Raw genomic sequence first — 113,524 nt, forward strand, 5'->3', positions numbered from 1 at the left:
GGCACGAACGCCAGCCCCGACTCCACCGGCGACATGCGCAGCTCGCCCTGCAGGTGCAGGGTCGTGGTGAACAGGAACGTCGCCCAGCTCGCCGGCCCGAACAGGATCGCGGCCAGGGCCGGAACCAGCAGCGGCGCGCGCAGCACCCGCACCGAGATCAGCGGCCGCCGGCCCGCCGCCGCGACCCGCCGCTCCACCAGGACGAACGCGGCCGCGAACAGCGCGCTCCCCGCCAGCGACGCCCAGCCCCACACCGGCCAGCCCAGCTCATGGCCCATGACCAGCGGGACGACGAACAGCAGCACCGCCGGGGTCAGCGTCAGGACGCCGGGCACGTCCAGATCGCGGCGTGAACTCCCGTCGCGGCCCCCGTCGCGCGGCAGGACGCGCGGCCCGGCGAGCAGCAGCGCCACCCCGATCGGCACGTTCACCAGGAAGACCGGCCGCCAGCCCGTGCCGAACAGGTCCGCGTCGACCAGCAGCCCCCCGGCCACCTGGCCGATGACGACACCGCCCGCGATGACGGCCGCGTAGATCCCGAGCGCCCGCGCCCGGGCCGCGCCGGCGAAGTTCCGCTGGATCATGGACATCACCTGCGGTGTCAGCAGCGCCGCCGCCGCGCCCTGCAGGAACCGGAACGCGACGAGCGTCCAGGTGGACGGCGCCAGCCCGCACGCCAGGGACGCCACGGTGAACGCCGCCAGGCCCGCGAGGTACATGCGGCGGTACCCGGCGAGGTCGCCGAGCCGCGCCCCCGTGATCAGCAGCACCGCGAAGGAGATGATGTATCCGGCCACCACCAGCTGGAGCCCGGCGCCCGACGCGTCCAGGTCGGCCCGCAGCGTCGGCAGGGCGACGTTGACGATGTTGGTGTCGAGGATGCTCATGAACGTGCCGAGCAGGATGACGGCGAGCGCGAGGCCGCCTGACCCGTTCCGAGACCCCCGTCCGGGAACAACTCCCCGCACCTCGGTTGTCTGTGTCATATGGAGAAGCTTGCGGTGATTCGGATACCGGTAACGAGAGCCTGCCGATACCGGTACCGACAGCACCTGGCAAGATCGGCCGACCGGGGGCAGGCTGGGGGACGTGACGATGTCCAGTGAGGCCACGAAGGCTTCGCCGCGCCGCCGCACGGAGCTGGCGGCGTTCCTGCGCAGCAGGCGGGCGCGCATCACGCCCGAGGACGTGGGCATGCCGCCGGGCCCGCGCCGCCGCACGCCCGGCCTGCGCCGCGAGGAGGTCGCGCAGCTCGCCGGGGTCGGCGTCACCTGGTACACGTGGCTGGAGCAGGGCCGCCCGATCAACGCCAGCGCGCAGGTGCTGAACGCGGTCGCGCGCACGCTGCGGCTGGACGGCGCCGAACGCGAGCACCTGTACCGGCTGGCCGAGATCCCCGCCGCCGCCGCGGTGGGGGAGGCGCACTGCCTGCCCGAGGACGTCCAGGGGATCCTGGACGCGCTGAGCCCCCTGCCCGCGGCGGTGGGCAACGGACGCTCCGACGTCCTCATGTGGAACGCCGCCTACGCGGCGCTCTTCCCGCGTCTCGTGGCGGCGCCGCCCGCGGAGCGCAACTCCATGTGGATGGTGTTCACGCTGCCGCCCTGCTGCAACCCGGTCGAGAACCTGGAGGCGGCGGCGCCTGCGCACGTCGCGGTCTTCCGGCACCGCTACAGCAAACACCTGGGTGAGCCGGGCTGGAAGGAGTTCGTCCGGCGGCTCCAGGCGGCGAGCCCCGAGTTCGCCCGACTGTGGGCCGCGCACGACGTCGCGCTGGCGGGTCCGGCGCCCAAGGACTTCCGGCATCCGGCCGTCGGGGTGATCCGGACGCGCACCGTGAACATGGACATCACCGCGTCCCCTGACCTGCGGCTGATCATCTACACGCCGTCCGACGAGGAGAGCCGCGAGCGCGTCGCCTGGCTGCTCGCCCACCCCGAGGCCGCCGCCCCCGACCACGAGCACTGACCGCCGTCAGGATCGGGCCCGCCGGGCGATCACGATCAGGTCGATCGCGGCGATGACGGCGACGGCCGCGCAGACCGCCGCCGCGGCCCACGCGCCGTCGTCGTCGCCGCGCAGCGCGGCCACGGCGAACACGACGGCCCCCGCGGCGGTCCCGACCAGCGCGACCCCGGCCAGGACCGCCCGCAGCCGCAGCGGGCTGCGCGCGTCCAGCGGCTCCCGGCCCTCCGGCCGCCGGCGCCGCCGCGGGCCGCGCGAACCGGGGCCGTCTCGATACATGCGCTGGTCGTGCCCGGTCACGCCCGGTCGATGCGGCCGCGCGGCGATCAGTGGGCGCTGGACGCCGCCCAGATGTTGATGCCCGCCTCGACGGCGTCCCGGTCGATGGCGGCGAGCTCGTCCGCGGTGAAATCGAGCCGGTCGAGCGCGGCGAGGTTCTCCTCCAATTGCGCGACGCTGCTCGCGCCGATCAGCGCGGACGTGACCCGCCCGTCCCGCAGCGACCAGGCCAGCGCGAGCTGCGCCAGCGTCTGCCCGCGGGCCTTGGCGATCTCGTTGAGGGTCCGGACGTGCCGGACGTTCTCCTCGGTCAGCAGGCTCGCCGAGAACGACGTCCCCCTGCTGGCCCGCGACCCGTCCGGGACGCCGTCGAGGTACTTGCCGGTCAGCATCCCCTGCGCCAGCGGCGAGAACGCGATGCAGCCCGCGCCCACCCGGTCGAGCGTGTCGAGCAGCCCGCCCTCGATCCACCGGTTGAGCATGGAGTAGGACGGCTGGTGGATCAGCAGCGGCGTGCCCATCTCCCGCAGGATCGCCGCGGCCTCGGCGGTGCGCTCGGCGGAGTACGACGAGATCCCCGCGTACAGGGCCTTCCCGGACCGGACGGCCCGGTCCAGCGCCCCCATCGTCTCCTCCAGCGGCGTGTCGGGGTCGAAGCGGTGGCTGTAGAAGACGTCGACGTAGTCGATGCCCATCCGGCGCAGCGACTGGTCGAGGCTGGCGAGCAGGTACTTGCGCGACCCCCACTCGCCGTACGGACCGGGCCACATGTCGTACCCGGCCTTGGTGGAGACGACGATCTCGTCCCGGTAGGGCGCGAGGTCGTCCCGCAGGATCCGGCCGAAGTTGGACTCGGCGGACCCGTACGGTGGGCCGTAGTTGTTGGCGAGGTCGAAGTGCGTGACGCCGAGGTCGAACGCGCGGCGCAGGATCGCCCGCTGGACGTCCAGCGGGCGATCGTCGCCGAAGTTGTGCCACAGCCCCAGCGAGATCGCCGGGAGCCGCAGCCCGCTGCGCCCGCACCGCCGGTAGGGGATCCGCTCGTATCGTCCGCTGTCCGCCGCGTAGGTCATGGCCACGAGTATTTCAGCGCCGGGCCGCGGGTCACGCCGTCACCTCCGCCATGCGTGAACGGGCGCCGAAGGTGGCAAGAAGACCAAGAGATACTTGGACGAGGAGGTCCCAGTGGTCGCGCTGCGCAGCTATGTGTCGGGTTCCTGGCAGGGCCCGGGCGACGAGGGCGCGCCGCTGCGCGACGCCGTCACGGGGGAGGAGGTCGCCCGTATCTCCTCGGCGGGGATCGACCTGGGGGCCGCGCTCCGGTACGGGCGGACGACCGGCGGCCCCGTGCTGCGGGAGCTGACCTTCCACCAGCGCGCGGCGCTGCTGAAGGCGCTCGCCTCGCACCTGCGGGAGCATCGCGAGGAGCTGTACGCGCTGTCGGCGCGCACCGGCGCGACCCTCGGCGACTCGACGTTCGACGTGGACGGCGGCATCGGCGTCCTGTTCGGCTACGCGAGCAAGGGCAGGCGGGAACTGCCGAACGACACCGTGCTGGTCGAGGGGAGCGTCGAGCCGCTCGGCAAGGGCGGCACGTTCGTCGGGCAGCACCTGTGCACGCCGTCGCACGGCGTCGCGGTGCAGATCAACGCGTTCAACTTCCCGGTGTGGGGGCCGCTGGAGAAGCTCGCCCCCGCGTTCCTCGCCGGGGTGCCGAGCCTGATCAAGCCCGCCAGCCAGACCGCGTACCTGACCGCCCGGCTGGTCGAGCTGATCGTCGAGTCCGGCATCCTGCCGGAGGGGTCCGTGCAGATGGTCTGCGGTGACCCTCGTGACCTGTTCGACCATCTCACCGAGCAGGACATCGTCGCGTTCACCGGGTCGGCGTCCACGGCGCGGCTGCTGCGCACCCATCCGGCGATCGTCGGGAACGCCGTCCGGTTCAACGCGGAGGCCGACTCGCTGAACTGCTCCGTCCTCGGCCCGGACGCGGCGCCCGGCACGCGGGAGTTCGACCTGTACGTCGAGCAGCTCGTCGCGGAGATGACCGTCAAGGCGGGCCAGAAGTGCACCGCCATCCGCCGCGCCCTGGTGCCCGCCGCGGTGATCGGCGACGTCGCCGAGGCCGCGCGGGAACGGCTGTCGAAGGTCACGGTCGGGAACCCCGCCGACCCGGACGTGCGGATGGGCGCGCTCGCCGGGCTCGACCAGCGCGAGGAGGTGCGCCGCTCCCTGAAGGCGCTGCTGGACGCGAGCCAGCCCGTCTTCGGCGACCCGGAGCACGTCGACGTCGTCGGCGCGGACGCCGAGCGCGGCGCGTTCCTGTCGCCCATCCTGCTGCGCGCCGACGACCCCGGACGCGCCGAGCCCCACGAGGTCGAGGCGTTCGGGCCGGTCAGCACGCTGCTGCCCTACGACGGCACCGCCGAGCAGGCGGTCGGGCTGGCCGTCCGGGGGCGGGGCAGCCTCGCCGGGTCGATCGTCACGGCGGACGCCGACTTCGCGCGCCGCGTCGTCCTCGGCACCGCGCCCTGGCACGGACGGCTCCTGATCTTGAACTCCGAGGACGCGCGGGAGTCGACCGGGCACGGCTCGCCGCTGCCCGCGCTCGTCCACGGCGGTCCCGGACGCGCCGGAGGCGGCGAGGAGCTGGGCGGGATCCGCGGGGTCGTCCACCACATGCGGCGCACCGCCGTCCAGGCCGGGCCCGCGATGCTCACCGCGATCACCGGGCGGTGGGTCCCCGGCACCGACCGGACGGTCACCGACGAGCACCCGTTCCGCAAGCATCTGGAGGACCTGCGCGTCGGCGACACCGCCGCCGGAGGCCCCCGCGTCGTCACCCTCGACGACGTGGAGCACTTCGCCGAGTTCACCGGCGACGCCTTCTACGCCCACATGGACGAGGACGCCGCCCGCGCCAACCCGTTCTTCGGCGGACGCGTCGCGCACGGCTACCTCGTCGTGTCGTTCGCGGCCGGGCTGTTCGTGGATCCCGCGCCAGGGCCCGTCCTCGCGAACTACGGGCTGGAGAACCTGCGGTTCCTCACACCGGTCAAGCCGGGCGACGAGTTGTCGGTCACGCTCACCGCCAAGCAGATCACGCCGCGCGACGGCGCCGACTACGGCGAGGTCCGGTGGGACACCGACGTCACGAACCAGGAGGGCGCCTCCGTCGCCAAGTACGACGTGCTGACGCTGGTGGCCAAGAGGCCCAAACACGACTAATCATTGGACAGGGCGTCAGGGGGAGACGCCGCCCGGTCACCGGCGAACGGGGTGCGCAATCAGATGATCAGTCCCCTGCACATCCAGACGGTGCGCGAGGTCGTGCGCACCGGGTCGTTCGCGGACGCCGCCCGCAACCTCGGGTACACCGCGTCCGCCGTCTCCCAGCAGATCGCCGCGTTAGAGCGCGCCTGCGGGCTGGTGCTGTTCGAGCGCCGGGCGCGCAGCGTCCGGCCGACCAGCGCCGCGTTCCTCATGGTCAGCAAGGGCAACGACGTGCTGTCGGCGCTCGACACCCTGGAGCGCGAGCTGCGCACGGTCGCGAGCGGCGAGCGCGGCGCGCTGCAGCTCGGCAGCTTCCCGACGGCCAGCGCCCGCATCCTGCCGCGGGTGCTGGCGGAGCTGTCCCGGGTCCGGCCCGGCATCGAGATCAAGCTGTCGGAGGGCGAGCCGGACGAGCTGCTCCCCGAGCTCCTCGACGGCGACCTCGACCTCCAGCTCGTCTACCGGTACGACCTGTTCCCGCGCACCTGGCCCGACCAGATCGTCGAGACGCCGGTCATGGACGAGAACCTCGTCCTGTGCGTGCCGGAGGAGCATCCGCTGGCGCGCGGCCGGACCGTCAGGCTCCGGGAGCTGCGGTCGGAGACGTGGATCGCGAGCCGTCCGGAGAGCTCCGGCTCGCAGGCGCTGCTGCGGTTGTGCAGCACCGCCGGGTTCACGCCGAACATCGCGTTCCGCAGCAACGACTACGCGGTGGTGTGCGGGCTCGTCGGCTGCGGGCTCGGGATCGCGCTCGTCCCGGCGCTCGGCTGCGTGCCCGCGCCCGGCCTGCGGATGCTGCGGCTCAGCCGCCGCACCCCGCAGCGGCACGTCACCGTCCTGCGCCGCGTCACCAACACCAACCCGCTCGTCAAGGACGCGATGCGCGGCCTGACCGAGGTCGCCCGCGGCGTCGAGGCCGAGATCAGCGGCGCAACCGGCCCTTGAGCTCCATCGCCGCCCTGACCCGGTCCTGCGCGAGCGCGAGCGCCGCCTGGTGCGTGGTCGTGCCCTGCGCGCGGGCCGCCGCGAGGACCGTCCCGGTGTTCTCCCGCATCTTGGCCGACACGGCGGCGAACACGGCGTCCGGCTCGGGGCGGAAGGCGGAGTAGCGGGCGTCCATCGCGAAGCCCGCCGCGACGACGCCGCCCGCGTTCGCGACGAAGTCCGGCACGACGGTGATCCCGCGCGCGGCGAGGACCCGCTGCGCCGCCGGTCCGGTCGGCAGGTTCGCGCCCTCCACCACGATGCCTGCCTGGACGTTCGCGGCCACGTCCGCGTCGATGACGTCCTGCAGCGCGGCCGGGACGAGGACGTCCGCGGGGACGAGCAGCTCCGCGCCGACGTCGAGCAGCCGTCCGCCGCCGTACTCCTTCACGACCGCGTCGCCCGCCTCGGCCCGCAGGTCGAGGAGGCGGTCGACGTCCAGTCCTTCGGGGTCGTGCAGCGCGCCGTGCACGGTCGAGACCGCCACGACGGTCGCGCCCAGCTCGGCGAGGCGGCGCGCCGCCGCGTGCCCGACCGCGCCGAACCCCTGCACCACGACCCGCGCGCCCCGCAGCGACGAGCCGGCGTGCCGGGCGGCGGCGTCGGCGGCCTCCGCGACGCCGTAGCCGGTCACGCCCAGCTCGTCGTACGGCATCCCGCCGAGCACGTGCGGGGTGCCGACCGCCGCGCCCCGGTCGGCCAGTTCGTCCTGGACGATCGCCGCGTCCCGCTCCGTCAGGCCCATGTCCAGGCCCGCGACGTACTGCCGGGGGATCTCCTGCGACAGCGCCCGGACGAACGCCCGCAGGATCGCCTCCCGGTCCGGCGAGCCGGGGTCGGCCATGATCCCGGCCTTCGCGCCGCCGAAGAACAGGTCGACGCCCGCCCACTTGTACGTCATCACCCGCGCCAGCCGCGCCACCTCCGCGACCGTCAGCGACGCGCTCATCCGCATGCCGCCCTTGCCCATCCCGCGGGCCGTGTTGTCGATGACCAGGACGCCGCGCATCCCGGTCCGGGAGTCGGACACGCAGACGACGCGTTCCGGGCCCCACTCGTCCATCAGCGTGAGCACGTCAGACACGGTTCAGCTCCGGGCGGAGGCCGTCCCCGGCGAACCGGGCGGCGCTGAGCGGGGACACGTCGGCGAACGGCTCGCGGCCCAGGTACAGGTCGCGGACGACCTCGCCGACCGCCGGGCCCTGCAAGAACCCGTGGCCGGAGAAGCCCGTCGCGTACAGGAACCGGGACACGGACGCGTCCTCCCCGATAAGCGCGTTGTGGTCGGGCGTGACCTCGTACAGGCCCGCCCAGCCGCCGGTCAGCCCGACGTCGAGCAGCCGCGGCGCGCGTGACCCGATCGCCTCGGTGAGGCGGGGCAGCCAGGCGTCCGTGCGATCGAGGCGGAACCCGGGCCGCTCCTCCGGGTCGGACATCCCGAGCATCAGGCCCTCGCCCTCGCCGTGGAAGTAGAACGACGTCGCGAAGTCGATCGTCATCGGGACGGGACGCGGCAGGCCGGGGATCGGCTCGGTGAACACGAGCTGGCGGCGCAGCGGCTCCACCGGCAGCTCGACGCCCGCCATCCGCCCGACCGCCGCCGACCACGCCCCGGCCGCGCACACGACCGCGGACGTCGCGACGCGGCCCCGGCTCGTCTCGACGGCCTTGACCTCGCCGCCCTCGGTCTCGATGCCGAGGACCTCGCAGCGGGTCAGGATCGTCGCGCCGTGCCGCCGCGCGCCGGTCGCGTACCCGAGGACGACCGACTCGGGCGTGCAGTGCCCGTCGTCGGGAGAGAAGGCCGCGGCCAGCAGCCCGTCCGTGTCGATCAGGGGGGAGAGCCGCCGCGCCTCCGCCGCCGAGATCATCCGGCTGGGCACGCCCAGGTCGTCCTGGAGGGCCACGCTCCGCTCGAACTCCGCCACGTCCTCCGGCCGCGACAGCAGGAACAGGTAGCCGACCTGATGGAGGTCGATCTCCTGGCCCGGACGTTCGCCGAACCGCGTGAACGCCTCCAGGCTGCGGGCCCCGAGCCGGACGTTCACCTCGTCGGAGAACTGCGCCCGCACCCCGCCCGCCGCCTTGCACGTCGAACCGGACCCCAGCTCGTCGCGCTCGACCAGCACCACGCGCCGCACCCCGGCCTCCGCGAGGTGGAACGCGATGCTCGTCCCCATGACGCCGCCGCCGACGACGACGACCTCGGCCTCGGACAGCACCGCGGCCGCCTAGAGCCGGAAGCCGAGGTCGGGGCTGATCTCCAGGACGTCCATCTGCGCCTTCTGGAGACGTCCCGAGTGGTCCCAGTTCATCGACTGCCAGCGGGTGAACTGGTCCAGCACCCACACGCCCGACTGGCGGCTGCCGTTCCCGGAGCGCCCGTTGCCGCCGAACGGCAGGTGCGCCTCCGCGCCGGACGTGGAGTTGTTCACGCTCACCATCCCGGCGGAGATCCGCCGCCGGAACGCGAAGACCTTGGCCGGGTCCGTGGTGTAGATCGACGCCGACAGGCCGTAGCCGGGCGCGTTGGCGAGGGAGACCGCCTCGTCCAGCGTCCGGTATGAGGCGACGCCGATGATCGGGCCGAACGTCTCGTGCATGAACAGCTCGTCGCCGGGGGCGACGCCGTCCACGATCACGGGGTGGTAGTAGAGGCCCGCCTCGGCGTCGCCGGTGAAGCCGTCGCGCGGAGCGGCCGCCGTGATCCGGCCGGTCGCGGACGAGCCGTGCACGGTGTGGTGCGGGCCGATCCAGCCGAGGACCTTCTCGAACCCGTCCGCGAACCGCTCGTTGATCAGCGGCCCGTACAGGACGTCGCCCGCCGGGTCGCCGACGACGGCGGCGCGCGTCGCCTCGTCCAGCAGTCGGACGAACTCGCCGTGCACCGACTCGTGGACGATCGCCGTCCCGAGCGACGTGCAGCGCTGCCCGGCCGTCCCGAACCCGGAGAACAGCGCGCCCTCGACGGCCAGCGGCAGGTCGGCGTCCTCGGTGACGACCATCGGGTTCTTGCCGCCCAGCTCCAGGCACGGCGACTGGAGGTGGCGCCCGCACAGCTCGCCGATCCGCGACCCGACCTCGGTGGACCCGGTGAAGCCGACCTTGTCGACCAGCCCCTGGCCGAGGGCCCGCTCCAGCCCCTGATAGGTTTCCGGGCCGTCCGCGTAGACGACGTTGAGGACGCCGTCCGGCAGACCGGCGTGCGCGAACAGCTGGTAGAACGCCTCCGCGCACGCGGCCGCGTACTCGGCGGGCTTCCACACCACCGTGTTCCCGCACAGCAGCGCCGGGACGATGTACCAGGACGGCACCGCCACCGGGAAGTTCCCCGCCGTGATCACCGTGACGACGCCGACCGGGTCGCGGAACGTGAACAGCTGCTTGTCCGGCATCTCCGACGGCACCGTCTGCCCGTACAGCCGCCGTCCCTCCCCGAGGAAGAACGCGCACGTGTCGGCGATCTCCTGGACCTCGCCGAGCGCCTCGGCGTACGGCTTGCCGACCTCGCGGGTGACGACGCGGGCGAGGGCCTCCTTGTTGGCCTCGACGAGGCGGCCGATGGCGGCGATGACCTGCCCGCGGACGGGCGGCGGGACGTCCCGCCAGGCGTCCTGCGCCTCGCGCGCGGCCGCGCAGGCCCGGACGAGGCCGCCCGCGTCCGCGAGGGACACCTCGGCGACCACGTCGGCCGTGCGGGACGGGTCGGTGGAACGGTACGGGCGCGGGCCCGCCGGAAGCCGGGCGCCGCCGATGACGGAGGAGAGCACGAGTCCAGCGTGAACAAACCGGGCCCCTCGCGCCAAGATCGGGCAGAGCGCGGCTTCCTTACCGCGAGGCCAAGCCCGGCTGAGGCTTTCCCCGGACGGCCGTCCAGCGCGGTCGTCCAGCGCGGCCCCTGCGCGGCCGTTAAGCGTTCCTTGGCCAACCGCCAACCTGTTCGCGGCCTTGCGCGGTCGACCCGAGCCCCGGCCGCGTCCGATGCTCGAACCGCGCCCATTCCCACGCAGGAGACCGCATGGCCGAGCCGGAGCCCGCCGACGTCCACTTCCTGGAGGGGGCCGCCGCCCTCAGGCCGCCGGACGCGCCCGTCCCGGCAGGGCGGCTGAGCGGCGAGCGCCTCCTGGAGCTGTTCGACGCCCAGCTCGGCAGCAGGCACCTCGACCTCGCCGCCCGGTGGCTCCGCTCCGAGGGCCGCGGCTACTACACGATCGGGTCGTCCGGCCACGAGGGGAACGCCGCCGTCGCCGCCGCGCTCCGCCCGGACGACCCGGCGCTGCTGCACTACAGGTCAGGCGCGTTCTTCCTGGAGCGGGCACGCCAGGCGCCCGGCGGGGAGCCGCTCCGCGACGTCCTCCTGGGCCTGGTCGCCGCCGCCGAGGAGCCCATCGCCGGCGGACGCCACAAGGTGTTCGGCAGCCACCGCCTGCACGTCATCCCGCAGACGTCCACGATCGCGTCACACCTCCCGCGCGCGCTCGGCGTCGCCTTCGCGATCGAACGCGCGGCCCGGCTCGGCGTCGACGCCCCCTGGCCGCGCGACGCCTTGGCCGTGTGCAGCTTCGGCGACGCGTCCGCCAACCACTCCACGGCCACGGGCGCGATCAACGCCGCCGTCAACACCGGGTTCCAGGGCCTGCCGCTGCCGCTGCTGCTCGTCTGCGAGGACAACGGCATCGGGATCAGCGTCCGCACGCCGCCCGGCTGGATCCACGCCGCCTACGGGTCGCGTCCAGGGCTCGCCTACTTCCACGCCGACGGCTGCGACCTCGCCGACGCCCACGCCGTCGCGTCGCAGGCCGCGGCCTGGGTGCGGGAGCACCGCCGCCCCGCCTTCCTGCACCTGCGGACCGTCCGGCTGATGGGCCACGCGGGCTCCGACGTCGAGTCGTCCTACCGCACCCCCGTCGAACTGGCCGCCGACCTCGACCGCGACCCCCTCCTCCAGACGGCGCGCCTGCTCGTCGACACGGGCGCGGCGACGCCCGCCGAGATCGTCGACCGCTACGAGGCGAAGCGCGCCGAGGTCATGGCCCTCGCGGCGAAGGTCACCGGCGCGCGACGCCTCTCATCGTCGGCCGAGGTGATGGCCCCCCTCCACCGCTCCGCGGCCCCCGGGGACGCGGCGCCGCCGTCCGGGGAGCCCGTGACGGTCGCGCAGGCCATCAACCGGACGCTCGGCGACCTGCTCGACGAACGCCCCGGCCTGGTCGTCTTCGGCGAGGACGTGGCGCGCAAGGGCGGCGTCTACGGCGTCACGCGCGGCCTGCTGAAACGGGCCGGGGCGGCGCGGGTGTTCGACACGATCCTGGACGAGCAGTCGATCCTCGGCCTCGCGCTCGGGTTCGGCCTGGCCGGGATGCTGCCCGTCCCGGAGATCCAGTACCTCGCGTACCTGCACAACGCCGCCGACCAGATCCGCGGCGAGGCGGCGACGATGCGGTTCTTCTCGTCGGGCCGGTACCGCAACCCGATGGTGGTCCGCGTCCCCGGCTACGCCTACCAGAAGGGGTTCGGCGGCCACTTCCACAACGACAACGCCGTCGCCGCGCTGCGCGACATCCCGGGCCTCGTCCTCGCCTCGCCGGCGCGGCCCGACGACGCCGCGGGCATGCTCCGCGCCTGCGCGGACGCCGCCCAGTCGGACGGACGCGTCTGCGTGTTCCTGGAGCCGATCGCGCTCTACCACGCCCGCGACCTGCACGAGGACGGCGACGGCGGCTGGCTCGCGCCGTCCGGCGGGACCGTGCCGATCGGCCGGGCCCGCACCTACGGGAACGGCCGCGACCTCACCCTCGTGACCTTCGCGAACGGGCTGCTGATGAGCCTGCGCGCCGCCCGCCGTCTGGAGGCCCGCGGTGTCCGGTGCCGCGTCCTCGACCTGCGCTGGCTGGCCCCGCTGCCCACCGGCGACCTGCTCCGCGAGGCGCGCGCGACCGGGGCCGTCCTGATCGCGGACGAGACGCGCCGCACCGGCGGCGTGTCCGAGGCCGTCCTCACCGCCCTCGCCGACGGAGGCTTCCAGGGCCGGACGGCCAGGGTCACCAGCGAGGACAGCTTCATCCCCCTCGGCGACGCCGCCCACCACGTCCTTCTCTCGGAGACCGCGATCGAGGAGGCGGCGGAACGCCTCCTCACCGGGACTCGATGACGGGGTCGCCGCCGAGGTAGGCGGCCTTCACGCGGTCGTCCTGCGCGAGCTCGGAGGCGCGGCCGGACAGCACGATCCGGCCCGTCTCCAGGACGTACGCGCGGTCGGCGAGGCGGAGCGTCTGGTGGGCGTTCTGCTCGACGATCAGGATCGTGGCGCCCTGCTCGCGGATCTCCCGGACGACCCGCAGCACCTGCTGCGCCGTCTGCGGCGCGAGGCCCATCGTCGGCTCGTCCAGGGCGAGGAGGCGGGGCCGCAGCATGAGCGCGCGGCCGATCGCGAGCATCTGCTGCTCGCCGCCCGACAGCAGCCCGGCGAGCTGGCCGCGCCGCTCCCCGAGCCGGGGGAACATCTCGTACACCTCCTCCCGGCGGGCCGCGACGGCGGCGCGGTCGCGGCGCCGGAGATAGCCGCCGAGCAGCAGGTTCTCGGCGACGCTCAGCGCCGGGAACACGCGCCGCCCCTCCGGGACGTGCCCGAGCCCGGCCGCGACGACCTTGTGCGCGTCGAGCCGGGTGATGTCGCGGCCGTCGAACTCGACGCGTCCGGACCGGGTCCGGTGCAGCCCGGTGACCGTGCGGAGCGTGGTCGTCTTGCCCGCGCCGTTGCTGCCGAGCAGCGCGACGATCTCGCCCTCGCCGACCTCGAACGAGATCCCGGCCAGCGCCTCGACCTGCCCGTACCGGCTGCGCAGGTCGCTCACCCTCAGCAGCGCCCGCCCGCCCGCGCTCACCGCAGCACCTCCGTGACGAGGTCGGTCTCCGGGTCGTCGGGGACGCCGAGGTAGGCGGCGATGACCCGCTGGTCCTCCTGGATCTCGGCGGGCGGGCCCTCGGCGATCGTCCGGCCGTACTCCAGCACGGTCACGCGGTCGGAGATCGACATGACGAGCGCGACGTCGTGCTCGATCAGCACGACCGCGGCGCCGAGCGCGCTGATCCGGGCGATCAGGTCCATCAGCGCCCGCTTCTCGGTGGGGTTCGCGCCGGCGGCGGGCTCGTCCAGCAGCAGGACGCGGGGGTCGCCGGCGAGGGCGCGGGCGATCTCCAGGCGGCGGCGGTCGCCGTAGGCGAGGCCGCCCGCCGGGCGGTCGGCGGCGTCGAGCAGGCCGACGAAGTCCAGGCAGCGGCGGACGGTGTCGGCGTCCTCGCGCGACAGCGGGCGCAGCAGCCCCCGGTCGCGGGCGAACCGGCCGATCAGGACGTTCTCCGCGACGGTCATCTCGTCGAACAGCCGGATGCTCTGGAACGTGCGGGCGAGCCCGGCGGCGGCGACCCGGTGCGGGGCGTGGCCGCGGACGTTCCGCCCGGCGAGCACGACGGTCCCGGCGGACGGCGGGATCATCCCGGTGATGCAGTTGAACGCGGTGGTCTTGCCCGCGCCGTTCGGGCCGATCACGCTGACGACCTGCCCGGCGTCCGCGCGGAGCCCGAGCCCGTCCACGGCCGTGACGCCGCCGAACCTGCGGGTCAGCCCGCCGACCTCCAGCAGCGTGCCCTTCGCGGACGGGAGCTCGGGCGCGGGCCCGGCCGTCGCGGGGAGGCGGAAGCGGCGGGGCCGGTAGGGCCACACGCCCTGCGGGCGCAGAAGGACGATCAGGATCAGCAGCAGCGCGAAGAACAGCCCCCGGTACTCCTGGACGCTCCGCAGCACCTCCGGCAGCGCGATGATCACCACGGCGCCGATCATCACGCCGGGCCGGCTGCCCATCCCGCCGATGATCACCACGAGCAGGATCATCAGCGAGGTCAGGAACGTGAAGCTGGACGGGTCGACGGTGCCGAGCTGAGCCGCGTTCAGCGGCCCCGCGACCGCCCCGGTCATCGCGCCGAGGACGTACGCGAGCAGCTTCACCCGCCGCGCCGGGACCCCGACCGCCTCGGCCGCGGTGTCGTCCGACCGGATCGCCCGCCACGCGTACGCGAGCCGCGACCGGGCGAGCAGCGCCGTCAACGCCAGCACGACGACGAAGAACGCCAGCGTCAGGTGGTAGAAGTCCTTCGGCATGACGAGCTCGCGGCCGCCGAGCGTGACCGGCGGGATGCCGGTCAGCCCGTTCGGCCCGCCGGTGATCTCCAGGTTGATCACCGTGATCCGGATGATCTCGCCGAAGCCGAGCGTGACGATGGCGAGGTAGTCGCTGCGCAGCCGCAGCGTCGGGTACCCGATCACGACCCCGGCGACCGCGGCGGCGGCCACGGCGGCGGGCAGCGTGAGCCAGAAGTTCCACTCCAGCTCCACCATCAGCAGGCCCGCCGTGTACGCGCCGATCGCGAAGAACGCGGCGAAGCCGAGGTCCAGCAGGCCCGCGTACCCGACGACGATGTTGATGCCGAGGCCGAGGACCGCGTAGATCAGGATCGTCGCGCCGACGGTCAGGCCGTAGTCGTCCATCGTCTGGCCGGCGATGAGCGCCGCCACGACCAGCAGCGGCCAGCCCCCGTACCGGACGGGCCGCTCCCAGCGTCCGAGGCCGGGCACGCGCTCCATCAGGCGGGCCCTCATGCCTACACGGGCGTTCATGCGCGCTCCACGACGCGTTCGCCGAACAGGCCGGTGGGTCTCAGCGCCAGCACGCCGATGAGCAGCCCGAAGATGATCACGTCCGTCCAGCGGGACGAGACGTACCCGGCGGAGAACGACTGGACGAGCCCGATCGCCACGCCCGCGACCATCGTCCCCGGCAGGTTCCCGATGCCGCCGAGCACGGCGGCGGTGAACGCGCGCAGCCCGATGAGGAACCCCATGCCGAAGCTGATCTGCACGTAGTACAGCCCGTACATGACGCCCGCCGCGCCCGCCAGCAGGGAGCCGATGAAGAACGTCATGAGGATGAGCCGCTCGACGTTGATGCCCTGGAGCCGGGCGGCGTCCCGGTCCATCGCGAGGGCGCGCATCGCCGTGCCCGTCACCGTCCGGGTCACGAACAGCCACAGCCCGGCCATCAGCGCCACCGACAGCACGACCAGCGCGAGCTGCCCCCACGTGACGCGGACGGCGCCGCTGAAGATCTGCCCGCCGTCCAGCGTGTTCGGGTACGACTTGAACCGCGCGTCGGTGAGCACCTTCACGCCCTCCTCCAGCGCCAGCGACACCCCGATCGCGGCGATGAGCAGCGCGAGCCGCGGCGACGCCAGCAGCGGGACGTAGGCGGCCCTCGCGATCCCGGTGCCGACGACGCCGGTCGTCAGCGCGCCGATGAGCACGGCGGCGGCGATGGCGGGCAGCGCCATCCCGCCGCTCGCGCCGAGCGTGGTGAGCGTCCCGAACCCGGCGAACGCGCCGATCATGAACACGTCCCCGTGCGCGAAGTTGATCAGCCGGACCACGCCGTAGATCATCGAGTAGCCCAGCGCGATCAGCGCGAGGAACGCCCCGATCGTCAGCCCGTTGACGAGGTACTGGACGAATTCGCTCATAGCTCGTTCATGAGGTCTTGGCGTCGACCCACGTGCCGCCGGACTTGTCGAGCTTCTTGTAGGCGGTGAACGCGCCGCCCTGGACGCGGACGGTGATGTACAGCGGGTCGGTCCGGTCGCCCTTGTCGTCGAAGGTGATCGGCCCGGTGATGCCCGGGAAGTCCTTGATCTTGTGGAGGGCGTCGGTGATGTCCTTGCCCTCGGTGGACCCGGCGTCGTCGATCGCCTTCGCGACGACCTTCACCGCGTCGTACTCGTACACCGAGAACGGGCCGGGGTCGGCGTTGTTCGCGGCCTTGTACGCCGTGACGAACTTGGCTGCGGCGGGCAGGTCCTTGGCGAGCGGCGCGGTGGTGGCGATGTAGCCGTCGGCCGCCGAGCCCGCCGTCTTCAGCACGGTCGAGTCGGTCGTCGCGTCCCCGCCCATCAGCGTGAACTTCAGCCCGAGCTGCTTGCGCTGCTTCATCAGCAGGCCCGCCTCGGCGAAGTAGCCGGTGAAGTACAGGACGTCCGGCTTCGTCGACGCCACCTTGGTCAGGACCGGGCTGTAGTCGGACTGGCCGGGCTGCAGCGCGTCCTGGTACACGACCTGCCCGCCCGCCTGCTTCGCCGAGTTCGCCGCCGCGTCCGCGAGGCCCTTGGCGTAGGTGGTGTTGTCGTGCAGGAGCGCGATGCGCTTGGCGCCGAGCTGCCCGGTCATGAACTTGGCCGCGACGAGCCCCTGGTTGTCGTCGCGCCCGCAGGTGCGGAACACCTTGCCCTTCCCGGTGTCGGTGAGGGACGGGTTCGTGGACGCGTCCAGCACGAACGGCACGCTCCGCCGCCCGTAGATCGGGATCGCGGGCACGGCCGCGCCCGAGCAGTACCCGCCGGCGACCGCCACGACCTTGCTGTTGAGGAGCTTCTGCGCGGCCTGCGCGCCCTGCTGGGCGCTGCACTGGTCGTCCGCCTCGACGATCTGGACGTCGCGCCCGTCCACGCCGCCCGCCTTGTTGATCTCGGCGGCGGCGACCTTGGCGGCGGCGAGGATGTCCTGCCCGGCGGACGCGGAGTCGCCGCTCAGCGGCGCCGGGACGCCGATCTTGATGGCGCCCGACCCGCCGGAGTCGTCGCCGGACCCGCAGGCCGCGGCGAGCGGCGCGAGCAGCAGCCCGGCGCCGGTCACGGTGAGGAGTCGGAACCCGCGTCGGCGGTCCCGGGATGTCGATCGAGTCATCGGCGCCTCTCCGTCGCTCGTGGGCGGGATGGTGAAAGCCTGAAACCTCGGGGGACGGCCGTCGAGACGGGCAAGCATGCGATCTCATGTAGTGATCGATAAGAACCGCTTGCCCTTTCGGCCTCGACAGCGCGGGAACGGGCTCGCGAGGATCGCAGCATGGCCGATGTCCTGCTGCTTTCCGCCGCCGACGTGCGCGCGGTGTTCGACCTTCCGGCGGCGATCGCCTCGCAGCGGGCCGCGTTCGGGGCGCTCGGCCGCCGGGAGGCGCGGCTCGCGCCGCGGCTCCTGCTGGACGGCCCGGACGGCGGCGTCGCGTTCTGCTACGTGTCCCGCCTGCCCGGCACCGGCGCGGTCTCCAAGTTCGGCAGCGTCACGCCGGGCAACGCGGAGCGGGGGCTGCCGACCGTGGCGGCGCTGGTGACCGTCCAGGACCCGGTGGACGGACGGCCCGTCGCGATCATCGAGGGCGAGTCGGTGACGACGCTGCGGACCTCGGCGGCGAGCGCGGTGGCCGCCGATCACCTGGCGGTCCCGGACGCGTCCCGGCTCGCGGTGATCGGCTGCGGCGTCCAGGGGCGGGCGCACGTCCGGGCGATGGCGGAGGTCCGGCCGATCGGTCGGGTGACGATGGCGTGCCGCCGTCCGGAGACGTGCGGCGTCGCCGCCGGGCTGGCGGACGAGCTCGGGATGCGGGTGGAGGCGGCGTCCGCCCGCGCGGCGGTCGAGGGCGCGCAGATCGTCGTCACCGCCACGACCAGCGCGGATCCGGTCGTGTTCGGCGAGTGGCTCGACCCGGGCTGCACGGTCGTGAGCGTCGGCTCGTTCGCCCCGGACCGGGCCGAGGTGGACGACGGCGTCCTCACCCGGGCGGCCTCGATCGTGGTGGACGACGTGCCGGCCGCGCTGGAGCACGCGGGGCCGGTCGTCGCCGCGATCCGTTCGGGGCACCTCAGCCCGGAGCGGGTGCGGCCCCTCGGGCCGATCGTCGCGGGCCTCGCCGCCGGGCGCGAGTCCGCGGACGACGTCGTCTTCTACAACAGCGTCGGGGTCGGCGTGCAGGACACGGCGGCGGCGTCCGTCATCGTCGAGCGGGCGCGCGCGTCCGGCGCGGGAAGGCTCGCGGAACTCTGACCCCGCGCCCGCTACACTGCGTTCGATAAACCGAACGCTGACGGCCGGACGGGCCGGCGGCCGGACGAGAGGGCGGAACGTGGACGCGGCAGGGGAATCGGTGCGGGACGTCCTGTCGGGGAACCTGCGCCGCGCGCGGCGGGAGCGCGGGCTGTCGCTGTCCGAGCTGTCCCGCCGGTCGAAGATCGGCAAGGCCACGCTGTCGCAGCTGGAGGCCGGGGCCGGGAACCCCACGATCGAGACGGTGTTCAGCCTGTCGCGCGCGCTGGACGTCGCCATCTCCGACCTGCTCGACCACCGGGAGCCGTCCGGGCCGACCGTCGTGCGCGCCGCTGAGGTGGAGGTGCTGCGCGGCGAGGGCGTCGACCTGCGGCCGCTGCGCGGCATCGAGTCCGGCGGCGCGATCTTCGAGGTGTACGACCAGCAGGTCAGGGCCGGGTCGCGGCAGGACTCGCTCGGCCACGGCGGGACGGAGCACACGATCGTCCAGGCGGGGCGGCTCGGCGTCCGGGTGGACGGCCGGGACCTGGAACTCGGGCCCGGCGACTACGTGGGCTTCGACGCGCGGCTGCCGCACGCCTACACGGCGCCCGACGGGCCCGTCCGGTCCGTCCTGCTCCTGCAGTACGGCTCCGGCCAGCGGCTTCACACCGCGCCCTCGGGGCCGCCGCATCCGGCGGAGCGTTGACATCCCGCGAGCGGCGGCCCTAGCCTCGAAACGTTCGGTTTAGCGAACGTGAGCGGAGGGCCGATGACGCGGGTCGTGGTGGTCGGCGCCGGGATCGCCGGCGCCGCCTGCGCCCGCGAGCTGGCCCTGGCCGGGTGCGCGGTCACCGTCGTCGACCGCGCCCGCCCCGCCGCCGCGACGACCGCGCACGGCGAGGGCGACGTCCTCGTCTCCGACAAGGAGCCGGGCCCGGAGCTCGAACTCGCGAAGCTGTCCCTGCGGCTGTGGCCGCGGATCCTCGGCGCGCTCCCGGACGCCCGCCTCGCGGCCCCCTCACCGCCGAGCACCGCGCCGCCGTCACCGCCGACACGAACCGCGCGATCACGGCGTTGGAACGGCGGAGGGCCGCCTGATGCGCTCGATCCGGACGATCACCGCCGTCGACTCCTACGCCGAGGGCAACCCCGCGCGCATCGTCACCGGCGGCGTCGCGCCGATCCCCGGCGACACCATGGCCGCGAAGCGCCGCCACGCGATCGAGCACCTGGACGGCCTGCGCCGCTTCCTGATGGACGAGCCGCGCGGCCACTCCGCGATGAGCGGCGCCATCCTCCAGCAGCCCACCCGGCCCGACGCCGACTGGGGCGTCGTCTGGAGCGGCGGCCCGTTTGAGCGGGAGGGCTCAGCCGACCCACACCGTCTTGGCGTTGCAGAAGGCGTGCATGCCCTCTGCCGACAGCTCCCGCCCGTAGCCGGAGCGCTTCGTCCCGCCGAACGGCAGTTCCGGATACGACGTCACCATCCCGTTGACGAACACCTGCCCGGCGTCCAGCTCCCGGACGAACCGCTCCCGCTCGGCGTCGTCGCGCGTCCACGCGTTGGAGCCGAGCCCGAAGCCCGTCGCGTTCGCGACCTCCACCGCCTCCGACACCCCGCGGACGCGGAACACCGACGCGACCGGCGCGAAGACCTCCTCGTGGTACATCCGCATGTCCGGCGTCACACCGGAGATCACGGTCGGCGGGTAGAACCAGCCGGGGCCGTCCGGGCGCTCGCCGCCGCACAGCACCGTCGCGCCCCTGCCGACCGCGTCCGCGACCTGCTCCTCGACCTCGGCGCGCCCCTCCTCGCTGACGAGCGGGCCGATGTCGGTGGCGTCGTCCATCGGGTCGCCCATCCGCTTCGCGCGCATGTTCTCCGCGAACAGGCGCTCGAACTCGTCCGCGCAGCCGATGTCGACGATGAAGCGCTTCGCGGAAATGCAGCTCTGCCCGTTGTTGAGGCACCGCGACTCGGCGGCGGTCCGCGCCGCCGCCTCGACGTCGGCGGACGGCATCACCACGAACGGGTCGCTGCCGCCCAGCTCCAGCACGGACGGTTTGACCTCACTGCCCGCGATCGACGCGACGGACCGTCCCGCGGGCTCGCTGCCGGTGAGCGTCGCGGCCTTCACCCGCGGGTCGCGCAGCACCCGCTCGACCTTCGACGACCCGATGAGCAGCGTCTGGAACGCGCCCTCTGGGAACCCGGCGCGGCGGAACAGGTCCTCCAGGAACAGCGCCGTCTGCGGGACGTTCGACGAGTGCTTCAGCAGCCCCACGTTGCCCGCCATCAGCCCCGGCGCCGCGAATCTGATCACCTGCCAGAGCGGGAAGTTCCACGGCATCACCGCCAGGACCGGCCCGAGCGGCTGGTACCGGACGTAGGCGTCCCGTGCGCCCACCGCCTCCGCGTCGGCGGGACGGCGGTCGGCGAGGAACTCCGCGGCGTGCGCGGCGTAGAACCGGCACGCCTTCGCGCACTTCTTCACCTCCGCGCCGGCGGCCTTGAGGGTCTTGCCCATCTCCGTCGTCATCATCGCGGCGACCTGCTCGGACTCCCGGTTGAGGACGTCCGCGGCCGCGTCCATCCATTCCGCGCGCTGCGCGACGTGGGTCGTCCGGTAGGAGGCGAACGTGTCCGCGGCACGCGCGACGCGCCGGTCGACCTCCTCGTCGGTCAGCGCGTCGAAGGTCTTCTCGACCTCGCCCGTCGCGGGATTGGTCGTGGCGATCGTCGTCATGTCCCGGGGACTGCCCGGGGGACCGGGCCGGAAACACCCGCCGCGCGGCCCCTCAGGCGGGGATCACGCACACGGGGGACGGCGCCCGCAGCGGCGCCCCCGCCGGTTCCGGGACGCCGTCCGCGCCGATGCGGAACGTCGCGATCGTGTCGCTGTGCTCGTTGGCCACGTGCAGCCACGCGCCGTCCACGTGCAGGTCGCGGGGCCAGTCGCCGCCGGAGGGGACGTCCGCGACCGGCGTGAGCGCCGCGCCGCCGTCCAGCACCCGGTGGGCGGTCACGACGTCCGTTCCCCGCGTGGACGTGTAGACGTGCCGGCCGCCGTCGCCGAGCTTGATCGCCGCGCACTGGGCGCGGTCGTCCGCCGGCTCCGCCGTCGCGGACGACTCCGCCGCGACCTCCAGGCGCGCGTACCCGTCCAGCGGCCGCAGCACCAGCATGGACGCCGCCAGCTCCGCCACCACGTGCACGTACCCGCCCGGATGGACGACCAGATGCCGCGGCCCGCATCCGGCCGGAAGCTGCGTCTCCCCGACGAGCCGCAGAGTCCCGTCCTCGATCCGGAAGGAGCGGATCAGGTCGGCGCCCAGGTCGGTCGTCAGGATCGTCCCGTCCGGGGCGCTCGCGCTCGCGTGCGCGTGCGGGCCCTCCTGCCGGTCGGTCACCGGCCCGCTCCCGTGGCCCTCCGCCACGTCGGCGTCACCGGCGAACCCGCCGTCCGGACCCAGCGGCACGGCCCTGACCGTCCCCGACCCGTAGTCGGCGACGATCAGCCGCCCGCCGTCGGGCGTCACCGACAGGTGGCACGGCAGCGCCCCCGCCGCGCACGCCCCGATCTCCCGCAGCCGCCCGCCGGACGCGTCGAAGGCGACCACACCGCCCTCGTCCTCCTCACGCACCGCGTAGAGGACGTCCTTGCCCGGATGCACGGCCAGATAGGACGGGCTCACCGCCTCGGCGGCGAGCTCAAGCCCCGTGAAGCCGCCGTCGGCCCGCCGCGTCACCCGGTAGACGCCGGAGCCGTTCCCGGCCTCGCCCGTGTACGTGCCGACCCAGAACGCCCGCTCGCTCATTCGCGCCAGCCTAGCCCCGCCCGTGCGCCCGGTTCGCTGCGGGGGCGGGGAGAGCCCTGATACGGTCGCGCGCGGTCGACCTATGATCGCCGGTGGGGGACGGGCGGCGCCGCGGGGGACGTCGGCGCGCGCCTCACCCGCCAAGGAGATGAGAGAGGCAATGGCAGATATCACCGAGTCGCCCGAGTGGTCCGCGCTGGCCGAGCACCAGGCGGCGCTCGCCGGGCGGCACCTGCGCGGGCTCTTCGCCGACGATCCGGGGCGCGTCGGCCGCATGACCGTGACAGCGGGGGAGCTCCGCCTGGACTACTCCAAGCACCGCGTCACCGCCGAGACGATGCGGCTGCTGGTGGCGCTCGCCGAGCGGGCCGGGCTGCGCCGCCGGATCGACGCGATGTTCTCCGGGGAGCGCATCAACGTCAGCGAGGACCGCGCCGTCCTGCACACGGCGCTGCGGCTCCCGCCCGGTGAGGCCCTGACGGTGGACGGCCAGGACGTCGCCGCCGACGTCCACGCCGTCCTGGACGGGATGGCCGAGTTCGCCGGACGCGTCCGCTCCGGCGAGTGGACGGGCTTCACCGGCAAGCCCATCACCACCGTCGTCAACATCGGCATCGGCGGCTCCGACCTCGGCCCCGCCATGGCCTACGAGGCCCTCCACGACTACGCCGACGCAGGGATCTCCTGCCGGTTCGTCTCGAACATCGACCCGGCCGACATCGTCGGGAAGCTCGCCGGCCTCGACCCCGAGCAGACCCTCTTCGTCGTCGCGTCCAAGACGTTCGGGACGCTGGAGACCCTCACCAACGCCAAGGTCGCCCGCCAGTGGCTGGTCGACGGGCTCGGCGACGACAAGGCCGTGTCCCGGCACTTCGTCGCCGTGTCGACCAACGCCGGCCGGGTCGCCGAGTTCGGCATCGACACCGCCAACATGTTCGGCTTCTGGGACTGGGTCGGCGGCCGCTACTCCTTCGACGGCGCCATCGGCCTCGCGCTGATGATCGCGATCGGCGGGGAGGCGTTCCGCGAGATGCTCGCCGGGTTCCGCGAGCTCGACGAGCACTTCCGCACCGCGCCGTTCGACGCGAACATGCCCGTCCTGATGGGGCTGCTCGGCGTCTGGTACACCGACTTCTTCGGCGCGCAGACCCGGGCCGTGCTGCCCTACAGCCAGCGCCTCGCCCGGTTCCCCGCCTACCTGCAGCAGCTCACGATGGAGTCGAACGGCAAGTCGGTCCGGGACGACGGGGCGCCCGTCGTCGCGCAGACCGGCGAGATCTTCTGGGGCGAGCCGGGCACCAACGGCCAGCACGCCTTCTACCAGCTGCTGCACCAGGGCACGCGGCTCGTCCCCGCCGACTTCATCGGCTTCGCCGAGCCCTTCGAGGACCGCGCGGGCATGCACGACCTGCTCACCGCCAACATGCTCGCGCAGACGTCGGCGCTCGCGTTCGGCAAGACCGCCGAGGAGATCGCCGCCGAGGGGACGCCCGCCGCGGTCGTCCCGCACAAGGTCATGCCGGGCAACCGGCCGACGAGCACGATCCTGGCGCCGAAGCTCACCCCGAAGACGCTCGGCTCGCTCGTCGCCCTCTACGAGCACATCGTGTTCGTCGAGGGGACGGTCTGGGGCATCGACTCCTTCGACCAGTGGGGCGTCGAGCTCGGCAAGGTCATGGCGATGGACCTCGCTCCCGCGCTCACGTCGGCGGAGCCGCCGCCGGACGCGCCGGACGCGTCCACGGCGGCGCTCGTCCGCGCCTACCGCGCGATGCGCGGCCGGAAGGTCTGAGCGCGGTCTAGGCGGGGTCGGGGCGCGGGGCCAGGCCCTGCTCCTCCATGACGGCGCGGAACTCCTCGAACGAGATGAACCCGTCGAGGTTGCCGTCGGCCTTCTCGAACCTGTCCTGCGTCTCGGCGCGGTTCCAGGACAGCCCGAGGTCCTCCAGGACGAGGGTGAACTCCATCAGGTCGAGCCTCTGGTCGCCGCCGAGGTCCGCGCGCGTGAACACGGTGTGGAGGTCGTCCCCGGTCGGTCTGGTCGTCATCTCGCTCCTCGATCCGGTCGCCGAGCGGAGCTCGTCCGTTGATTGGTGGTGGGCGGGGGCTGGAGGACGGTCAGGTGTCCGCATCATGCCACAGGGCCGGGGCCCGGGCGGGGGCCGGACGGCCCGTCCCCGGTCAGCTCGGGGACGCGGTGCCGGTACCGCTCCAGCAGCGCGACGTTGACCTCGTCGGCGCCGGGGACGTTCGCGCTCGTCCAGCGGAGCAGGTCCACGCCGCGCGCCGCCGCGACGTCGTCCACGGCGGCGAGGACCCGCGCCCACATGTACGCGGCGAGGATCGTGGAGACCGCGGCCGTGCGCGGCGCCGCCGCCGGGTGCGCGACGTCGCCGGGCGGGACGCGGGTGTCGAGCACGATCGAGGCGTGGTCGGCGAGCGTCGTCGCCGTCCGCGCCGCCGCGCCCTCCGACGCCCGCGCCGAGGTCACCGCGATCACCGGCACGCCCCGCGCGGCGCACGCCTCGGCGACCTCGACCGGGTACGGGTTGCGGCCGCTGGTGGAGAACACCACGGCCACGTCGGGCGGGGCCGGCGCGATCTCCTCGACCACGGCGCGCCCGACACCGGTCTCCCGCTCGACGCGGGTGCTCCGCACGGCGTCGTCGAGCGGGAACACCCCCGGGTCCCAGATCGGGCGGACGGCGGCGAGCCCGCCCGCCCGGTAGAACGTCTCCAGCACCATCGCCAGCGAATGCCCCGCGCCGGCGACGTGCACGATCCCGTCCGCCTGGACCGAGGCCAGCAGCAGCCCGGCGGCCTCGTCGATCGCCTCGCCGGACGCGGCGTCCAGGTCGTCCATCAGCGTGCGCACCCGGTCGGGGAGCTGCGGCCGGGCTTCAATCATGGGGGAGGGCCTCCTTCAGAGTCCGGGTCAGGTCGTCCTGGCCGGACGCGGCGCGGAGCCGGTCGGCCAGCCCGGCCGACAGGGCGCGGGCCAGGCCGGACAGCGTGCCGACGTGCGCGTCCGGGTCGGGGGTGCAGAACGCGAGCAGCAGGTCGACCGGGTCGTTGTCGGGGTGGCCGAACTCGACGGGCGCGGCCAGCCGGGTCACGCCCACGCCGACCGCCAGCCCGCCCTCCTCGGGACGGGCGTGGACGAGCGCGAGCCCTTTCGTCAGCACGATGTACGGCCCGTTCTCCTCGACCACCCGGACGCACGCGTCCGGGTACCCCTCACCGGCCGCGCCCGCGTCGACCAGCGCGGACGCCGCCTTCCGCACGGCCTCCCGCCAGTCTTCAGCGTTCACGTCGTCGGTTGCGGTGACCAAAGGCTGTTGCCGGGGGGTTTGGGGGGTCGTCCCCTCAGAATGAGACGTCATGAGAGCCAGCCCTGTGCGGTCAGGCGCTCCCGGAGCTGCTCCTCCAGGCCCTCCTTGTCGAGGAAGTCGCTGATCGTGATGACGACGGGCGCGAGGTCGGAGATCTCGCTGGTGTGCATGCCCTGCCCGATCACCACGTCGGGCGTCATCCCGCGCGCCGTGGACACGTCGGTGTTCTCGACCCGGGCGTCCACGCCGAGCGAGCGGAGCGCGTCCTCGGCGGTCATCTTGAGCATCAGGCTGGAGCCCATGCCGACGCCGCAGACCGCGAGGATCTCCAGTTGCCGGTCGATTGCCATGTCGGTCCTTCTCCCCTTGTGACGGTGGTCAGGCCTTCGCGACGGACTTGCCCTCGGGCGCCGGGTCCGCCGCCGCGTCGCGGCGCTTCTCGGCGCGGCCGAGGACCAGCAGCGTCGCGACCGTCGCGGCGAGCGCGACGGCGGGCACGGCCCAGACCGAGCCCTCGCCGACGACCGGGTCGACGGCCTCCAGCAGCCAGGCGATCGCGTACCAGTCCGGGTCGGCGAGGGTGGCGAGCTCCGGCGCGGTCTTCTCGTACAGGTCCCAGGTGACGGCCTGCCCGATCGCGAGGATCAGGCCGGTGATCACGCCGCCGAGGACGGCGCCGCGCCACCCCGCCACCACGTTGCCGAACAGCCCGGCCGCGCCGCCCACGAAGAACAGCATGATCATGGGCGGGGCGAGGGTGAACCAGCCGGCGCCGGCGAACACGCCGAGGCAGATCAGGAACACGCCCGTGGACGCCACGAACCCGACCATGACGGCGGTCGGCGCGACGGGGAACACGGTCGGCGCGTCCAGCGCGGGACGGGTCCCCGGGATGACCTTGTCGCTGAACCCCTTGAACGCCGGGACGATCTCGCCGAGGAACATCCGCACCCCGAACAGCAGGATCGCGATGCCGCCCGCGAACCGCAGGCCGACCAGCAGCGCCCACACCCATGGGGACAGTTTGGGGTCCATCTCCGTCGCGGCCTTCGACACCACGCCGTCGTCGGCGAGCGCGACCCCGATCAGCATGATCACGGAGATGATCAGCGCGGTGCTGACGTTGACGTCCTTGAAGAACGACAGCTGGCGCGGCAGCTTCAGCTTCTCGGTGTCGTGCTTCTCCCGGCTGCCCAGCGGGCGCGCCGCGTACCCGGTGATCAGGCAGGCGAGCGAGCTGGTGTGCGCGAAGCCGAACCGGTCGTCCGGCATGACGCGGCGCATCAGCGGCCGCATCCACAGCGGCTGGACGGTCCAGTACGCGGCGACGAACCCGGCCCCGCACAGGACCAGCGTGAGCTGGTCGGCGCCCGGCGCGATCGTCACCAGCGACGCGACCGTGACCGTGCTGACCCAGAACATCAGGTGCCCGGTCAGGTACAGGTACCTGGCCGCCGGGAACAGCCGCACGATCAGCACGTGGACGAGGAACGCGACCGTGATGACCAGCGCGATCGTCCCGCCCTGGTCGCCGAGGAAGTCGGTCAGCGTCCGGTCGGCCTTCGGCGGCGTCGTGCCCATGGCGCTGGCGAGGACGTTCTGGAAGCTGGTCAGCCCGCCGGTGAACACCTCCACGCCGATGAACAGGATGACCACGCCGATCGTGGCGCGCAGGGCGCCGGCGAAGACGTCCTCGAACCGTTTGCGCTGCAGGATCAACCCGATCAGGGTGATGAGGCCGATCAGGATGGGCACCTGGCCGAACACGTTGTCGGCCAGGAAGGTGAGGATGTCCTTGATGACGTCCATGGTGAAGTCGCCTCACTTCTCCGGGGGTGGGGTGGTGCGCTGTCGCCCCCGTCAGCGCGGTTGGACGGCCGTGGATCCCGGGCGGCGCGCCCGGGCCGGTCAGCGGTCGGAAGTCGGTGAATCGGTGGCTCAGTGGCTCAGTGGCTCAGTGGTTCGGTGGTCTCAGGTCGAGCTCCAGGCGGTACCTGTCGCCGCGGTAGAGGGACCGGACGTATTCCAGCGGCCGCCCGTCCTGGTCCTTGGTGATCCGCTCGAACAGGAACGCCGGCATGTGCACCGGGACGCCGAGCTCGGCGGCCTCCTCGGCGGTGGTCACGGTCGGCTCGATCGTCTCGGTGCCGGACGCGATCTCGACGCCGCCGGCGCGCAGCAGGTCGTAGAACGACCCGCCCTCCAGGTCCTGCCGGCGCAGGCCGGGCAGCAGCGACCGCGGCAGGTAGAGCGTCTCGATCGCCATGGTGGTGCCGTCGGCGAGCCGCAGCCGCCGAATGGTAAATACCTCTTCCATGGGCGACAGGGCCAGCCGCCTGCCGATCCGCGCCCCCGCGGCTTCCGTGCGGAACGACAGGACCCGGCCGCCCGGCTTCATCCCGCGCCTGATCATGTCCTCGGTGAACGAGGTCATGGTCAGCGAGACGGCGATCCGGGGTTCGGCCACGTAGGTGCCGCTCCCGTGCCGCCGGTCGAGCAGGCCTTCGGCGACGAGACCGTCGATGGCCTGGCGCAGCGTGGGCCGCGACACGCCGAGTTCGGCGGCCAGCCGGCGCTCGGACGGCAGGGCGTCGCCGACGTCCAGGCCGTCCAGCATCGTGAGCAGCTCGCGGCGCACGGCCTGCCGTTTCGTGTTCCCAGACCGGGACTCGCCGGTGGATGTCACGCCGTTCACCCCCTTCGATGCTCTTCCTGCTGTTGCACACCGTATGTCCCAATATGGCGACTGGTCAATACCACTTTGTCGATGTTTGCCGTGGTCGTGGCGCGGGGGCCCGTCCTACGGTCGCGGCATGAGGAACCTCACACGCGGCGCCCTGGCGCTGACGCTTCCGCTGGTCCTGCCGGCGGCGCTGTGCGCGGCGCCCGCCCATGCGGACCCGCCCGCCGTCCGGGAGGGCTGGCGCCTGGTCGCGGCCGAGCCGTTCACCCGGCACCTGGACGACCGGAAGGCCCCCTGGAGACCGGACGGCGACGGCCCGTCCAGCCCCTACGACGTCGACGTCTACGACAACGACGGCGCCTTCTTCGACACCATGGGCGGCCCTGCGTTCCGGCAGCAGCTCGCGAAGATGAAGACGTACCGGAAGTCGTTCACGTTCGGGAAGCGCGGCTGGCTCACCGCCGAGCTCGCCGCCCGCGACGCCGACGGCGACGGCCGCCCGGACGCCCCGCCGACGCTCACGTCCCGCGGAGGCGTCGCGGACCTGAAGGAGCCGGCCCACCAGGCGGGCGTCGTCATCCGCTCCACCCGCGACCTGCCCGCCGAGTACCGGGTCGAGATGACGCTGCGCGGCCTCGACTTCGGCGGGCAGCGGAACGGCTCGTGGGACTACCCGGACGGCCGGATCAACGGCTACTCCCCGGACGGCTGCAAGACCAACTTCCCCTGGGCGTCCGGCGGCGACTTCGCCAGGCCGGAGTGCGAGTGGGCGAACGTCCGCACCGACTCCAACGGCTTCTACTACATGTCGATCATGGATTACCGGCAGGTGGCGCCGCACAACAACACGTTCATCCACGGCCACCGCAAGGTCGCCATGGACGGCTACAACCGCTACAAGTACACCGGTTCCGGACTGCTGAACTGCAACCCGCTCACCAAGCAGTACGAGCCGTACTCCGCCGGGACGGGCAACGGCGTCAACGCCATCTTCATGACCGACGACCGCCGGTACCCGACGATGCCCGGCACCGAGTACCTGATGCAGAGCGAATGCGGGCTCAAGAAGGGCGGCGCGATCGTCTCGACCGTCGACCTCAAGCCCGAACTGCTGCCGCAAGAGCCGTACAGGTTCGCGGTCGAGCGGCGCGACGGCGCCTACACGATGGAGATGTCCGGCGTGTTCGCGCACGTGGGACGGGCCACGTACCGGTACACGCGGTCGTTCGTCCAGGACGGGGAGCCCATCTGGCACTACAACCAGCGTCCGGACGAGTACGACGGCCGGTTCAACGCCGACTGGACGTGGAAGGGCCCCGGCGGCACGCTCACCGATCGCGACACCTGGCCCGCCGGGTCCGCCTACCCGGACCGGTTCATGATCGGCGACCCGCACATGAATTTCTACGAGGGTTCGGCGAAGGTCGACGATATTCGCCTCTACGTCCCGGAGTAATTGTCGGTGGCGTCGGCTAGGTTCCGTGGGAACGTGCCAAGCCGTGCTATGGGGGCCCCGTGATTCGGCGGACACAGTGATTCCGCAGACGACCGCGAAGACCGCGACCAAGCCGTCAACCTCGACCACCGCGACCAAGCCGATAACCGCGCCGACGACCGCGGCGGGCGTGCCGCCCGAGCCGTCCCTCGCCGACCCCTGCGCCGAACGGGAGCCGGCGGGGGAGCGGCTGCGCGGCGGCGGTCCGGGCCCGGCCCCGGCGCTGGACGTGTTCCTGTCCGGCCGGGTCTTCATGGACATGATCTTCACCGGGCTGCCGGGCCTGCCGCCGCCCGGCACCGAGATCGTCACCGACGGGCTCGGCTCGGCGCCCGGCGGCGTCGCCAACATCGCCATCGCGATGAGCAGGCTCGGGCTCCGGGTCGGGCTCGCCGCGGAGTTCGGCGACGACCTGTTCGGCGCCTACCTGTGGCGGACGCTCGCCGAGCAGGAGGGCGTCGACCTCGGGCTGTCCCGGCGCGTGCCGGGCTGGTCCACGCCGGTGACGGTGTCGATGGCCTACGACTCCGATCGCAGCATGGTGACGTACGCGCGTCCCGTCCCCGGAGCGGACGGCCCGCCGGACGTGCCGCCGCCGCCCACGCGGGCCTGCTTCGTCGACGTCGACCGGCCGCTGCCGCCGTGGGCGCCCGCCATGCGCGAGCACGGCGCGCTCGTCTTCGGCGACCTCGGCTGGGACCAGACCGGCGCCTGGTCCGCCGAGGTCCTCGACCGCCTCGACCACGTGGACGTGTTCCTCCCGAACGCCGCCGAGGCTATGGCCTACACGCGCACGGGCACCCCGTCCGACGCCGCCGACGCGCTGGCGGAGCGCGGTGTCCCCGTGGTCGTCGTCAAGCGCGGCGGCGACGGCGCCATCGCCGTCGACTCCGCGACGGGGGAACGGGCCGAGGTCGGCGCGCTGCCGGTCGAGGCGCTCGACCCGACCGGCGCGGGCGACGTGTTCGCCGCCGGTTTCGTGTTCGCGACCCTCGCCGGGCTCCCGTTCGCCGAGCGGCTCCGGTTCGCGAACCTGTGCGCCGGGCTGTCGGTGCGGCACCGCAGCGGCTCGCTCGGCTCGCCCTGCTGGGGCGAGATCGCCGCGTTCGGCGAGTCGGGCGAGGTGCCCGACGCCGTCCTCGCCGACTACGCGTTCGTGATCCCGTTCATCCCGGCCGCCGCGGACGAGACGGTCGTCCGCGCCGAACCCACCCTCCGCAAGGAGCGGTAGACGAATCGACGTCATCCGACCGGACCTCATCCGACCGGACCTCATCCGACCAGACCTCATCCGACCAGACCTCAACCGGGGTCACGGGTCGTGCGGCCGGAGGCGCCCAGCGCCGGAGGTCGCACGACCCGACGGGCGGAGGACCGTTTCACGAGACGCGCCAGCGGCTCGGGAAACGGTTCACCGCCCGCGACGGGGGTTCCAGGGGGTCGCCCTCCTGGGCTAGGAGGTGCGGTACTCCTGCGGGCTGACGCCGTGCTCTCGCTTGAACGCGGTGCTTAGCGCGAACGCGTTGCCGTAGCCGACCTGCCGCGCCACCGCCTCCAGCGTCGCGTCGCTCTCCCGCAGCAGGTCGGCGGCCTGCGCGAGGCGGACGCCGGTCAAGTACGCCATGGGCGGCTCGCCGATCAGCTTCGCGAACCGCTGCGCGAGCGCCGCGCGGGACGCGCCGACCTTGGACGCCAGGTCGGCGACCGTCCACGGGTGGGACAGGTCGTCGTGCAGGAGCCGCAGCGCCGGGCCCACGACGGCGTCGCCGTGCGCGCGGTACCAGCCGGGCGTCTCGGCGTCCGGGCGGGAGAACCAGGCGCGGAGCGTCGCGATCAGCAGCAGGTCGAGGAGCCGGTCGAGGACGACGTCCTGCCCGGGCTCGTCCTTGCCGATCTCCTCGCCGAGCACGTCGACGAGCGGCGACTTCCAGGTGTCGCCGCGCACGATCGCGATCGGCGGCAGCGCGGCCAGCAGCCGCTGCGTGACCGCGCCGCGCATCTGGTACGCGCCGATCAGCATGACCGCCGACCCGTCGGGGGCGTCGCCCCAGGCGCGGATGCCGAGGTCCATCGCCTCGGACAGGCTCGTCCCGTCCGGGGTGGTGCAGTGCTGCCCGGGATGGATGACGATCTGCGGCTCGGTCGCCGGGTCGTCGGCGACCGCGTAGTGGTCGGGCCCCCGGAAGATCACCATGTCGCCGGGGGAGACGCGCCGGGGTTCGCCGTCGTCCGGGATCAGCCAGGCGTCGTCCCGCACCATGGACATCAGCGTGATCGGGGCCTCGTCCTGGATCCGGACCGACCAGGGCGGATTCAGGGATGCGCGGAGCATGAACGCCCCGCGCGCCCGCGGCCCGTCCAGAAGATCGGTGAGCGCGTCCATGGGACCAGCGTAGACGCTGGCGTATGCGGGCGAGCTTCTCAACGATGGTGGCCGGAACCGCCCGGCTGTTGACTCAAGGGCATGACGAACAACGCGCAGAACCTCATCGAGAACGGCCTCACCCTCGTCCTCGGCGGGACCGGCAAGACCGGCCGCCGCGTCGTCGAGCGGCTGGAGGCGCTGGACGTCCCCGTCCGCATGGGCTCGCGGTCGGCGTCCCCGGCCTTCGAATGGACGGACGAGTCCACCTGGCCGGCCGTCCTCCAGGACGTCGAGAAGGTCTACCTGTCCTACTACCCGGACCTGGCCGCGCCCGGCGCGGTCGACGCCGTCCGCTCCTTCACGGCCGCGGCGGTCGACGCCGGAGTCCGGCAGGTGGTCCTGCTCTCAGGGCGCGGCGAGGACGAGGCGCAGGAGTGCGAGCGGATCGTCCAGGCGTCCGGCCTCGTGTGGACGGTCGTCCGGGCGAACTGGTTCGCGCAGAACTTCAGCGAGGACTACCTGCTCGACCCCGTCCGCGCGGGCGAGGTCGTCCTCCCGGCGGGCGACGTGCCCGAGCCGTTCGTGGACGCCGACGACATCGCGGACGTCGCCGTCGCGGCCCTCACCCAGAACGGGCACGCCGGCGAGGTCTACGAGGTGTCCGGCCCCCGCGCGCTCACCTTCGCCGAGGCCGTCGCCGAGATCGGCCGCGCCGCCGGACGCGACGTCCCGTTCGTCGCCGTCCCCCTGGACGACTACGCGGCCGAGCTCAGGCGGCAGGGACTGCCCGACGACCTCGTCGAGTTCCTCACCTACCTGTTCGGCACCGTCCTGGACGGCCGCAACTCGCAGCCCGCCGACGGCGTCCGCCGGGCGCTGGGCCGCGACCCGAAGGACTTCGCCGACTACGCCCGGCAGACCGCGGCCAGCGGCATCTGGTCCAGCTGACCCGCACCGTTACGAGAAATGGAGCACGACGATGAAATCCGCACTCGCCGGGGTCTCGGTGACCCTCTCGATCATCATGGCGGCCGGCATGGCCGGGACGTTCTTCGGCTTCTCCACCGGCGTGATGCCGGGCCTGAACGCGGCCAAGCCGTCGTCGGCGATCGACGCCATGCAGGGCATCAACCAGAAGATCCAGAACCCGCTGTTCATCGCGATGTTCCTGCTGGTGCCGGTGCTGGCGGTCGCGGCCGGGGTGCTGCTGCTGACGCTGGACCAGAAGTCCGCGGCCATCCTGTTCTTCGTCGCCGCGGGCGTGTACTTCGTGGGCGCGCTCGTCCCGAGCTTCGCGGTGAACATCCCGCTGAACAACGACCTGGACGCCGCGACGATCCCGAAGGACGCGGCCGAGGCCGCGAAGGTCTGGTCGGACTACACCGGCCGCTGGACGGCCTGGAACCACGTCCGCGCCGTCTTCAGCTGGGCGAGCCTCCTCGCGATGAGCCTCGGCGTCTACTACTGGGGCAAGAACGACTGACACCGCCCGCCCCACGGAAACGCGCCCCACGGAAACGCGGCCCACGCTCCGCCCGGAGCCTGGGCCGCGTCCCCATGCTCTCGCAGTTCAGAGAACGACCCGTCCCAATGCCCGCCGGTGAGGAGCGAAGCCCGTTCTGGAGGCTTACGATCTTTGGATGAGCGGTGTCTTCGCGATCAGCGACCTGCACGTCGGGTTTCCCGAGAACCGTGCGTTCGTCGAGCGGCTGCGGCCCGCGTCCGGCGACGACTGGCTGATCGTGGCCGGCGACGTCGCCGAGCTCGTCTCCGACGTCGAGTGGACGCTCCGCACGCTGCGCGAACGCTTCGCCACCGTCATCTGGACGCCCGGCAACCACGAATTGTGGACCGTGAAGAACGACCCGGTGCGGCTGCGCGGCGAGGCCCGCTACCGCGCGCTCGTCGACATGTGCCGGCGCCACGGCGTGCTGACCCCCGAGGACCCGTACCCCGTGTGGGACGGCGAGGGCGGGCCCGTGACCATCGCGCCGCTGTTCCTCCTGTACGACTACACGTTCCGGCCGGAGGGGACGTTCACCAAGGAGGAGGCCCTGGAGGTCGCGCACGAGGCGGGCGTCGTGTGCACCGACGAGATCTACCTCCACCCTGATCCGCACCCCACCCGCGAGGCCTGGTGTGACGCGCGGATCGCCTACAGCGAGGAACGCCTGGCCGCCCTGGAACCGGGGACGCGGACGGTGCTGGTCAACCACTGGCCGCTCGTCCGGGAACCCACCCGCGTCATGTGGTACCCCGAGTTCGCGCAGTGGTGCGGCACGGTGCGCACCGCCGACTGGCACGACCGGTTCGGCGCGGTGTCGGTCGTGTACGGGCACCTCCACATCCCCCGGACGGTCTGGACCGGCGACGTCCCGCACATCGAGGTGTCGGTCGGCTATCCCCGCGAATGGCGCAAACGGAAGGGCGGCGCGCCGCGCGGCCCCCGCCGCGTCCTGCCCGTGCCGGAGACGGAATGATCGAGCGCATCCTCCCGGCGTGCGTCGCCACCGCCGCCGCCTACGCCGACCCGCCGGAGGCCGCGCTGCTGCCCGGGGAGGAGGACGCGGTGGCGCGGGCCGTGGAGAAGCGGCGGCTGGAGTTCACGACCGTCCGCTGGTGCGCCCGCCGCGCGCTGGCCGAGCTGGGCGTCCCGCCCGCGCCGATCCCGCGCGGGGAGCGGGGCGCGCCGTGCTGGCCGGACGGCGTCGTCGGCAGCATGACGCACTGCGACGGCTACCGCGCCGCCGCCGTCGCCCGCGCCCGCGAGCTGGCGTCGCTCGGCATCGACGCCGAGCCGCACGCCCCGCTGCCCGACGGCGTCCTCGACGCGATCGCCCGCGCCGAGGAGCTGCCGCACCTGGACGGGTTACGCCGCGCGTCCCCCGGCGTCCACTGGGACCGGCTGCTCTTCTGCGCGAAGGAGGCCGTCTACAAGGCGTGGTTCCCGGTCACCCGCAGGTGGCTCGGCTTCGAGGACGCCGCCCTCGCCTTCGACCCCGCCGGGACGTTCACGGCCCGGCTGCTCGTCCGCGACGCCCCGTTCGCCTCGCTCGACGGCCGCTGGACGGCGGGAAACGGCCTGATCGCCACCGCGATCGCCGTGGAACCCTGACAACCCCTACCGCTCTTTGGAACCGCTACCGCGTCTTGCCGGGGACCAGCCCGGCGATGGCGACGGCCAGCAGCCGGTCGGCCGCGTCCGGCTCCCCCTCGGTGACGATCGCGATCGCGCCCGCGAGCCGCAGGGCGTCGGCGAACACGGCGTCCGCCGGCACGTCCCCGGCGTCCTGGGCGCGCCGGAACAGCGCCTCGCCCGCGTCGCGCATCGCCCGGCACGCCTCGGACGGCTCGGTCCGGTCGTCCCGCAGCGACGCCACGGCGGAGGCCGCCATCCCGCGGAACGCCGTGGTCTGCGCGATGAACGCGCGCAGCCACGCCGTCAGCGCCTCCCCGGGCGCGGGCCAGACCAGGAGCTCGCGTCCCGTCGCCGCCAGCGCGTCGTAGCCGTCGGCGAGCAGTGCCTCCAGGAGGTCCTGGCGTGCCGGGAAGTGCCGGTAGAGCGTCCCGATGCCGACGCCCGCCAGCCGCGCGACGGCCTCCAGGGAGGCGCCGGCCCCGTCGCGCTGGAACATCTCCCTGGCCGCGGCCAGGAGCCGGGCGCGGTTGCGGCGCACGTCGGCGCGCATCGCCCTGGCCGGGGCGGTCTTCGGCGTGTCGTCGCTGGTCACCTGAGTCGTCGGTCCTTCCCGGAGGGCCGGCGGCGATCCGGGGGATCCGCGGCGTTGGAACGGTCCCTCGATAGTAGCGGCGCGGCGCCGTCGCCGGGTCGCCGGCCTCGCCGGGAAGCGGAGAGGCCCGCCGCGGCGCCGTCCGCGGCGGGCCTCCGGCCCCTGGGGCGGGTGGGCCTCAGGCCCGCCCGCGCCGCCTGGTCAGCCGCCGCCGGGGGACAGCGGCAGGTAGACGCGGCCGCCCGCGGCCTTGAACTCGTCCGCCTTCTCGCGCAGGCCCGCCGCGAGGGCGTCCTCCTCGGCGAGGCCGTGCTCGTCGGCGTACCGGCGGACGTCCCGGGTGATCTTCATCGAGCAGAAGTGCGGCCCGCACATCGAGCAGAAATGCGCCGTCTTCGCCGGGGCGGCCGGGAGCGTCGCGTCGTGGAAGGCGCGGGCGGTGTCCGGGTCGAGGGACAGGTTGAACTGGTCCTCCCACCGGAAGTCGAACCGCGCGTCCGACAGCGCGTCGTCCCACGCCTGCGCGCCCGGATGCCCCTTCGCCAGGTCGGCGGCGTGCGCGGCGATCTTGTAGGCGATGACGCCGGCCTTGACGTCGTCGCGGTCCGGCAGCCCGAGATGCTCCTTCGGCGTGACGTAGCAGAGCATCGCGGTGCCGTGCCAGCCGATCATCGCCGCGCCGATCGCCGAGGTGATGTGGTCGTAGCCGGGCGCGATGTCGGTCGTCAGCGGGCCGAGCGTGTAGAACGGCGCGCCGTCGCACCACTCCTGCTGCAGGTCGACGTTCTCCTTGATCTTGTGCATCGGGACGTGGCCCGGGCCCTCGTTCATCACCTGGTTGTCGAACTCGGCGGCGATCCTGGTGAGCTCGCCCTGGGTGCGCAGCTCGGCGAACTGCGCCTCGTCGTTGGCGTCGGCGATCGAGCCGGGGCGCAGGCCGTCCCCGAGCGACCACGTGACGTCGTACGCGGCGAAGATCTCGCACAGCTCCCTGAAGCGCGTGTACAGGAAGTTCTCCTCGTGATGCGCCAGGCACCACGCCGCCATGATCGACCCGCCGCGGGACACGATCCCGGTCTTGCGCCGGGCCGTCAGCGGCACGTACGGCAGCAGCACCCCGGCGTGGACGGTCATGTAGTCCACGCCCTGCTCGGCCTGCTCGATCACCGTGTCGCGGAACACGTCGAAGGTCAGCTCGGCGGGGTCGCCGCCGACCTTCTCCACCGCCTGGTACAGCGGGACCGTTCCGACCGGCACCGGCGAGTTCCGCAGGATCCACTCGCGGGTGGTGTGGATGTCCCTGCCCGTCGACAGGTCCATGATCGTGTCGGCGCCCCAGCGGGTCGCCCACGTCATCTTCTCGACCTCGTCCTCGATGGACGACGCCACCGCCGAGTTCCCGATGTTGGCGTTCACCTTCACCAGGAAGTTCCGGCCGATGATCATCGGCTCGGTCTCGGGGTGGTTGACGTTGGCGGGCAGCACCGCGCGGCCCGCGGCCAGCTCGTCCCGGACGAACTCCGGCCGCACGCCCTCGCGCAGCGCCGCGAACTCCATCTCCGGCGTGATCTCGCCCCGCCGCGCGTACGCGCGCTGCGTCACCGCGCCGCCGGACGCCCGGCGCGGCCGCCGCGGCAGGAAATCATCCTGGACCGCTTGTGATCGGGACGACGCCTTGCGGCCGTCGTCCTCGGGGCGGGCAGCCCGGCCCTCGTACGGCGCGGTGTCGCCGCGCCCGGCGATCCACGGCTCCCGCAGCGCGGGCAGCCCCCTGCGGACGTCGGTCTCCGCCGCCGGATCGGTGTACGGCCCGGACGTGTCGTATAGGACGACGCTGTCGCCGCTGGTCAGTGGCACGTCCCGCATCGGGACGCGGATGTCGGGGCGCGAGCCCCGCAGGTACGTCTTGCGGGCGGCTGGAACCAAAGGTTCGGTCATGACGACTCGATCTCTCCCTACGCCGGCATTACCCGGTCAGGTTCATGCGGTCAGCGGCCGTCCCAGCCGCTATCTCAGCCCGGTTCGCCGGGCCCCCGCGATCTGTCGTACTCGACGCTAACCCGGCGCACCCCGGTTGCGGCAACCGCCGTCCATGGGATAAGGCCGCGGTGACCGCCCGGGTCGGCAGGCGGGGCGCCGGAGGGTCGGGCCAGTGGGCGGGTCAGGAGGGCTGGCGCGCGAGCCGCACCACCATCGGCAGCGCCAGGGTGAGGGTGCGCAGCGGGTCCGGTGCGGACCGCGAGCGCTCCAGCCACATGCCGCCGTCGTCGGCGCCGCTCCCCGTCCGCAGCGACGCGGACTCGCGCCCGTCGATCCCGGTGACGACGTGCCGGTCGCCGTCCTGCCGGGTGGTGCCGAGGAGCATCCCGCCGGCCGTGTGGAAGGACGGCTCGCGCGACCCGTTGATCACGCCGATGAGCCGTCCGTCCGCGCCGTACACGCGCATGCGGCCGCCGGTCAGCCAGGACGTCTTCTTGAAGGCGAGCAGCCTGCCCGCGTGGGGGTCGCGCAGGACGATCGTCCGGCGGCCCCGGCCCCGGCCCCGGCCGGGCTCGCGGCGGAAGCGGCCCTCGCCCGCCGCGCGCCTGGCGAGCCGCCCGCACGGGACGGCGACGAGGGCGCCGCCGCCCTGGTCGCGGTAGCGGCCCTTGCCGTCCACCAGGACGCGGTCGGCCCTGGCCAGCGCGTCCGCCGGCGGCCGCGCGACCTCCTCGCCCTCGTCGTCGAGGACGCGCCAGCGGACGCCGAGGCTCTCCGTCGCCGCGGCGCGCACGGCCGGGAGCCAGCCGGAGGGGAGCGACCGGTCCCGGAGCAGCGTGGCCGCGCCGCCTTCCACCTTCGCGACGTCGCCGACCTCCGGCGCCGCCTCGGGGTCGAACCAGACCGTCCAGACCGGGTCGGCGACCGGCCACACGATCCCGACCGCGTCCACCGCCGCGGCCGGGACGACCGCCCTCCGCTTGCCGCGGCGCAGGACGAGACCCTTCTCCCCGATGGTCACGACGAGCCGGTTACGGAAGATCACGAGGGCCCAGAGAACGGCGGCCACGGCGACGAGCGCGCCGCCCCCGCCGTACAGGGCGATGACCCTGCGGGCCTCATCGGGCTCCCACGCCCCGCCGCCGGCGCGCATGGACAGCGGGACGAGGAGGCCGGCCGCCAGCGCGGCCAGGCACACCCGCAACGGCCACCGGTAGGCGCCCCGGCCGAGCGTGATCCGCAGTTCCGGGGGGACGGTCGGGGGAGCGACGGACACTGTCAGCCCTTCGTGATGGCGTCTGCAGAAACGGGGATCTGCATGGGCGGAGCGTACTGAATCGCGCCGGAGGCGGGGCGATGTGCGTAGATCGTCGGGCTTGGAGAAAATGGTCGGGTGGTGACGGTGCCCCGGAGCGGTGTGACGGCGCGAGACGCCGCGTTCGCGGCGCCGCTGGCGTGCGTCGCGGCCGTCGTGGCGGTGATGTGGCCGGGCGTCCGCGACCTGGACGCGGCCGGAGCGCTGCTGCTGGTCGCCGCGCACGCGCCGCTCGCGGTGATCAGGCGGTGGCCGACGCCGGGCCTGGTGGCCCTGCTGATGCTGGCGCTGCCCTACCACCTGCTCCAGTACCAGCATCACGCGCTGGTGCCCGCCGAGGTGATCGCGCTGTTCGCGTACGCGGTGCTCGGGCGGCGGGTCCGGGTCGTCCTCACCGCGGCGGGCGTGCTGCTGTTCGTGTGCGTGATCGGGATGTCGCTGCGGGTGGGCGGCGCGTCGGTCCGCGAGCAGATCGCCGTGATCGAGGCCGTCGTCTCCGTCGTGATCGCCGTCCAGGTGTGGCGGGTGCACCGGGCGCGGCTGGCGACGATCACCGAGCGGGCCGAGCGGGCCGAGCGCACGCGGGAGGAGGAGGCGCGGCGCCGCGTCGCCGAGGAGCGGCTGCGGATCGCCCGCGACCTGCACGACCTCCTCGCGCACAGCATCACGGTCATCGGCGTCCAGGCGGGGGCGGCCGCGCATCTCGTCCGCGGGGACCGGCCCGTCGACCGGACGGAGCTGGCGGAGGCGCTCTCCTCGATCGCCGACACGTGCCGCGACGCCCGAGCGGAGCTGCGCGGCACGCTGCAGGTCCTGCGCGGCACCGACGTCGAGACGACCGGGACGCTGCCCGGCCCGGACGGCATCGCCGACCTCGTGCAGGCCGCGCGCGGCGCCGGGATCGAGGTCGAGCTCGACGACTCGGGCGCCGGGCCGCTGCCGCTGCCGCCCGAGGTCGGCGTCGCGGCGTACCGGATCGTCCAGGAGGCGCTGACCAACGTCGTCAAGCACGCGGCGGCGGAGCGCGTCGCGGTCACGCTGTCCCGGGACGGCGGCGGGCTCGTCGTGCGGGTCGCCGACGACGGGATCGGGCCGTTCCGGGGTGTGCGGGGGAGCGTCCCCGCACAGGAGAGCCAGGCATCGGGCGGCTTCGGGATCCTCGGCATGATCGAGCGGGCGCGGAGCGTCGGCGGCACGCTGGACGCGGGCCCCGGCGACGGCGGCGGGTTCGTCGTCACCGCCGTCCTCCCCACCGCGGACGCCGTCGCCCCGCAGTGACCGGACCGGCCCCGGCTCAGGACGTGCGGACCGACGCGAGGATCTGGTCCAGGTCGCCCCGCGCGGCGAAGGCGCTGGGGACGGACACCAGCAGCAGCCCCGGCAGCCCGCCGTCCGCACCGTCCCCGTCGACGACCAGGAGCGCCATCGTGTCGCCGGTGACCGGCCAGCCGTTGGCACCGGCCTGCGTGAAGTCGAAGCGGGCCTGTTCCAGCCAGCCCTTGCCCGCGCCGCCCACGTCGACGGGACCTGACCTGAGCGTCGTCTCGGCGTGCTGGACGGTGAACAGCTCGCTGATGAGGCGGGTCTTCACGCGGGCCGCGACGGTGCCGAGGTCCCGGGGGCCGGTGTAGCCGCTGCTCTCGGCGGGCCTGGGCAGCCCGGCCAGGGACGTCGCGTTGAAGGTGGAGTCGCCGTTGCGCTGCTGGAGCGGACTGATCTGCCCGCTGGTGAACATCCCCGGCTTCTTCCAGGCGCCGCCCGCCGTCACCCACGGCGCGCCCAGCCGGGCGTAGGAGAAACCGGCCTGCGCGTCCTGGATCCGTCCCACCACCGGCGAGACGGGCTGCTTCCGCTGGGACGCGGGCGGCGACGCGGCGGACCGGCCCTTCCCGTCGTCGCCGTCCCGGTTCAGCGCCAGGACGACCCCGGTCACCAGCAGCGCCACGGCCACGGCGCCCGCGACGCCGCCGAGGACCCACCCGGACCGGCGGCGCGGCCGCGGGGGCGCGGGAGCGGTCACGGCATGGCCCCCGGGAACCGCGGGCGGCGGCCCCGCGGGCGGCGGCGCGGCAGGGGGCAGGCCGCCGGGCGGCATCGGGTTCTCCGCGGGCGGAACCGGCGGAACCGGCGGAACCGGCGGAACCGGCGGTACGGGCGCGTCGAGATCGGTCGGCTGCCCGCTCGGCTGCCCGCCGGGCGCGGGCGGGGCCATCGTGGTGGCCATGGCGAGGACGGCGGGCGGCAGCCAGCCGTCGGCCGCCGCGCCCGCGCCCGCGCACCGTTCCAGCACGTCCGCCAGGGCGGGACGGCCGGCGGGGTCCTTGGCCAGGCATGCCCTGACGAGGTCGCGCAGCTCGGCGGGAACCGCGTCCAGGCCGGGCTCCTCCCGGACGATCCGGTACAGCACCGTGTGCGCCCGGCCCTGCCCGAACGGGGGTGCTCCGGTGGACGCGAACGCCAGCACCGAGCCGAGCGCGAACACGTCCGCGGTGGGCCCGATGTCCCGGTCCCCGCGGGCCTGCTCGGGCGACATGTACGCGACGGTCCCGGTGATCGCGCCGGTGGCGGTGCCGGACGCGGCCTCCAGCGCCCGGACGATCCCGAAGTCGATCACCCGCGGCCCGTCCGGGGCCAGGATCACGTTGCCCGGCTTGAGGTCGCGGTGCACCAGCCCGCAGCCGTGGACGGCCGCGAGCCCCTCCGCCAGCCCCGCCCCGAGGACGCGCACCGCGTGCACGGGCAGCGGCCCCTGCTCGTCCACCGCCGCCTGCAGCGAGGGACCCGGCACGTAGGCGGTGACCAGCCACGGGCGGTCCGCGTGCGGGTCGGCGTCGACGACCTGCGCGGTGAAGAACCCGCCGACCCGGCGCGCCGCCTCGACCTCGGCCGCGAACCGCCGCCTGAAGTGCGGGTCGTCGCCGAACTCGGGACGGACGAGCTTCACCGCCACCGGCCGCCCGCCGGGGGAGCGGCCGAGGAACACCTGGCCCATGCCGCCGCCGCCCAGCCGCGCCGAGAGCACGTACCCGCCCACGGCGCGCGGATCATCAGCCTGAAGGGGACCCAACGCGACACCCTTTCTGGGGGCCCCGGCCGAGCGGGGCGTCCGGAGAGATCTTCCCGGAGAGGATGACGCCGCCGGGACGGATTTTGTTGGCATTCGGCCGGGACGGACCGTATCCGGACCCGCGACGCCAACGGGGGCTTTCAGAATCCTTACCGGTAGGGTCAGGATCAAGGGACCAGGGAGGCGAGCGCGTCGGTGAGCACAGAGCGGACAGCCCCGCAGGACCGGATCTTCACGGTGCCCAACAGCCTGAGCCTGGCCCGGCTGGTCGGCGTCCCGCTGTTCCTGTGGCTCGTGCTGATCGAGGCGGACTGGTGGGCGCTCGGCCTGCTGGTGTTCGCGGGCCTGTCCGACTGGCTGGACGGCAAACTGGCGCGGGTCCTGAACCAGACCAGCAGGCTCGGGGCGATGCTCGACCCGGCCGCCGACCGGCTCTACATCCTGGCGACGCTCGTCGGGCTCACGATCCGCGACATCATCCCGCTGTGGCTGGTGGTGCTGCTCGTCGCGCGCGAGCTGGCGATCGTGCCGATCGCGCCGATCGTCCGGCGGCTCGGGTACAGCGGGACGCTTCCCGTCCATTTCATCGGCAAGGCGGGCACGCTCTGCCTGCTGTACGCGTTCCCGCTGCTGCTGCTGGGCGACCACGACGGCGCGGCCGCGACGACGGCGAAGGTCGTCGGCTGGTCGTTCGCCGTCTGGGGCGCGGGCCTGTACTGGTGGGCGGCCGTCCTGTACTGGACGCAGACGCGCCAGCTCGTGGTCGAAGGACGGGAGCCCGCCGGACGGGAGCCCGCCGCATGAAGGCCGTCGTGATGGCGGGCGGCGAGGGGACGCGGCTGCGCCCGATGACCGCCAACCAGCCGAAGCCGCTGCTCCCGCTCGTCAACCGGCCGATCATGGAGCATGTGCTGCGGCTGCTGAAGGCGCACGGGTTCACCGAGACCGTCGTCACCGTCCAGTTCCTGGCCGCGCTGATCCGCAACTACTTCGGCGACGGCGAGGAGCTCGGCATGGCGCTGAGCTACGCGACGGAGGAGATCCCGCTCGGCACCGCCGGCAGCGTCAAGAACGCCGAGGAGGCGCTCCGCGACGACCGCTTCCTGGTGATCTCCGGGGACGCGCTCACCGACATCGACCTGACCGACATGGTGCGGTTCCACGAGCGCAACGGCGCGCTCGTCACGATCGGTCTCAAGCGCGTCCCGAACCCGCTCGAATTCGGGATCATCATCGTGGACGACGAGGGCCGCGTGCAGCGGTTCCTGGAGAAGCCGACCTGGGGGCAGGTGTTCTCCGACACCGTCAACACCGGCATCTACGTGATGGAGCCGGAGGTCCTGGAACACGTCGCGGCGGGGGAGCCGGTCGACTGGTCCGGGGACGTGTTCCCCGCGCTGCTCGCCGAGGGCGCCCCGCTGTTCGGGTACGTCGCCGACTGCTACTGGGAGGACGTCGGCACCCACGAGAGCTACCTCAAGGCCCAGGCCGACATGCTGTCCGGGCAGGTCGGCATCGACCTGGACGGCTTCGAGGTCTCACCGGGCGTGTGGGTCGCCGAAGGCGCCGAGGTGGACGCGGAGGCCGTCCTCAAGGGCCCGCTCTACATCGGCGACTACGCCAAGGTCGAGGCGGGCGTCGAGCTGCGCGAGTACACCGTCCTCGGCAGCAACGTGGTGGTGAAGGAGGGCGCGTTCCTGCACCGCGCGATCGTCCACGACAACGTGTTCGTCGCGCCGTCGACGAACCTGCGCGGCTGCGTCGTCGGCAAGAACACCGACATCATGGCGGGCGCCCGCGTCGAGGAGGGCGCGGTCATCGGCGATGAGTGCGTGATCGAGGCGGAGGCGTACGTCTCGTCCGGGGTGAAGGTGTACCCGTTCAAGACGATCGAGGCGGGCGCGGTCGTCAACACCAGCGTGATCTGGGAGTCGCGGGGGCAGCGCAACCTGTTCGGGCCGCGCGGCGTGTCCGGGCTGGTCAACGTCGAGATCACGCCGGAGCTGGCGGTGCGGCTCGCCAGCGCGTACGCGACGACGCTGAAGAAGGGCACGACCGTCGTCACCGGACGGGACGTCTCCCGCGCCGCCCGCACCCTCAAACGCGCCGTGAACAGCGCCCTCACCGCCAGCGCGATCAACGTCAGCGACCTGGAGGCGACGCCGCTGACCGTCGCCCGGTTCGAGACCGGCCGCCGGGACGCCGTCGGCGGCATCTACATCCGCACCACGCTCGGCGACCCGCAGGGCGTCGACATCATCTTCCTCGACCCCGACGGCGCCGACCTGTCGCAGGCCGCGCAGCGCAAGCTGGAGCGCGTCTTCGGGCGGCAGGAGTACCGGCGCGCGTTCCCCGGCGAGATCGCCGAGCTGACCTATCCGCCGCGCGTCGTCGAGACCTACACCCGCGACCTGCTGCGCCGCGTCGACGTCAGCGGGGTGCGCGAGGCCGGGCTGAAGCTCGTCCTGGACTGCGCGGGCGGCGTCGCGTCGCTCGTCCTGCCGAACCTGCTCGGCACCGGGGTGGAGGTCCTCACCCGCAACGCCGGGCTCGACGAGGCCAACCCGACCGAGACGCTCGCCGAGCGGATGCGCGACCTGGAGCGGCTCGGCGAGCTGGTGTCGTCGTCGCGGGCCGCGTTCGGCGTCCGGTTCGACCCGGTCGGGGAGCGGATCTCCCTCGTGGACGAGAACGGCGAGCTGGTCGGCGACGACCGGGCGCTGCTCGTCATGCTGGACCTGGTCGCGGCCGAGCGGGGCGCGCGTCAGGAGCGGGCCCGGGTCGCGCTGCCGGTGACGACGACGCGGGTCGCCGAGCAGGTGTGCCGGTTCCACGGTGTCGAGGTCGAGTGGACGTCGACGTCCCAGGACGTGCTCACCAAGGCCGCCGCGCAGCGCGGCGTGATCTTCGCGGGGGACGGCCGCGGCGGGTTCCTGATGCCCGAGTTCAGCGGCACCGTGGACGGGATCGCGGCGTTCGTCCGCCTCGTCGGCCTGGTCGCCCGCACCCGGTTGACGCTGTCGCAGATCGACCGCCGCATCCCGGACGCGCACCTGCTGCGCCGGTCCGTCCCGACGCCGTGGGCCGCGAAGGGCAGCGTGATGCGGCACGTCGTGGAGGCCGCCGGCGACCGGACGATCGACACCACGGACGGCGTCCGCGTGGTCGAGGACGACGGCCGCTGGGCCCTCGTGCTGCCCGACCCGGCGGAGGCGGTCACGCACCTGTGGGCCGAAGGCCCGGACGCGGACGCGGCCCAGGCGCTCCTGGAGGAATGGGCCGTCGTCGTCGAACGCGCCGGCACCTGAGGTTTCGCGTGGCGCGTCAGCAGCGTTCGCGGGGTTTGAGGCCGGTGGCGTCCGGTTCGCGGTCGGCGTAGGCGGCGCCGAGGAAGCCGACGAGGCGTTCCACGTCCGCGATGTTCGAGACCAGCCCGAGGGACGCGCGGACGGCGCCGCCGCTGGGCAGGCCGAGGACGCCGAGGTAGTCGTCGAGCGTCCGCATCCGCCGGTGCGCGGTGAGGCGCAGCGCCCGCTCGGAGATCTCGAACGCGCCCTCGCCGGCGCCGGGGTTGCAGAAGCAGCCCGTGCGGACGGAGATCCCCGCGGCGGCCGTGTCGCGGGCGATGATCCGCTCGTCGACGATCCCGCCCCGCACGTCGAGGACGTTGAACGCGACCGTGCCGCCGCGCCGGTCCGTGGTCTCCGGCCCGTACAGCCGGATCACGGGGGAGCCGTCGGAGTGCCGCAGGCCAGCCAGCCGCCGCAGGAGCAGGGACGTCAGGCAGCTCACGCGGAGGTGGATCAGGTCCATGCCGATGCCGTCGACCCAGTCGACGCCGAACTCGACGTCCGGGATGGACAGGAAGTTCAGGGTGCCGTCCTCGAACGCCGTCTCGTCGGGCGCGAGGACGTGCCAGCCGCCGAGCGCGCTGACCGCCTGGATCGTCCCGCCCGCGAACCACGGCCGCCGCAGCCGCGCCAGGGCCTCGCGCCGCGCGACCAGGCTGCCGACGCCGGTCGGGTACCCGAACACCTTGTACCAGCTCACGGGGACGAAGTCGGGCCGCGTCCGGCTCAGGTCGAGGCGGTTGGCGGGGACGTACGCGGCCGCGTCCAGCAGCACGTCGTAGCCGTGCGCGTGGGCCTGGTCGATCCACGCCCGCGGATGCTGGACGCCGGTGAAGTTGCTCTGCGCGGGGAAGACGAGCAGGCCCCGGCCGTCCGCGAGCGCGGCGGCGACCTCGTCGCCCGCGACCCGCAGGTCGGGCCCGCGGACGGGAACGTGCACGGTCTCGGCGCCGCGCGCCCGCGCGAACTCGCGGAGCCCGTTCACCGAGTTGTGGTTGTCGCCGGTCAGGACGAGCCGGGCCCCGGGCCCGAACGGGTACGCCTCCCCGACCAGCCGGCACGCGCCGCTCGCGTTCGGCGTGAACACGACCGCGTACTCGTCGGGGGAGGCGTTGAAGAACGCCAGGATCCGCTCCCGCGCCCGCTCGACCAGCACCGTGGACGCGCTCGACGTCGGGTTCTCCGAGTGCGGGTTGCCGTAGCAGCGGCCGGACAGCCGCTCGACGTGCGCCCGGAGCTGGGCCGTGGCGACCACGCCCGACCCGGTGTAGTCGAGGTAGGTCTGGCCGTGCTCGTCCAGGTGGCGGTATTCGGTGGCGCGGAGCTCGTCCAGCCGCCGGGTGTCCGCGTAACCGGCCAGGCCGACGTCGAAATCGGATGAAGCGCTCATCCTGCACCCCCACATGCATAAAGCCGCATCCATAACAGAACGGTCCAAAATCGGGAGTGCAACCGCAAGGGGGTATTCTGGCCGTAATTGGCCGATCACTGCGTGTTTGTCAGGTTCGGCGGGCGAGGACCAGGCACGTCCCCGCGAGGAAGAGCGCCGCGAACCCGGCCAGCACCGCCCAGTCCACGGCCACCGCCCGCGCGAACGTGTCGCCGTACGAGGCGAGCAGCGGCGGGCCCAGCGGCGAACGTCCGGAGCCCCACAGCCGCTCCACGCCGAGGCTGCGGCCCAGCCCCTCGAACGCCCACCGGTTCGACATGGCGTAGCTCAGCCACCGTCCCGGCGCCGCCATCACCGGGACGGGCAGGATCGCGCCCACGAACAGCACCTGCGGGAAGCACAGCATCGGCAGCGCCATCGTCGCCTGCGCCGGGTCGGTCACCGCCGCCGACACCAGAAGGCCCAGCGCCAGCGCGGCCAGCGAGCACAGCAGCAGCGTGACGAACAGCTCCGCGTACGTGCCCCAGCCCATCGCGGGCAGCCGGTCCAGGGCCCGCAGGACGCCGAGCATCAGCGCGTCCACCACGGCCAGCAGCGGCAGGAGAACCGCCACCTTCGCCAGCACGTACGGGCCGACCCGGAGGCCCGTCAGCCGCTCGCGCCGCACCACGGGCAGCTCCGTGCAGATCTGCAGGAGCCCGTACGTCAGCCCGAAGAAGAACCCGCCGAACGCGATCCAGAACAGGATCATCACCGTCGCGCCAGGGCTCGGCGACTCCGGCGCGAACGCGCCCGGACGGAACAGCACCGCGAACATCGCCAGCACCATCACCGGCGACCCGGCCAGCACGGCGAGCGTGAGACGGTTCCGCGACAGCAGGTCGAGGTTCCGGCGGGCCAGCAGCGCCCACTGCCCGAACGCCCCGACGCCCGGGCCCGCCGCCGGCGCGGGGCCCGCCTCGAACCGTCCCTCCCAATTGTGCGGGTCCGCTTCCGCGAGCCGCAGATAGATGTCGTCGATCGCCTCGACCTGGAACTCCTCCCGCGCTTTGTCCGGCTCGCCGTAGAACGCCAGCCGGCCGTCCTGCGTCAGGACCGCCACCCGGTCGCACACCGCGACGTCCGGCGGATGGTGGGTCGTGAGCACGACCGTCGTCCCCGAATCGGCCAGGCCGCGCAGCAGCCGCATCAGGTCGGCCGCGGTGGCCGGGTCGAGGCCCGACGTCGGCTCGTCGAGGAAGAACACGCGGGGACGCGTCAGCAGCTCGACCGCGATGCTGGCCCGCTTGCGCTCGCCGCCGCTCAGCGACCCGACCCGCTGACCGGCGCGTTCGGTGAGCGCCAGCGCGTCCATGACGGCGTCGACCGCCCGCTCCGCGCGCTCCGGCGGCGTCCCGGACGGCAGCCGCAGCCCCGCCGCGTACCGCAGCGTCCGCCGCAGCGGCATCTCCAGATGGACGATGTCGTCCTGCGGCACGTATCCGAACGACCCGGCCTTGAACGACCCGGCGTCCCCGCCGGGGCCGGCCCCGTTGAAGCCGGCCCCGTTGAAGCTGACCTCGCCCTCCGCCGGAGGCCGGACGCCCGCGATCGCGTCCAGCAGCGTCGTCTTGCCCGCCCCGCTCCCCCCGATGATCGCCACCAGCTCGCCGGACCCGATCGTCAGCGACACGTCCCGCAGCGTGCGGCGCCCGCCGCCGGCGCGCTGCCCCACCCCCCGCACCTCGATCATCCGCCTGGCTCCCGCCCGGGCCTCCGCCCCTCGCGCCACGCGCCCGCCGCGCCGGTCACCGCACCCACAAGCCACGATGAACGACCGCACCCCGACAGTCCAGCCACGCACTCCTCACCCGGCCGTGTCGCGAGGGCGGTCAGTCGACGGGCGCGTCCTCGGGGGATCCGGCCGCGATCTCGGCGAGGACGCCGAGGGCCCGCGCGAGCGTCTCCAGCGGCGGCGACGCGAGGCCGACGCGGACGGCGCGGGGCGCGGCGGCCGTCCCGGCGGCGAAGGCGGCGGCGGGCGTGACGGCGATCCCGCGCCGCGCCGCCGCGGCCGTGAAGGTGTCGGCGCGCCACGGGGAAGGCAGCTCCCACCAGCAGAAATAGGAGGCCGGGCCCGGCTCGGCGGCGGCGGGGAGGCGGTCGGCGGCGATCCGGCGGCGGGTCGCGGCGTCCGCGCGCTTGGCGCGGGTCACCGACGCGACGGCGCCGTCGGCGATCCAGCCGGACGCGGCCGCGAGCGCGAACCCGGTCGGCGCCCACGCGCCGGAGCGCAGCGCGGCGGCGACGCGCCCGGCCAGCGCGGCGGGCGGGACGGCGATCCCGACGCTCAGCCCCGGGGCGAGGCGCTTGGACAGGCTGTCGACGAGGATCGTGCGCCGCGTCGCCAGGGACGCCAGCGGCGCGGGACCGTCCTCAAGGAGGAACGCCCACACGCGGTCCTCGATGGCGTAGAGGCCGAGCCGCTCCAGGGTGCCGGCCAGCTCGGCGCGGCGGACCCACGGCATCGTCGTCCCGTACGGGTTGTGCAGCGTGGGCTGCACGTACAGCGCGCCGAGCGGCGCGGCGCGGTGGGCGTCGGCGAGCGCCTCCGGGACCAGCCCGTGCTCGTCGCACGCGATCGCGACGAGCGTCACGCCGAGCCGCGCCGCGATGCCCTTGATCACCGGATAGGTCAGCGCCTCGACCGCGAGCCGCCCGCCCGGCGGCACGAGCGCGGCCACGGCCCCCGCGATCGCCTGCCGCCCGTTCCCCGCGAACAGGATCCCGGCCGGATCGGGCCGCCAGCCGGGCGCGCCGAGCAGCGCGGCCGCCGCTTCGCGGGCCGCCGCCGTGCCCGCGACGCCGGTGGGGGCGAGCGCCGTCCCGAGGACGTCCGGGCGCAGCAGCCGCTCCATCCCGGCCGCCAGCAGCGCGGTCTGCTCGGGCACCGCCGGGTAGCTGAGCTCCAGGTCGACGCGCGCGTCCGCGGGCTCGGCCAGCGCCGGGACGGCCGGACGCCCCGCCGCGCGGACGAACGTCCCCCGCCCCACCTCGCCGACCACGAGACCGCGCCGGCCCAGTTCCCGGTACACGCGGCCCGCCGTCGAGGCCGCGATGCCCCGCTCCCGCGCGAAGGCGCGCTGCGGAGGCAGCCGGTCGCCCGGACGGAGCCGTCCCGAGGCGATGTCGGCGGCCATTTCGTCCGCGACCCGCCGGTAGTCCTCCATTGCACCTCCGATTGCACCGAGATAAATCTCATTATTGCATTGAGATTACTCGGGCATCTAGCATCGGAGCACATCGACGATGTCAGGAGCGCAATGATCTCGTCCAGCGCCATGGCGGCCATCGCGGTCTTCGCCCTCGGGCTCGTGCTCACCCCGGGCCCCAACATGATCTACCTGGTGTCGCGGTCGGTGACGCAGGGCCGCCGCGCCGGAATGATCTCGCTCGCCGGGGTCGCCGCCGGGTTCCTCGTCTACGTCACGGCCGTCACCGCCGGCGTCACCACCGTGTTCACGCTCGTCCCCGAGGTCTACACGGCGATCAAGGCGGCGGGCGCGGCGTACCTGCTGTGGCTCGCCTGGCAGGCGGTGCGGCCGGGCGGGACGACGGCGTTCGCCCCGAAGGACCTGCCCGCCGACCCGCCGCGCCGCCTGTTCGCCATGGGCCTGGTCACCAACCTGCTCAACCCGAAGATCGCGATCCTGTACGTGTCGCTGCTGCCGCAGTTCGCCGACCCGGAGCGCGGCCACGTCGGCGTCCAGCTCGCGCTGCTCAGCCTCACCCAGATCACCATCGCGATCACCGTGAACGCCCTCATCGTGCTCGGCGCGGGCGGCATCGCCGTGTTCCTCGCCCGGCGGCCCGGCTGGCAGCGGGCCCAGCGCTACCTGATGGGCTCGGCGCTCGCCGGGCTCGCCGTCCACCTGGGGCTCACCCGCACCGCCGCCCACTGACCGCCCGCCCCCGCGGGACGGCCGGCGGGGTGGGGCAATGCGGGCGGCCGGCGCGGTCCCCGCCGAGGCAGGGACGTCAGGGGAGCCGTCAGACCGGGACCGGGACGCGCTCCTCTTCCCCCGGCTTCCGGAGGGGCGAAGGACGGACGCGCAGCACGCGCGCCGCCCACCCCGGCAGCCACCAGTTCCACCGGCCGAACATCGCGACCGCCGCCGGGACGAGCAGCGCCCGCACCACGGTCGCGTCCAGCAGGATCCCCAGGCCAAGCCCCGTCGCGAAGATCTTCACCTCGACGACGGGCGCGGCGGCGAGCGACGCGAACGCCAGGAACAGGATCAGCGCCGCGCTGGTCACCAGCCGTCCCGTCCTGCCCATGCCCTCGACGAGGGCGCTCTCGGTGGAGCCGGTGCGGTCGTACTCCTCACGCAGCCGGGCCAGGATGAACACCTCGTAGTCCATCGACAGCCCGTACAGGAACGCGAAGACCATCGCCGGGATGAACGCGGAGACGGACCCGGTCGCGGAGACGTTCCAGATCTGCTCGCTGCCCCGCCCCTCCTGCCACACCAGGACGATCGAGCCGAGCACGGCCGCCAGCGACAGCAGGTTGAACACCACCGCCTTCAGCGCCAGCACCAGCGACCGGAACGCACGGGCCAGCAGGACGAACGTCAGCACGCAGATGATCCCCAGCATGTACGGGAACGTCCCGTACACCTTGTCGATGAAGTCGATCTCGGTCACGGTCCAGCCGCCGACCTGCGCGCCGGGCGGCGCCGCGGCCCGGACGGCCTCGACGGTGTCCTTGCCCGCGTCCGTCCCGCCCTCGTCGGCGGGCAGGACGGTGACCAGCGCGGACCCGTCCCGCCGCCACATCCCGTCATCGGGCGCCAAGACGGCGTGGACGCCGTCCACCCCGCGCAGCGCGGACGCGGCCGCGGCGGGGTCCGTGCCGGGCGGCAGCAGCACGTCCGAGGGGGTCAGCACGCCGGACGGCACCCCGGCGCGCTGCAGCGCGGCCAGCCCCTCGTAGGCCGGGCCCGACTTCGCCAGCGCGCCGCTGTTCGGCTCGCCGAGGTTCATCCCCAGCGCGGTGAGCGCGAGCCCCCCGAGCACGGCCAGCGCCGCAAGGACCGCCGGGATCCGGAACCGGATGACGCGGCGCGTCCACGCCGTCCAGGCCCTGCCGGCGCGCGCGCCGTCGCCGCGCCACCGGGGCGCGACGCGGTCCAGGGCCGGTCCCACCGTGACGAGGATGACCGGGAGCAGCGTCAGCGTCACCAGCGCGCTCACCGCCGGGATGATCATGCCGCCGTAGGCCACGCTGCGCAGGAACTCCACCGGGACCACCACCATGGCGACGAGCCCGATCGCGACGGCCGCGCCGCTGAACACCACCGCGTGCCCGGCCGTGGCCATCGCGCGCCTGGTCGCGTCCTCGGCGGACAGGCCCCGCGCCCGCTCCTCCCGCCACCGCGTCACCAGCAGCAGCGAGTAGTCGATGGCGACGCCGAGCCCGATGAGCGCGATCACGAACTGCACCATGAAGTTCACGTCGGTGACGCCGGTGATGGCGTAGACGAGCCCGAACGAGGTCAGGATCGACACGGCCGCGATGACGAGCGGCACGACCGCCAGCACCGACCCGAACACGAACGCGAGGACGACGAGCGCGCCGAGCCCGCCGATGAGCGTCTCGGTGAGGACGCCCGGCCCCTCGTCGCCCGTCTCGTCCGCCAGCTCGTCGATGCCCGTCACGTGCAGCGTCGATCCGGCGGGCAGCTCGGGCCGCATCGCCTCGGTGAGCGGGCCGATCGAGTCCGGCGCGTCCGCGATCTCGCTCGCGCCCAGTTCCGTGTGCGGGTAGACGATGCCGTACACGGTCCGGCCGTCCTCGCCGATGAAGCGGGTGTCGCCGGTCGAGCCGTACGAGACGACACGCGCGCCGATCCGCTTCCCGGCCGCCGCGAACGCCTTCGCCAGGGCGTCGCGGGCCTGCGGCGCCTCCGCGGACGTCCCGGACGGCAGCGTCACCACCGGGACGAGGGGGTTGTCGTCGCCGCCCGTCCCGTAGGCGCGCACGATCGCCGTGTTGGCGTCCCGTGCCGCCGAGCCCGGCGGCGCGAAGTCCTCGGTGAGACGGTCGGGGACCTGGAGCGCGGCGAACGCGCCCGCGCATGCGGCGGCCAGCCACACGAGGCCGATCAGGAGCCGGTGCCGGAGCACGAATCCAGAGAATCTGTCCATGCGCACTACTGCATCGGCCCGCCCTGCGGCCGCCGTGTGAGCGTTCTTGGGGATCCCTGTGAAACGGTCTTCACAGCGTTCTCTAAGACGTCCCACAGGACGCCCGCAGTGCGCCCGGCCACGGCCACCGGACAGACTGGCCCCGTGACGCCCACCAAGATCCTGGTCGTGGACGACGAGGCGTACCTCGCCGACCTCGTCGCGACCGCGCTGCGCTACGAGGGCTTCGAGACGGCCGTGGCCGGCTCGGGCGCGGAGGCGCTGGCGAGCATCCCGCGCTTCGGCCCCGACCTGATCGTCCTGGACGTGATGCTCCCCGACGGCTCGGGACTCGACGCCTGCGCCCGGCTCCGCCGCGACGGCTGCCAGGCCCCCGTCGTGTTCCTCACCGCCCGCGACGCCACCGAGGACAAGATCAAGGGCCTGACGGTCGGCGGCGACGACTACGTCACCAAGCCGTTCAGCCTGGAGGAGCTGGTCGCCAGGATCCGCGCCGTGCTCCGCCGCACCCGGCCCGCCGGACGGGAGCGCGCCCGGCTGTCGTTCGCCGACCTGGAGCTCGACGAGGACACCTACGAGGTGCGGCGCGGCGGCGTCCTCGTCGACCTCACCCCCACCGAGTTCAAGCTGCTGCGCTACCTGCTCCTCAACTCCGGCCGGGTGCTGACGAAACGGCAGATCCTCGACCACGTGTGGCAGTACGACTTCGGCGGCGGCGACGGCGTCGTCCAGACCTACGTCAGCTACCTGCGCCGCAAGCTCGACGACCGCGACCCGCGCCTCATCCACACCGTCCCGCGCGTCGGGTACATCCTCCGCATGCCCCGGGAGGGCTGATGTCGCTGCGCAGGCGCATCGTGCTGACCCAGCTCGGGCTGCTGGCGCTCGGCCTGCTGATCGCCGGCGCGTCCAGCTTCGCCGCGCTGAACGACTGGAAGAACGACAGCGAGCACCAGCGGATGACCAGCGTGGGACGCGAGGCCGCCGCGCTGTTCGCCGAGAGCGGGCCCGGCGGCGGCTGGTCGCGGCTCGCGGAGTCCACCTCGGAGCTGGACCGGCTGTGGCGCGCGGCCGGCGACGGCGGCGGGCTGCCGCTGTTCCTCCAGGTCCGGCGGCCCGACGGGACGGCGGTGGAGACGGTCTCGTTCGTCGGCGAGCCGCCGCTGCCCGACGACCTCCACCCCGGCGCGACGACGGGCGGCAACCCCGACGGGGAGCGGTTCGTCCGCATGGAGGTCTCCAACGACGGCCCGTTCGGGGAGGACGACCCGGACTGGCTCGTCCGCACCGCCTGGGTGCCCGGCGAGCGGGCCGTCCTCGTCACCGCCATCCGCACCACCGCGCAGGACGAGTTCTTCGGCCGCACCCTCGGCACCATGACCCTCATCACGCTCGCGGTCCTCCTCGGCGTGGGGCTGCTGGTGTGGCGGGCCGTCCGCCGCGCGACCCGCCCGCTGGAGGAGATCGCCGCCACCGCCGCGCGGATCGGCGACGGCGACCTGGCCCGCCGGCTCGCCGTGCACGGCCCGAAGACGGAGGTGGGACGGCTCGCCGAGGCGCTGAACGGCATGCTCGCGCAGATCGAGGCGTCGTTCCGGGAGCGGGAGGCGTCCCGGGACCGGCTGCGCCGCTTCGTCGCCGACGCCTCCCACGAGCTGCGCACCCCGGTCGCGACCGTCCGCGGCTACGCCGAGCTGTTCCGCCGCGGCGCCGCGGACCGCCCCGAGGACCTCGCCAAGGCGATGCGCCGCATCGAGTCGGAGGCCGAGCGGATGGGCCGCCTCGTCGACGAGATGCTGCTGCTCGCCCGGCTGGACCAGGGCCGTCCGCTGGAACGCGAGCCCGTCGACCTGTCCGCCCTCGCCGCCGACGCGGTCGCCGACGCCGCCGTCGTCGACGAGGACCGCCCCCTCACCCTGGAGACGAGCGGCCCCGTCGTCGTCACCGGCGACGCCGAGCGGCTCCGCCAGGTCCTCGACAACCTGCTGGCGAACGTCCGGCGCCACACACCCCCCGCGACGCCGGCGACCGTCCGCGTGTCCGAGCGCGGCGGGCGGGCGGTCCTGGAGGTCGCGGACGAGGGGCCGGGGATCCCGGCGGACGACCGCGCCCGCGTGTTCGAGCGCTTCTACCGGGCCGACGAGTCCCGGTCCCGCGATCGCGGCGGCTCCGGGCTCGGCCTGTCGATCGTCGCGGCCGTCGCCCAGGCGCACGGCGGCCGCGCGTCCGTCGCGGACGCACCCGGCGGCGGCGCCGTGTTCACGATCACGCTGCCGCGCTGACCTGCCTTCCGCCCTGGCTGGGCCATGATGGGCCGGTGATCGCACCACGAGAGGACGGCGACCCGCCGGACGACGAGGGCCGGGGGCGGCCCGACGCGTCCATGTCGCTTCTCGCCGACCTGTTCGCCGGCAAGCTCCTCGATCACGGCTACGCGGAGGCCGCGGCCCGGCGCGCCGCGTCCGGCGACCCCGCCCCGCCCGGGGGACGGCTCCGCGGCGGCGGCGTGCTGCTCGTCCTCGTCCTCGCCGGGACGCTGATCGCCGTCGCCGGAGCGGAGGTGCGCCGGAGCGAGCCCGTGGCCGCCGAGCAGCGCTCCCGGCTCGTCGGCGAGATCCACGCCCGCACCGCCGAGACCGACGGCCTCCAGCACCGCCTCGACCGGCTGCGGGCCGAGACGGAGCGGCGCCGCGCGGCCGCGCTCGCCAGCAGCGAGGCGGGCCGCCGCGCCCGCCGGAACCTCGCCCTCGCGGGCGCCGCCGCGGCCGCCGTGCCCGCAACCGGCGACGCGCTGGTCGTCACGCTGGACGACGCCGCTCCCGGCGGCGGGCGCGACGCCCCGGACGGGCGTCCCGCCGACGCCGCCGCCCGGGTCTATGATCAAGACCTCCAGGTCCTGGTGAACGGGCTCTGGGCGGCGGGCGCCGAGGCCATCGGCGTCAACGGGCAGCGGCTCACCCCGGCGACGGCGATCCGCGCCGCGGGCGAGGCGATCCTGGTCGACTACCGGCCGCTCGGCCGCCCCTACGAGGTGACGGCGCTCGGCGACCCCGGCCGCCTCCGGGACGCGTTCACCGGCTCGGCCGCCGACCGGCGGCTGCGGGCCCTGCACGACCGCTTCGAGATCAGATACGCCGTGCGCCGGTCGTCCGGCGCGCGCCTGCCCGCGGCGGGCGCCGTCAGCCTCCGGTACGCCCGCGAGGGGACCCGCCGGTGAGCGGGGGAGAGGAGACCCGATGACCGGAGCGAAGCGAGGATCATCGGGACTCCCCCCGCGGGGGTCTGGGGGTCGCCCCCCAGAAGGGCAGGGTCCGATGACGGGAGCGGAGCGGGGATCATCGCGCCTCCGGCCCGGGGGTCTGGAGGGCGTCTCCCCGAACGGCAGGGCCCGGCGTTGATCGCGCTGATCGGGCTGGTGATCGGCGTGGCGCTGGGCCTGCTGCTCCAGCCGGACGTCCCGCTCTGGCTGGAGCCGTACCTGCCCATCGCGATCGTCGCGGCGCTCGACGCCATGTTCGGCGGGATCAGGGCCCGGCTGGAGGGCATCTTCGACGAGAAGGTGTTCGTGGTGTCGTTCGTGAGCAACACCGTCATCGCCGCGCTGATCGTCTTCCTCGGCGACAAGCTCGGGGTCGGCTCGCAGCTGTCCACCGGCGTCGTGGTCGTGCTCGGCATCCGGATCTTCTCCAACGCGGCGGGCATCCGCCGGAAGCTGTTCGGCGCATGACCGCCCCCGAGAACGACCCCGCCGGCGAGCGTCCCGCCGACCCCACCGGCGAGCGGCCGCCGGAGCCCCCCGGCCTGCGCGGCCTGGCCGACCTGGTGCGACCGCGAGTCAGCGTGGGCCAGCTGATCGTCGGACTCCTCTGCCTCGTCCTGGGATTCGCGGCCGTCGCCCAGATCCAGTCGAACGAGCGCGACACCACGTTCGCCACCGCGCGGCAGGACGAGCTCGTCGGGATCCTGTCCGATCTGGGCCAGCGGTCCGAGCGCCTGCGCGGCGACCTGCGCGAGCTGGAGGACACCAAGGCCCAGCTCGAACGGGACGCCGAGGGCGGAACCGCCCTGGAGGAGGCGCGCAAGCGGGCGACCACCTATGGCCTCCTCGCCGGCACCCTCCCCGCCGAGGGCCCCGGCATCGAACTGCTGATCGGCGACCCGGGCCGCGGCGTCAAGGCGCTCAACCTCCTCGACGCCCTCCAGGAGCTCCGCGACGCCGGCGCCGAGGTCGTCCAGGTCAACGACGTGCGCGCCGGCGTCGACACCTACTTCCTGGACAGCCGCGACGGCGTCCAGGCCGACGGGAGGCCCCTCGCCGCCCCGTACCGGTTCCTGGCCATCGGCGACCCCCACACGATGACGACCGCGCTGAACATCCCCGGCGGGCTGGTCAAGACGCTGCGGGGGACCGGCGCCACGGTCTCGATCACCCCGCGCGCGAAAATCGCCGTCGACGCGATACGGTCTCCGTAGGGGAGAACGGGGAAGGCGTAAACCGGACGCCGGGCTCGGGCGTCGCGATGGGGGACGTCCGCGCGGCGGCGTAGACCTGCGATCATCAACGAATGTAGTTTGGTCCAGCCGGCTCACCGTTCCAGTTGACCCCTCGGGTAATACCCGCGTAAGTTGCGGCGACCGTCCCGTAAGCGGCCGGTGAGTTGGACCGTGGTCGGGGCGGGTCCCCGGCGTGGGTTGGTTGAAGGATGCGCGTGGCGCAGGCGGCTCCCGTTGCGGCGGGCGCCCGCGGGCGGCACGCCGATGGTAGGAGGCCGAGCCGATCGATGCCGAGCGTCTACTGCACGCAGTGCGGTCACGCCAACCCGGATGATGCCCGCTTCTGCTCGAACTGCGGAACCCCGCTCACCCGGAGCCCGCTGCCTCCCCGGGAGTCGCCCGGCGAGTCCACGTCCACGATCTCCATCGGCGGGTTCGAGGCGCTGGACACCGACGCGGGCGGCGAGGAGCCGTCGCTCGGGCCCGACCAGATGGCCATGGAGGCGCTCCCCCCGGGGACCGCGCTGCTCGTGGTGAAGCGGGGCCCGAACGCCGGCAGCCGCTTCCTGCTCGACCAGGACCGCACGTCCGCGGGCCGGCACCCCGAGAGCCACATCTTCCTCGACGACGTCACCGTGTCCCGCCGGCACGCCGAGTTCGTCCGCCAGGGCGCCGCGTTCTCCGTCCGCGACGTCGGCAGCCTCAACGGCACCTACGTCAACCGGCAGCGGATCGACCAGGCCGGCCTGTCGGGCGGCGACGAGGTGCAGATCGGCAAGTTCCGGCTGGTGTTCCTGACCAACCCGGCGCACGCCTGACGGGCGACGATGGGAGGGGCCATGAACCCGCAGCCAGCCCGGTCCCTGATGACGATCGGGGACGTCCTCGGACTGCTCAGGCCCGAATTCCCCGACATCACCATCTCCAAGATCCGGTTCCTGGAGTCCGAGGGGCTCGTGGAACCGCAGCGCAGCCCGTCCGGGTACCGCAAGTTCGCCGACGCCGACGTGGAGCGGCTCCGCTTCGTCCTCACCGCGCAGCGCGACCACTACCTGCCGCTGCGCGTCATCAGGCAGCACCTCCAGGCCCGCGACCGCGGTGAGAACGTCCCGCCCCTCGGCCCCCAGCATCCTGCGCTTTCAACGGCGGGGGCCCCCGAACCGCGCCGCCCCCGCACCCTCGTCGCCGCCGACACCACCGCCGAGGACCCGGCCGTCCGCCTCACCCGCCGCCAGCTCCTCGACGGCGCCGGCATCGACGAGGCCCTCCTCGCCCGCCTGGAGGAGTACGGCCTCGTCCGCCGCGCCGGCGCCCACTACGAGGGCGACGCCCTGAACATCGCGCGCGCCGCCGCCGCGCTCGGCGAGTACGGCTTCGAGGTCCGCCACCTGCGCGCCGTCAAGGCCGCCGCCGACCGGCAGGCCGGCCTCATCGAGCAGATGGTCGCCCCGCAACTGCGCCGCCGCAGCCGCGGCGCCCACGAGGAGGCAGCCGAGACCGCCCGGGAAATCGCCGCGCTCTCCGTCAAGCTGCACGCCGCGCTGGTCACCGCCGGTCTCCGCGAAAGCCTAGACCGCTGATCATGCGCGCCGCGGAGGATTTTGCCGTACCGACGGCATCACGAGGTGTCCGGAGCGGGGTGTACGTTGGCTACAGGGTTCGGTCACGAATCGATCCGCTGCACGTGGTGATCGAGATAGCGAGAACCAGCAGGGAGCCGCAGTGAAGCAGATGGAGGTCGTCGGCGTCCGGGTCGAGATGCCCTCCAATCAGCCCATCGTCCTGTTGAAGGAGACGGAGGGCGACCGCTACCTGCCCATCTGGATCGGGGCGGTCGAAGCGACCGCGATCGCCTTCGCCCAGCAAGGGGTCCTGCCCGCCCGGCCCCTCACCCACGACCTGTTCCGCGACGTCCTGGACGCCCTCAGCGTCCAGCTCCGCACGGTCAACATCACCGCGCTGCGCGAGGGCATCTTCTTCGCCGACCTCATCTTCTCCAACGGCGTCGAGGTGAGCGCCCGCCCGTCCGACTCCATCGCCCTCGCCCTCCGCACCGGTGCCACCATCTTCGCCAGCGAGGACGTCCTGGAAGAGGCCGGCGTGGCCATCCCGGACGAACAAGAGGACGAGGTGGAGAAGTTCCGCGAGTTCCTCGACACCATCTCCCCGGAAGACTTCGGCCGCGCGGGCTGACAGCGGGCGAGGTGCGTGCGCAAAGCGTGCGCCTTCCGTCCGCAGGGCGAGCCTGCCGGGAACCGGCCTCGCGGCGAGATAGCCTGGGGCCACGATCGCGGGCGAGCAGTGGGGTTTGTTATCCCTGTTCCTGGGGATTCTTGAAGATGAGCTTGATCGCCTGCCGGTGGCTGCCCTGTGCGACCACCTCAGCCACCACCGCAACCCCGCGACAACCTGGGGCGTCGCGATCGCGTCCGAAGGCAGGTTTCGAGCTTGCGAGAAACCTGATCGCGCAGCGAGCCGCCAGGCGAGCCGGAGCGATGCAGCGATCGCACGCGTTTCTCGACGATGGAGGCCCTCCAGGGCCGAAGGAGGAGAGAAATGCAGACAAGCACCGTTTGCCCACGTGAAGCCGGTTCATCCGGGCATGCGACGCGCCGACGGTGAACGTTGACCCCACCCTGACCGGCACCTACCGTGCTGGTGGAACACCCGTGGTGTAATTCGTCAAACCCCCTTGACGAAGCGCCACGGGATGATTTGGAGCCGGAGGTCCGCGTGGCGGTGAGCAGCGGCGAGGGCAAGGCGACCCCCGAGAGGCATATGGCGTCCCAGCGCGCCGGAGAGCAGGGTCTGCTCTTCGACACGCGGGTGTCGGCGCCGCCGGAGGATGTCGGTTACCGCGGCCCGACGGCATGCGCAGCGGCGGGGATCACCTACCGGCAGCTGGACTACTGGGCCAGGACGAAGCTGGTGGAGCCGAGCGTGCGGTCGGCGCACGGGTCGGGGAGCCAGCGGTTGTACAGCTTCCGCGACATCCTCGTCCTGAAGGTCGTGAAGCGGCTCCTCGACACGGGGGTGTCGCTGCAGCAGATACGCACGGCCGTCAGCCATCTGCGTGATCGCGGCGTGCAGGATCTGGCGCAGATCACGTTGATGAGCGACGGCGTCAGCGTGTACGAGTGCACGTCGGCCGACGAGGTCGTCGATCTTCTGCAGGGCGGGCAGGGCGTGTTCGGCATCGCGCTCGGACGGGTGTGGCAGGAGGTGGAGGGCAGCCTCGCGGAACTTCCCGGTGAGCGCGCCGCCGCCGCTGACGACGACGGCTCCGAGCACCTGCACGACGAGCTGGCCAACCGGCGCCGCGCGCGCCGCACGGGATGACGACAGCGCCACCCGGCCACAGCACCACCACCGACCAGAGCGCCCCTTGACTACAGCGCCTCTTTGCGCTGCAGGTAGGTGAACGCCCCCCAGCCCGGCAGGACGGGCAGCCAGAGGGTGAGCAGCCGGTAGAGCAGGACGGCGGACGTCGCCGTCTCCGCGGACAGCCCTGAGATCGTCAACGCCAAGGTGAGGGCGCCTTCGACAGCGCCGAGGCCGCCGGGCGTCGGCGCGGCGGATCCGAGCGCGTTCGCGGTGAGGAAGACCACCACGACGGACGTCAGCGGCAGCGACCCGCCGAACGCGCGGATGGACGCGTCCAGGCACAGCACGAACGCGAGCGTCAGCAGGAGGGTCCCGCCCATGCCGGTGGTGAGTTTCTTCGGGGACTGCAGGACGTCCACCAGGCGGGGCACGACGCCGGAGAACATGCTCTTCAGGCGGGTCGTGACCTCCCGCCGGACGCGCGGCACCGTCAGCGCCAGCCCGGCGAGGAGCCCGAGCGACAGCACGGCGATGACGACCGTGCGGGACGGCGCCAGGTCCTGGGTCGCCTTCGTCGTGGAGCCGGTGAGGAACCCGAAGAGGATCAGCAGCAGGATGTGCGTGACGAGGCCCACCAGCTGCGACGCGCCGACGCTCGCGACGGCCTGGCCCGGGCGCATCCCCCAGCGCTGCAGGTAGCGGGTGTTGACGGCGACCCCGCCGACGGCGGCGGGCGCGACGAGCTTCACGAACGACGCGGCGAGCTGGGCCAGGACGGTGCGCCCGAGCGGCAGCTTCTCTGGGACGAACCCCATCAGCATGAGCGCCGCCGCGACGTAGGTCAGCGCGGCCGCGCCCAGCGCGACCAGCACCCAGTACCAGCTGGCGGTGGCCGTCATCGTCCCGATGTCCAGGCTCGCGACCTGCGGGATGACGATGTACGCCGCGACCGACAGCGCCACGATGCTGAAGATCGTCCGGGGACGGAAACGTTCCAGCCTGGCGGGCGCGACCTCCGTCTCCGGCTTCAGCCGGACGATCTGCTCCCTGATGCGGGTCAGCAGGTCGCGGTCGTTGCGCAGCGCGGCGCGGGTCTCCCGGGACAGCGCCACCCGCTGCAGCAGCGGCACCGCGGCGGCGAGGGCCTCCTCGCCGAGCACGGCCGCGGCGGTGCCGACGGCCCGTTCCGGGCCCGTCCGCAGCGCCAGCGTCGTGAGGAGCTGCGCCAGGTCGAGCCGCAGCGCCAGGTCGCCCGCCGCGATCTCCCCGGCGCGCAGGTCGGTGATGTAGGCACCGCCGTCGTCGCCGATCAGGATCGCGCCGTCCTGGAGCCGCCGGTGCGCCAGCCGTCCCGCCTGGAGGGCGCGGAACTGCCGCCACACGTCCGTCAGCAGGGCGTCGGTGATCTCCTCGTCGGAGAGGTCGGCGAGCCGCCGTCCCGGGACGTGCTCGTACGCGAGCAGCGCCGCCTCAGTGCCGACCTCCGAGGTCCCGACCAGGCGCGGGGTGCGGACGCCCGCCGCGTCCACCGCGTACGCCATCAGCGACTCCTGCTCCAGGGACCGGCGCAGCGAGCGCAGCGCCCGCCCCGTCGTCGTGGCGCGCAGCCGCAGCAGCCGCCACACCCGGTAGGGCAGGCCCGCCGTCTGCTGGTCGCGGTCCAGGACGTGCAGTTCCAGGTCCCAGTCGCCGTGCGCGCCGCGTCCCGCCGGGACGCGGGCGCCGGGCCCGTTCTCCGGACAGGCCGCGAGGACGACCCCGTACCGGCGGGTCTCCTCGGCGCCGTCGTCGGGCTCGTCCAGGCGCGCGGCCCGCTCCGGGCGCAGCCCGAGCCGTTCGAGCGCCGCCACCACCGCCTTCCCCGGCGGGCGCGGGTTCGGGGTGCCGACCGCGTACAGGGTGCCGAGGCCGATCGCGCGCCCGAGGAAGTAGGTGGCGGCCAGCGCGGCGACCGAGGCGTAGGACGCGGTGAGGCCCGTCAGCGCCGCCAGCCCGATCATCGCCCAGGTCGCGGTCTGCCAGCGGGCGCGGCCCGCCATCCCGACCGCGCTGACGAACGCGATCACCGGCGCGATGTCGGTGTGCACCGGCGCGGTCTCCGTGCCGCCCCAGATCAGCGAGTCCAGGACGCCGCCGGGCGCGCCCCGCACCACCAGGTCGTCCAGGCCCACCGTGACCCCGAACGCGATCATGGCGGCGAGCAGGGCGATCGCGACGCGCGTCCCGTCCTTGTGGAACAGCCGCTCGATCCCGAACGCGATCGGGACGGCCAGCACGCCGAAGCTGGACACCAGCGTCGCCAGCGACAGCAGCAGCCGCGGCGCGTGCGCGGCGCCCTCCGCGATGTCGGTGTGCAGGCCGTGCGTCGTCTGCTGCGCGATGGACACCACCAGCATCACCGCCGCGAGCCCCACGACGGACGCCGCGAACCGGAACGCGTCGGCGGGGCGGCGGATCCGGTCGGGCTGGGCGGGCTCGTCGACGGGCACGCCCGCGGGCGCGTCCTGCCGCGGGGGCACCGCGCCGTCGTGGGTCTGCGTCACGCCGTACCGCCGCTCTGCCCATCCGCCATCGCGATCAGCGTCCCAGAACCGGTGGTGCGCCGTCGAACGGCGGGCGCCCGCCGGCGTCGCGCTCTCACCCCGCAGCCCATCTCCGTCCGCGTCGCCCGTGGCCCGTTCCGTCCCAGGTGGGAATGCACATCGTACTGGCTGGTACGGCGCCTGCCCGCGCGGGGACGGGCCTGACGACGATCCGGTGCGATCACGGGATCCGATCTTTGGGTAGGGTTTGTGCAGGACATGCCGTCGACCCTGTGCGGGAGAGATCCCACGCCGCCAGCGTGGGGCGCCGAAGGGGCAACCTCCCCGGAACCTCTCAGGCAAAAGGACCGCTCGGGCGAGGCACCTCTGGAAAGCAGGCGTCGATTCCCGCGTCCCGGGAAGGCGGCTCACCGAAGGGGAAACCCCGCGGCGCGGGTGAAGCTCTCAGGTGCCGATGACAGAGGGGGAGACAGGCCGCCCGGCCCGCGCGCCAGGCGGCCCGCCTGAGCGACCGCAGCAGCCAGGAGGTTCTCCATGACCGCCCAGTTCTTCGCGCCCGTGGCGGCGCCGCAGCATCCGCGCGCCGCGTTCGCCGACCGGCACATCGGCCCGTCGCCCGACGACCAGGCGAGGATGCTCGCCGCCATCGGCTACGCGGGCGTCGAGGCGCTGATCGACGCCGCCGTCCCGGCCGCGATCCGCACGTCCCGGCCCCTGGACCTGCCGCCCGCGCTGAGCGAGACCGCCGCGCTGGACCGCCTCCGCGAGCTCGCCGCCCGCAACACCGTCCGCACGTCCATGATCGGCCTCGGCTACCACGGGACGATCACCCCGGGCGTGATCATGCGGAACGTGCTGGAGAACCCCGGCTGGTACACCGCCTACACCCCGTACCAGCCGGAGATCTCCCAGGGACGCCTTGAGGCGCTGCTGAACTTCCAGACCGTCGTCAGCGACCTGACCGGGCTGCCGGTCGCGAACGCGTCCATGCTGGACGAGGCCACCGCCGCCGCCGAGGGCATGGCCCTCGCCCACCGGGTGACCAAGCGCAAGGAGCCGGGAACGTTCCTTGTGGACGCCGACGTGCTCCCGCAGACGATCGAGGTCGTCCGGACGCGGGCCGTCCCGCTCGGCATCGAGGTGGTCGTCGCCGACCTGTCCGGCGGGCTGCCCGAGGGCGACGTGTTCGGCGTGCTGTTGCAGTACCCGGGCGCATCGGGCGCCGTCCGCGACCTGGAGCCCGTCATCGCGCAGGCGCACGAGCGCGGCGCGCAGGCGGTCGTCGCGGCCGACCTGCTCGCGCTGACGCTGCTGCGCCCGCCGGGCGAGTCCGGCGCCGACATCGCGGTGGGCTCGGCGCAGCGGTTCGGCGTCCCGCTCGGGTTCGGCGGCCCGCATGCCGGCTACATGGCGGTCCGCGAGGGCATCCAGCGGCAGCTCCCCGGACGGCTCGTCGGCGTGTCCGTCGACGCCGACGGTGCGCCCGCCCACCGGCTGGCGCTGCAGACCCGCGAGCAGCACATCCGCCGGGAGAAGGCCACCAGCAACATCTGCACCGCGCAGGTGCTCCTCGCCGTCATGGCGGCCATGTACGCCGTCTACCACGGGCCCGAGGGGCTCGCCGCGATCGCGCAGCGGGCGCACCGCCGCGCCGCCGAGATCGCCGCCGGGCTGCGCGAGGGCGGCGTGGAGGTCGTGCACGGCGCGTTCTTCGACACCGTCCTCGCCCGGGTGCCCGGACGTGCCGCGCAGGTGGCCGAGGCGGCTCTCGAACGCGGCGTCAACCTGCGGCCCGTCGACGCCGACCACGTCGGGATCGCCTGCGACGAGAGGACGCTGCCCGCGCACGTCACCGCCGTCCTGGAGGCGTTCGGCGCCCCCGAGCCCGGCAGGGCGGCTGAGGCGCTGCCCGGCACGCTGCGCCGCGAGAGCCCCTACCTGACCCACCCCGTCTTCCACGCGCACCGCTCCGAGACGGCGATGCTGCGCTACCTGCGCAGGCTCCAGGACAGGGACGTCGCGCTCGACCGCTCGATGATCCCGCTCGGGTCCTGCACGATGAAGCTCAACGCGACCGCCGAGATGGAGCCGATCACCTGGCCGGAGTTCGCGGACATCCACCCGTTCGCGCCCGTCGACCAGGCCGCCGGGTACGTCGAGCTGATCGGTGAGCTGGAGGACGCGCTCGCCGAGATCACCGGATACGCGAAGGTGTCCGTGCAGCCGAACGCGGGCTCCCAGGGGGAGCTGGCCGGGCTGCTGGCGATCCGCGGCTACCACGCGTCGCGCGGGGACGGGCACCGGGACGTGTGCCTGATCCCGTCGTCGGCGCACGGCACGAACGCGGCGAGCGCCGTCATGGCCGGGATGCGCGTCGTCGTCGTGACCTGCGACGACGGCGGCAACGTCGACCTCGACGACCTGCACGCCAAGATCGGCAAGCATGGCGACCGGCTCGCCGCGATCATGGTGACGTACCCGTCCACGCACGGCGTCTTCGAGGAGACGATCACCGACGTATGCGCGGCCGTGCACGACGCGGGCGGGCAGGTGTACGTCGACGGCGCCAACCTCAACGCCCTCGTCGGCCTGGCCCGTCCCGGCGAGTTCGGCTCGGACGTCTCGCACCTCAACCTGCACAAGACGTTCTGCATCCCGCACGGGGGCGGCGGTCCCGGCGTCGGCCCGATCGGCGTCCGCGAGCACCTCGCCCCGTTCCTCCCGAACCACCCGCTGCGCGCCGAAGCCGGGCCGGAGGGCGGCGTCGGGCCGATCTCCGCCGCCCCGTGGGGCTCGGCGGGCATCCTGCCGATCTCCTGGGCGTACATCGCGATGATGGGCCCGGACGGCCTGACCGCCGCCACCGAGGGCGCCATCGTCGCCGCCAACTACCTCGCCGCCCGCCTCGCCCCGCACTATCCGGTCCTCTACACCGGCCGCAACGGCCTCGTCGCGCACGAGTGCATCGCCGACCTCCGCAAGATCACCAAGGAGACCGGGATCACCGCCGAGGACGTCGCCAAGCGCCTCATCGACTACGGCTTCCACGCCCCGACCCTGTCCTTCCCCGTCGCCGGGACCCTGATGATCGAGCCGACCGAGTCCGAGGACCTCGCCGAGCTCGACCGGTTCTGCGACGCCATGATCGAGATCCGCCGGGAGATCCAGCGGGTCGCCGACGGCGGCTACGACCACGAGGACAACCCGCTCAAGAACGCCCCGCACACCGCCGCGAGCCTGATCTCCGACGACTGGAAGCACCCCTACACCCGCGCGGAGGCCGCCTACCCCGTCCCGGCCCTCCGCGAGGACAAGTACTGGCCGCCCGTCCGCCGCATCGACCAGGCCTACGGCGACCGCAACCTCGTCTGCTCCTGCCCGCCCCCCGAGGCTTTCGAAGACTGACCGGGCCTTCGGAGACCGACCGGCGCTTCGGAGACTGACCGGCGGCGTCGCGAGACGCCGCGTCGGGGGGTCGCTAGGCTCTCTCCGGACCCCCGACTCCAGAGGGCAGAGGCTGATGAGTTCCGTGACCGACGACCCGGCGCAGTTGTGCGAGGAGGCGCGGAACCTCGCCGAGAACGGCGAGGCCGGGCGTGCGGCGCTGCTGTTCGAGAGGGTGCTGGAGCTCGGCGAGACGTCCTGGCGGGCGCAGGCCGCGCTCGGGCTTGCGGTCGTCCTCGACGACGCCGGGGACGTGGCGCGTGCCCGGGACGCCGACCGGGCCGCGATCGCCACCGGCGACCCCGAGTACGGCCCGCGCGCCGCCTACCATCTGGCGCTCACGCACGAACGGGCCGGCGAGCACGCGGAGGCGGCGCCCGCGTGGCGGGTCGTGGTCGACTTCGGCAACCCGGCGTACCTGCCGCCCGCGCATCTCGCGCTCGCCCGGATCGCCGACGACGCCGGCGAGTTCGACGACGCGCGCGGCCACTGGGAGGCGGTGATCGCGACGGGCGACGCCGAGTACGGCCCGCCCGCCGCGCACGACCTCGCGCAGCGGCACCTGGAGCGCGGTGAGCCCGCGCGGGCGCAGCGGATCCTCGCCGCCGGGCTCAAGCTGATCGACCGCGGCGCCGCCCCGTACGCGTACGCGCGGCTCGCCGTCGCGCTGGGCATCGCCTACCTCGATCAGGCGATCGGCTCGTTCGGCGCGGCGCTGGGGGAGGAGCCGTCCGACCCGGAGGTCGGGCCGCTGGCGACCGAGCTGCTGGCGCGGACGCTGCCGCTGCGCGGCCGCGCCGGCGAGGCGGCGCAGGTGTGGCGGCGCGGGCTGGCCGACCCGGCGACCGCGGGCCAGGTCAGGGCGCGGCTCCGCCGCGACTTCGGCGAGGACGACGCCGACCCCGCCGACCTGTGGTGGGAGCCCGTCGTCGAGCAGGCCGTGTCGGACGGGACGCTCCCCGCCCTCGCCGGCGAGGTGTTCGGCGCGCTCGACCACATGTACGCGCTGCTCGCCGTCCGGCAGGCCGACGCCGCGAAGGACCGGCGGGCGGGCGGCGCGCACGAGATGGTCGGCAAGGCGACCATCTCGTGCGCGTCCCCAGCGACTACGCGTGGGGCCCGCTTCTCCAGGAGAGCTTCGCCGAGCGGCTCCGCCTCGCAACGGACGCCGCCGACCGTCCCGACCGCTAGCCGCCGGCCCCGCGCCGTTCGCCGCCGGTCATGCTGTCCGTTCACCCAGGTCACCGCGATGATCGTTGAGGCGGCGGGCTACGGTGGACGGGTGAAGGTCGTGACGGCGCACGGGCCGGCCGGGGTGGCGTTGGACGAGGTCGCAGCCCCGGCGTTCCTGCTGGTCCTGACGCACGGTTCGAACGGGAGCGTGGACGCGCCCGACCTGCTCGCCGTCCGGGAGACCGCGCTCGGGCTCGGCGGCGCGGTCGCGCGGGTGACGCAGCCGTTCCGGTTCGCGGGCCGCCGCGCGCCCGGTCCGGCGGCGAAGCAGGACGGGGCGTGGCTGGAGATCGTCGGCATGCTGCGGGCGCGGGTCGGGGACGTCCCGCTCGTGCAGGGCGGGCGGAGCAACGGCGCCAGGGTGGCGTGCCGGACGGCGAAGGACGCGGGCGCGGCGGGCGTCCTCGCGCTGGCGTTCCCGCTGCACCCGCCGGGGAGGCCGGAGAAGACACGGGTGGACGAGCTGCGTTCGGCGGGCGTGGAGGTCGTCGTCGTCAACGGAGACCGGGACCCGTTCGGCGTGCCGGACGAGGCGGACGCGACGGCGGTCATGGTGCTGGCGGGGGAGCGGCATGACCTGAACCGGGACCCCGCCGCGGTCGGGAGGGCGGCGGAGCCCTGGTTGCGGAGGTGGGCGGGGTTGCGAGGGCGGGCGGCCCGTCCGGTGCGGACGGGCGGGCCCTAGCGGTCCTGGTGGCGGTCTGCGGTTCCGGGCCCGCGGGCGGGCCCGGAGGTCGTGGGCAGGTGGCCGTGCCCCCGAGGATGATCACCCGTTTGAACTAGTCCCCCGTGGACGTCGTTCAGGCGGCGGACGGAGCCAGCGGATCCGTCGGCCGGTGCGGTGCGATGATTCCCCCGTCGGGCAGCAGCTCACCGGTGTCCTCGAAGAGCACGACGCCGTTGCACAGGAGGCTCCACCCCTGCTCGGGGTGGGAGGCCAGCGTCCGGGCGGCGTCGCGATCAGGTGCGTGGTGCGAGGGACAGGGTGGCTGGTGCGGGCACATCGTGGTGCCTCCGGTCTCAACTACTGGGTCGGTTGTGGTGCTTTCCTTTACTGACGCCTCTCAGTGTGGAACGGTTCGCACTCACCGGCCATAGCCCGTTGGGACGGTTGTCCGTTGGTACCGGAGTACGGGGGGTTGTGACCCGTCTCACTCGGAGGTGCCAGGGCCAGCGTCCCTTCCGCACGCTAACGGACGGCGAACGACACGCCGTCGTGGCGTGAAGCCCCTACGATGTTCGGCGGGAACGGGCTTTGCGAGGCGTGGGGGGAGTGAGGCCGGTGCGGGTCGCCCTGTCCGTCGCCTGCTTCGACGACGCGCTGTTCCCGGGCACCGGGAAGGCCGCGACGGTCCTGCTGGAACGGCTCGGACACGAGGTCGCGTACCCGCCCGGGCAGACGTGCTGCGGGCAGATCCACTGGACGACCGGCTACCACCGCGAGGCCGCCGACCTGGCCCGCGCCTACACCGCCGCTTTCGAGAACGCCGAGGTCGTGGTGGCGCCGTCGGCGTCCTGCGCGGCCACCGTCCGCGACGGCTACCCGCGGATCGCGCGGACGGCCCGTGACCCCGGCCTGGCCCGCGCGGCGGAAGGCCTGACCGTCTACGAGCTGACGGAGTTCCTGGTCGACGTCCTGGGCGTCACCGATGTGGGGGCCTATTTCCCGCACCGGGTGACCTACCATCCGTCCTGCCAGTCGGTGCGGACGCTCGGCGTCGCGGACCGTCCGTTGCGGCTGCTGCGCGCCGTCAAGGGCCTTGACCTGGTCGAACTGCCCGCGGCCGGAGAGTGCTGCGGGTTCGGCGGCGCGTTCGCGATGAAGAACTCCGACGTGTCGGTCGCGATGGTGGCCGACAAGGTGCGGCACATCCGCGACACCGGCGCCGACGTGGTCTGCGCGGTCGACAACTCCTGCCTCGCGCACATCGGCGGGGCGCTGTCGCGGCTGCGCGGCGGCGTCCGGACCATGCATCTGGCGGAGATCCTCGCCGAGACGGGGCCGGCGTGACCGGGTCCTCCCAAGGGACGACGCCCTCCGCCGCCGGGATGAGGCCGGGTCCCGGGACGGGCGGGACGGTCGCACTGCCGATGCCGAAGTTCGCCGCCGCCGCGCGGTCCGCGCTGGCCGATACCGGCCTCCGCCGTAACCTGCGCGTCGCGACCGCGGCGGCCGGTGAGCGGGAGGCCGCCGCTGCCGCCGAGCTCGCCGACTGGGACGACCTCCGCGAGGCCGGCCGCGCCATCGGGGACGCCACGCTCCTCGACCTCGACGCCCACCTGGAGGAGCTGGAGCGCGCCGTCACCGAGGCGGGCGGCACGGTGCACTGGGCGGCGGACGCCGGCGAGGCGTGCCGTATCGTCACCGGCCTGGTGCGGGCGGCGGGCGCGGACGAGGTCGTCAAGGCGTCGTCGGCGACCCTCCGGGAGATCGGCCTGACCGGCGCGCTGGCCCGCGCCGGGGTCGCCGTCCACGAGACCGCGTTCGCCGACCTGGTCGTCCAGCTCGGCGGCGACGAGCCGTCCCACCTGCTGTCGGCCGCGCTGCACCGCGACCGCGCCGAGATCAGGGAGCTGTTCCGGCGGACGATGCCGTCCGCCGGGCCCGACCTGGCCGACGATCCCGGCGCGCTGGCCGCCGCCGTCCGCACCCATCTCCGCGAGCGGTTCCTGCGCGCCCGCGTCGCCGTCACCGGCGCGAACTTCCTGGTCGCCGAGACCGGGACGCTCGTGGTCCTGGAGTCGGAGGGCAACGCGCGGATGTGCCTCACCCTCCCCGACACGCTGATCAGCGTGGCCGGCATCGACAAGGTCGTCCCGACCTGGGCGGACATGGAGGTGTTCCTCCAGCTCCTGCCGCGTTCGTCGTCGGGTGACCGGATGACCCCGTACGTCGCGACGTCGGCGGGCGTGACGGCGGGCGACGGGCCGCGCGAGTTCCATCTCGTCCTGCTCGACAACGGCCGCACCCGGGCGCTCGCCGACGAGGTCGGACGCGCAGCGCTGCGCTGCATCCGCTGCTCGGCCTGCATGAACGTGTGCCCCGTCTACGAGCGGACGGGCGGCCGGGCGTACGGCCCGGTCTATCCGGGGCCGATCGGCGCGATCCTCACCCCGCAGCTGCGCGGCGTCGACGGCGCGGCCGACGCGTCCCTGCCGTACGCGTCGACGCTGTGCGGCGCCTGCGCCGACGTCTGCCCGGTGAAGATCGACATCCCGGACGTGCTGGTCCATCTGCGCGGCCGGGTGGTGGAGTCGCGGCGGCGGCGTCCCGTCCCGACGCCTGAGCTGATGCTGATGCGCGGCCTCGCGTGGACGATGGGCGACCCGCGCCGCTACGAGACCGCGCTGCGGCGCGGCACCCGGTGGGCGCGGCTGCTGTCGCGCGGCGGCCGGATCCGCCGCCTGCCCGGCCTGCTCGGGAAGTGGACCGAGGCCCGCGACCTGCCCGCGCCGCCGTCGGAGAGCTTCCGCGCCTGGTGGACGCGGAGGCACCCGTGACAGCGGACGAAGGCGCACCGACCGGGGGCGCGCCGACCGGGGGCGCGCCGACCGGCGGCGCAGCGGCCGGGAGTGCGGCGGGTGGCGGCGCGGCGGGCGGGGGTTCGCGCGCGGAGGTGCTGCGGCGGGTGCGGGAGGCGCTCGGCGGGTCCCGCGGGACGCGCCCGCCGGTGCCGCGCCGCTACGCGCGGCGGCTGTCCGAGGACGAGGCCGGGAACAGGGCGGACGTCCTCGCGCTGTTCACCGAGCGGGTCGCCGACAACCGGGCCTCGGTGCGGCACGTCAGCGCCGACGAGCTCGGCACCGCCGTGGCGGCCGCGCTGTGGGGGCGGGAGGCCAAGCAGATCGTCGTCCCGGCCGACCTGCCGTTCGGATGGCTGGCGGAGCTGGACGGCGTCCGGGCCCTGGCCGACACCCCGGCCGTCGACGTCGACACCCTCGCCGCCGTGGACGGCGTCGTCACCGGCTGCGCGGCGGCGGTCGCGCTGACCGGCACCGTCGTCCTGGACGGGGGCCGCGCGCAGGGTCGGCGGGCGCTCACCGTCGTCCCGGGCTACCACCTGTGCGTGGTGCACGCCGACCAGATCGTCGGAACGGTCCCGGAGGCGGTCGCGCGGCTCGACCCGGCGCGCCCGCTGACGTGGATCAGCGGGCCGTCCGCCACCCACGGCGTCGAGATGGTCCGCGTGGAGGGCGTGCACGGCCCCCGCCACCTGGAAGTCCTCGTCGTCGAGGACTGAGCGGGCCGCTACAGGACCGGCGATCGAGCGGGCTAGCCGACGCCGTTGATGACGAGGTCGAGGCCGGCGGTGAAGCGCGCGTCCCAGTCGACCGCCCGATCGGCGCCGTCCTCTCTGTTCGAGGGGGGACGACCACTCGCGCCGCCCGCAGCGCCTTCGGCGCTGTTCCGTTTGGTGTCGCGCACTTCGAGCGCGGCGTGGCCGATGACGTACCCGAGCAGGGTGTGCGCGGCGACGGCGGCGGTGTCCTCGGCGACGCCGCCGCGCCGCAGCACCTCGCGCAGCGACGCGGCCGTGGTGGTGAGCGCGGCGGGGTTCCGGCGGGTGACGACGAGGGGGAGGACGCCCGCGTGCGCCAGCAGCCGCGTCCGGTAGCCGGCGGCCCAGGCCCGCAGGACGCCCCGCCAGTCGCCGTGCGAGGCGGCGGACTCGGTGTCGGCGGGCGCGGACGCGACGTGCGCGACGAGTCCGTCCAGGAGCTGCTCCTTGCCGCGGGGGAGGTGGTGGTAGATCGCCATCGCCTCGACCTCCAGCGCGTCGCCGAGGCGGCGCATGGTGAGCCGGGCGAGGCCCTGGCCGTCGACGATCCGCAGGGCGGACTCGATGATCCGCTCGGTGGACAGGGGGACGCGGTGCTGGGCGTTGATGCTCGGCTGCCGAACCATGTACCGACCTTACTGCGTAAAGGGCCGGGGCGGGGTGTCCGCCGTCACGACACGCCGGGGGCCCGCGTACGCTTTCCTCGACCGGACCACCCATGACCGCCGAAGGAGTGACCACCATGCCGCTGGGCCGCCGGATGAGCAAGGACGTCGCGGAGCCGTACGAGGCCGACCAGCGGCTGGCCGCCGAGTACGAGGACCGGCTCGCGGCGGCCGGCGAGGCGGAGCGGGCGCTGCGGGACGCCCAGGGCGCGGACACGCCCGAACCGGAGCTGCGGGACCTGACGGTCGCGTTCGACCGGGCGATGACGGACGTGCTCGCCGCCGCGGAGGCGTCCGAGCGGGTCGCGATGGGCCCGCGGGTGTACTCGGTCGACACCCAGGACGCCAAGACGCGCCGGGCCGCCGAGATCGCGTACCGCAAGGCCAAGGCGCGCCCGGACGTCCGCCCGTGGACGGACGAGGTCGACCGGCTCCGCACCGCGCGGGAGGCGCACCGGCTCAGCTTCCGGACGCACCCGACCCTCTCCGTCTGAGGGCCGCCTTAGGGCCCCGCCTTAGGGGCCGTCTGGGGCGTCGCCCGAGGACCGTCTGAGGCGTCGCCCGGGGGGCGCGCGGGGGGCGTCCGGGACGGGGGCGGCAGGTGGTGGCGACGTGCGGCGACACAGCGTCACCGGGTGGCACCGGCCACCGAACTTTGAGAGTCTGCCCTCTCGGGGGAACGTCGGGGGGCGCTCGCGCCGGACGTCGCAGGCCGCGACGGGCGCGCGGCGGCATCCCGGCGGAGAGGGCACACCGTGCTCTGGACGCGGGGGGAAGTCACGTGGAGCGCACGCCGCCGGACCGGGGCCGCGTACTCGAGTCCTACCAGGACGGGATGCAGGCGATCCGGGCGCTGGCGAAAGGGGTCGGCGACTGGGACGTCCCGACGCCCTGCGCCGACTGGCAGCTGATCGATCTCGCCGGGCATCTGCGGTGCGTCGCGGAGAACTTCCTGGAGTACCTCCAGGACGCGCCCGACAGCCGGCTGGCGACGCTGTTCGCGCAGGACGCGGCGTCGGCGGTGCTGATCAGGCAGCAGGCGCGGCAGAACGCGGCGGAGCTGGCGGTGCTGCCGCCCGAGCCGGGCCCGGAGCGGATCATGGCGTTCGGGGTGTCGGCGGGCGCGTACGCCGACCTGATGCCGGACATGTGGGACCGGACGCATCTGATCTACCGCGGCACCAAGTACACGGTCGGCGACCACGCGGGCGCGGCCTGCGTGGAGTGGCATCTGCACGCCTGGGACATGGCCCGCGCGATCGGGGCGGGCTACCGGCCGCGCGACCCCGACCTGCTGGTGTCGGCGTGGCACTGGGGCGTCCCGCATCTGCCGCTGTCGTCCGGGGATGCGTGGGAGTCGGTGCTGCGGTCCTCGGGCCGGTCGCCGGCCTGGCCGGACCTCGACGAGGGCCGGGGCGAGGGTTCCGGCCGGTCGCGGGGCCGGCGCGGGGCCCGGCAGGCCGGCAGGCGCCCGCCGGCCTCCTCGGGCGGTCCGGCGGGCAGACCGGCCAGGTGAGCGCGCGGCCTCCGGCGCAGCGGGCGCGGGGTAGATCCGGAGTGGTCCGGGTAGCAGTGCCGGGTAGGCGAAGCGCCGGGAGAACGGAGACAGGACCGATGGCGACCTGCGAGGTCTGCGGCAACGACTACGACATGACGTTCGAGGTGCACGCGCAGGGCGAGGTGCACACGTTCGACTCGTTCGAGTGCGCGGTCAGCAAGATGGCGCCGGTCTGCGAGCACTGCCAGTGCCGCATCATGGGCCACGGCGTGGATGTGGACGGGCACTGGTACTGCTGCGTGCACTGCGCCCGCGCGGTCGACCCGGAACGCGGGCGGCAGGCCAGGGACGCCGTGCTCGCCTAGCCGGCTCCGGCCCGGCGGTTCCGGCCTCGCGGTTCCGGCCCGGCCGACCCCGGCCCAGGTGGTTCCCCAAGCGGCGTGGCCTGGGTGGGTTCCGGCCTGGGCGGCTGCGGCCTAGGTGGTTCCCGTGGACAGGCCGGTGCCGAACGGCTGCTCCTGGCCGTCCTCCAGGTAGACGGCGCGGCCGTCGGCCATGGCGCGCAGGCTGGGGTCCATCCGGCGCGACACGTGCGGCGGCGCCAGCTCGGGGATCTTCTCCGGGGCGACGAGGATGTGGTCGGACAGCTCGTCGGGCGGCAGCCGGATCGCGGCGATCTCCTCGCCGGTGATCGTGCCGCCGAACACGAACACGTTGACGGCGTCGACGCCGTCGTCGCGCGGCGAGCCCCAGTCGACGCAGGCCAGGCCGTTCAGGCGGGGGACGAGACCGAGCTCCTCGGAGCATTCGCGCACGCACGCCGACAGGGGGGACTCGTCGGCCTCGATGACCCCGCCGGGCAGGTACCAGCCCTCGCTGTAGGTGGGCTTGACCAGCAGGACCCGCCCGAGGTCGTCCAGGAGAAGGGCCGCCGCGGCGCCGCGGGAGCGCGGCAGTGAGGCGTAGTAAGCAAGGTCGGGCATGTACCGAGGTTAGGCGCGATCATCGCCGGGTGATCCGGGGCGCGGCGGGGCGGGGGCCGCATCCGTCCAGAAGATCGCCGGGGCGCCGCGAATCCGTTCGGTAAACGGGTAAAAGACGACGAAAGGGCCATGACGGGGGTCGACAACGCTTGACCCGCGAAGGTCAAGGTCACCGGGCCGCGGCGGGCGCTTGACGCCGTCCCGGGCGGGTGACCTCGGCGAACGCGCGACGTGAAAGTCATCTAACGCCGCGGCCACCCGGAACGACCCCGCATAGATCTTCCGTAACGCGGGCTGAGCGGTTCGGGGTGAGCGGTTCGGGGTGAGTGGCTTTTAACACGGCGGTGACACGCGGGACCCAACCGCGAAACGGCCCCCGCCGAGGATGGGAGCGTCGACCCGTTCTGCCAGGAGGTTGCCGCGCCGATGACCACCGCCGGTGAACAGCACGTGGAGCCGGCCGCCGAGCCGCTGGCGGGGTTCGCCGTCGGGGTGACCGCGGCCCGCCGCCACGAGGAGCTCGCGACGCTCCGGGAGCGTCGCGGCGCCCGGGTCGTGCTCGCGCCCGCCATCCGCGTCGCGCCGCTCGCCGACGACGCCGAGCTGCTGGAGGCCACCCGGGCGTGCGCCGCCGCGCCGCTCGACCACGTCGTCGTCACGACCGGGATCGGGTTCCGCGCCTGGCTGGAGTCGGCCGGCGGGCAGGGGACGCGGGACGCGCTCGTCGCCCGCCTCGCCGAGGCCGCGATCGTGGCGCGCGGCCCGAAGGCGCGCGGCGCGATCCGGGCGGCGGGGCTGCGGGAGCGCTGGTCGCCGGAGTCGGAGGGCCTCGCCGAGGTGGCCGAGCACCTGCTGCGGCTGGACCTGGACGGCGCGCGGATCGCCGTCCAGCTGTACGGGGAGCGGCGGCCGGAGCTGACGGCGGCGCTGCGCGGCGCGGGCGCCGAGGTGATCGAGGTCCCGGTGTACCGGTGGTCGCCGGCCGAGGACCAGACGCCGCTGCGCCGGCTGGTCGGCCAGGCCGTCGCGGGCACGGTCGACGCGATCACGTTCACCAGCGCGCCCGCGGTCGCCGCGACGCTCGCCGTCGCCGCCGCGGACGGGCTGGAGGAGCCGCTCCTGGACGCCCTGCGCGACGGCGTGGTGGCGGCGTGCATCGGGCCGGTCACCGCGGCGGCGCTCACCGGGCGGGGCGTCCCGACCGTCCAGCCGGAGCGGGCGCGGCTCGGGGCGCTGGTGCGGGCGCTGGTCACGGACCTGCCGGCGCGGCGGTCGCGGCGGCTGTCGGTGCGCGGGGCCGCGCTGGAGCTGCGCGGGCACGCCGTCGTCCTGGACGGGCGGCTCCGGCCGATCGCGCCCGCGCCGATGGCGATCCTGCGGGCGCTCGCGCGGCGGCCCGGGCACGTGGTGTCGCGGGCGGAGCTGTGCGGCGTCCTGCCAAGCCGCCTCGGCGGCGGGGCCGCGTTGGGGGAGGCGCGGCCGCAGGCCGACGAGCACGCGGTCGAGATGGCGGTGGCGCGGCTGCGGCGCGGGCTCGGCCGTCCGGGGATCGTCGAGACCGTGGTCAAGCGCGGCTACCGGCTGGCGTGCGACCCGCGGCCCACCGACCCGCTCCCGGCGGGCGCCGGCGGCTGATCGGCCCCGTCCGCCCGGTCGTCGCGGACGGCGTCCGGGACGGGGGCGGGCCCGGCGAATCGCGGGTCGTGGTGGGCGAGGACGCGCAGCATCAGGTCCTTGAACAGCTGTAGCTCGTCCGGCGACAGCGGCTCGAACAGCGTCGCGTTGAGGCGGTCCCGGTCGTCCTGGCTCGCGCCGAGGGCGAGCCTGCCGTCCTCGGTGGCCTCCAGCGCGTACCGGCGGCGGTCGCCGGGGTCGCGCCGCCGCCGGACGCTGCCCGCCTCCTCCAGCGCGTCGACGATGCCGACCAGGTCGCCGGGGTCCATCCGCAGGTGCTCGGCGACCTCGCGCTGCGACAGCGGCCCCAGGCGCGCCACGCACGCCAGGACCAGCATGTGCGGCAGCCGCAGCCGTCCGGGGCCGGGGAACATCCGCGCCGAGGTGCGCCGCGCGAGCCGCATCAGCTCGAACATCAGGTAGGTCGGCGAGTCGTGCAGCGGGTCGGGCCGGTCTTCCACGTCCCCTCCCTGCGGATTCGGTTGGCGGGTCCTATCTCTCTTGACGTGAGAGATAGGATAATCCTACCGTTGGACGGTCCACAACCTGGGCGCGACGGACACGGAGGGAGGCCCGATGCCGGACGGGGGACCCGCCGTCGAGGTCGACGGCCTGGTCAAGCGGTTCGGCGACGTCGAGGCCGTGCGGGGGATCGGCTTCACCGTCAGCCCGGGGGAGATCTTCGGGTTCCTCGGCCCGAACGGCGCCGGCAAGTCCACCACGATCAACATGCTCTGCACGCTGCTGAAGCCCAGCGGCGGGCGGGCGCGGGTCGCGGGACACGACGTGGCGTCCGAGCGCGACAGCGTGCGCCGCAACATCGGCCTCGTCTTCCAGGACCCGACGCTCGACGGCTACCTGTCCGGCGAGCAGAACCTGCGCTTCCACGCCGAGCTGTACGGGGTGCCGAGGGCGGTCACGGGCGAGCGCATCCGGCAGGTGCTGGAGATGGTCGGCCTCTGGGACCGGCGCCGCGACCTCGTGCAGACCTACTCCGGCGGCATGAAGCGCCGCCTGGAGATCGCGCGCGGGCTGCTGCACTCGCCGCGGGTCCTGTTCCTGGACGAGCCGACCGTCGGCCTCGATCCGCAGACCCGCGCGTCGATCTGGGACTACATCCGCCAGCTCAAGGACGCCGAAGAGATCACGATCTTCATGACGACCCACTACATGGACGAGGCCGAGTTCTGCGACCGCATCGCGATCATCGACTCGGGTCGGATCGTGGCGCTGGACACCCCCGAGGCGCTGAAGGCGGGGGTGGGCGAGGACCGGGTCCGCATCAGGACCGCCGACGACGCGGCCGCGATCACCGCGCTCAGGGAGCGGTTCGGCCTGGACGCGGTCATGTCGGAGGGCGCGGTGGCGTTCTCCGTGGCGTCCGGGGAGGCGTTCGTGCCGCGGCTGTTCGCGGAGCTCGGCGTCCCGATCCGGTCGGTGAACGTCGCCCGGCCGTCCCTGGACGACGTGTTCATGTCGTTCACCGGCTCGACGATCCGCGACGCCGAGGCCGGGTCGAGCGACCGCATGCGCATCACCATGCGCGCGATGAGGAGGTGACGATGCCGGGTTCCACCGGGACGGCGGGCCCCACCGGGAAGGCGGGCTCCACGGGCTCCACGGGGGCGGCGGGTTCCTCCGGCGGGGCGGCCCGGCCGGTCGCCGACGTCGTCCGCGTCCGGGTGCCCGAGCCGAGCCTGCGGCAGGACCTGCGCGCCGTGAAGATCGTCCTGCACCGGGAGCTGATCCGGTTCTGGCGCGACAAGCTGCGGATGGTGTCCGGCCTGGTCCAGCCGGTGCTGTGGCTGCTGGTCATGGGCACAGGACTGTCCAACCTGATGGCCGCAGGGGGCGGGCCGAACGGCGAGGTCGACCTGAAGACGTTCATCTTCCCGGGCGTGTGCGCGATGTCGGTGATGTTCACCGCGATGTTCTCCGCCGGGTCGATCGTGTGGGACCGCGAGTTCGGGTTCCTGCGCGAGATGCTCGTCGCGCCCGTCAGCCGCAGCGCCATCGTCATCGGCAAATGCATCGGCGGCGCGCTCGTCGCGACCCTGCAGGGCGCGGTGATCGTGGCGCTCGCGGGCCTGGCCGGCGTCCCGTACGACCCGGTGCTGCTGGCCGAGCTGCTGGGCCTGATGTTCATCGGCGCGTTCGCGCTGACCGGCTTCGGCGTCATGATGGCCGCGCGGATCAAGCAGATGCAGTCGTTCTTCGCCCTCATCCAGATGGCGATGATGCCGATGATGTTCCTGTCGGGCGCGCTGTATCCGCTGAACGGGCTGCCCACCTGGCTGACCGTCCTCACTCGCTTCAACCCGCTGACCTACGCCGTCGACCCGCTGCGCCAGGCGGTGTTCTCCCGCCTGGACCTGTCGCCCGCGCTGCAGCGGACGTTCAACCCCGGCGTGACGTGGAACGGCTGGGTCGTCCCGGTCTGGCTGGAGATCGCGATCGTCGTCGGCATGGGCGCCGCGCTGATGGGCGTGGCCATCCTGGAATTCCGCCACGCTGATTGACGGAGCGAAATACGTCCGCCACCCGTCGTGATCCCCGATACTGAGTCTGCTACTGAGCGAGTCGACTTGGTTTCGGAGGGTGATGGTGATCAGGGTGAACGGGCGACAGAGGATATGGCGCGGGGCCGCGGCCGCGGCGGCGCTGCTCATGACGGCGGCCGTCCCGGTGACGGCCGCGGGCACCGCGAACGCGACCGGCACGACGCGCACGACGAGCACGACGGACGCCGCGGGCGGGGCGGGTGAGGGGCGGGCGGACGCGAAAGCGGCGCTGCGGATCACGCGGTTCCTGGGGGAGCAGACCCTCCCGCACATGATGAAGTTCCAGGGCACCACGTTCGGGGGCGTGTCGGGCATCGACCGCGATCCGCGGACCGGAACCTGGTTCCTGATCTCCGACGACCGGTGGCGGTACGACCCCGCCCGCTTCTACTACGGGCGCCTCGACATCGACCCCGCCACCGGCGCGTTCGCCGGTGTGAGGCTCACCGGGGTGTCCACGCTGACGCGGCAGGACGGCAGCCCCTACCCGGGCTACGCCAAGCCGGAGTCGGCCGACCCGGAGACGATCCGCTACGACCCGCGCAACCGCCGGGTCCTGTGGGGCAGCGAGGGCGACCGTCCGGACGAGACGCACGAGGGCATCCCCGTGTCGGACCTGTCGCTCCGGTGGGCCGGACGGGACGGCCGGTTCCGCGGGAGCCTGCCTGTCCCGGCGAACCTGAAGCAGACCGGCGAGCACCGCGGGCCGCGCCGCAACGCCGGGTTCGAGGGCCTGACGTTCACGCCGCACGGCATCGCCGCGATGGTGGAGGGCCCGCGGTACGAGGACGGCGAGCCGCCGACCGTTGAGCACGGCGCCGTGACCCGCCTCACCCTGTGGGACCGGGCCGGGACGGCCCGCGCGCAGTACGCCTACCGCGTCGGGCGGCTTCCCGCGGAGCCGGACCCGAGCGACGGCCAGACCGACAGCGGCGTCTCGGAGATCCTCGCGATCGACGCGCACCGGTTCCTGGCGCTGGAGCGGTCCTGGCTCGAAGGCGTCGGCTACAAGGTCAGGCTGTACGAATTCGACACGCGCGGCGCGACCGACGTGCTGGGCCGCGGCAGCCTCGCCACGAGCGCGCCGTACCGGCCGGTGACCAAGCGGCTCGTCGCCGACCTCGGCCGCTACGGGCGGTCGACGCAGAACCTGGAGGCGATGGGCTGGGGCCCGCGCCTGAACTCCGGGGACTGCACGCTGGTGGTGGGCTCCGACGACAACTTCAGCGACGAGGAGGTCACCCAGTTCCTGGCGTTCGCCGTCCGCGGCTGCCCGTCCGGACGGCGCTGAGCGGACCGGCCAAAACGGCGAAGGGCCCGCCTGACCGGTGACCGGTCAGGCGGGCCCTCCCTTGCGTGCCACGAGCGAGTCGGACGGCTCCCCACGGCCCGGCGGCGTCAGATGACGCCCGACGGGGTCAGACGCCTTCAGACGAGGGTCAGACGGCGAAGTCGAGCAGCGGGCGCGCGTTGCTGGGGTGCCGCAGCTTCGACAGCGACTCCTTCTCCAGCTGGCGGATCCGCTCCCGGGTCAGCCCGAGCGCCTTGCCGATCTCGTCGAGGGTGCGGGGCGTCCCGTCGTACAGCCCGAACCGCATGGCCATGATCTTGGCCTCGCGGGGGGACAGGATGTCCAGCGTCCGGCGCAGCTGGTCGGCCATGAGCTGCCGGTCGACGAGCTCGGACGCCTCGGGGCTGTCGGTGTCCTCGATGAGGTCGCCGATGCGGGTCTCGCCGTCCTCCCCGATGGTGGAGTCGAGGCTGATCGGCTGCCGGCTGGTGCGCAGCAGTTCGCGGACCTGCTCGGGGCTCTTGTCGAGCTCGACGGCCAGCTCCTCCGGGGTCGGCTCGCGGCCGAGCCGCTGGTGCATGTCGCGTTCGACGCGGCTGAGCTTGCTCAGCATCTCCAGGACGTGCACGGGCAGCCGGATCGTGCGGGCCGAGTCGGCGAAGCCGCGCTGGATCGCCTGCCGGATCCACCACATCGCGTAGGTGGAGAACTTGTAGCCCTTGGAGTAGTCGAACTTCTCCACGGCGCGGATCAGGCCGAGGTTGCCCTCCTGGACGACGTCCAGCAGCGACAGGCCCCGGTCGGAGTACTTCTTGGCGACCGACACCACGAGCCGCAGGTTGGCCTCCAGCATGTGGGCCTTGGCGCGGCGGCCGTCGGCGGCGACCCATTCCAGGTCGGCGCGCGCGGCGGGGGAGAGGTCGTCGCTCTCCAGCTTGTGCTCGGCGTACAGGCCGGCCTCGATGCGCTTGGCGAGCTCGACCTCCTGATCGGCGGTGAGCAGCTGCCGGCGGCCGATGGCCTTCAGGTAGGTGTGGACGGAGTCGCCCATGGTGGTGCCCTGGTCGTCCAGGTCGGCGACGGTGTCGCCGTCGGCCTCGGTCTCGGCCCCGGCGGCCGCGACCTCGGTGACCTCGAACTCATCGTCGGCGGCGCCCCCGTCGGCGGGGCCCTTTCCGGCGCCCTTCGCGGCGGTCTTCGCGGCGCCCTTCCGGGGGCCCTTGGCGGCGTTCTTCGCGGTGCCGTTCGCGGTGCCGCTCGCAGCGTCCTCGGCGCCGTTCTTCGCCGCCGCGCGGGTGGACTTGGCGGCGGTCTTGCGGGGTGCGCGCTTCGCGGCGCCGGACGTGCCGGACGTCCCCGGCGTGCCGGGGGTCGCCTGGGCGGTGCCGCCGCCGTCGTGGTCGGCGGCCGCGGCCAGCTTGCGGACCGTGTCGGGCTCGCCGGCCAGGCTGATCCCGGCCTCGGACAGCTCGCGCAGGATGGAACGGCCCTGTGCCGGGCTGATGCCCGCCGACTCGAAGGCCCCCCGCACCTCGTCGAGCGAGAGGCGCCCTTGGGCGTGGCCACGCTTCAGGAGGTCGTCGAGCGCGGGGCTCGCCGACTCCGTGAGCGGGGTCTCTACGGCGCTTCGCGGCATGGGGACACCCCCCTCCCTTCGGTGGTGTGAGTGCGGCGCGGATTGTGTTCGCTCGTGGCGCACGCACTTATCGGAACGTCGCACGACGGGGTTCTTGTTCCCGACGCCCCGGGATCGGCGGTCCGCGGCGGACCGTGGAGGAGCGATCCAGAAGGACGTGGTGCCCGGAGCAGGCCGTTTCACACCGGACGGCCCGACCACCCTCTACCTTACTGCGTAAAGGGCCCGGGCGGTGCCAAATCAACAGAACGGAGACGGGCGCGATCGGGCTTTCCGGATGCCAGCAATGGAATGGCGTCCACGAGCTCCAGTTCGTGCGGCGCCGCGTACGCGGGCATCGTCTCGCGGACGAAGGCGCGCAGCTCCCGCAGCTCCGGTCCGCCGGACGCGCCCGGCACCACGACGGCGGTGACCCGCTCGCCCCATTCGGGGTCGGGGCGCCCGACCACGACGACGTCGCGGATCTTCGGATGCCGGGACAGGGCGGCGGCGACCTCGCCCGCGACGACCTTTTCCCCGCCGGTGTTGATCACGTCGTCGAGCCGGCCGCGGACGCGGAGGCGGCCGTCCTCAAGGACGCCGAGGTCCTGGGTGACGAACCATTCGCCGTCCCTGGCCTCGGCGGTCTGGCCTGGCCGCAGGCGGTAGCCGGTGAACAGGGACGGCCCGGCGAGGCGGATCCGGCCGCCGTCGCCGAGCGCGACGCGCATGCCCGGCAGCGGCGTCCCGTCGTAGACGCAGCCGCCGGACGTCTCGCTCATGCCGTAGGCGGTGAAGACGCGGGCGCCGCGGTCGCGGGCCTCGGCGAGCAGGGCGGACGCGGCCGCCGCGCCCCCGAGGACGATCGCGCCGAGCCGGGACGGGTCGACCCCGGCGTCCAGGAGGCGGCGCAGCTGCGTCGGGACGAGCGAGAGGTGCGGACGTTCCGTGGCGGCGGCGGCGACGGCGGCGGGGTCGAACCGCGGGACGATGATCGGGTCGGTGCCGGCGACGAGGGCGCGGACGAGGACCTGAATGCCGGAGATGTGGCTGGTGGGGACGCAGCAGAGCCACCGGTCGCCGGGTGCGGCGCCGATGCGGGCGAGGGTGCCGGCGGCGGAGTGGCGCAGCGCTGCGGCGGACAACTCGACGAACTTGGGCGTCCCGGTGGAGCCGGACGTCGCGATCAGCACGGCGGTGCCCGCGTCCACGGGGGCACGCCCGCGGCGGGAGCGGTACGGGACGAGGCCGTCCGGCGTGCGGATCGCGTCCGGGGCGAGGGCGTCGAGGAGGTCGCGGAGCGCGGGCTCGGGCAGGCCGGGGGAGAGGGGGCAGATCGCGGGGCCGCCGTCGAGCGCGTCGGCGAGGGCCCGCAGCAGGGGCGGGCCGGGCGGCAGGACGGCGGCGTGCAGCGGACGATCCATGATCTCATCAGGCTAGACGACCCCGCTGAACGCGTTCAAACTCGGGGGCTGTTGAATGGGACGCGAAGCGCCGCACCCCCGGGGCGGCGCGGGCGGCAAGGCCGGCGCGGCCCCCGACGGGAGAGGAAGACATGGTCTCGGAGCTGTTCGACGCGGACGCCTGGAAAGAGGTCGAGGGGTTCGGCTTCACCGACATCACCTACCACCGTGCGGTCGACCACGGGACGGTCCGGGTGGCGTTCGACCGGCCCGAGGTGCGCAACGCGTTCCGTCCGCACACGGTGGACGAGCTGTACCGGGCCTTGGACCACGCGCGGATGTCCAGCGACATCGGGTGCGTGCTGCTGACGGGCAACGGGCCGTCCCCGCGCGACGGCGGGTGGGCGTTCTGCTCCGGCGGCGACCAGCGGATCCGGGGCAAGGACGGTTACAAGTACGCCGACGGGGACACGTCCGACACGATCGACCCGGCGCGGGCGGGACGGCTGCACATCCTGGAGGTGCAGCGGCTGATCCGGTTCATGGGCAAGGTCGTGATCTGCTTGGTGCCGGGGTGGGCGGCGGGCGGCGGGCACAGCCTGCACGTTGTGTGCGATCTCACCCTCGCCAGCCGGGAGCACGCGCGGTTCAAGCAGACCGACGCGGACGTGGCGAGCTTCGACGGCGGGTTCGGGTCGGCGTACCTGGCGCGTCAGGTCGGGCAGAAGTTCGCCCGCGAGGTGTTCTTCCTGGGCGACGCCTACGACGCGGAGGCGGCGCACCGGATGGGGATGGTGAACGCGGTCGTCCCGCACGCGGAGCTGGAGGCGACGGCGCTGGAGTGGGCGCGGAAGGTCAACGGGAAGAGCCCGACGGCGCAGCGGATGCTGAAGTACGCGTTCAACCTGGTCGACGACGGGCTCGTCGGGCAGCAGGTGTTCGCGGGGGAGGCGACGCGGCTGGCGTACGGCACGGACGAGGCGGCCGAGGGGCGTGACTCGTTCCTGGAGAAGCGCGACCCGGATTGGTCGCGTTTCCCGTGGTACTACTAATGGTCGAACGCACGGTGTGGTCGTGAATACGGTGATTGGGCGGGCAGTCAGGGGGTTCGGCGGGTGCGGGTGTACTCCATCCCGATGCGGACGCGGTTCCGCGGTGTGACGCGGCGGGAGGGCGTCCTGGTCCAGGGTCCCGCCGGGTGGGGGGAGTTCTCGCCGTTCGCCGAGTACGGCCCCGCCGAGTGCGCGCGGTGGCTGGCGGCGGCGCGGGAGGCCGCGCATGAGGGCTGGCCGGCGCCGGTCCGCGACCGGGTCCCGGTGAACGTGACGATCCCGGCGGTGGGGCCGGAGCGGGCGTTCGAGATGACGAAGGAGTCCGGCTGCCGGACGGCGAAGGTGAAGGTCGCCGAGCGCGGTCAGACCGACGCCGACGACCTGGCGCGGGTGGAGGCCGTCCGCGACGCGATCGGCCCGGACGGCCGGGTCCGGATCGACGTGAACGGGGCGTGGGACGTCGACCACGCCGCCCGGATGATCCGGTCGCTGGACCGGTGGGGGCTGGAGTACGCCGAGCAGCCGTGCGCGACGCTGGAGGAGCTGGCGCTGGTGCGGCGGCGCGTGGACGTCCCGATCGCCGCGGACGAGTCGATCCGCCGCGCCGAGGACCCGCTGAAGGTCCGGGCGGCGGAGGCGGCGGACGTGGCGGTGCTGAAGGTGCAGCCGCTGGGCGGTGTGGCGGCGGCGCTGCGGGTGGCGGAGGCGTGCGGGCTGCCGGTGGTGGTGTCGAGCGCGGTGGAGACGTCGGTGGGTTTGGCGGCGGGGGTGGCGCTGGCGGCGGCGCTGCCGGAGCTGCGGTACGCGTGCGGGCTGGGGACGCTGTCGCTGCTGGAGGGCGACGTCGTCGGTGATCCGCTGTGGCCGGTGGCGGGTGAGATCCCGGTGCGGCGGCCCGTGGTGGACGAGGACGCGCTGCGCCGCTGGGAGGCGCCCGCCGGCGGGTGGCGCGGCCGGGCGGCCGAGGCGCAGGCGCAGCTGGGCGGGCCTTCGGTGATCGAGGCGGCGCCGTGAACCCGGCGACCGCGCTGGCGACCGTCCTGGTGGACGAGCTGCTGCGGTGCGGGATGACCGACGCGGTGCTGGCGCCGGGGTCGCGGTCGGCGCCGCTGGCGCTGGCGCTGCAGGCCGCCGAGGACGCGGGCCGGCTCCGGCTGCACGTGCGGATCGACGAGCGGTCGGGGTCGTTCCTCGGGCTCGGCCTGGCGAAGCGGTCGGGGCGTCCGGTGGCGCTGGTGTGCACGTCGGGGACGGCGGCGGCGAACTTCCATCCGGCGGTGATCGAGGCGCACGAGTCGGGTGTGCCGCTGATCGTGATCACGGCGGACCGTCCGCCGGAGCTGCGCGACACCGGCGCGAACCAGACGATCGACCAGGTGAAGCTGTACGGGACGGCGGCGCGGTGGTGCACCGAGATCGGCGTGCCGGAGAACCGTCCGGGGATGGTGGCGTACTGGCGGTCGCTGGTGAGCCGGGCGTGGGGGCTGGCGCAGGCGCCGGTGCCCGGCCCGGTGCATCTGAACGCGGCGTTCCGCGAGCCGCTGATCCCGGACGGCGACGACTCGTGGTGCGAGCCGCTCGACGGCGACGTCACGGGCGCGTGGACGAAGGTGCGGGCGGCGACGCCGGGGTCGGTGCTGCACGTCCCGCCGACGCGCCGGGGCGTGCTGGTGGTGGGGGACGGGGCGGTCAACGTCAAGCGGTACGTGGCGGCGGCGTCGATGGCGGGGTGGCCCGTGCTGGCCGAGCCGAACGGCAACGCCCGCTACGGCGATCATGCGCTGTCGTCGCATCATTTCCTGCTGGGCGTCCCGGAGTTCGTGGAGCGGCATCGTCCCGAGGTGGTGGTGACGCTGGGCAAGCCGGGGCTGTCGCGTCCGCTGCTGTCGCTGCTGCGGCGGGCGGAGGAGCACATCGTGCTGGCGCCGGACCTGGCGCACTGGCCCGACCCGGTCCGGTCGGCGACGCAGGTCGCGCCGGAGGTGGAGATCCCGGTGGTGTCGGGCGACGACGCGTGGCTGAAGTCGTGGCGGACCGCCGACCTGGCCGCCGCGGCGGCCGTCGACGAGGTCCTGGACGCGGTGCCGGAGGTGAGCGAGCCGCGCCTGGCCCGTGATCTGGTGGCGGGGCTGCCGGGCGGGTCGCTGCTGTTCACGGCGGCGAGCATGCCGATCCGCGACCTGGACCAGGTGATGCGGCCGCGGCGCGGCATCCGGATCATGGCGAACCGGGGCGCGAGCGGGATCGACGGCCTGGTGTCGACGGCGATCGGCGCGGCGCTGGCGCACAGCGGCCGCGCGTTCGCGCTGCTCGGCGACCTGGCGTTCCTGCACGACCAGAACGGCCTGATCGTCGGGCCGCGGGACCGCCGTCCCGACCTGACGATCGTGGTGGTGAACAACCGGGGCGGCGGGATCTTCTCGCTGCTGCCGCAGGCGGCGCTGACGGGCCCGTTCGAGCGGGTCTTCGGCACCCCGCACCAGGTCGATCTGGAGGCGGTCGCCGCGGCGCACGGGGTGGGGTACCGGCTGCTGGACGCGCCGTCCGACCTGTCGAAGGCGATGGCGGGGGAGGGGCTGCGGATCGTGGAGGCCCGCACCGACCGGAACGCGAACGCGGTGCTGCACGCCGAGATGCGCAAGGCGGCCCACGCGGCCGTCCGCACCACCCTCGCCTGACCGTCGTCCCGGCCGCACCGTCCGTTATTTCACACTTCAATTTACAACGTAAAGGCCGCGGGCGGGCTGCACCACTCCTCAACCCCTACCAACAAAATCACAGCTAGGCGAGGAGGCGAGTTGTGAGGGCGTCGGTGTCGTCGGGGGTCCAGCCGTGGCCGGACAGCCAGCCGGTCGTCCCGCCGAACTCCTCGTCGATGCGGGTGAGGAACTTGTCCATGAGGGCCGCGTGGGGGCGGTGGGAGTCGGCGGGGCGGGAGTCGAGGTCGGCCGCGTAGGTGTCGCTGGTGCGCAGGCGGCGCAGGACGTCCTCCAGCCGTTCGCCGGTCTGGGCGTAGTCGGCGACGATGGCCTCCCGGGTGATGCCGGCGACGTCCAGGGCGAGGGCGCAGACGACGCCGGTGCGATCCTTGCCGGCCGCGCAGTGCACGAGCGACGAGCCGTCGGTGCGGGTCATGACGCGCAGGGCGGCGACGATGGAGTCGCCGCGGTCGGCGAGGTAGCCGAGGTAGAGGCCGAGCGAGCGGTCCTGTTCCGGGCTGTCGTTGGGCCGTTCCTGCCAGGGCAGCGCCTTGTCGACGTCCACGGCGTCGGGCGTGTCGGCGGCGACGTCGGTGTGGCGCCCGCGCTCGGCGAACAGCGACAGCTGGTGGACGGTCACGGACGGCACCCGCGTCAGCGGCCCGGGCCCTTCGAGGCGGACCTCGGCGTCGCTGCGCAGGTCGATGACGTTCTTCAGGGCGTAGTCGTCGAGCAGGAGGCGGACGTCGGCGACGGAGAGGTCCTGGAGGTTGTCGGAGCGCAGGACGCGCCCGCGGCGTGTCGTCCGTCCGTCGGTCGTGGGGAGGCCGCCCAGGTCACGGGCGTTGACCGCGCCGTCGAGCTCGATCCAGCGGGTGGCGTCGTCCATGACTTGTGACCCTATATGGCCGATGTGTCCCGGCTGTTGCGCAGGGTCGCGGGTTGGCGGTGGTCCCGGGGAGCGGGTGCGTCGAGCGGTGACCGGGACCTGGGAGCCAGACCGGGGATGGCTCCGTAGCGGGTTACTGACATGGCTTCACGCTCCGTAGCCTTCCGGGGGAGTTGTCCGATTCCCCTTCCGTCCGATGGAGGCTTCATGGCCGTGACCTTGTCCGCTCCGCCCGTACCGTCCGCACCGTCCGCGGCGCGGCCGGAGGACTCCGGCGGCCGGGGCGGCAGCGACTTCACGCCGCTGGCGCGGAGCGTGCGCGCCAGTGGGCTGCTGGAGCGCCGTCCCGGGTACTACGCGCGGGCCATCGGGCTGAACGTGGCCGCGACGGCCGCGCTCTGGGCGGCGGTCGCGTGGGCGGGGGACGGCTGGTGGACGGTGCTGCTGGGCATCCCGCTCGCGGTGGTCGCGGTCCGTACCGGGTTCCTCGGCCATGACGCGGGGCACCGGCAGATCGCCCGGACGGCCAGGGGGAACCGGCTGCTGGGGTTGCTGCTCGGCAACCTGCTGCTGGGGATGGGGCACGGCTGGTGGAGTGACAAGCACAACCGGCATCACGCCAACCCGAACCATGTCGGGAAGGACCCCGACGTGGGGGAGGGGATCCTGGCGTGGACAGAGGACCAGGCCGGGCGGCAGCGGGGTGTGCTGCGGTGGGTGGCGCGGCACCAGGCGGTGCTGTTCTTCCCGCTGCTGACGCTGGAGGGGGTGAACCTCAAGGTCGGGAGCGTGGTCTTCCTGCGGGGGCGGTCGCGCCGTGACCAGGTCGTGGAGGGCGGGCTGCTGCTCGCGCACGCGGTGGGGTATCTCTCGCTGGCGTTCGCGTTGCTGCCGGTGGGGCAGGCGCTGGTGTTGATCGCGCTGCAGCACGCGGTGTTCGGTCTCCATCTGGGGTCGGTGTTCGCGCCGAACCACAAGGGGATGGCGATGCCGGAGCCGGGGGAGCGGTGGGATCATCTGCGGCGGCAGGTGCTGACGTCGCGGAACGTGCGGGGCGGGCCGGTGACGGACTGGGCGTTCGGCGGGCTGAACTACCAGATCGAGCATCATCTGTTCCCGAGCGTTCCGCGGTGCAATCTGCGACGTGTGCGTCCGCTGGTGCGTGCGCATTGCGCGGACGTGGGCGTGCCGTACGCGGAGACGGGGGTGGCCGGGTCGTACCGGCTGGCTCTGCGGCACATGCGTGAGGTGGGGGAGCCGCTGCGGTAGGGCGGCTGGGGCTATGCTCCGGGGGCATGCCCGAGGGACACACGATTCATCGGCTGGCCGCCGAACATCAGCGGATGTTCGGCGGCCGTCGTGTTGCGGCGTCGAGTCCGCAGGGGCGTTTCGCGGAGGGTGCGCGGATGCTGGACGGGCGGGTGCTGGCGGACGCGGACGCGCACGGCAAGCATCTGCTGCTGCGGTTCGGCGACGATCGGGTGTTGCACGTCCATCTGGGGATTTACGGGAAGTACGTGTTCGGGTCGGGGGTGGCGCCCGCGCCGGTGGGGGTGGTGCGGTTGCGGTTGTCGGGTGGGGGCGGGTACGCGGATTTGCGCGGGCCGAATACGTGTGAGTTGTTGGATCCGGGTGAGGTGAAGCTGCTGCGTGATCGGCTGGGGCCTGATCCGTTGCGGGCGGACGGTGATCCGGAGGTGGCGTGGCGGCGGATCGGGCGTTCGCGGACGCCGATCGCGGTGCTGCTGATGGATCAGTCGGTGGTGGCGGGTCCGGGGAACATCTACCGGGCGGAGGTGCTGTTCCGGCAGGGGGTGGATCCGCGGTTGCCGGGGCGGCGGTTGTCGGCGGCGCAGTGGGCGGGGATCTGGGCGGATCTTGTGGTGTTGATGGCTGATGGTGTGCGGGAGGGGCGGATCGACACGGTGCGTCCTGAGCATTCGCCGGAGGCGATGGGGCGTCCGCCGCGGGTGGACGGGCACGGTGGTGAGGTTTACGTGTACCGGCGTGCGGGGCAGCCGTGCCTGCTGTGCGGGACGGCGGTGGCGACGGCGGAGCTGGCGGGGCGGAACCTGTTCTGGTGTCCGGGTTGCCAGCCGCCGGTGGCGTAGGGCCTCAGGGGATCAGCCGTGCGGGCCGTCGCGGCCTTGGAGGGCGTAGCGCATGACGCGGAATTTGGTGCGGGCCTCGGCGAGTTCGGCGTCGGGGTCGGAGTCGGCGACGATGCCGCAGCCGGCGAAGAGGCGGGCGCGGGTGCCGTCGAGGTCGGCGCAGCGCAGGGCGATGCCCCATTCGCCGTCGCCGCGGGCGTCGACCCAGCCGACGGGGCCGGCGTAGCGGCCGCGGTCCATGCCTTCGAGTTCGCGGATGAGGTCGAGGGCGGTGTCGGTGGGAGTGCCGCAGACGGCGGGGGGGGGGTGGGGGGGGGCGACGACGTCGAGGACGGAGCGGTGGGCGGCGAGGCGTCCGCGGACGGGTGAGGCGAGGTGGGTGAGGTTGGGGAGGGTGAGGAGTTCGGGCTGGTCGGGGACGGTGAGTTCGGCGCAGAGGGGGGTGAGGGCGTCGCGGACCATGTCGGCGGCGTAGCGGTGTTCTTCGCGGTCTTTGGCGGAGGTGAACAGGCGGGCGGCGCGGTCGTGGTCGTCGGCGGGGCCGGTGCCGCGGGCGGTGGTGCCGGCGAGGACGAGGGATTCGATGTGGTCGCCGGTGCGGCGGATGAGGAGTTCGGGGGTGGCGCCGACCATGCCGGCGCAGGAGAAGGTGTAGCAGCCGGGGTAGCGGTGGGCGAGGCGGTGGAGGAGGACGCGGGCGTCGATGGGGGCGTCGGCGCGGACGGTGAGGTCGCGGGCGAGGACGGCTTTGCCGAGGCGGCCGTGCTTGATGCGGTCGACGGCGGCGGCGACGGCGTCCTTCCAGGCGTGTTCGGGGAGGGCGCCCTGGGACCAGCGCAGGCCGGTGGGTGTGTGGGGCGGGGTGGTGAGGGTGAGGGGGTCGGTGTCGTCGCCGATGGTGGTGAGCCATGCGGTGCCGTCGCGGCGGCCGAGGATGCGGCGGGGGACGATGAGGACGGAGTCGGGGGATTTGGGGTCGAAGCCGAAGGAGCCGAAGGCGACGGGGCCGGTGCCGGGGGCGGTGACGGGGTCGTCGACGGCGGCGTTGCCGAACAGGTCGCGGAGGAGGCGGGCGGCGGCGGTGAAGCGGTCAGGGCCGCCGGGGAGGGTGAGGCGGGCGGCCTCGCCCCAGCCGACGATGCCGTCGCCGTGGCGGATCCAGGCGAGGGCGGCGGGGTGGGGGAGCCGTGCGATGAGGTCGCCCGGGTCGGGGACCGGGACGGTGCGGACGGACAGTTGGTCCGGTGCGGTCACGGCGAGCTTCACGCGATCCACTGTACGACAGATTTGAACCTGTTCAAACGGGCGGGGGCGGGGTGCGCGGTGAGGTGTGCGCCACATTCGCGGGGGCGCCGGGCCGGTGGTGGCCGGTGTGTGGACGATGCCCGTCCGTCCGGGCCCTATGCGTGGGGCGGCCGGACGGCGGGACGGCCGGACGGACGGGTGTGGGCGGCGTGCGGAGCGGGCGCGAGGGGTGCGGTGGGTGTCAGCGGTCGCGGGCGGCGCCGGTGAATTTCCACGCGGCCGGCAGCAGCGCGGCGGCGAGCAGCACTTTCAGGGCGTCGCCGGCCAGGAACGGCGTCAGGCCGAGATCGACGGCGCGGGCGAGGTCCACGTCCAGGGAGGCCATGAGGTAGGGGACGCCCGCCGCGTACATGATGGCCGTGCCGGCGAGCATGGTCGCGGCGGTGCGGGCGGGGGTGCGGTCGGCGCCGCGCTGTGTCATCGCGCCGACGGCGGCCGCGGCGGCCACGAACCCGATGACGTAGCCGAGGGTGGGCACGCCGGTGCCGGACTCGCCGTCGGTGAACCACGGCATGCCCGCGATCCCCGCGGCGAGGTAGAGCAGCATGCCGAGGGCGGCGCGGCCGGGGCCGAGCGCGGCGCCGGCGAGCAGGACGGCGAAGGTCTGGCCGGTCACCGGGACGGGGGTGCCGGGCAGCGGGATCGCGATCTGCGCGGCGAGGCCGGTGAGCGCGGCGGCGCCGGCGACGAGGGCGGCGTCGCGGGCGAGGGCGCCGGGCAGCAGGTCGCCCAGGACGGCGGGGCGCCGCCGGGCTGCGTGGGCAGTGGCCACGGTTCCTCCCAAACGTGTGGTGTCAGGTCGAAACCTAGCGAACGTGCCTTACACCGCGGACGCGCGGGTCGCCTGCCGGACGGGTCGCCGGCCAGACGTGTCGCCGGCGGGGCGTGGGCGCCGGCCGGGCGGGGGATGTCGCTCAGCTGCCGGTGACGGGCTCGCGTGCGAGGTAGATGACGTCGGGTTCGCCGCGCGGGACCGGCACCGGTCGTGTCCGCACGTGCGCGAACCGGCTCCGTAGCAGCGCCTCGAACGCGGGGGCGGCGTTGGCGCTCCACACCGCGAGGGTTCCGCGGGGGGTGAGGCGGGCGGCGAGCAGGTCCAGGCCGGTGGGGGCGTAGAGGCGGGCGTTGCCGGGGGTGACGGTCCAGTCGGGGCCGTTGTCGATGTCGAGGCACAGCGCGTCGAAGCGTCCGTCCGGGGCGGGCGGCGGGGCGGTGAGGACGTCGAGGAGGTCGGTGTTCTCGACGGTGACGCGGGGGTCGTCCAGCGCGTCCCGCGACCAGGGCCGCAGGACGGTGCGGTGCCAGGCGATGACGGCGGGTTCGCGTTCGACGACGGTGACGTGCGCGACGTCGGGGAGGGCGAGGGCCTCGGCGAGGGAGAACCCGACGCCGAGCCCGCCGATGAGCAGCCGCGCGGGGCCCTCGTGTCCGTCGAGGGCGGCGCGGACCAGGAGCCGTTCGGACTCGCCGTTGCGGGTGTCCATGAGGAACACGCCGTTGCTGATGATCTCGTAGTGGGCGCCGGCGCGGCGCAGCACCAGTTCGCCGCCGACGCCGGCGGCGCGTTCGACCACGGCCGGTTCGGCGGTCGTCCCCGCGGCGGTGTCCATGCCCCGCACCCTACGGCGTCGCGCGGCGGGGGGCCCTGGCCGCGGCGGCCCGTCGCGCGGGAACACCCCTTCCCCGCTCGTCGTTACCGTGTAACGATGTAATCATCCTGGAGGTGCGATGGTCTCCAACCCCCACGACGACGCGCCGCTGGACGCCTACTCGCGTGTCGTGTCCGCCGTCGCCCGGGAGCTCACCCCGCGGGTCGCGGCGCTGCGCGTCCGGCACCGGCGCGGGGAGGGCGCCGGGTCCGCGGTCGTGTTCACCGGCGACGGGTTCCTGCTCACCAACGCCCATGTGATCGGCGGCGCGTCCGGTGGGCAGGCGGCGTTCGCCGACGGCGCGACCGCGCCGTTCACCGTCGTCGGCACGGACGCGCTGTCGGACCTGGCCGTCGTCCGCGCCGACGGGCCCGTCCCCGAGCCGGTGACGCTCGGCGACAGCGACGCGCTGGTCGTCGGGCAGCTCGTCGTCGCGGTCGGCAACCCGCTCGGGCTGTCCGGGTCGGTGACGGCGGGGGTGGTGTCGGCGCTGGGCAGGTCGCTGCCGACGTCGCAGCCGACGCGCACCGGCACCGTGGTCCGCGTGATCGAGGACGTCATCCAGACCGACGCCGCCCTCAACCCGGGCAATTCCGGCGGCGCGCTCGCCGATTCCCGCGGCCGGGTCGTCGGCGTCAACACGGCCGTCGCCGGGATGGGGCTCGGCCTGGCGGTGCCGATCAACGCCACGACGCGGCGGATCATCGGCGCGCTGATCCGCGACGGGCGGGTGCGGCGCGCGTTCCTCGGGCTGGTCGCCGCGCCGGTGCCGGTCCCGGCGGCGCTGCGGGCCCGCGTCGGGCAGGACGCGGCGCTGCGCGTCGCGGAGGTCGTGCCCGGCAGTCCCGCGGATCGGGCGGGGTTGCGCCGGGGCGACCTGGTCCTGACCGCGGGCGGCGCGGCGGTGTCGACGGCGCAGTCGCTGCAGCGGCTGATGTTCGCCGAGGCGATCGGGCGTCCGCTGGCCATCACGGTGCTGCGCAACGGCGCCATGGTCGACGTGATCGCCGCGCCCGTCGAGCTGGACGCCGAACACGCCTGATCCCCCCGCCCCGGGGCGGGGGTCAGCGGCCGCGGAAGGTGGCGCGGTAGGCGGTGGGCGGGACGCCGACCGCCGCCTGCAGGTGCTGGCGCAGCGAGGCCGCCGTGCCGAACCCGGCGCGTTCGGCGACCCGGTCGACCGGCAGGTCGGTCTCCTCCAGCAGCCGCCGCGCCCGCTCGACCCGCTGGGCGGTCAGCCACACCTGCGGCGACACGCCGGTCTCCTGGCGGAAGCGGCGGGTGAACGTCCGCACGCTCATCGACGCGCGGGCCGCCATGTCCGCCAGGGTGACGGGCCGGTCCAGGTGCCGCAGCGTCCACGCCCGCGCCGGGCCGGTGGACGCGCGCCGCGGCTCGGGCACCGGCCGTGCGATGAACTGGGCCTGGCCGCCGTCGCGGTGCGGCGGGACCACCGTGCGGCGCGCTACGTCGCCGGCGACCGCGGCGCCGTGGTCGCGGCGGATCAGGTGCAGGCACAGGTCGATGCCGGCCGCCTCCCCGGCGGAGGTCAGCACGTTCCCCTCGTCGGTGTAGAGGACGGCCGGGTCCACCCGCACCGAGGGGAACATCGCGGCGAACCGGTCGCACGACAGCCAGTGCGTCGTGGCGCGGCGCCCGTCCAGCAGGCCCGCCGCCGCCAGCACGAACGCGCCCGTGCAGATCGACGCGACCCGCGCGCCCCGCCCGATCGCGGCCGCCAGCGCCGCCGGGACGGGGCCGTCGCCCGGGCGGGTCTCGTCCAGCGTGTGGGACGCGGGCACGATCACCGTGTCCGCCGCGGCGACCGCGTCGAGGCCGTGGGCGACCGTCACGGCGAAGTCGGCGTCGGTCGCGACCCGTCCCGGCTCGACCGCGCACGACACCACCTCGTACAGCGGGGCGCCGCCGGACGAGCGCGCCTGCCCGAACAGCTGGTGGACCAGGCCCAGCTCCAGCGGCAGGACACCGTCGCGGACCAGCACCGCCACCCGGTGCCTCCCGTCGATCACGGCCCGATCCTTGCACATCTCGGCCGACCGGCCACTCGTGGACGGCCCCGCGCCCCGGCAGCATCGGACACGGCACCCGACACCGCACACGATTCCGCACCCGATACGGCACCGGATTCCGCACTGGAAGGGAAGCCTCATGAACGTCCTGTGGGTCTTCGCGCACCCCGAGGGCCGCTCGCTGGGCGGCGCGCTGCGCGACCGCGGCGCCGCCACCCTGGCGGGCCTGGGCCACCGCGTCCGCCACTCCGACCTGTACGCGATGGGCTGGAACCCGGTCGTCGGCCCCGGCGACTTCGGCCACGACCCACTCGACCGCCTCATCGTCGGGGCCGCGTCCGAGCGCGCGTACGCCGCCGGTGACCTGGCCCCCGACATCCGCGCCGAACAGGACAAGATCGCCTGGGCGGACGCGCTGGTCGTGCAGTTCCCGCTGTGGTGGTTCGGGATGCCCGCCATCCTCAAGGGCTGGTTCGACCGCGTCTTCGTGCAGGGGTTCGCGTTCGGCGTCACCGACGGCGGCGGCCGCACGCTGCGCTACGGCGCCGGCGGCCTGTCCGGGCGGCGCGCCCTGGTCGTCACCACCGCCGGCGCCCGCCCCACCGGCCTCGGGCCGCGCGGCGTCCACGGCGACGCCGAGGACGTCCTGTTCCCCCTGCTGCACGGCACCCTGTTCTACACGGGCATGGACGTCCTGCCGCCGCTGGTCGTCGGCGGCGCCGACCGTGCCGCGCCCGCCGACGCCGACGCCGCGGCGACCGCGCTCGACGAGCGGCTGCGGGCCCTGCCCACCGCCGCGCCCATCCCGTACCGGACCGAGCTGGGCGGCGACTACGACGACGACCTCGTCCTGCGGCCCGGCCTGGCCCCGGGCCGCACCGGCCTCACCGTCCACCGCGCCGACCCCGCCCACCGCGCAGGCGCCGCCTGACCCCCGCCCGCCGGCCCCCCGGGGGCGCTCGGGCGGCGGGCAGGGCGGGCGCGTGTGAAGGGTCTCGCGTTCCCGGCGGTGACCCCCGTACCGCCGGGAGCGGGTTCAGAGCAGGGACAGCTGCCGCGGCGGCTCGGGAGGCGGCGCGGCAGCCGCTCCGGCCGGGGCGGGACGGTGCGTCGCGCGGTCGCCGATGCCGTACCGGGCCGCCAGGTCGCGGACCTGCCGTGACAGCTCCTCCTGGTAGTCGCGCGGCGCGTAGGCGCCCGACCCGTACAGGCGCGCGTAGGGGACGATCAGCTCCGGGTGGTGCGCGCGCAGCCACGCCATGAACCATTCGCGGGCGCCGGGACGCAGGTGCAGCGTGATCGCCGACACCCAGGTCGCGCCCGCCGCCGCGATCTGGCGGACGGCGGCGTCCAGCTGCGCGGGGGAGTCCGACAGGCAGGGGATGACCGGGCCCATCAGGACGCCGCAGCCGATGCCCGCCTCGTTCAGCGCCGCGCACACCGCCAGCCGGCGGCGCGGCGGCGGGGTGCCGGGCTCGGCCAGCCGCCACAGGCCGGCGTCGACCGACCCGACCGACACCGCGGCGCTGACCGCCGTGCGCTCGGCCGCCTCCCGCAGGAGCGGCAGGTCCCGCAGGATCAGCGACCCCTTGGTCAGGATCGAGAACGGGTTGGCGGCGTCGCGCAGCGCGGCGAGGATCCCCGGCATCAGCCGGTAGCGGCCCTCGGCGCGCTGGTAGCAGTCGACGTTGGCGCCCATCGCGATGTGCTCGCCCCGCCACCGCGGCGCGGCCAGCTCCGCCCGGACCCGCTCGGCCGCGTTCACCTTCACCACGATCCGCGAGTCGAAGTCCGCGCCCGCGTTCAGGTCGAGATATTCGTGAGATTTCCTGGCATAGCAGTAAACGCATGCGTGGGAGCAGCCCCGGTAGGGGTTGATCGTCCAGCGGAACGGCATCCGGGACGCGGCGGGGAGCTTGTTCACGACCGTCCTGGCGTGGACCTCGTAGAAGGTCATGCCGCGGAACTCCGGGGTGTCGAACGTGCGCGTCACCGCCCGCCGCTCGATCAGCGGCGGCTCCGGGCCCGGGTCGCCGTCCAGCCGCAGATGGTCCCAGCGCACACCCGGCCCCCATTTCGAACGTCTGAGCGATGAACCTCCGGCCAGTATGGAACGTATGTTCGAAGATCGCAACGCGGGGGCGGGGCGAAACGGGACGGTCGGGCATCACACGGGCATTCGCGTTCCGTACGCAGCATCGCAACGGGTGCGTAACAATGGGCCGCTATGGCATCGCGATCGAGGATCCGGACGGCGGCGGCGGCCCTGCTGGCGGCGGGCGCGCTGGCCGGCTGCGGCATCCCCGCGCTCGGCGGCGAGGGCGGGGACGACGGCGGCGGGCCCGTCCCCACCGGCGCCAAGGCCGAGTGCCCGCGCGTCGACCCGCCCGGCGGCGACGACCGGACGCGGCAGCTGCGCGGCATGTGGATCGCCACCGTCGCCGGCATCGACTGGCCCAAGGACACCGCCGACCCCGCCGCCGAGCAGCGCACGCAGTTCACCCGGCTCCTCGACACCGCCGCCGCGATGAACATGAACGCGGTGTTCGTGCAGATCCGCCCCAACTCCGACGCGTTCTACCCCTCCCCGTACGAGCCGTGGTCGCAGTGGATCACCGGCACGCAGGGCAGGGACCCCGGCTACGACGTCCTCGCCTTCATGATCAAGGAGGCGCACGCCCGGAACCTGGAGTTCCACGCCTGGTTCAACCCCTACCGCGTGTCCCGCCAGGACGACCTGAAGAAGCTGTCGCCCAAGAGCCCCGCCCGCCAGCACCCCGACTGGGTCCGCAAGTACGGGACCGGCCTGTGGTACGACCCGGGCCTCCCGCAGGTCCGCGACCTCGCCACCCGCGCCGTCATGGACGTCGTCGGCAAGTACGACATCGACGCCGTCCACTTCGACGACTACTTCTACCCCTACCCCGAGGGCGGCGAGTTCCCCGACCAGGCCACCTACAAGGCCCACGGCCGCGGCATGGACAAGGGCGACTGGCGCCGCAAGAACGTCGACACGCTCGTCGAGTCCCTGTCCGGCAGGATCCACGACGCCAAGCCGTGGGTGCGGTTCGGCATCAGCCCGTTCGGCGTGTGGCGCAACAAGAGCACCGACCCCGAAGGGTCGGCCACCCGCGCCCTGCAGAGCTACGACGACATCTACGCCGACACCCGCACCTGGATCAGGAAGGGCTGGGTCGACTACGTCACCCCCCAGCTGTACTGGCCGATCGGCGACCCCCGCGCCGACTACGCCGAACTCGCCCGCTGGTGGGCCGACCAGGTCAAGGGCACCGACGTGCAGCTCACCATCGGGCAGGGCGCCTACCGCGTCGGCAAGGACGCCGCCTGGAAGGACCCCGCCGAGCTGTCGAAGCACCTCACCCTCAACGCCAGGCACCCGAAGATCCGCGGCGACGTGTTCTTCAGCGCCTCCGACGTCGCCGCCGACCGCCGCGGGTTCGCCGCCCGCCTGCGCGAGGACCACTACGCCCGCCCCGCCGTCCCGCCCGTCCCCGCCGGGCGCGGCGGGAAGGCGCCGCCGCCCGTCCAGGACACCGCCGCCACGCCCGCCCCCGGCGGCGACGGCGCCAAGGGCGCCCAGGCAGGCGCGGGGGTCAAGGGCGTGAAGGTCACCTGGCGGGCGTCGGAGGGCGCCGCCTCCTACGCCGTCTACCGGGTGGACGGCAAACGCCCCGGCTGCGCGCCCGTCGACCCCAAGCGCCTCATCGCCGACGTCCGCGGCGGCGGCATCGTCGACCCCGCCGCCAAGCCCGGCCGCACCTACACCTACTACGTCACCGCCCTGGACCGCCTCCACCACCAGAGCGCCCCCGGGCGCGGGGCAACCGTCACCACGCCCCAGGGATAATGATCATGCTCCGCGGGGAGGAATCCAGACACCTGACCCCCGGAGGTAGAGCATGGCGCTGTCGATGGAGGAGCAGCGGATCCTCACACAGATCGAGGTCCGCCTGAGCGAGGACGAACCGCGGCTGGCCCATCGCCTCGCACGGCTCGGCGCGCCCCGCCGCCGGGCCCGCACCGTCGTCCTCGCCGCGGCCGCCGTCATCATCGTCCTCGCCGCGATCGGCGCCGCGATCGCCGCGGCCGTACTGTGACGCCGCCGTAGCACCGCCCGCGCGCCCCGACCCCGCCCGCGGACGCGCGAACGCCGATGCCCCGGCGAGGACGTCCTCGCCGGGGCATCGGCGTTCAAGCCGGTGTGGTGGTCGCCTCACGGCGAAAGGCACAACGAAGCTCCAGCCCGGACCGCATGGGACCGGCGGTATTCCCCGAAGGCGTCAGGTAGAGCCCGGGGGACACATGCCACACCGACCCGTCCACTGTAACGGCTCCCCGCCGGTGCTCCCCAACCGCGTCCCCGAGTGTGCCGATCACCTCACCCCCGGGTGACGCTTGCCTGCACCCGTGCACCCCGCCCGCGCGCGACGCGTCCCCGACTATGACCGAACACGCGGGAAGCCGGGAACGCGGCCGCCGCCGGCGCGGGGACCGCCGGCCCGCGCCGCGACCCGTCCCCGGCCGGACATCGCCACCGGGACGCGGCCGGGGACAGCCGCACCGGCGCGCACCGGCACAAACCGCACCGGCACGACGCACCGGCACGACAGGAGACACGACAGTGACCACCACGGGGACCGGAACCAGGCGGCCCGCCGGCACAGCCGCCGACCGCCCAGTCGCGACAGGCGGCGCAGGCGGCCGTCGGGACGGCCGGACCGACACCGGAGACCACGACACGGACAGCACGGACGGCGCGGGGGCGGGGGCGGACGCCGGGGCGGGGGCCGCGGCGTGGGACCTGGCCGCCGGACCGGCCGCCGCGTCCCGCGCACGCGTCCTCACCCGGCGCGCCCTGCGGGAATGGAACGTCACCGACCCCGGCGACGTCGACGACGTCGTCCTCATCGTCGACGAGCTCGTCACCAACGCCGTCGTGCACGGCGCCGGGCCCGTCCGCCTCGCCCTGCGCGTGCACGGCGACCGCGTCGACGGCGAAGTCCGCGACGCCGCGCCCGCCGACCCGCCCGGCTCGGACGGCCCGCCCGGGCCGCTGACCGGCGCCGAGCCCGCCGAGCCGCGCGTGCTGGACTGGTCCGAGGCCGGCCGCGGCCTGCTCCTGGTCGCCGCGCTCGCCACCGGCTACGGCGCCCGGCCCGAACCGTCCGGGAAGACCGTCTGGTTCACCCGCCGCCTCACCACCGGCGCCGCCGCCCCCGACCACGACGACGGCCGCCCCGCCTGACCCGCAGCGGCGCGCGGCGAGTGGCGCGGGGTGGGACGGCGCGCGGTCAGCGGCCCGGGCCGGTTCTCCGAGCCGGGCAGGACGGACGAACCGGGCGGGACGGACAAGCCGGGCGGGGCGGGGCGCGGTCAGGCCTGCAGGGGGCAGCGGTCCACGACCCAGACCTCCTCGTCGTCCCCGGACGGGGGCGGCGGCGGCTCGTCGGTCAGCCGGTCCAGATGCCACTCGATGTGCGCCAGCGGCCCCCGCCAGCCCGCCAGCAGATCGGCCAGCGGACGCGGCGGACCCGGCGGGCCGTAGGGCCGCGGGTCGGGCAGCTCCGCCTCCCACAGCGCGTCGTCGCAGCCCGCCGCCCAGTGCGCCACCGACTCCAGGACCTCCTCCAGGTCACGGGCCAGCTCGCCCAGCGACCGCAGCGCCATCGCGTCCTGGATCATCCGCTCCCGCGCGTCGTAGGGCAGCTCCCGGTCGAACCCGTCGGGGAACCGCGGGCGGCGCCCCGCCAGCACCGGCTCCTCACCGGTCGCCGCCGACCGGACCGCCGCCGCCTGCCACCGCGTCCACTCCGCCAGATGCCCCAGCACCCCCCGCAGCGCCGCCGCCCCCGAGCCCCGTCCCGAGCCCCGGGCCCGGCCGGAGCCGGTCGGGACGACCTCCGCGGCCGCGTCCCGCAGCCGGGACCGCACGTACTCCAGCCGGTCGAGCGTCCACGCACGCGCCCGCGCCGCGCCCGCCGGGCCGCGCGGGCCCGTCCGGCCGGGCGCCAGGGCCGGAGGACGCGGCATCGGCACCCGCAGCGCCGCCAGCAGCGCGTCCAGATCGCGGACCTCGCCGCCGCGGCCCGACAGGAACGCCGCGCCGATCCGGTCGAGCCGGAACATCCGCGGCCCGTCGCGCATCCGGCACCACCCCACCAGGTACTCGGCGTAGGGGGCGATGACCAGGCCGTGCGCCTCCACGTCGCGGAAGCTGCGCGCCCCCGACTGGTCGGTGTAGGCCAGCCGCACGATCCGGCGGGTGCGGACGGCCTCGGCCAGCGTGTCGCGCACCGGGCCGACCAGCGACCCCGCCTCGGTCAGCGGCGCCGGGTCCGGCGCGGCGGGCAGCGCGGCGCCGCGGCCCTTCTCCGTCCGCACCGGCAGCCCGCCGTGCGTCAGCAGCTCCAGGTCACGGCGGACGGTCCGCTCGCTGACGCGCAGCCGCGCGGCGAGCGCGGCCGGATCCAGCGGCTCGGGGGACGCCGTGCGGAGCTCGGCGACGAGCGCCAGCAGCCGGTCTACGCGATCCACACCCCCCATCCTGACCACGCCCACCGACATTTTCGCCGCGCGCCAGGGACCCAAATCCCTTACGGGCAAGGCGAATCGGGCCCTCAAGGAACCCGGGGAGCCCGGGGAACCCAAGGGCCGGAGCGGGCACGGAACGGCCGGGGCACGGCGGGCGGGGCACGGCGGGCGGGCAGGCGGGGTGCGGCGCGCGGGTGCGGTGGGTCAGCGGCCTGACAGTTCCGCGGCCAGGCCCTCGAAGTCGGCGGCCGTCAGCGACAGCGCGCTGCCGATCGCCTGCGTCGCCTCCGCGCTGCCCAGATGCCGGGTCGCCGCCCGGTCCAGGTAGGCCTCGACGAGCCGCGCGCCGGTCAGCCGCCCGCGCGGACGCAGCGTCCCCACGTCGCGGTTCACCACCGTCCAGGCGTCCGAGCCCAGCCGCAGCCGCCGCTCCTCGGCCAGCAGCCCCACCAGCGCCGACCGCGCCGCCGCGTCGGACAGGTCGGGGAGCCGCACCGCCCGCAGGTCGGTCACCAGCTCCGGCGACGCCGCCGACAGCTCACCGACCCGGTCCGGCTCGCACGTGCCCAGCAGCGCGGTGTCGTTGACGCCCTCCAGCCGCGCCCGGTACAGCACCGACGCGTACGCCGGGCCCTGCGCCTCGTCCAGGATCAGGCCGTCCAGGCCGTCCAGCAGCAGGACGTGCCCCGCGTGCTCCTCCAGCGCGGCGCGCAGCCCGTCGGGGCCGTGCTCGCGCAGGTCCTCGGCGTGGGCGCTGTGGACCTGCCCGCTGGAGGCCTCCACCTCCGCCAGCGCCGCCGCGACCATCCGCGCCAGCCGCCGCTGCCCGCTGGAGGGCGCCCCGATCAGCAGCAGCGCCGGCGCCGACGCGCTGGACACCTCCTGCCCGCGCAGCCGCCGCGCCCACTTGCCGCGCCGCCGCACCTCGGTCACGGCGCGTTCGATGTCGTCGGCGCCGCACAGGAACCGGATCCCGTACGCCTCGGCGACCTGCGGGCTGCGCTCCCGGGCGGGCGCGGGACGCAGCGGAGGCGGCGGCTCGGACACCGGCGCCGGCGGCGGCGGCAGGTCGGCCTGCGGGACGGACTCCCGCGCCGCCGCGGCAGGCGGCTCCGAAGCGGCGGGCGGGGACGGGGGCGGCGGGGCGTCCGCGCCGGGCCAGGCGGGGCCCGGGTCGAGCTGGGTCTTGAACGCGTCGGTGTCCAGCTGCGTCTCCTGCGGCTCGGCCGGCCACACCGGCTCGGCCGGCGCCGCGGACGGCGCGGGCCCGGCGGCGGGAAGCGGGGGCGGCGTGTCGGCCGTCGTCACCTCCGGGCGCCGCGGCTGCGGCCACCCCGGCGGCTCGTCCACCGGACGAGGCGACTCGGGAACCGGCGCAGCCGGGGCGGCAGGAGGCGGGGGAGGGGTCGCCCGCGTCGGCGGGGCCTCCGCGCCGAACGGGCCCGGCGGCTCGGGCGGCGCCGCGGGCGGCTGCGCCGGGACGGGCGGCTGGGGCTGGACGGGAGGCGCGGACGGCGGCGGCACCGGAGCGGCGGCCGGCGGCGGCGCGGGCGCCACCGCGGGCGGCGGGCCCGGCGCGTCCTTCGCCGGCTCGGGCACCGGCGCGACCGGCTGGTCGCCGCCGGCGCGCTCGGCCGCCAGATGCTCGCGGGCGGCCTTGATGATGTCCCACGCCGACAGCTCGTCGGTGGACGGCGGCGTGTGCATCGCCGGGGACGTCAGCTCCGCCGCGACCGCCTGCGGCACCACGAACCCCGTCGCCGGCGGCGGGACCTGCGCCAGCCGGCACCACGTCAGCCCGAGCGTGTAGGTGGTGGCCAGCAGCGCGGCTAGCGCGTCGGGGTCGTCGCTGCGCAGCGCGTCCGGGAGGCGCCCGTCGCGCGGCCACAGCGACCGCAGCGGGTTGGCGGGGTCGCTCAGGACGGCCTGCAGCGTCCGGGCGCTGTCGGCGTCCAGCCAGCGCTGCAGCGCCGGCAGCGCGCCCGGCGCGGCCTGCAGGTCGGCGGCCAGCACCGCGATCCCGGCGCGGCGGACCTCGTCGTGCCCGCGGCCCGGCGCGGCCGGGCGGGGCCCGGTCAGCGCGGCGACGACCTGCTGCAGGTCGTACAGGGCCAGCCGCAGGTACTCGCCGGGCGCGGTGTCGCGGACCATCGGCGTCGCGAACTCCGCCGGGCAGCGGCGCCGCCACTCCTGCACGATCGCGTCCGGCCCGTACCGGACGGTCGCCAGGTCCTGGTTGACCAGCCGCAGCGACGCCGCCGTGATCGCCGCGAGCGCGTCCGCGCCGGGACGGAACCGCGGGTCGGCCTGCAGGCCGGCCGCGACCTCGTACATCACGCGGGCGACGTGGGCGGCGCCGCCGCCGTCGCCGGCGCCGAGCCGGTGCACGTAGTAGCCGGCCAGGGTGCCGAGGTCGGGCGGCATCATCCAGTGCAGCTGCTCGGCCGAGGTGGTCAGGAACGGGATGAACGACTCGATCAGCGGGTGCTCGGTCAGCGCCACCGGCGACCCCGCGCACCACAGCAGCGCGCCCCACGCCGCCGCGACGGTGGAGGGCGTGCCGGGCTGGAACATCGGGTCGCGCTGCACGAACTGCTGCGGGTTGACCGCCAGCGCCGTGGTGAGCGCCTGGGAGATCCGCGCCACGACCGCGGTGTCGGGGACGGGCCCGAGGAACCCCAGCGGCGCGACCCGCCCGGCCGACAGGTCGGGGCCGGTGGGGAACAGCTGCGGCGGGACGGGCGGCGTCCCGGCGCCCTGCGGCGCGGGGACGGCGACGCGGCGGTCGTCGAACCCGGCGGGCGGCGGGCAGGGATGCCAGGTGCCGTCCAGGCCGCACCGGTACCAGCGGCCCCACGCCCCGTACAGCCACCACTCGCCGTGGCCCCACAGCATCCGCGCGGCGATCTGGGCGGCGCGGTCGGCGGGCGGGGCGGTCTGCCACCAGGGGGAGGCGACCAGCTCGCGGACGTTGCCCTCGACGGACGCGAACAGGTCCCCGCTGGGGCCGCCTCCGGTGCCGCCGGTTCCTCCGGTTCCGCCGGGCCCCGCCCCGGCCGCCTGCCAGCTCATCCGGCGATAGTAGTGCCCGGGAGTGACCGCCCGGCGGCGCCCCGCACCAATCACCCCTTTCACCTCGATCAGCGCGGAACGCCGCGAAACGTCCGCGCGGCCGCTGTCGGCCGCCGGCATGTAAGGAGTGTCATGTAAGGAGTGTTATGGCATGATGCTCCTTAGCTCGCGGGGTCGCGGGCGGCGCGACGGCGCGGACGGCCGAGGCGACGAACGGTCGGCGGCACGTCCGGCAACGCGGTCGGCGACACTCCCGGCGGAGCGAGGTGGCGATGGACGGGACGACGCGTAACCGAGCCTGGGGCCTGGGCCTGGCGGTGTTCTCCTCGATCTGTTTCGGGGCGTCCGGGCCGTTCGGCAAGGCGCTCATCGAGGCGGGCCTCGGCCCGCTGGAGGCGGTGTGGCTGCGGATCGCGACCGCGGCGCTGGTCCTGGCGCCGCTCGCGCTGATGCTGCGGGGCCGCGCCGCGGTCCGCGGCCTGCGCCCCCACCTGGGGCCCCTCGTCGTCTACGGGGTGATGGGCGTCGCCGGGTGCCAGGCGCTCTACTTCGTCGCCGCGTCCCGGCTGCCGGTCGGCGTGGCGATCCTGCTGGAGTTCAGCGGACCCGTCATCGTGCTGGCGTGGCTGCGGCTGGTCCGCGGCGTCCCCGTGCACCGCACCGCCGTCGCCGGCGTCGCGGTCGCCATGGCCGGGCTGACGCTGGTCGTCCAGATCTGGACGGGCCTGAGCCTCGACCCGCTCGGCCTGGCCGCCGGGCTCGGCGCCGCCGCCTGCCAGGCCGGCTACTTCCTCACCGTCGACCGCCTCACCGGCAAGGTCGACCCGCTGGTCATCACCGCGTCCGGCAGCGTCATGGCCGTCGTTGCGCTCACCGCGTTCGCCGCGCCGTGGTCGCTGCCCTGGGACGTGCTGCCCGCGCAGGTCCCCATCGCCGGGCACGCCGCGCCCGGCTGGGCGCTGGTCGCCTGGATCGGCATCGTCAGCACCGTGCTGGCCTACCTCACCGGCGTCGCCGGGCTGCAGCGGCTGTCGGCGCAGGTCGGCGGCGCCATCTGCTACACCGAGGCGGTCGCCGCCGCGCTCATCGCCTGGGCCGTCCTCGGCGAGCGCCTCACCACCGCGCAGCTGCTCGGCGGCGCGATCGTGCTGACCGGCGCCTACATCGCCCAGCGCGCCGCCGTCCCCCGCCCGGACCTCACCGCCCCGCTCACCCCCGCCCCACCCGGAACCGTCCCGCCCGCGCCCGCCGGCGCGCTCGTCGAAAGCGCCTCCGCGCCGCCCGCCGGACCTCCGCCCGCCGGGCCGCTGCCCGCCGCGGCGGGGGAGCCCGCGGCCGCGGTCGGTCGCTGACCCGCCCCGGGGCGCCCGGTCCTACCCCGGGGACGGGGGGTGCGCAGGCAAGCGCCGGTGGAGGTGCAGGCCGCAGGCCGCCGGAAAATGAGTGTCGGGGCCGCGGTGAAGATTCCTACACTCCATGATTGCGGAGGCGAACAATCATGGACACCCCCACGCTCCTCACCCACCTGGAGACCCACGACACCGCCCTCACCCTGCCCAGGGGAGGCGCCCTGCGCTGGGACGACGCGGACCTGCACCGCCACGCCCACGCCAACGACGCCGAGGGCTACGCGCTGCTCGGCCTCGCGCCCGCCGCGCGGACCTGGCAGCGCGCCCGCGTGCTGCTGCAGATCCTCGCCGCCTCCCAGGCCCGCCTGGACGCCCGCGAACGCGCCACCGCGGCCCGCGTCGCCCGCGTGCTGAGCCTCGGACTGCCGCCCGCGCACGTCATCACCGTCCTGCTCGCGCTGCGGCGGCTGCGCGCCAACCACAAGCACACCACCCGCGCCGCGCTGCGGTTCGTCCTGGAGCACCCGGACGCCGACGCGCTCATCGCCGCGCGCCGCCCCGCCCTGCTCGACTGCTTCGAGCACGCCCTCGGCACCGCCACCGCACGCGGCTGCGCCCGCCGCATCGCCGCCGGCGAAACCGCCTCGGACTACCTGCGGCGACGCCTGCTGCGGTTCCTCACCGAGCCCGCCGCGGTGTCGGCCGCCGTACCCGCCCGCGTCCGCGCCCTCTACACCACCGACCACCAGGCCCGGCACACGGCGACGGCCGCGCTCGCCGGGCACGACCCCGTCCTGCCGCTGGACGCGGCCCGCGAACGGCCCGCGACGATCACCGCCACCAACCGCGGCGACATCGCCGCCACCCTCGTCCACCTGTACCGGGGCGGGCCCGCCGAGGAACTGTACGTCGCGCTCGGCCGCTGCGTCGGCGCCGCCGCGGCCGCGTTCCCCCGCTTCGACGGGACCGTCGCGCTCGTCCTGGACGCCTCGGCGTCCATGCGCGGCTACGGCGACCGCGAATGGGCCCTGCTGTCGCAGGCCGCCGCGCTGCGGATGGTGCTGTCGCAGGTCTGCGCCCGGCTGGAGGTCGTCGAGGTCGGCGGCGACGAGCGCGCCCCGCGCGGCGCGACCGACCTGGCCACCGGCGTCCTGGACGCCCTCGGCGCCGACCCCGACCTGGTCGCCGTCGTCTCCGACGGCTACGAGAACCTGTTCCCCGGCGACCTGGCCCGCGTCGTGGCGAGCCTGCCCCGCGCCGGCGTCGCCACCCCGGTCGTGTTCTGCCACGCCCTGTTCACCGGCAGCGACGACCTGCGGCCGCGGCGCCCCGCGCCGTCCCTGCCGCAGCGCGGGTTCTGGCACCAGGACGACTTCGCCGAGCTGCTGCCCTGGATGTTCGGGCACTGCCGGGCCGGCGCGCCGTGGCTGCGCGCCGCCCTGCACGCCCGCCTGGACGCCCTGGACCGGCAGGCCGACGGCCTCACCACCGGCCTCGCCGCCTGACCGCCCCGCGCCCCCGTCCGGTACCCCCGGGCCCCCGCCGGACCCCCGGCGGGGCGCCCCCGCCTGAACGACAAGGAGCAAGGAGCACCGCATGACACGGCTGACGGCGCTCGACACCCTCCTGCCCGGCCCCCTCAGCGTGGCCGGGCACCGCCTCGGCACCCCGCAGCAGGCCGGCGCGCTCACCATGGTCCCGATCTCCGGGCCCGCCCGCCCCGGCTTCGTCCCGCCGCGCAGCGGCCTCAAACTGTCCAGGGTCGCCGGATACGGGCGCGTCGAGCTCGCCAACGCCGCCGGCTCCGGCGTCGCGATCGTCCCGCTGCACATCGGCTACGTCCAGGACCGCGCGCAGAACCACGCCCTGTGCCGGTCGGCGTTCCTGGCCCCCGGGCAGCGCCTGCTGTTCGAGGACGCCTGCTGCGTCCAGCAGAGCCAGGGCGGCTACCTCGCCGGACGCGACCAGTGGTTCTTCGTCCTGCCGCTGGAACTGCGCGCCCGCGCCCTGGAACTGCGCGGCGTGCACGGCTACGGCAAGCTGTGGGACGACATCGCCGCCCTCAACGCCCGCCACGGGCTCGCGCCGCGCGGCCACCTGGAGCAGATCCTCTCGCGCGAGCGGCCGGTGCTGACCCGGTTCCAGTCCCGGCTGGAGCCCCTTCCCGGCCAGGTCGGCGCGCTGTTCTTCGTCGCCGGCCGGTTCGCCGGCCTGGAGATCGCGCCCGACCCCGCCTACTTCGCCGAGATGTGGGCCGCGCTGGCGTGCTTCGCCTACGGCGTCGCCGCCCGGCACGCCGAGCCCGCCCCCGACCCGCACGCCGACCCCTTCGACACCGACAGGCCGGGCGCACCGGACGGGGCGGCGGGCCTGGCCGGGCTGCGCGGCGCCCTGGAACGCGACCGCGCCGCCCGCCTCGCCGAGATCGCCGGATGGCTCGCCGACACCCCCGCCGGACCCGCCGACCTGCACGAGGAGGACCGCTACCCGCCCGCCGGACAGGGCCTGCGGCTGTCCACCGTCACCGCCCCGCACCTGGCCGGGCAGATCGTCACCGACGGCGACCGCACCGTCTACGCCTCCCTGTTCGCCCGCTGACCCCCCACCCCGCCACCCCCGGGACCGCCAACCCCGGGTCGGCCCCGCCAAAAAGGGGTTGCCCCGGGGGCGCGGCGCCCAGTTGAATCGGACCCGCGGGAACTGAGCCGGGCACGTCAGGCAGAACCCCGATTCCAGATCAGGGCCGCGCACGATGTTCGAGACGTCGTCTGAGCGATCACGAGCCTGACGCGGCGCCGGCCGCCTGTCCCGCCCCCGCCCCTTTCCCCGAGACCGCGGCCCCGCCGCGCCCCTACACTCTCCACACGTGATCAATGTCTGCTTCGCCGGAGTCACCGGCTGGACCGCGCCGCCGATCATCGCCGGGCTGGACGCGGCCGACGACCTGACCCTCACCGCCGGAGTGTCCCGGTCCGCCGCCGGGCGCGAGCTGTCCGACGCCACCGCCGCCCGCGGCCCCGGACGCGTCCACGCCACCGTCGCCGACGCGCTCGCCGACGCCCCCGTGGACGTCCTGGTCGACTACACCAGCGCCGACGCCGTCCGCGGCAACGTGTGGACCGCCGTCGACGCCGGCGTGCACGCCGTGATCGGCTCCAGCGGCCTGACCGCCGCCGACTACGCCGAACTCGACCGCCTCGCCCGCGACCGCGGCGCCGGAGTGATCGCGGCGGGCAACTTCTCGGTGATGGCCGCGATCCTGCTGCGCACCGCCACGATCGCCGCCCGCGAGCTGGACCACTGGGAGATCATCGACTACGCCGCCGCCACCAAACCCGACGTGCCCAGCGGAACCGCACGCGAACTCGCCGAGACCCTCGGCGCGCAGAACCCGGCGCCCCCGGCCGTCCCGCCGGAGCGGCTGCACGGCCCGCCCGAGGCCCGCGGCGCCGGCGTCGCCGGGACCCGCGTCCACTCCGTCCGGCTGCCCGGCTTCGTCGTCGCCACCGAGGTCGTCTTCGGCGGCGCCGGCGAACGCCTCACCCTGCGCCACGACCCCGGCCTCACCCCCGACCCCTACGCCGAGGGCACCCTGCTGGCGATCCGCCGCGTCGCCGACACCCCCGGCGTCCGCCGCGGCCTGGACACCCTGCTGTTCCCCGACGACACCCCCGGCTGACCCGCGCCCCGCCCGCCGCCGGGGCGAGCGCCGCGCGCCCGCGGCCCATCACCGCAGTACAGTGGGCAACCGCCCACCGCGCCGCCGCGCCGGGCCCGCCCGGGGGAGGGCCTCGGGGAGAAGGGGAAGGACGCCACAGTGCCGACCGGGGTGCACATCCGCGACGTGCGCGAGCAGCTGTTCGGCGCCGCCGAGCGCGTCCTGCTCCGGGACGGGCCGAGCGCGCTGACCAGCCGCGCCGTCACCGCCGAGGCGGGCTGCGCCAAGGGCGTCCTGCACCGGCACTTCGCCGACTTCGACGCCTTCCTCGCCGAGTTCGTCCTCGCCCGCGCCGACCGCATGGACGCCGAGGCCGCCGCCCTGCGCCGCAGCGCGGGGACCGGCACCGTCACCGGCAACCTCACCGGCGCGCTCACCGCCCTGTTCGAGTCCGCCGCCGTCGCGATCGTCGCGCTCGTCACCTTCCGCGACGAGCTGCGCGCCCGGCTGCGCCGCACCTGGCCCGCCGGCGTGCCCGTCCTGACCGAGGCCGCCGAGATGACCGCCCGCTACCTCGCCGCCGAACGCGACCTGGGCCGCCTGGCCGCCGACGCCGACGTCGACACGCTCGCGTTCATGCTGATCGGCGCCGGGCACATGCTGTTCGCCGACCGCACCGGCGCCCCGCCCGACGCCGGGACCGTCCGCGGCACGGTCACCGCCGTCCTCGCCGGCGCCCTGCCCCCCTCGCCATAAGGGCTCGTTATCGACGTCAGAAGAACCATCTCTTGGACTTCTCGCCCGGCGGTCGGCACGATGGGGGCAACGGCAACCGGACCAGGGGGAGACATGACGGAACACGAGAAGGCCATGCGGCCCGAGGACATCACCCGGCTGTTCGTCGAACGCTCCAACGCCGGCGACGCCGCGGGCGTCGCCGCGCTCTACGAACCCGACGCGGTGCTGGCCTACCCGCCCGGCTCCCAGACCGTCGGACGCGACGCGATCCGCGAACTCTGGGAACGGGTCCTGGCCGCCCGCCCCCGCTTCCAGCCCGAAGAACCCCTGCCGACCCTCGTCAGCGGCGACCTCGCCCTCACCTCCACCCCGCCCCGGGACGGGGCCGGCGCCCGCGCGCAGGTCGTGCGCCGCCAGCCCGACGGCAGCTGGCTGCGCGTCCTGGACCAGCCCGAGTTCGTCCCGCCACCCGGCCCCGACGGCCCCGACGGATCCGGCGGGGCCTAGCCGCCCGGCGGGGGCTGGTGGCCCGGCCAGATCGGGTAGTCGACGTAGCCGCGGGCGCCGCCGCCGTACCGGGAGCGGCCGTCGTCGGACGCCGGGTCCTGGCCCAGCGCGAACCGCCCGACCAGGTCGGGGTTGGCGATGAACAGCTCCGCGAACGACACCGCGTCGGCGATCCCGGCGTCCACCACCGCGTTGCCGGAGTCCCGGCCGAAGCCGTGGTTGACGATCAGCGGCCCGCCGAACAGCTTGCGGAACCGCGCGAACTCGTCGAAGTCGGGGACCGCGCCGGGACGCGCCGGCGCCCGCCCCCACAGGTGCAGGTAGGCCAGCGGCCGCCGGTCCAGCTCGGCGACCACCGCGTCGTACCCGGCGAGGGACTCCTCGTCGGCGGTGTAGGGGTAAGCGCCGCGGCCCGGTGAGCGGGCCGGTGAGGGGCGGTCGCGGGCCGTCCAGTACGGCGACAACCGCACCCCCACGCGGCGGCCGTCCCACGCCGCGGTCACCGCGTCGACGATCTCCAGCAGCAGCCGGCCCCGGTCGGCGCCGTAGCCGTCGCGGCGCCGGTTCAGCCGCGGGTTCAGGAACTGCGCGACCAGATACGTGCCGTTGGCCGCTACCTCCACCCCGTCGAACCCCGCGCGGCGCGCGTTCGCCGACGCCGCGCCGTAGTCGGCGACCGTCCCGGCGATCTCCGCGGCCGTCATCTCGCGCGGCGTGACCGTGTCCTTGGGCCCGCCGGGCGTGCGGCACACCTCGCCCGGATCGACCGGCGACGGCCCGGCGGGCAGCGCGCCGCCCAGAAGGTCGGGATGGGAATTGGCGCCGGCGTGCCACAACTGCAGCACGATCCGCCCGCCCAGCGCGTGCACCACGTCGGTGACCCGCCGCCACGCCGCGACCTGCCCCGCGCCGAAGACGCCCGGGACGTCGGGGAACCCGATCGCCCGCTCGCTCACCCACGCGCCCTCCGCGACGATCAGCCCGGCGGTGGCGCGCTGCCCGTAGTACGCGGCGTGCAGGTCCGTCGCCTCCCGGCCGGGCGCCCGCGCCCGCGTCATCGGCGCCATCACCACCCGGTTGGGCAGCCGCAGGTCACCGACCCGCACCGGCGTCAGCAGCGGCTGCCGCCCGCCGGTACCCTCGTCGTATCGGATCATCGGCCTGTCTCCCTGTCCCGCCGTCCATCGGATGCCACCCTGCAGACGGACAGCGACGAGGAAAGGTGACCGATGAGCGAGCACGGCGCACTGGCCGAGCGGTTCGAGGCGCACCGCGGGCAGCTGCGCGCGGTGGCGTACCGGATGCTGGGCTCGGCCGGCGAGGCGGACGACGCCGTCCAGGAGGCCTGGCTGCGGCTGGCCCGCACCGACCCCGCCCGGATCGACAGCCTGGAGGCGTGGCTGCGCACCGTGGTGTCCCGGCTGTGCCTGGACATGCTGCGCGCCCGCGCCGCCCGCCGCGAGGACCCCTACGGATGGCACGCGCCCGTCCAGGCCGCCGGCGGCGGCCCCGAGCACGAGGCCGAGCTCATCGACGACGTCGGCCGCGCGATGCTCGTCGTCCTCGACACCCTCGGCCCCGCCGAACGCGTCGCGTTCGTCCTGCACGACGTGTTCGCCGTCCCGTTCGAGGAGATCGCCGCCATCGTCGGCCGCACCCCCGGCACCGCCAAGAAGCTCGCCAGCCGCGCCCGGCACCGCGTCCGCGGCGCCGCCGCCGCGCCCGCCGCCGAACTCGCCCGGCAGCGCCGCGTCGTCGAGGCGTTCCTGGCCGCCGCCCGCGACGG

98 protein-coding genes, 2 pseudogenes and 2 riboswitches (2 of these 102 cut by a window edge) are annotated in these 113,524 nt (G+C 74.4%); of the genes and pseudogenes, 57 read left to right on the forward strand and 43 right to left on the reverse strand.

The features are described from left to right. A protein-coding gene (locus ACH34T_RS11285) for an MFS transporter (RefSeq protein WP_395991981.1) crosses the window boundary here: on the reverse strand, positions 1-986 show its 5' portion. It extends 457 nt beyond the left edge of the window; 986 of the gene's 1,443 nt are visible here — the first part of the coding sequence; the start codon lies at positions 984-986; the stop codon falls past the left edge of the window. A 109-nt stretch (positions 987-1,095) separates the two neighbouring features. On the opposite strand from ACH34T_RS11285, the gene ACH34T_RS11290 reads away from it, so the two are divergent. Then, positions 1,096-1,968: a helix-turn-helix transcriptional regulator gene (locus ACH34T_RS11290; protein ID WP_395992132.1), complete on the forward strand. Its 873-nt coding sequence runs from the start codon at positions 1,096-1,098 to the stop codon at positions 1,966-1,968. 6 nt (positions 1,969-1,974) lie between these two features. Here ACH34T_RS11290 and ACH34T_RS11295 read toward each other — a convergent pair whose 3' ends face one another. Both ACH34T_RS11295 and mgrA read right to left on the reverse strand, forming a co-directional pair. Then, positions 1,975-2,265: a DUF6343 family protein gene (locus tag ACH34T_RS11295; RefSeq protein ID WP_395991982.1), complete on the reverse strand. Its 291-nt coding sequence runs from the start codon at positions 2,263-2,265 to the stop codon at positions 1,975-1,977. A gap of 26 nt (positions 2,266-2,291) precedes the next feature. Further along, complete coding sequence (mgrA, locus tag ACH34T_RS11300; RefSeq protein WP_395991983.1) at positions 2,292-3,317, reverse strand: L-glyceraldehyde 3-phosphate reductase; 1,026 nt, start codon at positions 3,315-3,317, stop codon at positions 2,292-2,294. 112 nt (positions 3,318-3,429) lie between these two features. Between mgrA and paaZ the strand changes: the two genes are divergently transcribed. After that, positions 3,430-5,472 (forward strand): phenylacetic acid degradation bifunctional protein PaaZ, encoded by a 2,043-nt coding sequence (paaZ, locus tag ACH34T_RS11305; protein ID WP_395992133.1) that lies wholly within the window; start codon positions 3,430-3,432, stop codon positions 5,470-5,472. Between the two features lie 63 nt (positions 5,473-5,535). Further along, the gene (locus tag ACH34T_RS11310; RefSeq protein WP_395991984.1) at positions 5,536-6,462 is read left to right on the forward strand and encodes a LysR family transcriptional regulator; all 927 of its coding nucleotides are present in this window, start codon (positions 5,536-5,538) and stop codon (positions 6,460-6,462) included. Here ACH34T_RS11310 and ACH34T_RS11315 read toward each other — a convergent pair. Genes ACH34T_RS11315 through ACH34T_RS11325 form a run of 3 tightly spaced genes read right to left on the reverse strand, consistent with a single transcriptional unit; the run spans position 6,440 to position 10,271 of the window. Beyond that, positions 6,440-7,585 (reverse strand): Glu/Leu/Phe/Val dehydrogenase, encoded by a 1,146-nt coding sequence (locus tag ACH34T_RS11315; protein WP_395991985.1) that lies wholly within the window; start codon positions 7,583-7,585, stop codon positions 6,440-6,442. The two genes, ACH34T_RS11310 and ACH34T_RS11315, sit on opposite strands and share 23 nt — an antisense overlap. After that, entirely contained in the window at positions 7,578-8,723 is a 1,146-nt protein-coding gene (locus ACH34T_RS11320) for an NAD(P)/FAD-dependent oxidoreductase (protein WP_395991986.1), read from the reverse strand. Before ACH34T_RS11320 ends, ACH34T_RS11315 begins: the two co-directional genes overlap by 8 nt. A gap of 9 nt (positions 8,724-8,732) precedes the next feature. After that, on the reverse strand, positions 8,733-10,271 hold the full coding sequence (locus ACH34T_RS11325; RefSeq protein WP_395991987.1) for an aldehyde dehydrogenase family protein: 1,539 nt from the start codon (positions 10,269-10,271) through the stop codon (positions 8,733-8,735). Between the two features lie 248 nt (positions 10,272-10,519). Between ACH34T_RS11325 and ACH34T_RS11330 the strand changes: the two genes are divergently transcribed. Then, a complete protein-coding gene (locus ACH34T_RS11330; protein WP_395991988.1) occupies positions 10,520-12,652 on the forward strand; it encodes a thiamine pyrophosphate-dependent enzyme in 2,133 nt (710 codons plus the stop codon). Here ACH34T_RS11330 and ACH34T_RS11335 read toward each other — a convergent pair. The 4 genes from ACH34T_RS11335 to ACH34T_RS11350 are packed head-to-tail and all read right to left on the reverse strand — an operon-like array spanning position 12,636 to position 17,287. After that, the gene (locus ACH34T_RS11335; protein WP_395992134.1) at positions 12,636-13,364 is read right to left on the reverse strand and encodes an ABC transporter ATP-binding protein; all 729 of its coding nucleotides are present in this window, start codon (positions 13,362-13,364) and stop codon (positions 12,636-12,638) included. The two genes, ACH34T_RS11330 and ACH34T_RS11335, sit on opposite strands and share 17 nt — an antisense overlap. Positions 13,365-13,381: 17 nt before the next feature. Further along, on the reverse strand, positions 13,382-15,175 hold the full coding sequence (locus ACH34T_RS11340; protein WP_395991989.1) for an ATP-binding cassette domain-containing protein: 1,794 nt from the start codon (positions 15,173-15,175) through the stop codon (positions 13,382-13,384). Then, on the reverse strand, positions 15,172-16,071 hold the full coding sequence (locus ACH34T_RS11345; RefSeq protein WP_395991990.1) for a branched-chain amino acid ABC transporter permease: 900 nt from the start codon (positions 16,069-16,071) through the stop codon (positions 15,172-15,174). Before ACH34T_RS11345 ends, ACH34T_RS11340 begins: the two co-directional genes overlap by 4 nt. 7 nt (positions 16,072-16,078) lie before the next feature. Further along, positions 16,079-17,287, reverse strand: coding sequence for a branched-chain amino acid ABC transporter substrate-binding protein (locus ACH34T_RS11350; protein ID WP_395991991.1), 1,209 nt, complete (start codon positions 17,285-17,287; stop codon positions 16,079-16,081). Positions 17,288-17,446: 159 nt separating this feature from the next. Between ACH34T_RS11350 and ACH34T_RS11355 the strand changes: the two genes are divergently transcribed. The 4 genes and pseudogenes from ACH34T_RS11355 to ACH34T_RS11370 form a co-directional block, all read left to right on the forward strand. Further along, positions 17,447-18,421, forward strand: coding sequence for an ornithine cyclodeaminase family protein (locus ACH34T_RS11355; protein WP_395991992.1), 975 nt, complete (start codon positions 17,447-17,449; stop codon positions 18,419-18,421). Between the two features lie 79 nt (positions 18,422-18,500). Then, complete coding sequence (locus tag ACH34T_RS11360; protein WP_395991993.1) at positions 18,501-19,109, forward strand: helix-turn-helix domain-containing protein; 609 nt, start codon at positions 18,501-18,503, stop codon at positions 19,107-19,109. Between the two features lie 63 nt (positions 19,110-19,172). Continuing rightward, positions 19,173-19,376 (forward strand): annotated as a pseudogene (locus ACH34T_RS11365) (FAD-dependent oxidoreductase); the annotation flags it as partial. A gap of 124 nt (positions 19,377-19,500) precedes the next feature. Beyond that, positions 19,501-19,743: pseudogene (locus tag ACH34T_RS11370) on the forward strand (proline racemase family protein); the annotation flags it as partial. A 27-nt stretch (positions 19,744-19,770) separates the two neighbouring features. Here ACH34T_RS11370 and ACH34T_RS11375 read toward each other — a convergent pair. Continuing rightward, positions 19,771-21,150, reverse strand: a complete 1,380-nt coding sequence (locus tag ACH34T_RS11375) for an NADP-dependent succinic semialdehyde dehydrogenase (RefSeq protein WP_395991994.1) — start codon at positions 21,148-21,150, stop codon at positions 19,771-19,773. A 52-nt stretch (positions 21,151-21,202) separates the two neighbouring features. Then, the gene (locus ACH34T_RS11380) at positions 21,203-22,222 is read right to left on the reverse strand and encodes a lactonase family protein (protein WP_395991995.1); all 1,020 of its coding nucleotides are present in this window, start codon (positions 22,220-22,222) and stop codon (positions 21,203-21,205) included. Positions 22,223-22,382: 160 nt separating this feature from the next. Between ACH34T_RS11380 and pgi the strand changes: the two genes are divergently transcribed. Beyond that, positions 22,383-24,014, forward strand: a complete 1,632-nt coding sequence (gene pgi / locus ACH34T_RS11385; RefSeq protein WP_395991996.1) for a glucose-6-phosphate isomerase — start codon at positions 22,383-22,385, stop codon at positions 24,012-24,014. A gap of 7 nt (positions 24,015-24,021) precedes the next feature. Here pgi and ACH34T_RS11390 read toward each other — a convergent pair whose 3' ends face one another. The 6 genes from ACH34T_RS11390 to ACH34T_RS11415 all read right to left on the reverse strand — a co-directional run bounded on the left by ACH34T_RS11390 (position 24,022) and on the right by ACH34T_RS11415 (position 28,249). Continuing rightward, positions 24,022-24,270, reverse strand: a complete 249-nt coding sequence (locus tag ACH34T_RS11390; RefSeq protein WP_395991997.1) for an EF-hand domain-containing protein — start codon at positions 24,268-24,270, stop codon at positions 24,022-24,024. 83 nt (positions 24,271-24,353) lie between these two features. Next, positions 24,354-25,130: a sugar isomerase domain-containing protein gene (locus ACH34T_RS11395; protein WP_395991998.1), complete on the reverse strand. Its 777-nt coding sequence runs from the start codon at positions 25,128-25,130 to the stop codon at positions 24,354-24,356. After that, positions 25,123-25,533: a PTS sugar transporter subunit IIA gene (locus tag ACH34T_RS11400; protein ID WP_395991999.1), complete on the reverse strand. Its 411-nt coding sequence runs from the start codon at positions 25,531-25,533 to the stop codon at positions 25,123-25,125. Before ACH34T_RS11400 ends, ACH34T_RS11395 begins: the two co-directional genes overlap by 8 nt. A 68-nt stretch (positions 25,534-25,601) precedes the next feature. Beyond that, positions 25,602-25,904 carry a PTS sugar transporter subunit IIB gene (locus tag ACH34T_RS11405; protein WP_395992000.1) on the reverse strand — a complete coding sequence of 101 codons (303 nt, stop codon included), beginning with the start codon at positions 25,902-25,904 and terminating at the stop codon, positions 25,602-25,604. A 28-nt stretch (positions 25,905-25,932) separates the two neighbouring features. Further along, on the reverse strand, positions 25,933-27,363 hold the full coding sequence (locus tag ACH34T_RS11410) for a PTS ascorbate transporter subunit IIC (protein WP_395992001.1): 1,431 nt from the start codon (positions 27,361-27,363) through the stop codon (positions 25,933-25,935). 145 nt (positions 27,364-27,508) lie between these two features. Next, the gene (locus ACH34T_RS11415; protein WP_395992002.1) at positions 27,509-28,249 is read right to left on the reverse strand and encodes a GntR family transcriptional regulator; all 741 of its coding nucleotides are present in this window, start codon (positions 28,247-28,249) and stop codon (positions 27,509-27,511) included. Between the two features lie 118 nt (positions 28,250-28,367). Here ACH34T_RS11415 and ACH34T_RS11420 point away from each other — a divergent pair, with 118 nt between their 5' ends. Next, positions 28,368-29,693 carry a hypothetical protein gene (locus ACH34T_RS11420; protein WP_395992003.1) on the forward strand — a complete coding sequence of 442 codons (1,326 nt, stop codon included), beginning with the start codon at positions 28,368-28,370 and terminating at the stop codon, positions 29,691-29,693. Positions 29,694-29,769: 76 nt separating this feature from the next. After that, on the forward strand, positions 29,770-30,963 hold the full coding sequence (locus ACH34T_RS11425; RefSeq protein ID WP_395992004.1) for a carbohydrate kinase family protein: 1,194 nt from the start codon (positions 29,770-29,772) through the stop codon (positions 30,961-30,963). Between the two features lie 222 nt (positions 30,964-31,185). Here the strand turns inward: ACH34T_RS11425 and ACH34T_RS11430 are convergent, their stop codons facing one another. Continuing rightward, positions 31,186-32,115, reverse strand: coding sequence for a cupin domain-containing protein (locus ACH34T_RS11430; protein WP_395992005.1), 930 nt, complete (start codon positions 32,113-32,115; stop codon positions 31,186-31,188). Between the two features lie 81 nt (positions 32,116-32,196). Between ACH34T_RS11430 and ACH34T_RS11435 the strand changes: the two genes are divergently transcribed. The 4 genes from ACH34T_RS11435 to ACH34T_RS11450 all read left to right on the forward strand — a co-directional run bounded on the left by ACH34T_RS11435 (position 32,197) and on the right by ACH34T_RS11450 (position 35,212). Beyond that, on the forward strand, positions 32,197-33,045 hold the full coding sequence (locus ACH34T_RS11435) for an NAD(P)H-binding protein (protein WP_395992006.1): 849 nt from the start codon (positions 32,197-32,199) through the stop codon (positions 33,043-33,045). Between the two features lie 31 nt (positions 33,046-33,076). After that, the gene (locus ACH34T_RS11440; RefSeq protein ID WP_395992007.1) at positions 33,077-33,580 is read left to right on the forward strand and encodes a DUF1772 domain-containing protein; all 504 of its coding nucleotides are present in this window, start codon (positions 33,077-33,079) and stop codon (positions 33,578-33,580) included. Positions 33,581-33,737: 157 nt separating this feature from the next. Then, positions 33,738-34,577, forward strand: a complete 840-nt coding sequence (locus ACH34T_RS11445) for a metallophosphoesterase family protein (protein WP_395992008.1) — start codon at positions 33,738-33,740, stop codon at positions 34,575-34,577. Continuing rightward, positions 34,574-35,212, forward strand: coding sequence for a 4'-phosphopantetheinyl transferase (locus ACH34T_RS11450; protein ID WP_395992009.1), 639 nt, complete (start codon positions 34,574-34,576; stop codon positions 35,210-35,212). The genes ACH34T_RS11445 and ACH34T_RS11450 overlap by 4 nt, the downstream gene beginning before the upstream one ends. Before the next feature lie 25 nt (positions 35,213-35,237). Here the strand turns inward: ACH34T_RS11450 and ACH34T_RS11455 are convergent, their stop codons facing one another. The 3 genes from ACH34T_RS11455 to ACH34T_RS11465 form a co-directional block, all read right to left on the reverse strand. Next, the gene (locus tag ACH34T_RS11455; RefSeq protein WP_395992010.1) at positions 35,238-35,828 is read right to left on the reverse strand and encodes a TetR/AcrR family transcriptional regulator; all 591 of its coding nucleotides are present in this window, start codon (positions 35,826-35,828) and stop codon (positions 35,238-35,240) included. Positions 35,829-36,029: 201 nt separating this feature from the next. Next, positions 36,030-37,766, reverse strand: a complete 1,737-nt coding sequence (gene thiC / locus ACH34T_RS11460; protein WP_395992011.1) for a phosphomethylpyrimidine synthase ThiC — start codon at positions 37,764-37,766, stop codon at positions 36,030-36,032. Further along, a riboswitch (TPP riboswitch) is annotated at positions 37,762-37,875 on the reverse strand. It overlaps the preceding gene by 5 nt. 114 nt (positions 37,876-37,989) lie before the next feature. Beyond that, positions 37,990-39,084, reverse strand: coding sequence for a hypothetical protein (locus ACH34T_RS11465; RefSeq protein WP_395992012.1), 1,095 nt, complete (start codon positions 39,082-39,084; stop codon positions 37,990-37,992). Positions 39,085-39,225: 141 nt separating this feature from the next. Between ACH34T_RS11465 and ACH34T_RS11470 the strand changes: the two genes are divergently transcribed. Further along, the gene (locus ACH34T_RS11470) at positions 39,226-40,401 is read left to right on the forward strand and encodes a sensor histidine kinase (RefSeq protein ID WP_395992013.1); all 1,176 of its coding nucleotides are present in this window, start codon (positions 39,226-39,228) and stop codon (positions 40,399-40,401) included. Between the two features lie 16 nt (positions 40,402-40,417). Here ACH34T_RS11470 and ACH34T_RS11475 read toward each other — a convergent pair whose 3' ends face one another. Beyond that, the gene (locus tag ACH34T_RS11475) at positions 40,418-42,157 is read right to left on the reverse strand and encodes a serine/threonine-protein kinase (RefSeq protein WP_395992014.1); all 1,740 of its coding nucleotides are present in this window, start codon (positions 42,155-42,157) and stop codon (positions 40,418-40,420) included. A 228-nt stretch (positions 42,158-42,385) separates the two neighbouring features. Between ACH34T_RS11475 and ACH34T_RS11480 the strand changes: the two genes are divergently transcribed. Both ACH34T_RS11480 and ACH34T_RS11485 read left to right on the forward strand, forming a co-directional pair. Further along, on the forward strand, positions 42,386-42,994 hold the full coding sequence (locus ACH34T_RS11480; protein ID WP_395992015.1) for a CDP-alcohol phosphatidyltransferase family protein: 609 nt from the start codon (positions 42,386-42,388) through the stop codon (positions 42,992-42,994). Further along, positions 42,991-45,498: a sugar phosphate nucleotidyltransferase gene (locus tag ACH34T_RS11485; protein ID WP_395992016.1), complete on the forward strand. Its 2,508-nt coding sequence runs from the start codon at positions 42,991-42,993 to the stop codon at positions 45,496-45,498. Before ACH34T_RS11480 ends, ACH34T_RS11485 begins: the two co-directional genes overlap by 4 nt. A gap of 16 nt (positions 45,499-45,514) precedes the next feature. Here the strand turns inward: ACH34T_RS11485 and ACH34T_RS11490 are convergent, their stop codons facing one another. The 3 genes from ACH34T_RS11490 to ACH34T_RS11500 all read right to left on the reverse strand — a co-directional run bounded on the left by ACH34T_RS11490 (position 45,515) and on the right by ACH34T_RS11500 (position 50,139). After that, the gene (locus ACH34T_RS11490; protein ID WP_395992017.1) at positions 45,515-46,930 is read right to left on the reverse strand and encodes an aminotransferase class V-fold PLP-dependent enzyme; all 1,416 of its coding nucleotides are present in this window, start codon (positions 46,928-46,930) and stop codon (positions 45,515-45,517) included. Positions 46,931-47,039: 109 nt separating this feature from the next. Next, the gene (locus ACH34T_RS11495) at positions 47,040-48,662 is read right to left on the reverse strand and encodes an ATP-binding cassette domain-containing protein (protein WP_395992018.1); all 1,623 of its coding nucleotides are present in this window, start codon (positions 48,660-48,662) and stop codon (positions 47,040-47,042) included. A gap of 139 nt (positions 48,663-48,801) precedes the next feature. Then, complete coding sequence (locus tag ACH34T_RS11500) at positions 48,802-50,139, reverse strand: PLP-dependent aminotransferase family protein (RefSeq protein ID WP_395992019.1); 1,338 nt, start codon at positions 50,137-50,139, stop codon at positions 48,802-48,804. 93 nt (positions 50,140-50,232) lie between these two features. Between ACH34T_RS11500 and ACH34T_RS11505 the strand changes: the two genes are divergently transcribed. After that, a complete protein-coding gene (locus tag ACH34T_RS11505) occupies positions 50,233-50,871 on the forward strand; it encodes a LysE family translocator (protein ID WP_395992020.1) in 639 nt (212 codons plus the stop codon). 88 nt (positions 50,872-50,959) lie between these two features. On the opposite strand, the gene ACH34T_RS11510 is transcribed toward ACH34T_RS11505, so the two are convergent. Then, positions 50,960-53,119 carry an MMPL family transporter gene (locus ACH34T_RS11510; RefSeq protein ID WP_395992021.1) on the reverse strand — a complete coding sequence of 720 codons (2,160 nt, stop codon included), beginning with the start codon at positions 53,117-53,119 and terminating at the stop codon, positions 50,960-50,962. Between the two features lie 144 nt (positions 53,120-53,263). Here ACH34T_RS11510 and ACH34T_RS11515 point away from each other — a divergent pair, with 144 nt between their 5' ends. The 9 genes from ACH34T_RS11515 to ACH34T_RS11555 all read left to right on the forward strand — a co-directional run bounded on the left by ACH34T_RS11515 (position 53,264) and on the right by ACH34T_RS11555 (position 60,952). After that, positions 53,264-53,956: a response regulator transcription factor gene (locus tag ACH34T_RS11515; RefSeq protein WP_395992022.1), complete on the forward strand. Its 693-nt coding sequence runs from the start codon at positions 53,264-53,266 to the stop codon at positions 53,954-53,956. Next, on the forward strand, positions 53,956-55,401 hold the full coding sequence (locus ACH34T_RS11520; protein ID WP_395992023.1) for a sensor histidine kinase: 1,446 nt from the start codon (positions 53,956-53,958) through the stop codon (positions 55,399-55,401). Before ACH34T_RS11515 ends, ACH34T_RS11520 begins: the two co-directional genes overlap by 1 nt. 35 nt (positions 55,402-55,436) lie before the next feature. Then, positions 55,437-56,336 (forward strand): DUF881 domain-containing protein, encoded by a 900-nt coding sequence (locus ACH34T_RS11525; protein ID WP_395992024.1) that lies wholly within the window; start codon positions 55,437-55,439, stop codon positions 56,334-56,336. A 177-nt stretch (positions 56,337-56,513) separates the two neighbouring features. After that, positions 56,514-56,846, forward strand: a complete 333-nt coding sequence (locus ACH34T_RS11530) for a small basic family protein (protein ID WP_132172509.1) — start codon at positions 56,514-56,516, stop codon at positions 56,844-56,846. Then, positions 56,843-57,592 carry a DUF881 domain-containing protein gene (locus ACH34T_RS11535; RefSeq protein ID WP_395992025.1) on the forward strand — a complete coding sequence of 250 codons (750 nt, stop codon included), beginning with the start codon at positions 56,843-56,845 and terminating at the stop codon, positions 57,590-57,592. The genes ACH34T_RS11530 and ACH34T_RS11535 overlap by 4 nt, the downstream gene beginning before the upstream one ends. 308 nt (positions 57,593-57,900) lie before the next feature. Further along, positions 57,901-58,431 (forward strand): FHA domain-containing protein, encoded by a 531-nt coding sequence (locus ACH34T_RS11540; protein ID WP_395992026.1) that lies wholly within the window; start codon positions 57,901-57,903, stop codon positions 58,429-58,431. Between the two features lie 21 nt (positions 58,432-58,452). Next, positions 58,453-59,193: a MerR family transcriptional regulator gene (locus ACH34T_RS11545; protein WP_395992027.1), complete on the forward strand. Its 741-nt coding sequence runs from the start codon at positions 58,453-58,455 to the stop codon at positions 59,191-59,193. Positions 59,194-59,335: 142 nt separating this feature from the next. Further along, positions 59,336-59,806 carry a bifunctional nuclease family protein gene (locus ACH34T_RS11550; protein WP_067468341.1) on the forward strand — a complete coding sequence of 157 codons (471 nt, stop codon included), beginning with the start codon at positions 59,336-59,338 and terminating at the stop codon, positions 59,804-59,806. A gap of 540 nt (positions 59,807-60,346) precedes the next feature. Continuing rightward, positions 60,347-60,952 carry a MerR family transcriptional regulator gene (locus ACH34T_RS11555; RefSeq protein ID WP_395992028.1) on the forward strand — a complete coding sequence of 202 codons (606 nt, stop codon included), beginning with the start codon at positions 60,347-60,349 and terminating at the stop codon, positions 60,950-60,952. A gap of 50 nt (positions 60,953-61,002) precedes the next feature. Here the strand turns inward: ACH34T_RS11555 and ACH34T_RS11560 are convergent, their stop codons facing one another. Beyond that, positions 61,003-63,480, reverse strand: coding sequence for a flippase-like domain-containing protein (locus ACH34T_RS11560; RefSeq protein WP_395992029.1), 2,478 nt, complete (start codon positions 63,478-63,480; stop codon positions 61,003-61,005). 265 nt (positions 63,481-63,745) lie between these two features. Then, positions 63,746-63,840: riboswitch (glycine riboswitch) on the forward strand. A 174-nt stretch (positions 63,841-64,014) separates the two neighbouring features. On the opposite strand from ACH34T_RS11560, the gene gcvP reads away from it, so the two are divergent. Both gcvP and ACH34T_RS11570 read left to right on the forward strand, forming a co-directional pair. Beyond that, positions 64,015-66,885 carry an aminomethyl-transferring glycine dehydrogenase gene (gene gcvP, locus ACH34T_RS11565; RefSeq protein WP_395992030.1) on the forward strand — a complete coding sequence of 957 codons (2,871 nt, stop codon included), beginning with the start codon at positions 64,015-64,017 and terminating at the stop codon, positions 66,883-66,885. Positions 66,886-68,173: 1,288 nt separating this feature from the next. After that, positions 68,174-68,842, forward strand: coding sequence for an alpha/beta family hydrolase (locus ACH34T_RS11570; RefSeq protein WP_395992135.1), 669 nt, complete (start codon positions 68,174-68,176; stop codon positions 68,840-68,842). Positions 68,843-68,957: 115 nt separating this feature from the next. Here ACH34T_RS11570 and ACH34T_RS11575 read toward each other — a convergent pair whose 3' ends face one another. Next, positions 68,958-69,161 (reverse strand): DUF5999 family protein, encoded by a 204-nt coding sequence (locus tag ACH34T_RS11575; RefSeq protein ID WP_395973671.1) that lies wholly within the window; start codon positions 69,159-69,161, stop codon positions 68,958-68,960. A 278-nt stretch (positions 69,162-69,439) separates the two neighbouring features. Here ACH34T_RS11575 and ACH34T_RS11580 point away from each other — a divergent pair, with 278 nt between their 5' ends. The 3 genes from ACH34T_RS11580 to ACH34T_RS11590 all read left to right on the forward strand — a co-directional run bounded on the left by ACH34T_RS11580 (position 69,440) and on the right by ACH34T_RS11590 (position 72,398). Further along, the gene (locus ACH34T_RS11580) at positions 69,440-70,168 is read left to right on the forward strand and encodes a (Fe-S)-binding protein (protein WP_395992031.1); all 729 of its coding nucleotides are present in this window, start codon (positions 69,440-69,442) and stop codon (positions 70,166-70,168) included. A gap of 38 nt (positions 70,169-70,206) precedes the next feature. After that, entirely contained in the window at positions 70,207-71,658 is a 1,452-nt protein-coding gene (locus tag ACH34T_RS11585) for a lactate utilization protein B (RefSeq protein ID WP_395992136.1), read from the forward strand. A gap of 116 nt (positions 71,659-71,774) precedes the next feature. Then, positions 71,775-72,398: a lactate utilization protein C gene (locus tag ACH34T_RS11590; RefSeq protein WP_395992137.1), complete on the forward strand. Its 624-nt coding sequence runs from the start codon at positions 71,775-71,777 to the stop codon at positions 72,396-72,398. Between the two features lie 32 nt (positions 72,399-72,430). Here the strand turns inward: ACH34T_RS11590 and ACH34T_RS11595 are convergent, their stop codons facing one another. Further along, complete coding sequence (locus ACH34T_RS11595) at positions 72,431-73,063, reverse strand: TetR/AcrR family transcriptional regulator (protein WP_395992032.1); 633 nt, start codon at positions 73,061-73,063, stop codon at positions 72,431-72,433. Between the two features lie 92 nt (positions 73,064-73,155). On the opposite strand from ACH34T_RS11595, the gene ACH34T_RS11600 reads away from it, so the two are divergent. From ACH34T_RS11600 to ACH34T_RS11610, 3 genes are all read left to right on the forward strand, one after another. Further along, positions 73,156-73,596 (forward strand): plectin, encoded by a 441-nt coding sequence (locus ACH34T_RS11600; protein ID WP_395992034.1) that lies wholly within the window; start codon positions 73,156-73,158, stop codon positions 73,594-73,596. A 287-nt stretch (positions 73,597-73,883) separates the two neighbouring features. Beyond that, positions 73,884-74,618 carry a maleylpyruvate isomerase N-terminal domain-containing protein gene (locus ACH34T_RS11605; protein ID WP_395992035.1) on the forward strand — a complete coding sequence of 245 codons (735 nt, stop codon included), beginning with the start codon at positions 73,884-73,886 and terminating at the stop codon, positions 74,616-74,618. 98 nt (positions 74,619-74,716) lie between these two features. Next, positions 74,717-74,965, forward strand: coding sequence for a hypothetical protein (locus tag ACH34T_RS11610; RefSeq protein WP_395992036.1), 249 nt, complete (start codon positions 74,717-74,719; stop codon positions 74,963-74,965). A gap of 111 nt (positions 74,966-75,076) precedes the next feature. Here ACH34T_RS11610 and ACH34T_RS11615 read toward each other — a convergent pair whose 3' ends face one another. Beyond that, positions 75,077-75,583, reverse strand: coding sequence for an NUDIX domain-containing protein (locus tag ACH34T_RS11615; protein ID WP_395992037.1), 507 nt, complete (start codon positions 75,581-75,583; stop codon positions 75,077-75,079). Positions 75,584-76,009: 426 nt separating this feature from the next. Between ACH34T_RS11615 and ACH34T_RS11620 the strand changes: the two genes are divergently transcribed. Further along, positions 76,010-77,218, forward strand: coding sequence for a uroporphyrinogen-III synthase (locus ACH34T_RS11620; RefSeq protein ID WP_395992038.1), 1,209 nt, complete (start codon positions 76,010-76,012; stop codon positions 77,216-77,218). Here the strand turns inward: ACH34T_RS11620 and ACH34T_RS11625 are convergent. Next, a complete protein-coding gene (locus ACH34T_RS11625; RefSeq protein ID WP_395992039.1) occupies positions 77,158-77,718 on the reverse strand; it encodes a MarR family winged helix-turn-helix transcriptional regulator in 561 nt (186 codons plus the stop codon). The genes ACH34T_RS11620 and ACH34T_RS11625 overlap by 61 nt on opposite strands. A 115-nt stretch (positions 77,719-77,833) precedes the next feature. Between ACH34T_RS11625 and ACH34T_RS11630 the strand changes: the two genes are divergently transcribed. The 3 genes from ACH34T_RS11630 (at position 77,834) to ACH34T_RS11640 (ending at position 81,109) form a co-directional block, all read left to right on the forward strand. Next, positions 77,834-78,817, forward strand: a complete 984-nt coding sequence (locus tag ACH34T_RS11630; protein WP_395992040.1) for an ATP-binding cassette domain-containing protein — start codon at positions 77,834-77,836, stop codon at positions 78,815-78,817. A 2-nt stretch (positions 78,818-78,819) separates the two neighbouring features. Next, positions 78,820-79,776: an ABC transporter permease gene (locus tag ACH34T_RS11635; RefSeq protein WP_395992041.1), complete on the forward strand. Its 957-nt coding sequence runs from the start codon at positions 78,820-78,822 to the stop codon at positions 79,774-79,776. A 94-nt stretch (positions 79,777-79,870) separates the two neighbouring features. Beyond that, the gene (locus ACH34T_RS11640) at positions 79,871-81,109 is read left to right on the forward strand and encodes an esterase-like activity of phytase family protein (protein ID WP_395992042.1); all 1,239 of its coding nucleotides are present in this window, start codon (positions 79,871-79,873) and stop codon (positions 81,107-81,109) included. Between the two features lie 148 nt (positions 81,110-81,257). Here ACH34T_RS11640 and ACH34T_RS11645 read toward each other — a convergent pair whose 3' ends face one another. Both ACH34T_RS11645 and ACH34T_RS11650 read right to left on the reverse strand, forming a co-directional pair. Then, entirely contained in the window at positions 81,258-82,745 is a 1,488-nt protein-coding gene (locus ACH34T_RS11645; RefSeq protein WP_395992043.1) for an RNA polymerase sigma factor, read from the reverse strand. A 209-nt stretch (positions 82,746-82,954) separates the two neighbouring features. Continuing rightward, a complete protein-coding gene (locus ACH34T_RS11650; RefSeq protein ID WP_395992044.1) occupies positions 82,955-84,148 on the reverse strand; it encodes an AMP-binding protein in 1,194 nt (397 codons plus the stop codon). A gap of 131 nt (positions 84,149-84,279) precedes the next feature. Between ACH34T_RS11650 and ACH34T_RS11655 the strand changes: the two genes are divergently transcribed. The 3 genes from ACH34T_RS11655 (at position 84,280) to menD (ending at position 87,857) form a co-directional block, all read left to right on the forward strand. Continuing rightward, on the forward strand, positions 84,280-85,179 hold the full coding sequence (locus tag ACH34T_RS11655) for a 1,4-dihydroxy-2-naphthoyl-CoA synthase (protein WP_395992045.1): 900 nt from the start codon (positions 84,280-84,282) through the stop codon (positions 85,177-85,179). Positions 85,180-85,263: 84 nt separating this feature from the next. Next, complete coding sequence (locus ACH34T_RS11660; protein WP_395992138.1) at positions 85,264-86,193, forward strand: o-succinylbenzoate synthase; 930 nt, start codon at positions 85,264-85,266, stop codon at positions 86,191-86,193. Further along, positions 86,190-87,857 carry a 2-succinyl-5-enolpyruvyl-6-hydroxy-3-cyclohexene-1-carboxylic-acid synthase gene (menD, locus tag ACH34T_RS11665; RefSeq protein WP_395992046.1) on the forward strand — a complete coding sequence of 556 codons (1,668 nt, stop codon included), beginning with the start codon at positions 86,190-86,192 and terminating at the stop codon, positions 87,855-87,857. Before ACH34T_RS11660 ends, menD begins: the two co-directional genes overlap by 4 nt. Positions 87,858-87,960: 103 nt before the next feature. Here the strand turns inward: menD and ACH34T_RS11670 are convergent, their stop codons facing one another. Beyond that, entirely contained in the window at positions 87,961-88,767 is an 807-nt protein-coding gene (locus tag ACH34T_RS11670) for a tyrosine-protein phosphatase (RefSeq protein WP_395992047.1), read from the reverse strand. Between the two features lie 207 nt (positions 88,768-88,974). Here ACH34T_RS11670 and ACH34T_RS11675 point away from each other — a divergent pair, with 207 nt between their 5' ends. Together ACH34T_RS11675 and ACH34T_RS11680 are read left to right on the forward strand one after the other, a co-directional pair. Continuing rightward, on the forward strand, positions 88,975-90,036 hold the full coding sequence (locus tag ACH34T_RS11675) for a fatty acid desaturase family protein (RefSeq protein ID WP_395992048.1): 1,062 nt from the start codon (positions 88,975-88,977) through the stop codon (positions 90,034-90,036). A gap of 26 nt (positions 90,037-90,062) precedes the next feature. Next, positions 90,063-90,878, forward strand: a complete 816-nt coding sequence (locus ACH34T_RS11680; protein ID WP_395992049.1) for an Fpg/Nei family DNA glycosylase — start codon at positions 90,063-90,065, stop codon at positions 90,876-90,878. Positions 90,879-90,890: 12 nt separating this feature from the next. Here ACH34T_RS11680 and ACH34T_RS11685 read toward each other — a convergent pair whose 3' ends face one another. The 3 genes from ACH34T_RS11685 to ACH34T_RS11695 form a co-directional block, all read right to left on the reverse strand. After that, on the reverse strand, positions 90,891-92,144 hold the full coding sequence (locus tag ACH34T_RS11685; RefSeq protein ID WP_395992050.1) for an isochorismate synthase MenF: 1,254 nt from the start codon (positions 92,142-92,144) through the stop codon (positions 90,891-90,893). Between the two features lie 220 nt (positions 92,145-92,364). Next, a complete protein-coding gene (locus ACH34T_RS11690) occupies positions 92,365-92,955 on the reverse strand; it encodes a biotin transporter BioY (RefSeq protein ID WP_395992051.1) in 591 nt (196 codons plus the stop codon). Positions 92,956-93,097: 142 nt separating this feature from the next. Beyond that, on the reverse strand, positions 93,098-93,793 hold the full coding sequence (locus ACH34T_RS11695) for a spermidine synthase (protein ID WP_395992052.1): 696 nt from the start codon (positions 93,791-93,793) through the stop codon (positions 93,098-93,100). A gap of 118 nt (positions 93,794-93,911) precedes the next feature. Here ACH34T_RS11695 and ACH34T_RS11700 point away from each other — a divergent pair, with 118 nt between their 5' ends. Beyond that, positions 93,912-94,874: a S1C family serine protease gene (locus ACH34T_RS11700; protein ID WP_395992053.1), complete on the forward strand. Its 963-nt coding sequence runs from the start codon at positions 93,912-93,914 to the stop codon at positions 94,872-94,874. A gap of 22 nt (positions 94,875-94,896) precedes the next feature. Here the strand turns inward: ACH34T_RS11700 and ACH34T_RS11705 are convergent, their stop codons facing one another. Next, entirely contained in the window at positions 94,897-95,841 is a 945-nt protein-coding gene (locus ACH34T_RS11705) for a GlxA family transcriptional regulator (RefSeq protein WP_395992139.1), read from the reverse strand. A gap of 160 nt (positions 95,842-96,001) precedes the next feature. Here ACH34T_RS11705 and ACH34T_RS11710 point away from each other — a divergent pair, with 160 nt between their 5' ends. Continuing rightward, entirely contained in the window at positions 96,002-96,793 is a 792-nt protein-coding gene (locus ACH34T_RS11710) for an NAD(P)H-dependent oxidoreductase (protein ID WP_395992054.1), read from the forward strand. 105 nt (positions 96,794-96,898) lie between these two features. Here ACH34T_RS11710 and ACH34T_RS11715 read toward each other — a convergent pair whose 3' ends face one another. Then, complete coding sequence (locus ACH34T_RS11715; RefSeq protein WP_395992055.1) at positions 96,899-97,924, reverse strand: Rv2578c family radical SAM protein; 1,026 nt, start codon at positions 97,922-97,924, stop codon at positions 96,899-96,901. 165 nt (positions 97,925-98,089) lie between these two features. Between ACH34T_RS11715 and ACH34T_RS11720 the strand changes: the two genes are divergently transcribed. The 3 genes from ACH34T_RS11720 (at position 98,090) to ACH34T_RS11730 (ending at position 101,128) form a co-directional block, all read left to right on the forward strand. Then, positions 98,090-99,730, forward strand: a complete 1,641-nt coding sequence (locus tag ACH34T_RS11720) for a family 10 glycosylhydrolase (RefSeq protein ID WP_395992056.1) — start codon at positions 98,090-98,092, stop codon at positions 99,728-99,730. Positions 99,731-99,782: 52 nt separating this feature from the next. After that, on the forward strand, positions 99,783-99,980 hold the full coding sequence (locus tag ACH34T_RS11725) for a DUF3040 domain-containing protein (protein ID WP_131969916.1): 198 nt from the start codon (positions 99,783-99,785) through the stop codon (positions 99,978-99,980). Between the two features lie 524 nt (positions 99,981-100,504). Next, positions 100,505-101,128 (forward strand): ATP-binding protein, encoded by a 624-nt coding sequence (locus ACH34T_RS11730; protein ID WP_395992057.1) that lies wholly within the window; start codon positions 100,505-100,507, stop codon positions 101,126-101,128. 128 nt (positions 101,129-101,256) lie between these two features. Here the strand turns inward: ACH34T_RS11730 and ACH34T_RS11735 are convergent, their stop codons facing one another. Together ACH34T_RS11735 and ACH34T_RS11740 are read right to left on the reverse strand one after the other, a co-directional pair. After that, the gene (locus tag ACH34T_RS11735; protein ID WP_395992058.1) at positions 101,257-102,417 is read right to left on the reverse strand and encodes a helix-turn-helix transcriptional regulator; all 1,161 of its coding nucleotides are present in this window, start codon (positions 102,415-102,417) and stop codon (positions 101,257-101,259) included. Positions 102,418-102,618: 201 nt separating this feature from the next. Continuing rightward, positions 102,619-105,486, reverse strand: coding sequence for a hypothetical protein (locus ACH34T_RS11740; protein ID WP_395992059.1), 2,868 nt, complete (start codon positions 105,484-105,486; stop codon positions 102,619-102,621). A gap of 272 nt (positions 105,487-105,758) precedes the next feature. Between ACH34T_RS11740 and ACH34T_RS11745 the strand changes: the two genes are divergently transcribed. The 6 genes from ACH34T_RS11745 to ACH34T_RS11770 all read left to right on the forward strand — a co-directional run bounded on the left by ACH34T_RS11745 (position 105,759) and on the right by ACH34T_RS11770 (position 111,738). Next, positions 105,759-106,838 carry an EamA family transporter gene (locus ACH34T_RS11745; RefSeq protein WP_395992060.1) on the forward strand — a complete coding sequence of 360 codons (1,080 nt, stop codon included), beginning with the start codon at positions 105,759-105,761 and terminating at the stop codon, positions 106,836-106,838. A gap of 146 nt (positions 106,839-106,984) precedes the next feature. Beyond that, positions 106,985-108,340: a hypothetical protein gene (locus ACH34T_RS11750; protein ID WP_395992061.1), complete on the forward strand. Its 1,356-nt coding sequence runs from the start codon at positions 106,985-106,987 to the stop codon at positions 108,338-108,340. 91 nt (positions 108,341-108,431) lie between these two features. Then, positions 108,432-109,433, forward strand: a complete 1,002-nt coding sequence (locus ACH34T_RS11755) for an ARPP-1 family domain-containing protein (RefSeq protein WP_395992062.1) — start codon at positions 108,432-108,434, stop codon at positions 109,431-109,433. Between the two features lie 268 nt (positions 109,434-109,701). Further along, a complete protein-coding gene (gene dapB / locus ACH34T_RS11760; RefSeq protein WP_395992063.1) occupies positions 109,702-110,514 on the forward strand; it encodes a 4-hydroxy-tetrahydrodipicolinate reductase in 813 nt (270 codons plus the stop codon). Between the two features lie 138 nt (positions 110,515-110,652). Further along, the gene (locus ACH34T_RS11765; protein WP_395992064.1) at positions 110,653-111,249 is read left to right on the forward strand and encodes a TetR/AcrR family transcriptional regulator; all 597 of its coding nucleotides are present in this window, start codon (positions 110,653-110,655) and stop codon (positions 111,247-111,249) included. A 93-nt stretch (positions 111,250-111,342) separates the two neighbouring features. After that, positions 111,343-111,738, forward strand: a complete 396-nt coding sequence (locus ACH34T_RS11770) for a YybH family protein (protein ID WP_395992065.1) — start codon at positions 111,343-111,345, stop codon at positions 111,736-111,738. Here ACH34T_RS11770 and ACH34T_RS11775 read toward each other — a convergent pair. Further along, positions 111,735-112,895, reverse strand: a complete 1,161-nt coding sequence (locus tag ACH34T_RS11775) for an alkene reductase (protein ID WP_395992066.1) — start codon at positions 112,893-112,895, stop codon at positions 111,735-111,737. The genes ACH34T_RS11770 and ACH34T_RS11775 overlap by 4 nt on opposite strands. A 72-nt stretch (positions 112,896-112,967) precedes the next feature. Between ACH34T_RS11775 and ACH34T_RS11780 the strand changes: the two genes are divergently transcribed. Beyond that, positions 112,968-113,524: the 5' portion of a sigma-70 family RNA polymerase sigma factor gene (locus tag ACH34T_RS11780; protein WP_395992067.1), read on the forward strand. 316 nt of this gene lie beyond the right edge of the window; the window shows 557 of its 873 coding nt (coding positions 1-557); the start codon lies at positions 112,968-112,970; the stop codon falls past the right edge of the window.

The sequence above is a fragment of the Actinomadura sp. 9N215 genome (genome assembly GCF_044326345.1).
Taxonomy (GTDB): Bacteria; Actinomycetota; Actinomycetes; order Streptosporangiales; family Streptosporangiaceae; genus Spirillospora.

What these genes read in the sequence shown, in the direction of transcription:
- ACH34T_RS11495 (WP_395992018.1), bottom strand. Translation starts at nt 48,662, where the DNA reads ATGATCGAGGTGCGGGGGGTGGGGCAGCGCGCCGGCGGCGGGCGCCGC.
- ACH34T_RS11740 (WP_395992059.1), bottom strand. Translation starts at nt 105,486, where the DNA reads ATGAGCTGGCAGGCGGCCGGGGCGGGGCCCGGCGGAACCGGAGGAACC.
- ACH34T_RS11440 (WP_395992007.1), top strand. Translation starts at nt 33,077, where the DNA reads ATGAAATCCGCACTCGCCGGGGTCTCGGTGACCCTCTCGATCATCATG.
- ACH34T_RS11600 (WP_395992034.1), top strand. Translation starts at nt 73,156, where the DNA reads ATGACCGCCGAAGGAGTGACCACCATGCCGCTGGGCCGCCGGATGAGC.
- ACH34T_RS11485 (WP_395992016.1), top strand. Translation starts at nt 42,991, where the DNA reads ATGAAGGCCGTCGTGATGGCGGGCGGCGAGGGGACGCGGCTGCGCCCG.
- ACH34T_RS11635 (WP_395992041.1), top strand. Translation starts at nt 78,820, where the DNA reads ATGCCGGGTTCCACCGGGACGGCGGGCCCCACCGGGAAGGCGGGCTCC.
- ACH34T_RS11505 (WP_395992020.1), top strand. Translation starts at nt 50,233, where the DNA reads ATGATCTCGTCCAGCGCCATGGCGGCCATCGCGGTCTTCGCCCTCGGG.
- ACH34T_RS11750 (WP_395992061.1), top strand. Translation starts at nt 106,985, where the DNA reads ATGGACACCCCCACGCTCCTCACCCACCTGGAGACCCACGACACCGCC.
- ACH34T_RS11310 (WP_395991984.1), top strand. Translation starts at nt 5,536, where the DNA reads ATGATCAGTCCCCTGCACATCCAGACGGTGCGCGAGGTCGTGCGCACC.
- ACH34T_RS11395 (WP_395991998.1), bottom strand. Translation starts at nt 25,130, where the DNA reads ATGATTGAAGCCCGGCCGCAGCTCCCCGACCGGGTGCGCACGCTGATG.
- ACH34T_RS11410 (WP_395992001.1), bottom strand. Translation starts at nt 27,363, where the DNA reads ATGGACGTCATCAAGGACATCCTCACCTTCCTGGCCGACAACGTGTTC.
- ACH34T_RS11355 (WP_395991992.1), top strand. Translation starts at nt 17,447, where the DNA reads ATGGCCGATGTCCTGCTGCTTTCCGCCGCCGACGTGCGCGCGGTGTTC.
- ACH34T_RS11380 (WP_395991995.1), bottom strand. Translation starts at nt 22,222, where the DNA reads ATGAGCGAGCGGGCGTTCTGGGTCGGCACGTACACGGGCGAGGCCGGG.
- ACH34T_RS11630 (WP_395992040.1), top strand. Translation starts at nt 77,834, where the DNA reads ATGCCGGACGGGGGACCCGCCGTCGAGGTCGACGGCCTGGTCAAGCGG.
- ACH34T_RS11575 (WP_395973671.1), bottom strand. Translation starts at nt 69,161, where the DNA reads ATGTGCCCGCACCAGCCACCCTGTCCCTCGCACCACGCACCTGATCGC.
- ACH34T_RS11775 (WP_395992066.1), bottom strand. Translation starts at nt 112,895, where the DNA reads ATGATCCGATACGACGAGGGTACCGGCGGGCGGCAGCCGCTGCTGACG.
- ACH34T_RS11745 (WP_395992060.1), top strand. Translation starts at nt 105,759, where the DNA reads ATGGACGGGACGACGCGTAACCGAGCCTGGGGCCTGGGCCTGGCGGTG.
- ACH34T_RS11545 (WP_395992027.1), top strand. Translation starts at nt 58,453, where the DNA reads ATGAACCCGCAGCCAGCCCGGTCCCTGATGACGATCGGGGACGTCCTC.
- ACH34T_RS11680 (WP_395992049.1), top strand. Translation starts at nt 90,063, where the DNA reads ATGCCCGAGGGACACACGATTCATCGGCTGGCCGCCGAACATCAGCGG.
- ACH34T_RS11520 (WP_395992023.1), top strand. Translation starts at nt 53,956, where the DNA reads ATGTCGCTGCGCAGGCGCATCGTGCTGACCCAGCTCGGGCTGCTGGCG.
- ACH34T_RS11725 (WP_131969916.1), top strand. Translation starts at nt 99,783, where the DNA reads ATGGCGCTGTCGATGGAGGAGCAGCGGATCCTCACACAGATCGAGGTC.
- ACH34T_RS11340 (WP_395991989.1), bottom strand. Translation starts at nt 15,175, where the DNA reads ATGAACGCCCGTGTAGGCATGAGGGCCCGCCTGATGGAGCGCGTGCCC.
- ACH34T_RS11615 (WP_395992037.1), bottom strand. Translation starts at nt 75,583, where the DNA reads ATGCCCGACCTTGCTTACTACGCCTCACTGCCGCGCTCCCGCGGCGCC.
- ACH34T_RS11695 (WP_395992052.1), bottom strand. Translation starts at nt 93,793, where the DNA reads ATGGACACCGCCGCGGGGACGACCGCCGAACCGGCCGTGGTCGAACGC.
- thiC (WP_395992011.1), bottom strand. Translation starts at nt 37,766, where the DNA reads ATGACCGAACCTTTGGTTCCAGCCGCCCGCAAGACGTACCTGCGGGGC.
- ACH34T_RS11435 (WP_395992006.1), top strand. Translation starts at nt 32,197, where the DNA reads ATGACGAACAACGCGCAGAACCTCATCGAGAACGGCCTCACCCTCGTC.
- ACH34T_RS11655 (WP_395992045.1), top strand. Translation starts at nt 84,280, where the DNA reads ATGGTCTCGGAGCTGTTCGACGCGGACGCCTGGAAAGAGGTCGAGGGG.
- ACH34T_RS11620 (WP_395992038.1), top strand. Translation starts at nt 76,010, where the DNA reads ATGACCACCGCCGGTGAACAGCACGTGGAGCCGGCCGCCGAGCCGCTG.
- ACH34T_RS11595 (WP_395992032.1), bottom strand. Translation starts at nt 73,063, where the DNA reads ATGGTTCGGCAGCCGAGCATCAACGCCCAGCACCGCGTCCCCCTGTCC.
- ACH34T_RS11585 (WP_395992136.1), top strand. Translation starts at nt 70,207, where the DNA reads ATGAGGCCGGGTCCCGGGACGGGCGGGACGGTCGCACTGCCGATGCCG.
- gcvP (WP_395992030.1), top strand. Translation starts at nt 64,015, where the DNA reads ATGACCGCCCAGTTCTTCGCGCCCGTGGCGGCGCCGCAGCATCCGCGC.
- ACH34T_RS11770 (WP_395992065.1), top strand. Translation starts at nt 111,343, where the DNA reads ATGACGGAACACGAGAAGGCCATGCGGCCCGAGGACATCACCCGGCTG.
- ACH34T_RS11720 (WP_395992056.1), top strand. Translation starts at nt 98,090, where the DNA reads ATGGCATCGCGATCGAGGATCCGGACGGCGGCGGCGGCCCTGCTGGCG.
- ACH34T_RS11330 (WP_395991988.1), top strand. Translation starts at nt 10,520, where the DNA reads ATGGCCGAGCCGGAGCCCGCCGACGTCCACTTCCTGGAGGGGGCCGCC.
- ACH34T_RS11660 (WP_395992138.1), top strand. Translation starts at nt 85,264, where the DNA reads ATGCGGACGCGGTTCCGCGGTGTGACGCGGCGGGAGGGCGTCCTGGTC.
- ACH34T_RS11540 (WP_395992026.1), top strand. Translation starts at nt 57,901, where the DNA reads ATGCCGAGCGTCTACTGCACGCAGTGCGGTCACGCCAACCCGGATGAT.
- ACH34T_RS11510 (WP_395992021.1), bottom strand. Translation starts at nt 53,119, where the DNA reads ATGGACAGATTCTCTGGATTCGTGCTCCGGCACCGGCTCCTGATCGGC.
- ACH34T_RS11430 (WP_395992005.1), bottom strand. Translation starts at nt 32,115, where the DNA reads ATGGACGCGCTCACCGATCTTCTGGACGGGCCGCGGGCGCGCGGGGCG.
- ACH34T_RS11345 (WP_395991990.1), bottom strand. Translation starts at nt 16,071, where the DNA reads ATGAGCGAATTCGTCCAGTACCTCGTCAACGGGCTGACGATCGGGGCG.
- ACH34T_RS11405 (WP_395992000.1), bottom strand. Translation starts at nt 25,904, where the DNA reads ATGGCAATCGACCGGCAACTGGAGATCCTCGCGGTCTGCGGCGTCGGC.
- ACH34T_RS11290 (WP_395992132.1), top strand. Translation starts at nt 1,096, where the DNA reads ATGTCCAGTGAGGCCACGAAGGCTTCGCCGCGCCGCCGCACGGAGCTG.
- ACH34T_RS11500 (WP_395992019.1), bottom strand. Translation starts at nt 50,139, where the DNA reads ATGGAGGACTACCGGCGGGTCGCGGACGAAATGGCCGCCGACATCGCC.
- ACH34T_RS11450 (WP_395992009.1), top strand. Translation starts at nt 34,574, where the DNA reads ATGATCGAGCGCATCCTCCCGGCGTGCGTCGCCACCGCCGCCGCCTAC.
- ACH34T_RS11645 (WP_395992043.1), bottom strand. Translation starts at nt 82,745, where the DNA reads ATGCCGCGAAGCGCCGTAGAGACCCCGCTCACGGAGTCGGCGAGCCCC.
- pgi (WP_395991996.1), top strand. Translation starts at nt 22,383, where the DNA reads ATGGCAGATATCACCGAGTCGCCCGAGTGGTCCGCGCTGGCCGAGCAC.
- ACH34T_RS11375 (WP_395991994.1), bottom strand. Translation starts at nt 21,150, where the DNA reads ATGACGACGATCGCCACGACCAATCCCGCGACGGGCGAGGTCGAGAAG.
- ACH34T_RS11350 (WP_395991991.1), bottom strand. Translation starts at nt 17,287, where the DNA reads ATGACTCGATCGACATCCCGGGACCGCCGACGCGGGTTCCGACTCCTC.
- ACH34T_RS11490 (WP_395992017.1), bottom strand. Translation starts at nt 46,930, where the DNA reads ATGAGCGCTTCATCCGATTTCGACGTCGGCCTGGCCGGTTACGCGGAC.
- ACH34T_RS11650 (WP_395992044.1), bottom strand. Translation starts at nt 84,148, where the DNA reads ATGGATCGTCCGCTGCACGCCGCCGTCCTGCCGCCCGGCCCGCCCCTG.
- ACH34T_RS11675 (WP_395992048.1), top strand. Translation starts at nt 88,975, where the DNA reads ATGGCCGTGACCTTGTCCGCTCCGCCCGTACCGTCCGCACCGTCCGCG.
- ACH34T_RS11710 (WP_395992054.1), top strand. Translation starts at nt 96,002, where the DNA reads ATGAACGTCCTGTGGGTCTTCGCGCACCCCGAGGGCCGCTCGCTGGGC.
- ACH34T_RS11420 (WP_395992003.1), top strand. Translation starts at nt 28,368, where the DNA reads ATGAGGAACCTCACACGCGGCGCCCTGGCGCTGACGCTTCCGCTGGTC.
- ACH34T_RS11610 (WP_395992036.1), top strand. Translation starts at nt 74,717, where the DNA reads ATGGCGACCTGCGAGGTCTGCGGCAACGACTACGACATGACGTTCGAG.
- ACH34T_RS11445 (WP_395992008.1), top strand. Translation starts at nt 33,738, where the DNA reads ATGAGCGGTGTCTTCGCGATCAGCGACCTGCACGTCGGGTTTCCCGAG.
- ACH34T_RS11570 (WP_395992135.1), top strand. Translation starts at nt 68,174, where the DNA reads ATGATCGTTGAGGCGGCGGGCTACGGTGGACGGGTGAAGGTCGTGACG.
- ACH34T_RS11390 (WP_395991997.1), bottom strand. Translation starts at nt 24,270, where the DNA reads ATGACGACCAGACCGACCGGGGACGACCTCCACACCGTGTTCACGCGC.
- mgrA (WP_395991983.1), bottom strand. Translation starts at nt 3,317, where the DNA reads ATGACCTACGCGGCGGACAGCGGACGATACGAGCGGATCCCCTACCGG.
- ACH34T_RS11535 (WP_395992025.1), top strand. Translation starts at nt 56,843, where the DNA reads ATGACCGCCCCCGAGAACGACCCCGCCGGCGAGCGTCCCGCCGACCCC.
- ACH34T_RS11670 (WP_395992047.1), bottom strand. Translation starts at nt 88,767, where the DNA reads ATGGACGACGCCACCCGCTGGATCGAGCTCGACGGCGCGGTCAACGCC.
- ACH34T_RS11755 (WP_395992062.1), top strand. Translation starts at nt 108,432, where the DNA reads ATGACACGGCTGACGGCGCTCGACACCCTCCTGCCCGGCCCCCTCAGC.
- ACH34T_RS11700 (WP_395992053.1), top strand. Translation starts at nt 93,912, where the DNA reads ATGGTCTCCAACCCCCACGACGACGCGCCGCTGGACGCCTACTCGCGT.